Genomic DNA, 84666 nt, shown 5'->3' with positions numbered 1-84666 from the left:
TGGCGATGATGACAGCGTCCTCTTGCTTGACCAAATGGCGATTTCGACGATGAAGATGCACCTGAATGCATGAAAGTTGAGCAGAAACAAAAACGAAAATGGCGGCATATTGCTTTTGAATCTTGGCCCGATCTGTAGTAAAATGAAAGTGCTCTTGCATAGGGATCCTCCTTTTTAATGGTTGGTTGCACTTTCATTTTAAGGGGATCCTCATGCAAGGGCTATTTTTATGCTTGTTTGAGTTTATCTAGCACCACGGGTAAAAGAAAATAATTTCCTTTAATGAGAATATCTTATAGAAAGAGACCTTCCTTTGCATTCACGGATCGATGATTTGGGAGAAATCGCCGTTTTTCACCAGCCCTCTAGGTACTGGTCTAAGCAGCGGGCGTTTTTCCTGCATACAGTGGGACTAAAGCAAGCGGAAGGGGGGAAGCAAGATGAGCCATCTCCAAGTGGCGGATGAGCGCATTTGGCGGCCATGGGGCTGGTGGTTTTGGCGGCCGCGCCCGTTTTTCTTCGGCGCTCCGTTTTTTGGCGCTCCATTTTTCGGCGGCTTTTTAGGCGGTTTGCTCGGGAGCGCATTGGTTCCGCTGTTTTTCTATCCGTGGTGGTATGGCCCCATTTGGTGGTGAGAAACCGGCAAGGGTTGGGCGGACGGCCCACCCTCTTTTCTTGTTTGTTGCATATGAATACAGTGTAGCATTCTAGCTTTGGGGAAAGGAGAAGGAACGATGCTATTTCCAGGATTGTTGTTTGGCGCCCCATTTGTCGGCGGCTTCTTGGGCGGATTGCTCGGCGGCGCGTTAGCTCCGCGTCCGTTTTACCCGTACCCGCCGTATCCGCCGTATCCAGGCTGGTGGTATTGATCGTCTATTCATGAAAGAATAAGCATCCCTGTGGAACAAGAAGGGGTGCTTATTCAATGATCCCGGTGTCGCGGATGCGGACGTCCGCTGTTTGCAGCATGCTCCATACCGATTCGGATGGCGCTGCCATCCCTTTCTCCCCTTTCTGCGCCCTGTCTTCTTAACGGATGGAGAAAGAGGATGTCCTTCTGCCGTTCGGACATCCCCTCGTTTTGTTATTGCATGGCATTTCGTTGATAAGGGAGCTGATTCGTATACCCTTGGAACTGCTGGTACATTTGCTGAAGCTTTTGCGGATCGGCGGCTTCAAGTTTGTACCAGCCTTTTTTGAACATCAAGTTATACAGTTCGCGCTGGCAGTTTTGTGTTTCTGTGAAAATGTTCATCATTTCTTGATATAACGGTTGGTTGCTCGCCTCATGCAAGTACACGCTGTATGCCGACGTCATGTATTTTTCTGTTGTCAACATATCGTTCAAAAAGTCGCGCTCATTCATTTGCGGTGTTTTCGGCACTTGCGTTTCCGGGTTTTGCACTTGTCTTGTGTTCATGCGGCTTTCCTCCTTTTACATGACCGGCGGTTGCGGCGGGTTTTGCAAATGGCGCAAAATCATGTTGTAATGGCGCTGGTGCATTTGCCCGGCGCGCTCGATCGCCTGCACCACTTCAGGGTCTCGGCATTGTGAGGCGAAAAAGTGCGCTTTTTTCGCTGCGAGCAAGTTCCACGACATCATATCGGAAAAATACATGGCGTCTTTTGTGGACACCATTTGCGGCGGCTCGGGCATCGCCGCCTGCGGGTTCATTTGTGGTTGCTGTTGCATCGTTGTTCGCTCCTTTCGTCGGTTGTTCGCTTGTAGATTGTGCAGAGAGTGGAAAATTATGCGCATATAAAAAATAAACCGTGGGGAAAAAACATATTCAATTGAATTGAAACATGGTACAATAAGAATGGTGAATGCGTTTCCATACAAGGAGGCTTGCAACAGTGGAGCAGTTGATGCGCGATTTTTTCCTGTTCTTATCGAAAAATAAAACATTGACGAAATGGGCGAAACGATACGGCCTCCGCTTCGGCGCGTCAAGGTTTGTCGCCGGCGAAACGATCGAGGAAGCGGTGCGCGTCATCCGCCAGCTGAACGAAAAAGGATTGGCGGTCACGGTCGACTATTTGGGTGAGTTTGTCGACAATGAGCAGGAAGCGAATGAGATGGCGCGCCATTGCTTGGAGGCGATTGAGGCGATCAGCCGGGAGAAATTGAACTCGCAGCTGTCGCTGAAAATGACATCGATGGGGCTTGATATTTCCGATGAGCTTGTCATGCGCAACATGCGCCGCATTTTGGATGCGGCAAAACAGCGCGGTGTGTTTGTGACGATCGATATGGAAGACTATTCGCGCTGCCAAAAGACGCTGGACATTTTTAAAACGTTGAAAAAAGAATACGACAACGTCGGCACGGTGCTGCAGGCGTATTTGTACCGGACGGAACAAGACATTGAAGACTTAAAGCCGTACCGCCCGAACTTGCGTCTCGTCAAAGGAGCGTACAAAGAACCGCCCGAAGTGGCGTTTCCGGATAAAAAAGATGTCGATGAGAACTTTAAGAAGATCATCAAAATGCATTTGCTAAACGGCAACTATACGGCGGTGGCGACGCATGACGACGCCATCATCGAATATACGAAGCAGCTCGTCAAAGAATACAACATTCCCAACAGCCAGTTTGAATTTCAAATGCTGTACGGCATCCGCCCGGAGCGCCAAGTGCAGCTGGCGCGCGAAGGATATACGATGCGCGTGTACGTTCCGTACGGCACGGACTGGTATGGCTATTTTATGCGCCGGCTCGCCGAACGGCCGGCCAACGTGGCGTTTGTTTTAAAAGGCATCCTCCGCAAGTAGGGGCGCAAAACAGAGGAAAACGCCGGCGGACGCCGAGCGTTCGGGCGCAGAAGGGGACAGGCATCCAGCGGCAACGGCCATCAAGCCTTTTTGGATTTCAGACAAACGCCGTTGCATGTCACGGGGCGTCGGGCGGTCATTTGAGGTAAACGCCGTTCAGATCGTGCGGCCTCTCTTTATTTGCAGCTATGACAGGCGGGAGCTGACGCCATGGGCGTCAGTCCCCTTGCATGTTGTGTTTTTTGTACTGCTGGTTTTGGCTTGTCCGCTTGCCGCCGCCGTCGGCTTCGACCGTCGGGCCGGCGTTTCCTTTGACGCTTGCGGCGCTGACGCCGCGTTCAGATGGATTTTTTTTCAACCGGGCCATCGGTGGTTCACCTCCTGATCGTTAGTATGAGCAACATTTCGGAGTGCGATGTCGGGAAAAATATGCGCAAATATATTGCGAAAATTATCAACATACTATATATTTAGTTATAGAGAGCGGTTTCAACGATATTTTTTTCATCAAAAAATGAATGACCATTCATTCAATGGTGTGAGGGGGAACCGAAATGGTAAAACGCATTCGGCGCGCCGCGGTGCTCGGGTCCGGCGTCATGGGTTCGGGCATTGCCGCCCATTTGGCGAACGTCGGCATTCCGACGCTGCTGTTGGATATCGTGCCGCGGGAATTGACGAAAGAGGAAGAAGCAAAAGGTTGGACGCTCGAGCATAAACAAGTGCGCAACCGCCTCGCCAATCAGGCGCTCGAGCGGCTGCTCAAGCAAAAACCGGCGCCGCTCATGTCCAAAGACAACATCGCTTTGATTGAAACGGGCAACTTCGAGGATGACTTCCACCGGCTCGCGGAAGTCGATTGGATCATTGAAGCGGTCGTTGAAAAGCTGGAAGTGAAAAAAGAAGTCTTCGCTCGCGTCGACGAGGTGCGGACGCCGGGGACGATCGTCAGCTCGAACACATCCGGCATCTCGATCGCCGCAATGGCGGAGGGGCGTTCCGACGATTTCAAAAAACACTTTTTAGGCACGCATTTCTTCAACCCGCCGCGCTATTTGAAGCTGCTTGAGATCATCCCGACGGAGCATACGGATCCGGATGTGGTCGCCTATATGAAATCGTTCGGCGAAGACGTGCTCGGCAAAGGCGTCGTCATGGCGAAAGATACGCCGAACTTCATCGCCAACCGGATCGGCACGTATGGCTTGCTCGTCACCGTCCGCGAGATGATGCAAGGCGGCTACAGCGTCGGCGAGGTCGATTCGGTGACGGGGCCGCTCATCGGCCGGCCGAAAAGCGCGACGTTCCGCACGCTTGACGTCGTCGGGCTCGATACGTTCGTGCATGTCGCCAACAACGTGTATGAAAACGTCGAAGGGGAAGAAAAAGAGGCGTTCCGCGTGCCGGAGTTTATGAAAACGATGCTTGAAAACGGCTGGCTCGGCAGCAAATCCGGACAAGGCTTTTTTGTCAAGCAAGGAAAAGACATTCTCGAGCTGAACTACGTCACGATGCAATACGAGCCGCGCAAAAAGCTTGTCACCCCGGCGGTGGAGATGGCGAAGCAGGCGAAAGGAGCGGCTGCCAAGCTGCAAACGCTCGTGTATGCCGATGGCGACCGCGCGGGAACGCTCCTTTGGAACATCATCGCACCGACATTGCTGTACACTGCCCGCCTTGTCGGGGAGATCGCCGACGACATCGCAGCGATCGATCAGGCGATGAAGTGGGGGTTTGGCTGGGAGCAAGGTCCGTTTGAACTGTGGGACGCGATCGGCCTCGAGAAGTCGGTGCGTAAAATGCAGTCAGAAGGGCGCGACATCCCGTCGTGGATCACGGACATGCTCGCCGACGGAGCCACATCGTTCTATAAAACGGAAAACGGCCGGCTGTTCTATTATGCGCCGGGCGGGTATAAAACAGTAGAAGAAAACGAAAAAGTCATCCACATCCGCCGGCTGAAAGAGGCGCGCGGCGTCATCAAGAAAAATGCCGGCGCCAGCCTCATTGACCTCGGCGACGACGTGGCGCTTCTGGAGTTCCATTCGCCGAACAACGCGATTGGCGCCGATATTGTCCAAATGATCAACGAGGCGCTTGAGGAAGTCAACCGCAACTACAAAGGGCTCGTCATCGGCAACCAAGGGAAAAACTTCTGCGTCGGCGCGAACTTGGCGATGATGCTCATGGAGGCGCAAGACGAAAACTTTTTTGAATTGGAACTTGCCGTTCGCCAGTTCCAGCAAGCGCTTCTCAAAATGAAATACAACCCGAAGCCGGTCGTCGTCGCGCCGTTTGCCATGACGTTAGGCGGCGGGGCGGAAGTGAGCTTGGCGGCTTCACGCATCCAAGCGGCGGCCGAGACGTACATCGGGCTCGTCGAAGTCGGCGTCGGCTTGATTCCGGGCGGCGGCGGCAACAAGGAGCTGTACATCAAACGGTTGAACAGCCTGCCGCGCGGCGTGGACGTCGACTACGTCAAAATCGCGGCCAGCGTATTTGAAACGATCGCCATGGCGAAAGTGTCGACGTCAGCGGCGGAAGCGCGCGAGCTTGGCTTCTTGAATCACCGCGACGGCATCACGATGAACGGCGACCATCTGCTGTATGAAGCGAAACAGGCGGTGCTCTCGATGTATGAGGAAGGGTACCGGCCTCCTGTAAGGAAGAAAGTGCCGGTGGCCGGCGAAAGCGGCTATGCCGCCATGCTGCTTGGGGCGCAGTCGATGTTCCATTCCGGCTACATCAGCGAGCACGATTTGAAAATCGCGAAAAAATTGGCGTATGTTCTAGCCGGCGGCAAAGTGCCGTACGGAACAGAAGTCGACGAGCAATATTTGCTCGATCTCGAGCGCGAGGCGTTTTTGAGCCTCATCGGCGAGCCGAAGACGCAAGCGCGCATGCAGCATATGCTTGTGAAAGGAAAACCGCTCCGCAACTAAAGCGGAGGAGATCAAGGGGGGATTGGCGTGAGAGAAGCGGTCATTGTCGCAGGTGCGCGCACACCGGTCGGCAAAGCGAAAAAAGGAACGCTCGCCCACGTGCGGCCGGATGATTTAGGGGCGCTCGTCGTCAAAGAAACGATCAAGCGCGCGGGGAACTATGAAGGAAACATTGACGACTTGATTATCGGGTGCGCCATGCCCGAGGCGGAGCAAGGACTGAACATCGCCCGCAACATCGGGGCGCTCGCCGGGCTGCCGTACACGGTGCCGGCGATTACGATCAACCGGTATTGCTCGTCCGGTTTGCAGGCGATCGCCTATGCGGCGGAACGGGTGATGCTCGGCCATTCCGACACGGTCATCGCCGGCGGGGTCGAATCGATGAGCATGGTGCCGATGATGGGGCATGTCGTCCGCCCGAACGCCCGCTTGGCGGAAGAAGCGCCGGAATACTACATGTCGATGGGGCACACTGCCGAGCAAGTGGCGAAAAAATACGGCGTCAGCCGCGAGGACCAAGACGCGTTCGCGGTGCGCAGCCACCAGCGCGCCGCCAAGGCGATTGCCGAAGGAAAATTCAATGAAGAAATCGTGCCGGTCGAGGTGACGGTGCGCAAAGTAGAAGGCAACAAACTCGTTGAGGAGAAAGTCGTCTTTACACAAGATGAAGGCGTGCGCCCGGACACGAATATGGAAACGCTCGCGAAACTCCGGCCGGCGTTTGCGGTAAACGGCACCGTCACCGCCGGCAACGCGTCGCAAATGAGCGACGGGGCGGCGGCGGTCATGGTGATGGACCGCGAAAAAGCGGAGTCGCTCGGCTTGAAGCCGCTCGGCAAGTTTCGTTCGTTCGCGGTTGCCGGCGTGCCGCCGGAAGTGATGGGGATCGGCCCGGTCGCTGCGGTGCCGAAAGCGTTGAAGCTGGCCGGCCTTGAGCTGTCCGACATCGGTTTGATCGAGCTGAACGAAGCGTTCGCCTCGCAATCGATCCAAGTCATCCGCGAACTTGGGTTGGATGAAGACATTGTCAACGTCAACGGCGGGGCGATTGCTCTAGGCCACCCGCTCGGCTGCACGGGCGCGAAGCTGACCTTGTCTTTGCTTTACGAAATGCGGCGCCGCAACGTGCAGTTCGGCATCGTCACGATGTGCATCGGCGGCGGCATGGGAGCGGCCGGCGTGTTTGAGCTGCTGTAGCGGCAGCTGACAGCGAGCGGGCTTCATCAGCTCGCGCGAGGCATGCATCCGCATTTGCCCGGCTGCATGGAACGTCTATTTCCCGGGCGGCGTTGCCGCCCGGATCATCAATCATCTTTCGGGGGAGGAAATCAACGATGGCCAAAACGATGGAAGAAGCGATCAAAGGCGGCAGCTTTTTGATTGAAGACATTCCGGCGGAGCGCGTGTTTACGCCGGAAGATTTCACCGACGAACATCATATGATTGCCAAAACGACGGAAGAGTATGTCAACAATGAAGTGCTCCCGCAGCTCGAGCATTTGGAAAACCACGAGTTTGACCGTTCCGTGAAATTGCTTCGCAAAGCGGGCGAGCTCGGCTTGTTAAGCGCTGACATTCCGGAAGAATACGGCGGTTTGGGCCTAGATAAAGTCAGTTCGGCCATCATTGCGGAAAAAATGGCGCCGGCCGGCGGTTTTGCCATTTCGCACGGGGCGCACGTCGGAATTGGCTCGCTGCCGATTGTGTTGTTTGGCACGGAAGAACAAAAACAAAAATATTTGCCGTATTTAGCGACCGGCGAAAAAATCGCCGCCTACGCCTTGACGGAGCCTGGCTCGGGTTCGGACGCCCTCGGCGCGAAAACGACGGCGAGATTAAACGCGGAAGGCACGCATTACATTTTAAACGGCGAAAAACAATGGATCACCAACTCCGGTTTTGCTGATGTGTTTGTCGTCTATGCAAAAGTCGACGGCGAACATTTCACCGCGTTCATCGTGGAACGCGACTTCCCGGGCGTTTCAACTGGTCCGGAAGAAAAGAAAATGGGGATTAAAAGCTCGTCGACAAGAACGCTCATTTTGCAAGATGTGCCGGTGCCGAAAGAAAACGTGCTCGGTGAAATCGGAAAAGGCCATGTCATCGCCTTCAACATTTTGAACATCGGCCGCTACAAGCTTGGGTTAGGGGCGGTCGGCGGCGCGAAGCGGGCGCTTGAAATCACGCTCAAATACGCCAATCAGCGCCAGCAATTCAAACGGCCGATTTCGCAGTTTACGTTGACGCAGGAAAAATTCGCGACGATGGCGTCGCGCCTGTATGCCGCCGAAAGCTCGGTTTACCGCACGGTCGGCTTGTTCGATGAACGGATGGGCCTGCTTGATGCGGAAAAGGCGAAAGATGGCAAAGAAGTGGCGAAATCGATCGCCGAATATGCGATCGAATGCTCATTGAACAAGTTTTTTGCCACGGAAGTGCTCGATTACATCGTGGATGAAGGCGTGCAAATCCACGGCGGGTACGGCTTTATGCAGGAATACGAAATTGAGCGCGCCTACCGCGATTCGCGCATCAACCGCATTTTCGAGGGGACGAACGAAATCAACCGCCTTCTCGTGCCGGGCATGTATTTGAAAAAGGCGTTAAAAGGCGAGCTGCCGCTCTTCCAAAAAGCGCAGCAGCTTCAGGAAGAACTGATGATGATGGCCGCCGAAGAGCCGGGGACGGGCGCGCTGGAACAAGAGAAATACTTGGTGCGCAACGCGAAAAAAATCGCCTTGATGGTCGCCGGTTTAGCGGCGCAAAAATACGGCCAGCGCATTGAAGAAGAGCAAGAAGTGCTCGTCAACATCGCCGACATCGTCTCGAACATTTATGCGATGGAATCAGCGCTTTTGCGCACGGAAAAAGCGATTCAGGCGAGCGGTGAGGAGAAAAACAAACAAAAATTGCTGTACACGCAAATTTTCTGCCAAGAGGCGTTCAATGAAATTGAAGCCCATGCGAAAGAAACGCTCGTCGCCGTCGAACAAGGAGACACGCTGCGGATGATGCTCGCCGCTCTCCGACGGCTGACGCGCCATACGCCGATCAACGTGATCGCGAAAAAACGCGAAGCGGCCGCCGCGCTCATTGAAGCCGAACGGTATATTGTGTGATAATGGGAAGTGCCAGGCGTTTGCCTGGTGCTTCTTATTTGTTTGCCACACAGCGGAAATGAAAGGGAGGAGTGAAGATGGCGCTCACGCTCTATTGGTATCCAAAATGCGGAACGTGCCGGAAGGCGAAAAAATGGTTGGATGAACACGGCATTGAGGTGCAAACGGTGCATTTGGTCGACGAGCCGCTGACGAAAGAGCAGCTCGCCCGTTTGCACCGTCAAAGCGGGCTGCCGCTCAAAAAATTTTTCAACACGAGCGGGATGAAATACCGCGAGCTTGGCTTGAAGGACAAGCTCGACCGCGCATCGGAAGACGAGATGCTCGATTGGCTCGCCTCGGACGGGATGTTGGTCAAACGGCCGATTTTGACGGACGGCGAGCGGGTCGTCGTGGGCTTTCGCGAACAAGAATACGAGGCGTTTTTCGCGGCGGGGACATAAAAAATTTTTTGCAAAATCGGGTGAATTCAGTGAGTTTTTGCGGAAAATCGGTTATGATGAAAAGGAATATACATTTTGTCGCAATGGAGGGATACGATGAACACGCCGAAAGAACTTCGCTATACAAAGGAGCATGAGTGGGTGCGCGTGGAAGGAGAGAACGTGCGCATCGGCATTACGGATTACGCCCAATCAGAGCTTGGCGACATCGTCTTTGTCGAGCTGCCGGAAGTCGGCGCAGAGGTTACGGCGAACGAGCCGTTCGGCAGCGTTGAATCGGTGAAAACGGTCTCGGAATTGTATGCGCCGATCAGCGGCACGGTCGTTGAAGTGAATGAGGCGTTAAATGACCATCCGGAGTACGTGAACGAATCGCCGTATGACAAAGCGTGGATGATCGTCGTCAAACCGAATGATTTGAGCGAAATCGACAATTTGTTGACGGCGGAACAATACGAGGCGATGATCAACGAAGGATAAACGTTCCTGCAATCTTCGCTTCGATTCGGGCACTCTATACATACCGGAATTTGATTGAAAAAAGGGGTGCTCGCGATGGCGCTGCAAACGACGCGCATAGATGTCACGGACCGGATCATCGGCAAACTGAACGGCCGCTCGCTGGAGTTGTACGAGGAAGGAGAGCTCATCGGGCGCCTTCCGCTTCCGGCGGCCGTCCCGTTGAAAAAGGGGTATACCGAACAAAACGGAAGAATTTACAAACAGGTGACCGCTACCGTTGAGCCGGACCAAAAATATGTCGATTGCGACGGGGAAGCGGGCTGGTGTTGAAAGGCAACGGTGGATGGCCGTTGCTTTTCATTTTCAACATTTGGCCGGCGCAAGACATACAATAATAGTATCCTCATTTGAAGTTAGGTGGGTCGGACATGCGACGCGTGGAAAAAGTGATCATCGTCGAAGGGCGATCAGACAAGCAAAAAGTGGCGGCGGTGCTGAACGAACCAGTCGTCATCGTCTGCACAAACGGCACGATCAGTGATGCGCGCCTTGAGGAGCTGGCCGATGAGCTGGAAGGATGCGATGTATACGTCTTGGCCGATGCCGATGAGGCGGGAGAAAAATTGCGCCGGCAGTTTCGCCGCATGTTTCCAGAGGCGGAGCATCTTTACATTGACCGGGCGTATCGCGAAGTGGCGGCCGCTCCGCCTTGGCACTTGGCGCAAGTGCTGTTGCGCGCTCGTTTCGACGTCCGCATCGAATCGCTCATGAGGGGAAGAGGCGAGTGAAAGCGATCGACCGAAACGATGTCATGCGAGTGGTGGAAGTCGAGCCGCTTCTGGCCCTTTACTTGTATACCCCGCTGTGCGGCACGTGCCAGCTGGCGCGGCGGATGCTCACGGTGGTGGAGCAGTTGTTTCCGGCGCTGCCGTTTTACGAAACGGACATCAACTATATCCCTGAGCAGGCCGTTGCGTGGAAAATTGAAAGCGTTCCTTGCCTGCTTCTTTTTAGGGACGGAACGGTCGCAGGCAAGTGGTATGCCTTTCATTCCGTTCCGTATTTGTACGAAGTGATTCAAGCCTGCTTGCCGTCCCGATGATTCGCCTTTTTTTGACGCTGTTTGACACATTTCTTGGGAAATGACAAAAACGGCGCTCGTTCGTCAACGGGTTGTCGAGATTTTTGTAAAGGATTTCTCCTCTTCAGGTGGAAGTGAAAAAAATAAAAATGGGGGAGGGGATATCCATGGAAATGCGTGAATTAGTTGGGCAGTTCGTGGAACGGATGCAAGTGTTGCGCCATTTGGTGCCGATTTTGCCGGATGAGCAGCTGTATGTTCGGTTTGAAAGCGATGACGAAACCGCCTTGCTGTTGATCGGCAAGGAATCAGCCGCTAGAGGGATGGAAAACGATGAACGGAAAACATTGACGGTGCGCGGTTCCAAAGAGGCGCTCGCGTCCCTGCTGAACGGCGAACTGAAGCTGCAGCAGCTCGTCCGGTTGCGTGAAGTGCACGTGTCAGGAAGCTTCCGCCAGCTTTTGCTTCTTGAATCGCTCCTCCATTTGGCCAAGCCTTATCGGGACGTCGGATAAAAAAGATGTTGACACGCTTCGACAGACAATGATACAATCACATTCGTAGTCAATTGAATAGGCGATTGTTGCGCTCTTATCAAGAGAGGTGGAGGGATGTGCCCAATGAAGCCCGGCAACCGTCAGCGCATGTGCTGAAATGGTGCCAATTCACACAAAGCGGCCTGCTTTGAGAGATAAGAGACGGAATGGTGCACAATACCTTTCTGTTCTCTGCGGGCAGAAAGGTTTTCTTTTTGCGCTCTGCCGCTTGGGGAGGAAGGTGAAACGATGATTACACTCGAACAAGTGACGAAAATCTATCAAGCGGCCAACGGTTCGGTCACGGCAGTCGACAATGTGTCGCTTGAGATTCGCGAAGGGGAAATTTTCGGCATTATCGGCTACAGCGGCGCTGGGAAAAGCACGCTCATCCGCTTGCTCAATGGGCTCGAGAAGCCGACGAGCGGCCGGGTGGTCGTCGCCGGGCGCGATATGACGCGCGTGAAAGGGCGGGAGCTGCGCAAGGCGCGCCAAGAAATCGGGATGATTTTCCAGCATTTCAACTTGCTTTGGTCTCGCACAGTCAGGGAAAACATTGCCTTTCCGCTTGAAATTGCCGGCGTCCCGAAAGAGGAGCGGAACAAGCGGGTGGATGAATTGATCGAGCTTGTCGGCCTTTCCGGGCGCGAGGATGCCTACCCGTCGCAGCTGAGCGGCGGGCAAAAGCAGCGGGTCGGCATCGCCCGGGCGCTCGCCAACAACCCGAAAGTCTTGCTGTGCGACGAGGCGACATCGGCGTTGGACCCGCAGACGACCGATGCGATTTTGGACTTGCTCGTTGACATCAACAAGCGTCTCGGGCTGACGATTGTGCTGATCACCCATGAAATGCACGTCATCCGCAAAATTTGCGACCGCGTTGCGGTGATGGAAAGCGGCCGAATCGTCGAGCAAGGCGAAGTGTTGCATGTGTTCCGCAACCCGCAGCAGCCGATTACGAAACGGTTCGTCAAGCAGCTGATCGAGCCCGAGGAGACGGAAGAGGCGATTTCCCATTTGTTTGGCCAATACCCGAGCGGGCTGATCGCGCAGCTGACGTTCGTCGGCGCGGCAGCCGGAAAGCCGCTCATCAGCCAGGTCGTGCGGCAATTTGCCGTCGATGTCAACATTTTGCAAGGGAAAATTTCGCAAACCCATCAAGGCGCCTATGGGGTGCTGTTTGTGCACCTCGACGGGGCGAGGGATGAAATCGACCGGGCGCTTGACTATATTCAACGCCAGCAGGTGGCGGTGGAGGTGATTCACGATGCTCGCTAACCTCCTGCCGAACGTGCAATGGGAGACGGTGTGGGCGGCGACGGTCGAGACGCTGTATATGACGGGAGTGGCGGTGGCGGCCACTTTCGTCCTCGGAATCGTTCTTGGCTTGCTTCTATTTTTGACAGCGAAGGGCAACCTATGGGAAAACCGGTTTGTCAATACCGTGGTTGCGGCGTTTGTGAACATTTTCCGCTCTATTCCGTTTATTATTTTGATCATTTTGCTCATTCCGTTTACAACATGGCTCGTCGGGACGATGCTTGGCGCCAATGCGGCGCTGCCGGCTTTGGTCATTGGGGCCGCGCCGTTTTACGCCCGCATGGTCGAAATCGCTCTTCGCGAAATTGATAAAGGCGTCATCGAAGCAGCCCAAGCGATGGGCGCCTCAACGTGGACGATCATTTGGAAAGTGCTGCTGCCGGAGTCATTGCCGGCGCTTGTCTCCGGCATTACGGTGACGGCGGTGTCGCTCGTCAGCTATACAGCGATGGCTGGAGCCATCGGCGCCGGCGGGCTTGGGAACTTGGCGTATTTGGAAGGGTTCCAGCGCAACCATAACGATGTGACATTTGTCGCAACCGTATTGGTGTTGGTCATTGTATTTATCATTCAGCTGATCGGTGACTTTGTCACTTCGAAAATCGATAAACGATAAAGGGGGAAACAACTGATGAAGAAATGGTTGGGTGTGTTGCTCGCCGCCATTCTCGTGCTCGCTTTGGCGGCATGCGGCGGCAACAATAACGACAGCGCGGAAGGCGGCAAAGACGGCAAATTGGTGAAGTTGAAAGTCGGTGCGTCGAACGTGCCGCATGCGGAAATTTTGGAAAAAGCGAAACCGATTTTGAAGAAAAAAGGCATCGACTTGGAGATCATTACGTTCCAAGATTACATCTTGCCGAACAAAGCGCTGGCTGAGAAGCAAATCGACGCAAACTATTTCCAACACATTCCGTATTTGGAATCGCAAAAGAAAGAGTACGGCTATGATTTCGTCAACGCCGGCGGCATTCATATCGAGCCGATCGGCTTATACTCGAAAAAATACAAAAGCATTGAAGAACTGCCGGACGGCGCGACGATCATCATGAGCAACTCGGTCGCCGACCATGGCCGCATTTTATCGATGCTGCAAGAAAAAGGGCTCATTAAATTGAAACCGGGCGTCGATAAAACGAAAGCGACAGTCAATGACATCATCGAAAATCCAAAGCATTTAAAATTTAAGGCCGATGTCGACGCCGGGCTTCTGCCGCAAATTTACAAAAACGGCGAAGGCGATGCGGTGCTGATCAACGCCAACTATGCGCTTGACGCCGGTTTGGACCCGGCGAAAGACCCGATCGCCGTTGAGTCGCCGAAAAACAATCCGTATGTGAACATTATTGCGGTGCGCAAAGGCGATGAAAACCGGAAAGAAATCAAAACGCTTGTCGAAGTGCTGCAATCGAAAGAAATCCAAGATTTCATTAAAGAAAAATACCACGGCGCCGTCATTCCAGCGGCGGAAAACAATCAATAACGGGAGCGTTTCGCTTCCGTTTCTTTTTTGTCCCCAAAAAGCCGCTCCCCTTAAACGAAAAGAAAGCAGCAAAGGTTAAAACGATTCTGAATCCGAGGGCGCCGCGGCCGACCTGTTTCTCCGCTCTTCATCGGCCGTTCAAACGCGCCAGTACGGCGGCGAGCATAACGATGATGACGCAGTTTTGCAGGACGATCACAGCCGTTAAGCTGAAGGCGCCGTCTCCCTGTTCACCGAGGGTGTTGCCGATGATGATCCACGTCAAAAACGAAGCGAAAGCGGCTGTTAAGGCAAAGACAACCCAACGAATCAATCGCATTTCCCCCTTTTGTATTGATGATGGAAGTTGAACAGAACAGGCGGTTTTCATCATGACGTTCCATCTATGATCGCGAAACGGTGGTGTTTCCACACCCTTTCAATACCATTCGTTGTTTAATTTCGTTTTCCTTCATCCTATTTCGCGCAGGAGACTCCCACTTCAACGACCAAAGGGAGTAAGTGGGAGAGGAATGCTCGTTCCCCCTTTCTTTTGTGTATGATAGAATAAAGACGTGGAGAAAACTGTTAAATAAAGGCACTCCAATAACGGCTGCTCGATGTATGGAGTTGGTTGCAGGAAACGCTGCAACCGTAAAACATCGAGCGTAGGTCCGTCTGTTGTGTGTGGAAGCCAAGTACTGCCAACAGACACACCGAGAGAATCGGTAACGATGCAGGCATGACCTGCGTCGTTGGGTAGTCGTCAACCTGCCCCCTGATGCAACCCCAAGTCAAGGAAGGAGGACGAAGTCCGTTTGCACTTCTGGGGAGTTGCAAGCCCCCACTTCAAGCGTTAGCGAAGTGGGGGTAGTTGACGCATACTAACAGCAGAAACGAACAAAGGGAGGAAAATGATGATGAACAACGGAACACATGCATCGGTCGAATCCGCGCTTCATCGCTACAAAGAGGGAATTGGGGCGTTCACCAAAAAACTTCCGAATGTGGCCGAGCGGTTTAACGCGTTTACGGAAGCGTGCTTTGCCGAGGGAGCGCTGTCAAAAAAAGAAAAACAATTGATTGCCCTCGGCATCAGCTTGGCGGCGCAAGACGAGTATTGCACGATTTACCATACGAAAGGATGCCTTGACGAAGGAGCGTCGGAACGGGAAATTTTGGAAGTATGCGCGGTGGCGGCCGCGTTTGGCGGCGGGGCGGCGATGAGCCAGGCGGTGACGCTCGTGCAGGAATGCCTCCGCGAGCTGCGGACAGCCCATTAGACTCCGGCAACGGGGTCTTTTTTTTTGCAAAAGCTCGTACAAACAGCCCGTTTTCGTGTAAAATATAAAAAGCGCTGTCCCTTTTTCCTGTTTTTCTCCGTTTAGTTGCGTCTACATAGTGAAAAAGGGGGCGGAATAGTTGCGCATATTTTTCATTTGTTATAAGATTGTAATGAGAATAAAATGAGAATGAGCGTCCGCTGGGTCAACAGCGAGCGATGACTATTTTCAAGCAGAAATTGGAGGTATGCTGCATGGCAGTGTTGACGATTCAAAATCTCCACGTTGCGGTGGAAGGGAAAGAGATTTTAAAAGGGGTTGACTTGGAAATCAAAGGCGGGGAAATCCACGCCATCATGGGTCCGAACGGAACGGGGAAGTCGACGCTGGCATCGGCCATTATGGGCCATCCAAAATATGAAGTGACAGAAGGATCGGTGACGCTCGACGGCCAGGATGTCCTTGAGATGGAAGTCGACGAACGGGCGCGCGCCGGCCTGTTTTTGGCGATGCAATACCCAAGCGAAATCAGTGGAGTGACGAACGCCGACTTTTTGCGCGCTGCGATCAATGCCCGGCTTGGCGAGGGCAACGAAATTTCGCTCATGAAATTCATCCGCAAGCTCGATGAAAAAATGGCGTTTCTCGAAATGAACCCGGATATGGCGCACCGTTACTTGAACGAAGGATTCTCGGGCGGGGAGAAAAAGCGAAATGAAATTTTGCAGCTGATGATGCTTGAACCGAAAATCGCCATTTTGGACGAGATCGACTCCGGATTGGACATTGACGCGCTGAAAATTGTCGCCAAAGGCGTCAACGAAATGCGCAGCAGCGAATTCGGCTGTTTGATCATCACTCACTACCAACGGTTATTGAACTACATCACGCCGGATTACGTGCACGTCATGATGCAAGGGCGCATCGTCAAATCCGGCGGTCCGGAACTGGCGCAGCGGCTTGAGGCGGAAGGGTACGACTGGATCAAAAAAGAGCTTGGCATTGAAGACGAAACGGTCGGACAAGAAGCGTAAGCGTTAGGAGGAGGATTATGGCGACAGAAACGAAAATCCCATTCGATGAAACATACATCCGCACGTTCTCAAGCGGGCGCGGCGAGCCGGACTGGCTGACGGCGCGGCGCCTTGAGGCGCTTCGGCTGGCGGAGCGGCTGCCGCTTCCGAAACCGGAGAAGACGAAAATCGACAAATGGAATTTCACCGAGTTCGCCCGCCACACGGTCGACAGCGCGCCGTATGATGGTCTTGACGATTTGCCGGAAGCGGTCAAGGCGCTCATCGAGGCGGGCGAAGGAACGAAAAACTTGTACGTGCAGCGCAACCATACGCCGGCGTACGTGTCGCTGTCCGATGAATTAAAAGAAAAAGGCGTCATTTTCACCGACATCTTCACAGCAGCGCGCGAGCATGGCGATTTGCTGAAAAACTATTTGATGACGGCGGTCAAGCCGGATGAGCACCGCCTTGCCGCGCTCCATGCGGCGCTGCTCAACGGCGGTGTGTTTGTCTATGTGCCGAAAAACGTGGAGATTGAAACGCCGCTTCAGGCGGTCTATATTCAAGACGAAGACGATATCGCCTTGTTCAACCATGTCATCGTCGTGGCGGAAGACAACAGCCGCGTCGTGTTTGTCGAAAATTATATATCGGCAAGCCGCGAAGGAAACGCGGTCGTCAATGTGGTTGCCGAGGTGTTTGCCCAAGCGAACGCAAGCGTCTTTTTCGCCGCTGTCGACCATTTGGCCAAAGGCACAACGACGTATGTCAATCGGCGCGGCATCGCCGGGCGCGACGGACGGATCGAATGGGCGCTCGGGCTGATGAATGACGGCAACACGGTCTCCGAGAACATCACCCGCCTTGTCGGCGACGGCTCGTTCGGCGATACGAAAACGGTCGCGGTCAGCCGCGGCGAGCAAGTGCAAAACTTTACGACGAGCGTCATTCATTACGGAAAGCATACAGAAGGCCACATTTTAAAACACGGCGTCGTCCGCGACAGCGCGACCTCGATTTTCAACGGCATCGGGAAAATTGAGCACGGCGCGTCAAAATCAAACGCCGAGCAGGAGTCGCGCGTCTTGATGTTGAGCGAAAAAGCGCGCGGCGATGCGAACCCGATTTTGCTCATTGATGAAGACGACGTCATGGCGGGCCACGCGGCATCGGTGGGACGCGTCGATCCGATCCAATTGTATTACTTAATGAGCCGCGGCATTCCGAGACGCGACGCGGAACGGCTCATCATCCACGGCTTTTTGGCGCCGGTCGTCGAGGCGATTCCAATTGAAGGCGTGAAAAACCAATTAATTGAAGTGATTGAAAGGAAAGTTCAATCATGAATGTAAACGACATTCGCGCGTTGTTTCCAATTTTGCATCAGGACGTCAACGGCCATCCGCTCGTTTATTTCGACAGCGCGGCGACATCGCAAAAGCCGCTGCCGGTGATTGAGGCGCTTGACCGCTATTACCGCGAGTACAACTCGAACGTCCACCGCGGCGTCCATACGCTCGGGACGAAGGCGACGGACGCGTACGAAGGCGCGCGCGAAAAAGTGCGGCGGTTTTTAAACGCCCAATCGGCGCAGGAAATCATCTTTACGCGCGGCACAACCGCTGCGCTCAACTTGGTCGCTGCAAGCTACGGGCGCGCCAACGTCAAAGAAGGCGATGAGATCGTCATCACGTACATGGAGCATCACAGCAACTTGATTCCGTGGCAGCAGCTGGCGAAGCAAACGGGGGCGACGTTAAAATACATTCCAATGCAGGAAGACGGCACGATCGATCTGCGCGATGTCGAGGCGACCGTCACCGAAGCAGCGAAGATTGTCGCCATTGCTCATGTATCGAACGTGCTTGGGACGATCAACCCGGTGCGGGAGATCGCCCGCCTCGCCCATGAGCGCGGGGCGGTCGTCGTCGTCGATGCGGCGCAAAGCGCTCCGCATATGAAGGTCGATGTTCAGGAACTTGATTGCGATTTTCTCGCCCTTTCCGGCCATAAAATGTGCGGGCCGACGGGAATCGGCGTATTATATGGCAAAAAGAAATGGCTTGAGCAGATGGAGCCGGTCGAGTTCGGCGGCGAAATGATCGATTTTGTCGAGCTGTACGACTCAACGTGGAAAGAGCTGCCGTGGAAGTTTGAAGGCGGCACGCCGATCATCGCCGGGGCGATTGGCCTTGGGGCGGCGATCGATTTCCTTGAACAAGTCGGCTTGGACGCCATCGCCGCCCATGAGCACGAGCTGGCGCAATATGCGCTTGAACGAATGGCGGACATCGACGGCGTCACCGTCTATGGCCCGAAAGAACGGGCGGGGCTTGTGACGTTTAACATCGAAGGGGTGCATCCGCACGATGTGGCGACCGTTTTGGACGCAGAAGGGGTCGCCATCCGCGCCGGCCACCATTGCGCCCAGCCGCTCATGAAATGGCTCGGCGTGACGGCGACCGCCCGGGCGAGCTTTTACCTTTACAATACGAAAGAGGAAATCGACCGGTTCATCGCCGCATTACAGAAAGCGAAGGAGTACTTCAGCCATGTCTTCTAACCATCCGTTGGACCAGCTTTACCGCCAAGTCATTATGGATCATTATAAAAACCCGCGCAACCGCGGGGTGCTTGAGGGCACGAACGTCGATGTCAACATGAACAACCCGACGTGCGGCGACCGCATCCACTTGACGATGAAAGTTGAAGACGGAAAAGTCGCCGACGTCAAATTTGAAGGGGAAGGCTGTTCGATTTCGATGTCGTCGGCGTCGATGATGACGCAGGCGATCAAAGGGAAAACGGTGGAAGAAGCGCTTCGGCTCGCCCACATTTTTTCCGACATGATCCAAGGGAAAGAGTACGACGATTCCGTCGACCTTGGCGACATCGAAGCGCTCCAAGGCGTTTCCAAGTTTCCGGCCCGCATCAAATGCGCGACGCTCGCGTGGAAAGCGCTCGAAAAAGGGCTGCACAATCATGAACATGAAGGAAGGTGAACCGAGATGGCGAAAAAAGCACCGGAAATCGGTGAATACAAGTACGGCTTCGTCGACAAGGACGTCTCCGTCTTCCGCGCCCAGCGCGGCCTGACGCGTGAAGTCGTCGAAGAAATTTCGCGGATGAAAAACGAGCCGCAATGGATGCTCGAGTTCCGCTTAAAAGCGCTCGACATCTTCTACAGCAAACCGATGCCGCAATGGGGCGGCGACTTGTCAAGCCTCGATTTCGATGAAATTACGTACTACGTCAAACCGACGGAAAAATCGGGCCGCTCATGGGATGAAGTGCCGGCGGAAATTAAAGCGACGTTCGATAAATTAGGGATTCCAGAGGCGGAACAAAAATATTTGGCCGGCGTCTCGGCGCAATATGAATCCGAGGTCGTCTACCACAACATGAAAGAAGACCTCGAAAAACTCGGTGTCATCTTTAAAGACACCGACTCGGCGCTGAAGGAAAACGAAGACTTGTTCCGCGAGTATTTCGCCAAAGTCGTGCCGCCGACGGACAACAAATTTGCGGCCTTGAACTCGGCCGTCTGGTCGGGCGGTTCGTTCATCTACGTCCCGAAAGGCGTCAAAGTCGATACGCCGCTTCAGGCGTACTTCCGCATCAACTCGGAAAACATGGGGCAGTTTGAACGGACGCTCATCATCGTGGACGAAGGGGCGCACGTCCATTACGTCGAGGGCTGCACGGCGCCGATTTACACGACGAACTCGCTCCATAGCGCGGTTGTTGAGATCATCGTCAAAAAAGGCGCGTACTGCCGCTACACGACGATCCAAAACTGGGCGAACAACGTCTTCAACTTGGTGACGAAGCGCGCCGTCTGCGAAGAAAACGCGACGATGGAATGGATTGACGGCAACATCGGCTCGAAGCTGACGATGAAATACCCGGCCGTCATCTTAAAAGGCGAAGGGGCGCGCGGCTTGACACTGTCGATTGCCATCGCCGGCAAAGGGCAGCACCAAGACGCCGGGGCGAAAATGATTCATCTGGCGCCGAATACGTCGTCGACGATCGTCTCGAAGTCGATCTCGAAACAAGGCGGCAAGGTGACGTATCGCGGCATGGTCCATTTCGGCCGCAAAGCGTCCGGCTCGCGCTCGAACATCGAATGCGATACGCTCATTCTCGACAACCAGTCGACATCGGATACGATTCCGTACAACGAAATTTTAAACGACAACGTGTCGCTTGAACACGAAGCGAAAGTGTCGAAAGTGTCGGAAGAGCAGCTGTTCTACTTGATGAGCCGCGGCATTTCCGAGCAGGAAGCGACGGAAATGATCGTCATGGGCTTCATCGAGCCGTTCACGCGGGAGCTGCCGATGGAATACGCGGTCGAGATGAACCGCTTGATCAAATTCGAGATGGAAGGAAGCATTGGGTAAGCTTGATGAATCAAGGGTGGAGCGTTCGCTTGGGGGTGCTTCCCCCACAAAACGCCCACATGATCGACGCAGGGCAAAACAAGGGAGCGGCCGGCGCTTATTCTCTCCGGTGGTCTCTGGAAGCGTCAAGGCCGCCCTGCAGGCCATTTCCTCCCTCATGGGAGCATGTTTTTAGGGGAGCGCTCTTTTTTGGGCGCTCCCCTGTCATTGATTTCAAATGCCAGGCGGCTCTGTTCAGCCGTGTACGATCTCTCGGCTTAGTAGCCTTTTTAGGCGTGAAGTTAGCAGCCATGTATTAAAAACATGGATTTTATTCATTTTTCCCGATAGGGACTACGAAAGAGATGTTTAAGTTAAGTGCAACTTTTTATTGACAAATAATTTTTTTCTACAATTAAACTGTAGATGAGCATTTTTCACTACAATAATTTCTATGGTTAAAAGAGACAAACAGAGACCCTCTTACACGATGCGGAACTGTTTTTTGACTACATCAATGGTCATATCCTCCTATTCGCCACAGCTGAACCCGATCGAGCACTTGTGGAAATGGCTGAAAGACACCGTCATTGCCAATGTGTTTCATCAAGATCGAAACGATATCGCCCAAGCCATTGCTCGGTTTATGGATGACATCCATGAACGCCCGGAGGAAGTGCTGCAACGCTTGGGGTGTGCAGGATGACTGAGAAACTCACTCTTCATGTTGTATGTATATACTTACATTCTACAGGAAAGGTGCTCTTTTTTCTATGATGTGGATGGGGATTATCGGTTAATCAACACGCCTGAAAAAAGAGGTGTTCAACAGCAACAAGAAAAAGGCATGACTAATCTAAATCATTATAAGGTAGGTGGCATTTTATTTTTATGAAACTTATATTTTCTGGAAAAAGTGGAATATTCATAAAGGTTCTCTTGTTAGTTATTTCATGGTTTATTATTTTATTCAGCTTGATGATTCAAAATTCTGATGCGTTCATTTATTGGTTTAATCCAAGCGTAGTATCCATTAGCGATGAAAGGTATTTTTATACTTTAGTGCCTACCTTTTTTAATATTCTACTTTTATTTTTCCAAATTAAGTTTTTGGGGGTTAGAGAGAGAAAAACAACTATCTACAAAATCTTGTTTGTTACGCTTGTCATTAATACTATATTGTTTTTATATTATGCTATTTATCAATTTTTTGGATAAATCCAAAAACAATTATTGGCGTGTTAACACAACATGTACATGGCAAGCGAGGTGTTTTCTTAATCCGCCAGTGATGTGTGATTTACTTATTTTTCCTATGGGTGCAAGTAAGATATGATCTAAAATCGTCAAGTACAACTTTTGTTAAATAGCCAAATTATTTATTGAATAACAGTATGAGTAACATCATTGCTTGATTTTGCAATATTTCGCCAACGCTCTGAACGAAATCTTTCAATGTTTGATGGATCGCATTGAAACCTTATACGAATGCTTGGATACAAGTAGAGGCATTTCATGATTATCTTGTTGACAAAAAAGGTTTCAACAGTTATGAAACTTGTCCGACTCGTCTTCGAAGATGAGTGGCTTTGGCTCTCCCTTGTTTAGCTTCCCAGCCAAGAAACGTTTCAGTTCAAAAAACGAAAGACCGCTTGCTCGGTGAACCGGTTCCGGTGGTTGAACCGGCACTGGCATGATTTCGAGCAAATAGGCTAATAATGGAGGTAACAAGCTTGTCACTCCTTCTTTGTTTTGGCTGTTGAGTGTGTGGTTACCTCAATGATGGCCGAAAACAATGGGGGTGGCAAGCTTTTTTTCTTCCGACCGTTGAAACTCAAGGAAAAACCGTGAGTGTGGAGGATAAACTTTTGACAATACCTTACGGTGAAGAGGGTGGCTTATCATTGAAACGGATCCTCCGTTATGTTTTGTTGTGTACAATGCTAGCTGGCTGCGATCATCAGGAGATGAATTTACAGGCTCATCATTTGGATGCAAAAAGACAAGGTTTTGATCAAGAAGAGATAGAAAATCTCATTAGAGAGCCGGAAAACGCCAATAAAGTCAACCGACAGCTCAAAAACAAGGAGGCTGCGGCTTTCTTTCGGCTGGGGATGACGAAAGAAGAGATTCGTCACTTGGATCGGGAGGAGATGGATTTTTTTCGCGCGAGAAGTGCGGCGAATCAATGGCATGAGCTCGATGAACAAACGGTGAAGGAGATTTTCAAGAAACAGGCGGATCATCCAATGATCCGATGCCATATCGAGAAACAGAAATTATGCACCGCGTCCACGATTTACACCGATCAAAAAAAGAACATCATGGAATTGACCATATCCGTTTCCTTGTTAAGTCGAGAAGAGCATCGATATGCCGTCGTCTTGTCGTATGAATGGCTTATCGATCCGAAAGAAAAGGAGACGGATTTTTACGGGATTTTGACGACTGAAAATGCGGTTGTCGATTATCATCAGCTTTATAGCTCCTACAAGACGTATCGGGATGCGTCTCACGTCAGCATACAACATAGTAGGAAACCTTACCAATCTTCTGTTGTAGGGTATATGATCAAAAATTCTCTGCACAAGGAAAACAACCGCCACTTTGGATATGTGTATTCTGAAATTGTCCCTTCGGATCACGCGCAAACGTATATGGATGTTGAGGGATTTTATGTTCATGCTAATCGGACATGGAGAGAAAAGGATTTGTTTTCTTTCCAAGATGTTTATAACTGGAATGAAAAGGCTGACGCGGTGATGTTCAAGTCTCCGGTGATCCGAATCTCCATCCGGCCGTGATGAAGCGGGATGGAATGTTTTGTTTCGAGGGAGCGCTCTTTTTTGGGCGCTCCCCTGTCATTGATTTCAAATGCCAGGCGGATCTGTTCAGCCGCGCTCAGTCTTCCTGTTTAGCGCTGCACTTTTTCAAGCGCCAATTTGATGCCGAACCCGATCATCACCGCGCCCGTGATGCCTTCAATCCATTTCTTCGTTTTCGGCCGCTTCATGAAGTCGCTGATATAATGGATGAAGGAAATGTAAAACAAAAACCATATCGCGGTCATCGCCGTATAAGCCGCCCCCATTAGGAGAAACGGAGCGAAGGAGTGCGCGCCGGGCGCCACGAACTGCGGCAAAAACGTTAAGAAAAAGGCCGCCACTTTCGGATTTAAGAAATCGGTCAGAAACCCTTGCTTGAAGCAGGCGGTATGTTCTCCTCCTCCTCTGATGTCCGTTTCCACACTGGGGGCTTCGCCTTTTTTCATGACCCCATATAATGCCTTAGCGCCTAAATACGTTAAGTACACAGCACCCACATACTTCAGGATCGAAAACAGCAAGGCCGATTGCATAATGACGGCGGAAAGCCCGAGCGACGCCGCGGCGGTGTGGAGAAACAAGGCGCAGCAAACCCCTATATAGATGCAATTTAAAGCTTTAACATTTTTCGTTTTGACCGGTCATTTCATCCAACTGTCGAGTGACCGAACAACACCGCTTAAAGACCCATGAATGGGTCTTTAAGCGAGTCGTTGTTCGGTCTTCCGTCACGCCTTAGCGTGACGGAGGCAAGCCTACGGCTTGCCTTCGACAGTCAAAAATGGATGAGCCACTTTTCCGTCAAGGATATGTTAAACGATTTCGTTGCATCTATATAGTGCGGTTTTCAAGCCGCCGATCTTCCCTGCGGAAATGGTGTTTTTGGTCACCACCGCTGTGTCGGGGCCGGGCAGCACAATCAAAAATATCGATAAGAGAAGAAACGGGTACAGATGGATCATTGGACAGCCCTCCCATTGTCAGAATGTTTCGATGGGTATCATTGTATCGCAATCGTTCCTCGATTGTAAATTATGGATGTTATGAATCTATGAACTGCCATTGCCCTTGATGGTGCGGCGGTCATTTTTATTTCGCGCCGCCCGCGCTTATGGTATAGTGAAGATAGCTGGAAATCGAACGAATTGGTGATCGTGATGATTTACATCGGACTGACTGGTTGGGGGGATCATGACAGCCTCTATCCGCCAGGTCTTGCGGCGAAAGACAAGTTGCTGGAATACGCGGCCCATTTTCCGACGGTCGAGGTCGATTCGTACTTTTACGCCATTCAGCCGCGTTCGAACGTGGAAAAGTGGATTCGCGAGACGCCGCCGTCGTTTCAGTTTATCGTGAAGGCATACCAAGGAATGACCGGGCATGAGCGCGGCCCGATTCCGTATGAAAGCAAGGAAGCGATGTTTGCCGCGTTTTTGGACTCGATCGCGCCGTTTCAGGAAGCGGGGAAGCTGGCGATGGTGCTGTTTCAGTTTCCGCCGTGGTTTGACTGTCGGCGCGAGCATGTGGAGTACTTGCGCTGGGTGAAAGCGCGGATGGGGGAGGTGCCGGCGGCGCTCGAATTTCGGCACCAATCGTGGTTTTCGCCGCGCTTTTATGACAAAACGCTTCGCTTTATGGAAGAGGAAGGGTGGATTCACGCGATTTGCGACGAGCCGCAGGCGGGGGAAGGGTCGGTGCCGACCGTTTTGCATCCGACCGACCGGGAAAAGACGCTCATCCGCCTGCACGGACGGAATGTCCACGGCTGGAACAAGGCGACGGCCGGCGAGAACTGGCGGGCGGTCCGCTACTTGTATCGATACAACGAGCGCGAGCTGCGCGAGTGGGCGCGCCATATCGAGGCATTAAAGCAAAAAACGAAACAAATTTACGTGCTGTTTAACAACAACTCCGGCGGCGATGCCGCTGACAACGCCAAACAATTGATCGATTTGCTTGGCATTGAGTACACGGGCCTGGCGCCGCGGCAGCTTGGTTTGTTTTGAAGCGGGGGGGAGAGACAAAATGGCGTATATGTTGCTTTTTTTGATCGGCTTTATCGCGGGGACGGTGGGCAGCTTGGCCGGCCTTGGCGGCGGGGTGATCATCGTGCCGGCGCTTCTGTTTTTCGGCGCGCTCGGCTGGCTGTCGGCGGTGACGCCGCAGGTCGCGGTCGGCACGTCGCTTGTCGTCATTATTTTCAATGGCTTATCGTCCACATTGTCGTATATGAAAGACAAAATGGTCGACTATCAAAGCGGCTTGCTCTTTTGCCTTGGCAGCGTTCCCGGGGCGGTCATCGGCGCTTGGGTGAACAATACGCTGAGCGCCGCTCATTTTTCATTGTATTTTGGGCTGTTTTTAATCGCCATGTCGCTCTTTTTGTCGCTGAGTCAAAAGAAAACGAAGCGTTCGGCTGACGAGACGGCGGCGGCGAAAGAAAACGGGGTCGAACGAACGGCGGCGGAGCAGGCGCGGCCGGCGCCGTGGTGGAAACGGCGTGTTGTGCGAACGTACACGGACCGAAACGGTGAGGTGTTCACATACGGCTATCAGCCGCTCATGGCGGTCGCCATCGCGTTTGTCGTCGGCTTTTTCGGCGGGTTGTTTGGCATTGGCGGCGGCTCGCTCATGGTGCCGGCGATGATCGTGCTGTTTCGCTTTCCGCCCCATGTGGCGGTCGCCACGTCGATGTTGATGATTTTTTTGTCCTCGCTCGTCGGCTCTCTCACCCATGTCGCGATGGGAAACGTGCAATGGTCGTTTGCCCTGGCCCTCATTCCTGGGGTGTGGATCGGGGCGAAAACCGGAGCGTGGATCAATAAGCGGATGCCAAGCCGGACGCTTGTCGTCGTGCTTCGGATGGTGCTCGTTTTGCTTGGCCTTCGGCTTGTGATCGAAAGTTTTTCGTAACCAAGGAGGCTTGCGCATTGAAGCAAACCGTCTATATTTATCATACGAACGACGTGCACAGCCATTTTGAACATTGGCCGCAAATCGCCCGCTTTTTGTCAGAACGGAGAAGGGAGCATCGCGCGCGCAACGAGGCGATGCTTTTGTTTGATGTGGGCGATTTTCTCGACCGCGTGCACCCGATTACCGAGGCGACGCGTGGAAAAGCGAATGTGGACTTATTGAACGATCTTCACTATGATGCGGTGACGATCGGCAACAACGAAGGGATCACCCTTGATCATGATGAACTGGATACGTTGTACGAACAGGCTCGGTTTCCGGTCGTTGTCGCCAATTTGTTTCGCCGCGATGGCGTGCGGCCGCATTGGGCGTTGCCGTATGTCGTCATCCCGGCGACGGAGACGTTTCGCATTGGGGTGGTTGGCGCCACCGCTCCGTTTTCTCACTTTTACGAGCTGCTCGGCTGGAAGATCGTTCCGCCGTTTGACATGTTGGCAGCGGCGGTGGAGGAAGTGAGGCAAAAGGCCGATTGCGTCGTTGTGCTGTCTCATCTTGGGGTGAATGAGGATGAAAAAATCGCTGCGACGATCCCAGGCGTGGACATTATTTTAGGCGCTCACACCCACCATGTGTTTCCAGAAGGAAAAACATTGAATCAAACACTGCTTTGCGCGGCGGGGAAATACGGAAAATATGTTGGGGTGGTCAAGCTGGAGATTGACCAAAACCGGCTGTCCAGGGCATCCGCGACGGTCGTGGATGTCGAACCATTGCCCCGCTCCGAGGCGGTCGAGCGCCATCTTGTTTGTCTTGAGCAGGAAAGTTTGGCGCGGCTTGAAGCGGAACAAGTCGCCGTGCTCCATGATGACTTGCCGCTTGACTGGTTCGCCCCGTCGCCGCTTGGGAATTTGCTTGCTTCCGCTTTGCGTGAGTGGTGCCAAGCGGACATCGGCATGGTCAACGCCGGCGTGCTGCTTGCGCCGCTTGCGAGAGGACCGGTGACGAAAAAAGATTTGCATCGCATTTGCCCGCATCCGCTCAACCCGTGCAAGGTGAAGCTGCGCGGCGCGGAGCTCAAAGAGATTATCCTTGAGGCCAACACGGAACGGATGAAGCATTGGCAGTTTAAAGGGTTTGGCTTCCGCGGCGAAGTGATGGGGGAAATGGTGTACGACGGCGTGGACATCGAGGCCGGGCTCGAGGAGGACGGTCAATGGCATATCCGCCGCATTATGATCAACGGCGAGCCGCTCAATCCCGAGCGCACGTATGAGGTGGCGACGACCGATATGTTTGCGATCGGCCACTTTTATCCGCAAATTCAGCGGGCGGCGGAAAAAACGTATTACATGCCGGAGTTTTTGCGCGATCTTCTCGCTTGGAAATTGGCCCAATAGGCAGGCACTTCTTTTTCCATGCTTCATACATTGGAGTATGGAAAGGAGAGTGACTGCGGCGATGGTCGAAGTGAAGCCGATCATCATTGACGGACATCCGTTTATTGCTGTGTCCGTCCAGCTGCCGAAAACGAATTTGTTGGCGGTGGCGGGTGAAAAAGGGTACATTATGTGCGGAGCGCTCGATGTGGCGCTGTTGAATGAGAAATTGCGCGATCGCGGCATTATCGCCGGGCGGGCGGTCGGGGTGCGTACGATTGAACAGCTGCTCGAGGCGCCGCTCGAATCGGTGACAGTCGCCGCTTTGGAGCTCGGCATTGAAGAGGGAATGAAAGGAAGAGAGGCGCTGTTGAAAATGCGGTGAAAAAATCCCTCCTTGCAAGCATACATATAGCTTGTAAAGGAGGGATTTTCATTTTGTTGCGCCCCCGATTCGTGCGGAAGGGGCCGCTCCCGTTCCGCTATGTGTTTTTATTGACGTTCGTTTTTTTTATGTTCTCGACGGCGGTAAGCCTTTGGATTGTCAATAAAGGCATTAAGCCGGTGCTCATGGAGATTGCGGAAACGGAAACGAAGCGGATTGCCAACTTGGTGATCAATAACGCCATTGAGCAGCAGTTTCAAAAAGACAACCCTGAATTTCGGCAGCTGGTCACGGTTCAAAAGGACGAAAGCGGCAAAATTGTGTCGGTCGATTTTGACACCGCGGTGATCAATCGCATCTTATCGGAGACGGATGATCATGTGATGGAAAGCTTAAAGGCGGCGACAGAAGGACGGCTTGAACGGATGGTCCTTCCCGAAGTCGAGTCCGGAACTGGAAACAGCCGCGGCATCATTTATTACATTCCGCTTGGAAAAATCACGGATAATGCCCTCTTGGCCAACCTCGGCCCGCGCATTCCGGTGCAGTTTCAGATCGTTGGCAATGTCGACTCGGAAGTGACGAAAGAAATTCGAGCGTATGATATTAACAGTTTTTTTATTGAAATTGATATTCATGTATCGGTCGACATCCAAGTCGTCATTCCTTTTGCATCGAAAATTTCCAATGTGACAACAGATATTCCAGTTGTGATGCGCTTTATTCCGGGAGAAGTGCCGCAATTTTACAACAAAAACGGCGGTCAAGTCGGCCCGTCCATCCAGCTTCCGAAGCGGTAGTGGGAAAGGCTGTCAATGCGCGCCTCTAAAAGGCCGGCGACTGTCATCTTCCTAAATCGATCGTTCTCGTTCGACTGTCGAAGGCAAGCCAAGGCGTGACGGAGGATCGAACAACCGCCTGCTTCACAGACCCATATATAGGTCTTTAAGCGGCGTTGTTCGGTCGCCCGACAGTCGATCAAATACTCGGGTAAAAGCTGCAAATGGCAAAGCTTCAAATTGCATCTATATAGTTCCGTTAGGTTGACGGGTGCCCGCGTCAGCCGTTGGGAATGGTTTTGACAGAAACATGGAAATGTTATGCAAAAAAAGTGTTCTTCCCGGCGAAGGGGCTTTGGCTGTTTCTCTGGCGTTTGTCAAGAGGAAACAGCTTTTTTTGTTTTTCAAATAGAAAACAACTAGACGAGTTGGTTCGAATTTTGTAATATTATATTAAATTGAAAATAGTTTTATTATTTACATAGCAGTTTGAGAGGGGGAATGAACGGCCGGCATCGGAAGGCATGCATCAGTTTGCGGCGCCATCCGGCGCGGCGCACGAGCGCACAAGGCAGACGGACTCTATCGATATAGTATGCAGAAAAAGGTGTGCGCTCTGGTGACAGAACATTTTGAACAATGGGGGGAACAAGAAATGAAGAAAAAAAGAGCAGCAGGTGTCTTTTTCTCATTGATGCTGACGGCGGGTCTTTTGGCCGGCTGCGGCGGCAACCAGCAAGGAGGCAGTTCTTCAGGCGGAAACAGCGGCGGAGGCGGGGGCGGCGATGTGATTAAAATCGGCGCCAACCTTGAGCTGTCCGGCGGGGTCGCGTCATACGGCCAGTCGATTGCGGAAGGGCTCGACTTGGCGCTTGAGGAAATCAACAAAGAAGGAATCAACGGCAAAAAGCTGGAGTTGGTGAAAGTCGACAACAAATCGGAAGCGGCCGAAGCGACGAACGGCGCGATCAAGTTGATCAGCCAGGATAAAGTCGTCGCCATCATCGGCTCGGCGACGAGCACGAACACGCTCGCTCAAGTGCAAGTCGCCAACGACAATAAAGTGCCGCTCATTACGCCGACAGGCACGAACCCGACGATCACGAACAAAGACGGCAAAGTGAACGAGTTCGTCTTCCGGACGTGCTTTATCGACCCGTTCCAAGGGACGGTGGCGGCCAAATTCGCCTTGAACGAACTGAAAGTGAAAAACGCGGCGGTGTTGATCGACAGCTCGAGCGACTATTCGAAAGGGCTGGCCGCTTCGTTTAAAGACGCGTTCACGCAAGGCGGCGGCAAAATTGTCGCTGAAGAGGCGTATGTCGCGAAAGACACCGATTTCCGTGCGACGCTGACGCGCATAAAATCAAAGAATCCAGAGTTCATTTTCCTGCCGGGCTATTATGAAGAAGTCGGCCTCATCGTCAAGCAGGCGCGCGAGCTTGGCTTGAACGTGCCGATCATGGGCGGCGACGGCTGGGATTCGCCGAAGCTGGTCGAGATCGCGGGCAAAGACGCGTTGAACAACACGTACATCACGAACCATTATTCGTCGGGCGACCCGGATCCGAAAATTCAAGAGTTTGTGAAAGCCTTTAAAGCGAAATACAACAAAGCGCCGGATGCGTTCAACGCGCTTGGCTATGATACAGCCTACTTCCTGGCCGACGCCATCAAGCGGGCCGGCAGCGCCGATCCGGTGAAAATTAAAGACGCGCTGGCGCAAACGAAAGATTTGCAGCTCGTCTCCGGCACGCTGACGCTCAATGAAAACCATGACCCGGTCAAATCGGCGGCCATTTTGGAATACAAAGACGGGCAGCAGCAATTCAAAACGAAAGTGAATCCGTAATGAAAGGCTGGATGGATGCATGGACGGGGGAGGCCCCTAAGGGGCGCCCTCCTGTCCGGCATTTCTTTTGGTCAACGACGAGTTTTCGTTAAGGAGCGTGCGATCATGGAACTCATTCAACAGCTGGTCAACGGCATTTCGCTAGGCAGCATTTATGCGCTCATCGCTCTTGGCTATACGATGGTGTACGGCATTGTTCGGCTCATTAACTTCGCCCATGGCGACGTCTTTATGGTCGGTTCATTCGTCGGTTTTTATGCCGTAACGATGCTTGGTGTCGGCTTTTTCCCGGCGCTTTTGCTGGCGATGGCCTCTTGCGCCGTGCTTGGGATGATCATCGAGCGGATTGCCTACAAGCCGTTGCGCAATGCGGCGCGCATCGCAGTGCTCATTACGGCGATCGGCGTATCGCTCTTGATTGAGTACGTCACGATTTATTTGCGCGGGGCCCAGCCGGAAGCGTATCCGAGCACGCTGCTGCCGGATCGGAACTTGAAGCTGTTTGGGGTTGTCATCAGCAGCCAGTCGCTGTTCATCCTCGGCACGTCCCTCGTTTTGATGATTCTTCTTCAGTTCATCGTTCACCGGACAAAAATCGGGAAAGCGATGCGCGCTGTTTCCCATGATGCGGAAGCGGCCCGGTTGATGGGAATCAACGTCGACAACACGATTTCGGCCACGTTCGCCATCGGTTCAGCGCTCGCGGGGGCGGCAGGCGTTATTTTCGGCATTTATTATACAAAAATCGAGCCATTGATGGGCATTCTTCCCGGATTAAAAGCGTTTGTCGCCGCCGTGTTGGGCGGAATCGGCATCATTCCGGGAGCGATGGTCGGGGGGCTTTTGCTTGGCGTCATCGAATCGCTCGTCAGCGGGCTCGGCTACTCGCTTTGGCGCGACGGAGTGGCGTTTGTCATTTTAATTCTCATTCTCATTTTCCGGCCGGCCGGATTGTTTGGCAAGAACGTACGAGAAAAAGTGTAAAGGATGGTAGGGGACAATGGCAACTTGGAAGCGGACTCGTGGATTTTGGGTTTCCGTCATACTGGCCTTCGCCTTTTTCGCTGTTGTCGAGTGGCTGATTGCAAGCGGGACGCTCAATGTGTTTTACGTCAACACGCTCTTTTTCATGGCGATCAACGTCATGCTGGCGGCGAGCCTTCACTTGATCATCGGCATCACCGGACAGTTTTCGATTGGACATGCCGGCTTTTTCGCCGTCGGCGCTTACGCTTCAGCCGTCATGACGATGAAGCTAGAGCTGCCGTTTGCGGTCGGCGTCTTGACCGCTGGGGTGGCGGCGGCGCTCGCCGGCCTCATCATCGGCGTGCCGAGCCTGCGTTTAAAAGGCGATTATTTGGCGATCGCCACGCTCGGCTTTGGCGAAATCGTCCGCATTGCGCTCTTGAACATCGATTACGTCGGCGGGGCGAGCGGCATGACGGTGACGCATATGACGACATGGCCATGGGTGTTCGCCTGCTTGTTTGCCACGATTTTGGTGATCGCCAACTTCACGAACTCGACGCACGGGCGGGCGTGCATCTCGATCCGCGAAGATGAAATCGCCGCTGATGCCATGGGGATCAATACGACGTATTACAAAGTGGCGGCGTTTGCGATCGGTTCGTTTTTCGCCGGCATCGCCGGGGCGCTGTACGCCCATCACTTTTACATCATTCAGCCGTCGAACTTCGGCTTTTTAAAATCGTTTGACATTTTGATTTTCGTCGTGCTCGGCGGGCTCGGCAGCCTATCCGGCGCGGTGGTGGCGGCGGTGCTGCTGACGATCGTTTCGACGTTCTTGCAAAACTATCCGGAAACGCGGATGATCATTTACAGCATCGTCTTGATTTTGGTGATGCTGTACCGTCCAACCGGGCTGATGGGGACGAAAGAACTATCTTCGCTCTTCAAATGGCGGAAGGCAGCGCAGGGAGGAATGAATCATGGCGGCAAAAACACCGTTGCTTAAGGCAGAAAATGTCGGCATCCAGTTTGGCGGGCTGAAGGCGCTCTCCGGTGTGACGATGGAGCTGTATCAAGGGGAGCTTGTCGGGCTCATCGGCCCGAACGGCGCGGGGAAAACGACGCTGTTTAACTTATTGACGGGCGTGTATGTGCCGACTGACGGGCGGATTATGCTTGACGGCGAGACGTTGAACGGCCTGCCGCCGTATAAAATTACGCGCAAAGGGATCAGCCGGACGTTTCAAAACATTCGCCTGTTCGGCGAGCTGTCGGTGCTCGACAACGTGAAAGTCGCCTACCATGCGCACGCCCGCCATTCGATCGCGAGCTCCATTCTCCGCCTCCCGTCCCATTTCCGCGGTGAAAAGGAAATGGAAGAAAAGGCGATCGAGTTTTTGAACATTTTTCAGCTTGATGGCGTCATGCACGAGAAGGCGAAAAACTTGCCGTACGGCCAGCAGCGCCGGCTTGAGATCGCTCGGGCGCTGGCGGCGCAGCCAAAAGTGCTTTTGCTTGACGAGCCGGCCGCCGGCATGAACCCGCAAGAAACGAAAGAATTGATGAAGTTGATTGCGTTCATTCGCGAACGGTTTGCGTTGACGATTTTGTTGATTGAGCATGACATGTCGCTTGTGATGGGCATATGCGAGCGCATTTACGTGTTGGATCACGGCCAGCTGATCGCCGAAGGCACGCCGGAACAAGTGCGCAGCAACCCGAAAGTGATCGAGGCTTACCTTGGCGAGGAGGTGTCGTGACCATGTTGAAAGTGGATGGAATCGATGTGTTTTACGGCAACATTCATGCCTTAAAAGGCGTATCGCTTGAGGTGAACAAAGGCGAGATCGTCACGCTGATCGGGGCGAACGGCGCGGGGAAAACGACGCTTCTGAAAACCATTTCCGGGCTGCTTAGGCCGAAAAACGGCGACATCGTGTATGAGGGAGCCTCGATCGCCGGCAAGGCGGCGCAGACGATCGTCAAGCAAGGCATTTCCCACGTGCCGGAAGGGAGGCGCGTTTTCGCCAATATGACGGTCGAGGAAAACTTGGAGCTCGGCGCGTTTTTGCGCAAAGACAAAGAAGGCATTCAACAAGACTTTGCCAAAGTCTTTCAGCTGTTCCCGCGCCTTGAGGAGCGGCGCAAGCAGCTGGCCGGCACGCTTTCGGGCGGCGAGCAGCAAATGCTCGCCATCGGCCGCGCGCTCATGGCGCGCCCGAAGCTGCTCTTGCTTGACGAACCGTCAATGGGGCTCGCGCCGCTTTTGGTCAAGACGATTTTCCGCATCATTCAGGAAATCAACGAGTCGGGGACGACGATTTTGCTTGTCGAACAAAACGCCCATATGGCGCTCTCCATCGCCCATCGCGCCTATGTCCTTGAATCGGGGCGCGTCGTCTTGTCGGGAACGGCGAGCGAGCTGCAGGCGAGCGAGCAGGTGAAGCAGGCGTATTTGGGCGGGCATTGAGAAGCGATAGGTTGAAGAACGTCAGCGGAAAGCCGTTTCGGACGGTTGTGCCGCCGTGGAAAAAAGGCTGATTCCAACTTGGAGATCAGCCTTTTTCCGTCATTGCCGTTTCGGCCGGCGAACGCCGGCTGGGATGGACGGACGGGAAACATCGGCGTCCGGGACGTCTCTGCTCTTGAAAAAACATGCCGCTGATTTGGGCGGCTGGCGTTGGCGGAGAGAACCCCGTCGCGCCGGCCCCCGCGCGGCTAGCGGCGCCGTTGTTGCCGCTCGGCCCGCTCCCATGCTTTTAAGTGCGGGTACGGGTCAAACGCCCATTCGGTATAGCCGTTGTCTTTGTACATGCCGTAGTGAAGATGGGGCGGAAATTTCCCCGCCGTGCCGGGCGGACCGTAGCCAGAGCTGCCGACCGAACCGATGATCGTCCCCGGCTCGACGATTTGCCCCTCGCGAAGATCGGCGGCGAAGCCGTTCAAATGGGCAAAGTAGTGGTACGTGTTGTTGATGTCGCGGATGCCGATGCGCCAGCCGCCGTATTTGTTCCACCCTTTCAGCTCGACGATGCCGTAGCACGTCGAGCGCACCGGAACGCCGTAGCCGGCGAAAATGTCGGTTCCTTCATGAATGCGCCGCCCGCCCCAGCCGCGCGCATCCCCCCATGTATCGCGGTAGCTGTAATTGGCCCCTAGCGGAAGCGGAAACACGTGGTTGTCCAATTTCAACGTCTGATACTTTTTATAAATTCTCGCCTTTCCTAAAATCAAGTCGACGGTTTTGGCGCGTTGGTAATAGTTCCAAAGCGCGATTTTGATATGGCGGTGATCGATGCCGTACGTCTGCAAATAGCGGGCCATGGCCATGATCACATCGTCATCGTCATCCGCCCGCGCATAGCCGTCGCCGTCTCCGTCCACGCCAAGGCCGCCAAACTGGGAGATGGTGAACGGGTCTGTATCATGCGGGTTTTTGTTCAGCGGCCCGGCCCATATTTCCGGCTTCATATAAATGCCGAGAACGCCGGCTGGCTTGGGCAGGTCGCGGCGCACTTGCCGGACGTTTCGCTCATACTGGTCAATGGCCGCAAAGTAATACCACGGGATCAAGGAAACGGCTTCGGCCTTTTTGTACAGCTCCATTCGCTTTTCATACATCGCTTCTTCCTGTTCCGCCGCCGAAGCCGCGCCGGCGGCGATCCACAGCATCGCTGCCGCCGATATGGCGGCAAGCCATCGATGCACGCGTATTCCCCCTTTCCGCCCGTTTCATATGTTTAGTTTGGGGAGAAACGGGAATTTCATAAATGTTAAAAGGAGGAAAATCGTCTGATGGACGATTTTTTTGTGTTTTCCTGCGCTTTTCATTATAATGAGAAATGAACAATCATCGACAAGTGGAGTGAGAACGATGGCGACGAAAGAAGAACACGTCCGCAAGCCGGACTGGTTGAAAATCAAGTTGAACACGAACGAGAATTATATCGGTTTAAAGAAGCTGATGCGGGAAAACCGTTTACATACCGTTTGCGAGGAAGCGAAGTGCCCAAACATTCACGAATGCTGGGCCGTACGGCGGACGGCGACGTTTATGATTTTAGGCAGCGTCTGCACGCGCGCCTGCCGCTTCTGCGCCGTCAAAACCGGGCTGCCGACCGAGCTCGATTGGCAGGAGCCGGAACGCGTCGCGGAATCGGTGCGCATCATGAACTTGAAACACGTCGTCGTCACCGCCGTCGCCCGCGATGACCTAAAAGACGGCGGGGCGGCGGTATTCGCCGAAACGGTGCGCGCCATCCGCCGGAAAAACCCGTTTACGACGATCGAGGTGCTGCCGTCGGATATGGGCGGGGTGTATGAAAACTTGAAAATTTTGATGGATGCCCGCCCTGACATTTTAAACCATAACATCGAAACGGTGCGCCGCTTGACTCCAAGGGTGCGCGCCCGCGCGACGTACGAACGTTCGCTTGAGTTTTTGCGGCGCGCGAAAGAATTGCAGCCGGACATTCCGACGAAATCGAGCATCATGGTCGGCCTTGGGGAAACGAAAGAGGAAATCATTGAAGCGATGGATGACTTGCGCGCCAACCATGTCGACATTTTGACGATCGGCCAGTATTTGCAGCCGACGAAAAAGCATTTGAAGGTCGTGAAATATTACCATCCGGACGAGTTTCAAGAGCTGAAAGAAATCGCGTTGAGCAAAGGGTTCAGCCATTGTGAAGCGGGGCCGCTCGTCCGCTCGTCGTACCATGCCGATGAGCAGGTGAGCGAGGCGGCGAAAGCGCGGCAGTTGAAAGCGTAACATCCAACGAACGGCACGAAAGCAAGCAAGCGTTGTTTCAGCGGCTGAAAGCATCATCCCGGCCGGATGAACGCGAAGAAACGGTCATGCCTTTCATAAAGAAGGCAGACCGTTTCTTTTCCCTAGCGCCCCGCTTTCGTCGCCCGCGGCGTGCCGTCGCGGAAATCGCGGTCTAATTCATCGTTTGTTTCGTTGATCATTTCGCCGTTTTCATTTTCCCCGTCGCTCAGTTTTTTCCCTTGCGGATATTTCAACATCCGCTGAATCGTCGCATCGAGAATTTGGTCGATGTTGCGCGTGTTCGAATCAAGGCGCCCGAAGCGCTCAATGTCCTTCATCAGCTGCGGATTGTCGGCGACATACACATGGTAGTAGCGGGGAACGACGGAAAGCGCTGTTTTTTTCACTTGATCGGCCGTTTGCTGCCGGTTGTTCGTGTCCGCGTCATACACGACGAGCACTTCCTCATCCGTGACGAGCGTGGCGACGTCTTTGACGCCCGGCAGCTGGGTGCACAATTTGCTGATTAAATCAGCCGCTTTCTCGCGGTTGAAGGACGGCATGTCGTTATAGCCGTTTGCATCGCCGAGGATCGGGCTTTTTTGATGGCGGACGTAGCCGAAGTTGTTCATCGGCGTGTCATCGCCGTTGGGCACCCCGTTTTCATTGTACAGCTCGTTGCGGTCGGTGACATTGATCGTGTTGCCGCTCCGCTTGTAAATATCGGTGTTTTCGTCCTGAGCCGTCTGCGCGCAGCCGGCTAGGGCGACGGCCGCTCCGAACGCAACGGCCAACCATGGTCGTCTCATCGTCAGCACCCCCTTCGCTTTTAGGGTGGCACACGGATGATGGTTTGATGACAGTAATTGATTGGGGGCGATGCATCGTTTATGATGGAAGTGGAAAGGCGAGGTGAGAACAGTGATTTGCATTAACAATCATTGTTACGAACTGGTGGAAAATGTGAAAAACGCCTTTAATGAAGAAGCCTTTCGCGCCCGATATGCGGACATTTTGGCGAAGTACGACTACATTGTCGGGGATTGGGGATACAACCAGCTCCGGTTGCGCGGGTTTTTTGACGACCATAACCAAAAAGCGACGTACGATACGAAAATCAGCACGTTGTCCGAATATTTGTATGAATATTGCAACTTCGGCTGCGCGTATTTTGTGCTGCGCAAGGTGAAACGGTAAGCACGGCAGCCGCCCGCTTGCCGCGAGCGGCTGCCTCGTCATTCGCCTTCGTTGTACGGAAACTGTTCGCTTTGATGCGGATCGTCGTGCGGCGGGTGGGCGGCTGGGTCGCGCCTTGGAATGTTTTGGTGGAACGATTTAAACTCGTAGTTGAAGGCGCTGTAATGCCGCTGGCCTTCCTTCCAAGGCGTGCTTTTGTTTTCGACCGGCGCGTCGTCGCGGCGCGGCGAGCCGTACGGCCCTTCTGGGAACTCTTCAGCGGTCAAGAAATTGCGCTGTTTCTCGACGACGGAAAAATCGGCGTATGTTTCCCGTTCCGCCATTCGTCTCACCTTCCTTCGTTCGTGGGCTGTTTCATAAGATGCCCGAAACCGAGGAAGGTTATGAGAGATACTCCTCCAAAAAGGCGCGCAAATCGTTGGCATCTTGTTCATGAAGCTGGTAAGCGTGCTCGATATAGCCTGGCTCCTCCAAATCGTCGCGCCCGAGAATGGCAAAGCGGTTGCTTTGCAAGTCGAGCACGAGCCACTTCCCGTAAAAACGATCCGTTTCGATGAGCGCCAAATCAAACCGCTGCCGCTCGCCGACAAAGCTGACGAAGCGGACGGCCGCTTCGACGGTGTCGTCGTATAAATAAAACCGTTCACCCATCATTTGAGCCCCTCCTGTTTTTTCGTCTATGTCCATCATAGCAGACAGGCGGCGAAAACGGGAGACAGCAAATCGCACAAAGGAACGAGGAGGGATGACGGATGTATTTTGTCGATCGCAAAAAACTGGAAGAAACGCTCAGCTACATGGAACAAATGCTGGACCGTTACAAGGCCGAGGAGCGATGGGACGAGCCGCTTCGGCAATTGGCGCTCGAACGGATCGCTCATATCGTCATCGAGGCGGTGTTGGACGTCGGCAACGCCATGATCGACGGGTTTATTATGCGCGACCCGGGCAGCTATAACGACATCATCGATATTTTGGCTGACGAACAGGTGATCTCGCCGGCGGATGCTGACCGATTGAAAGCGTTCATTGCCCATCGGAAAATGCTTGTGCACGAATATGCGCGCGTCGATCACGCGAAATTGCTCGCCGATCTGAACGAACATTTGCCGGCGCTGGAGGCGTATCCGAAGGCGGTGCGCGCTTACCTTGAAAACGAGCTCGGCCCGGTGTCGGCGTTTCGCAATTGATGGCGGGAAAGGAGAGCAAATGCATTGAAACGATACAACGGCTACCTCATCGATTTGGACGGGACGATGTACCGCGGCACCGAATGCATCGCTGAGGCGCGTACGTTTGTCAACGAGCTGCACCGCCGTGGCATTCCGTATTTGTTTGTCACGAACAATTCGTCGCGCACACCGGCGCAAGTGGCGGAAAAATTGCGTTCGTTCGGCGTGCCGGCCGAGGAGAAGCATGTGTTTACGACAAGCCAGGCGACGGCGAATTACATTTTTGAAAAAAAACCGGATGCTTCCGTGTATGTGATCGGTGAAGAAGGGCTCCAAACCGCCTTGGCGGACAAAGGATTCCGTTTGGCCGGCGAAGATGCGGATGTCGTCGTCATCGGGATTGACCGGCAAATTACATACGAAAAGTTCGCTGTCGCTTGTCTCGCTGTCCGAAATGGAGCGATGTTCATCTCAACCAACGGCGACATCGCCTTGCCGACGGAGCGGGGGCTGCTTCCGGGCAACGGGGCGCTGACGTCGGTCGTCGCTGTATCGACGCAGGTGAAGCCGACATTTATCGGCAAGCCGGAAAAAATCATTATGGAGCAGGCGCTCAAAGTGCTTGGCGTCCCGAAGGAGGACGTGCTGATGATCGGCGACTATTATGAAACCGACATTTTAGCCGGCATGAACGCTGGCATTGATACGCTTTTAGTCCATACGGGCGTTACGACAAAAGAAATGCTCGCCCGCTACGAACGGATGCCGACGTATACGGCTGATTCACTTTTGGAATGGCTTGACCGCTTGTAAACAACGCCGCTTTGCCAAAAAAGGCAAGGCGGCGTTTCATGTTGCTCGGCGCGGATGGAGGGCGCGCATGGGCGGAGCCGGCGTTACTCCGCATTGGCGGCCCGATGCGCCAGGCGGCTTGACGCCGCTGCGGCGATGGCGCCGACAATGTCGTCCAAAAACGTGTTGCATTTGCCGGTCGATTTATCATTTAAATATTGCAAAATGCCCGGTTTTTGCTTATCGATATATCCGTAGTTCGTAAACCCGATCGATCCGTACACATTGACGATTGACAGCGCCAAAATTTCGTCGACGCCATACAGCCCTTCATCGCGGCGGATGATCGACTGCAGCGGTTCATCGAGCCGACCGTCTTCGGCGAGTTTATCCAATTGGATGCCGGTTAGAATCGCATTTTGCACTTCGCGTTTCGAAATGACGCGGTTGACGTTTTCGATGCACTCCTCCATCGTTAAATCGGGATGATATTTTGATTGCAAGTAATAAACGAGCTCCGCAATTTTTTCCACGGTCACCCCCCGTTCCTCAAGCCAGCGCCGAGCCGTTTGTTCCAGATTGTTCATAATGAATTCGCTCATGAACTTCACCTGTTTCTTTTAGAAAGTCGTTTTCTATATATATGTATCATGTCATAAATAAGTCCGTCATATAAAGAAAAATGCTCATCGGCTTTTTTGGCGCCCGCTGTCATATATAAAAAGTAGCCCTCTTTTTCCGCGGCCATGCGTTGGCTGATCAACATAGGCGCGTGAATGGGGCCGTTTCATGCTGGAGCGGAGGCGGAATCGGCTCATTGATGGGGCGGCGATGAGATGAAGGTGTGGAACGAGCGGAATTGACTGGTTTCGGCAAAAAGGAGGCGCGGCGATGGAAGAATGGGTGCGTGAACAGTATGGCATGCGCGTCGAGAGGTTGGAGCGAAGCGGACGGCATGCGGCCTTTTGGCATCGGCAGGAGCGTTTTTTGCTCGTTCCCGCCGATGGGCAAAGCGAAGCGGAAATGGAAGAGCGCCAGCGAATGAGCCGCTATTTGCGGGCAAAAGGAGTGGACGGCGTCGGAGAACTGGTCAAAACGACGTCCGGAACGTATATCGCTTCCTATAATGGACAGCCGTTGGCGCTCGTTCGCGCTCCGCTTCCGGCGGCTCGCTTTCGTTCGCTCGGAAGGGAATTGGCGGTGATGCATGAATGCGGGAGAACATGTCCATGGCCGATCGTCGCCTGCCGGCGCATCGGCCAATGGCGGGAGCTGTGGGCGAAGCGGATCGATCAAATGGAGGCGTTTTGGTCGAGCAAGCTCGCTTCCGGGCCGTCGTCGCTGTTTGATCGTCTGTTTATCGAATCGTTCCCGTATTATTTAGGCTTGGCGGAAAACGCGGTGCAATACGTGGCGGACACGGAGATTGACGAAGAACCAGGGCGCATCGATTACGCGGCATTTTGCCATGAGCGTCTCCCCGAGGCGAAGTGGGTTGGGGGGATCGAAGCGAAGCTGCCGACCGACTGGGTGTATGACCATTGCGCCCGCGATTTGGCGGAATGGGTGCGCCATTTGTACGAAAAGAGCGGACTTGGCTGTCAGCGGGCGGTGCGGCAGTTTTTTCAAGAGTATGAACATGCGGCGCCGCTGTCGCCGTTTGCTTGGAGACTCGTTTACGCCAGGTTGTTGTTTCCGCTTTCCTATTTTGAATGTGTCGAGGCATATTATATCGCTGTGGATGAGAGCGAACGGACAAGGCGGGAGGGGGAGTTGCGGCGCTTGCTCGATCGATCGCATGAATATGAACGATTTTTGGCCGCGTTTGCCAAGATCGCCGGCATCTCGAACCGCATCCGCCTGCCGGCGGTCGAGTGGCTGCCGCCGGCGTAACGCAGGGAAGACAGCTTCCCGCTTTTTTTTGGCCTAAACGAAAAAACGACCGCTTCCCTGCCGTTAAACCCTAAGGACAACTTCCCGTTTTTTTTCGGCCAAAGTTGTGATAAGATTTAGAAAAAACGATGCGGGAGGCTGCACCATGACGAAGCCGTATGTATTCATTACGCGAAAATTGCCCGAGGACGTGGTCGCGCCGCTTTTGGCCATCGCTGAAGTAGAGATGTGGCCCCATGAAGATATGGCCGTGCCACACGATGTGCTCGTGGAAAAGGCGAAACGGGCGACGGCCATCTTGCCGATGGTGTCTGATCCGATCGATGAAGACGTCTTGTCCGCCGGTTCGGCGCTCCGAGTCGTCGCCAATATGGGCGTCGGCTACGATAACATTGATGTAGCGGCGGCGGCCCATCGAGGCATTCTCGTTTGCAATACACCCGATGTATTGACCGATACGACGGCCGATTTGACGTTTGCGCTTTTATTGGCCACCGCCCGCCGCCTTGTCGAAGCGGCTATGTTTTTGAAAGAAGGGAAATGGAAAAGCTGGAGTCCGTTTTTGCTTGCGGGCGCCGATGTCCATCATAAAACGATCGGCATCGTCGGCATGGGGAACATCGGCCAGGCAGTGGCGAAACGGGCGAAGGGGTTTGACATGAACATTCTGTATTACAACCGCTCCCGCCGTCCGGAGGCGGAAGAGAAGCTTGGCGCCGTCTATCGTCCGTTCGCCGACTTGCTTTCAGAGAGCGATTTTGTCGTCTGCTTGACGCCGCTCACCTCCGAGACGCGCCATTTGTTCAACCGCGAGGCGTTCCGGCAAATGAAGAAGTCCGCGATTTTCATTAACGCGGCGCGCGGAGCGGTCGTCGATGAACAGGCGTTGTATGAGGCGCTGGTCGGCGGGGAGATCGCCGCGGCGGGATTGGATGTATTTGAACACGAGCCGGTCGCGGCCGATCATCCGCTCGTTTCGCTTCCGAACGTCGTCGCCTTGCCGCATATCGGCAGCGCCACGTACGAAACGCGGCGCGCCATGATGACATTGGCGCGCGACAATATCATCGCCGTGCTCGAAGGACGGCCGCCGCTGACGCCTGTGAACCGGATCTCATAAAAATTTTCATTGCCAAATGGCCGATCGTCTTTTATAATGTCTACTATAAAAATACAAATGTCTACTGTACGTAAACAGAAGGGGCGGGAATCATGGAAAAACCAATTTTGGTCGGATTGTTAGGATTAGGAACGGTCGGGAGCGGCGTGGTCAAAATTATTGAAAACCATCAGGAAAAGTTGATGCATCAAGTCGGGTGCCCGGTGAAGGTGAAAAAAATCCTTGTCCGGGATGTACAGAAACCGCGTGATGTCGCCGTTGACCCGTCGCTCCTTACGACGAGTGCGGCTGAGGTGATTGACGATCCAGACATTGATGTCATCATCGAAGTGATGGGCGGCATTGAGGAGACAAAAGAGCTGCTATTGCGGGCGCTGCGCCAAGGGAAGCATGTCGTGACCGCCAATAAAGACTTAATGGCCGTCTACGGGTCGGAGCTGCTTCGGGTGGCGGCGGAATACCGCTGCGATTTGTTTTATGAAGCGAGCGTCGCCGGCGGCATTCCGATTTTGCGCAGCTTGGTTGACGGCTTGGCGTCGGACCGGATTACGAAGCTCATGGGCATTGTGAACGGGACGACGAACTACATTTTGACGAAAATGTCGCAAAACGGCGCTTCCTATGAGGACGTGCTCGCTGAAGCGCAGGCGCTCGGGTTTGCGGAAGCCGATCCGACGTCAGACGTCGAAGGGCTGGATGCGGCGCGGAAAATGGCGATTTTGGCCCGCCTTGGCTTTTCCATGGACATCGACTTGGACGATGTGCAAGTGAAAGGCATCACTCAAGTGACGGAGGAAGACTTGAACTACGGGAAGCGGCTCGGCTACACGATGAAATTGATCGGCATCGCCCAGCGCGACGGGCAGAAGGTCGAGGTGAGCGTCCAGCCGACGTTTTTGCCGGATTCGCATCCGTTGGCGTCCGTGCACAACGAATACAATGCGGTGTACGTATACGGCGAAGCGGTCGGAGAGACGATGTTTTACGGGCCGGGGGCCGGGAGCTTGCCGACGGCGACGGCGGTTGTCTCCGACTTGGTCGCGGTGATGAAAAATATGCGCCTTGGCGTCAACGGCCGCTATGCCGTCGCGCCGCAATATGAAAAGCAGTTGAAGACGCCGGCGGACATTTTCTCGAAATACTTTTTGCGCATTCATGTCAAAGACCAGGTCGGCGCGTTTGCCAAAATTACGACGCTGTTTTCCGAGCGCGGGGTGAGCTTTGAGAAAATTTTGCAATTGCCGCTGAAAGAGGATGGCCTAGCGGAAATCGTCATCGTTACGCATGACGCCTCACAGCAAGACTACGAAGACATTTTGCAGCAGCTCGGCGATTTGGAAATCGTCGAACGGGTGCAAAGCTCGTATCGAGTGGAAGGAGAGAAACGGTAATGGCATGGAAAGGGCTGCTTGACGCCTACGGCGATTTTTTGCCGCTCTCTGCGGCGACGCCGAGGCTGTCGCTTTGCGAAGGGAATACGCCGCTCATCCCGCTGCCGCGCTTGTCGGAGGAGCTCGGCATTGCGCTCTATGTCAAGGTCGAAGGGGCGAACCCGACCGGTTCGTTTAAAGACCGCGGCATGGTGATGGCGGTGGCCAAGGCGAAAGAGGAAGGAAGCCATACGATCATCTGCGCCTCAACCGGCAATACATCGGCTTCAGCGGCCGCCTATGCGGCGCGCGCCGGCATGCGCTGCCTCGTCGTCGTTCCGAACGGCAAGATCGCCCTCGGCAAGTTGGCGCAAGCCGCCATGTACGGCGCGGAAATTTTTGCGATTGACGGCAACTTTGACGAGGCGCTGAAGATGGTGCGCCGGTTGAGCGAAACGGCGCCGATTACGCTCGTCAACTCGGTCAATCCGTACCGGATCGAAGGGCAAAAAACGGCGGCGTTTGAAGTGTGCGACCAGCTTGGGCGCGCCCCGGACGTGCTCGCCATTCCAGTCGGCAACGCCGGCAACATCACCGCCTATTGGAAAGGGTTTAAGGAGTACCATGAAGCGAAAGGAACGGGCTTGCCGCAAATGCGCGGCTTTGAAGCGGAAGGAGCGGCGGCGATCGTCCGCAACCGGGTGATTGAACAGCCGGAGACGGTGGCGACCGCGATCCGCATCGGCAATCCGGCGAGCTGGGACAAAGCGGTCGAGGCGGCGAGCGAGTCGCGCGGGAAAATTGATGAGGTGAGCGACGCAGAAATTTTGGCCGCCTACAAGCGGCTCGCCCGGACGGAAGGCATTTTTGCCGAACCGGCGTCATGCGCGGCGATCGCCGGGGTGATCAAGCAGCGCGAACGGAACGAAATCGAACGCGGCAGCCTCGTCGTCGCGGTTCTCACTGGCAACGGATTGAAAGACCCGGCCATCGCCTTGGAGACCGCGGCGATCGAACCGATCGTGCTGCCGAACGATGAACAAGTTGTCTTGGAGCATTTGCAAGGGGTTGTCCGGGCATGAAAGAAGACGAGATGTTGAAGATCGTCGTGCCGGGAAGCACGGCGAACCTAGGGCCCGGGTTTGACTCGATCGGGCTCGCGATCAATCGCTATTTGACGCTTGACGTCCGCTTGGCGGATGCGTGGTCGTTTGCGCCGAAAACGGCGGAAGTGAGCGGCATTCCGCGCGGGACGGACAATTTGGTGTATCAAGTGGCGGCGGAGACGGCGGACGTTTACGGCCGCCGGCTGCCGAGCTGTGCAGTCGATGTGTACAGCGACATTCCGTTTACGCGCGGGCTCGGGAGCAGCGCGGCGGCGGTCGTCGCCGGCATTGAGCTCGCCGACGCGCTGCTTGGGCTTCAGTTGCCGCGCGAGCAAAAGATGGAATTGGCGACCCGATACGAAGGACATCCGGACAATGTCGGCGCCTCGTTGTACGGGGGGCTTGTCATCGGCTGCTGCCGCGAGGCGGGCGTGGATGTCGTCCATATTCCACAATTGGATGTGGAGCTTGTCGCTATTATTCCGGAGTATGAACTAGAAACGAAAAAAGCGCGCGGGCAGCTGCCGGAACAATGGCCGAGAGAGCGGGCGGTCGAGGCGAGCGCCGTCAGCAACGTTCTCGTCGCCGCGTTGCTCACGAAAAACTGGGAGCTTGCCGGCCGGATGATGGCCGCCGATCTGTTCCATCAGCCGTATCGGAGACAGCTCGTTCCGGAACTCGAGCGGGCGGAGGCGCTCGCTCTTGAATACGGAGCGATCGGTGCGGCGCTGAGCGGAGCGGGGCCGACGGTGCTCGTCTTTGCCGAACCGGGCCAAGGAGAGCGGCTCGCGCGCCGGCTGCGCCCGCATTTTCCGACGTGCGAAATCGCGCGTCTTTCCGTCGAGCCGCGCGGCAGCCGCGTCTACAAGCTGGCGCTTGAAGCTTGAACCTTCTTGGGCGCCGGCGCGAACAGAAGTCCGTTCAGCGGCCTGGCCGTTTCGCCGCCGCGCTTGGGAGCGGGCGAAAGATATGACGGTTTTCCTTGCACAATTGGAAGGAAACGAAAACGGAGAAGCGCCCGATCAGGCGGGTTGTGGCTGCCCATCACCAGCCTTCCCGTCGGCTCGCCGCCCCGCTGGCGATAAAAAAATCCGAACAGCGGCCGCTGTTCGGATTTTTCATATTAAAACACTTGTTCCACTTCGACGACGCCCGGCACTTCTTCAAACAAGGCGCGCTCAATTCCGGCTTTGAGCGTAATCGTCGAGCTCGGGCAGCTGCCGCACGCGCCGAGGAGGCGAAGTTTCACGACGCCGTCTTCGACATCGACGAGTTCGCAGTCGCCGCCGTCGCGAAGCAGGAACGGACGCAGTTTATCTAAAACTTCTTGCACTTGTTCTTTGATTTCTTGATCCGTCATTTCCATCGACTCCTTTCCTTAGTTTTTATTATAATCATAGTGACAAAAAAAAATCTAATGATAAATTTTGCTTTTGCAAAGGGTGACAACGATGACATTCAAGCCGGTTGAAATTTGTGTGTACGGGGCCGACGTCATTTGCCCGGCATGCGTGCAGCTGCCGTCGTCGAAAGAAACGTACGAGTGGCTCGAGGCCGCGCTGCGCCGCAAGTATCCGGATCAGCCGTTTGTGATGACGTACGTCGACATTTTTGCGCCGCCGGCCGATGACGAGGAGAAGCGGGAGCTCGCGCAGACGATCGTCGAAGAAGATTGGGTGTATCCGGTCGTGGTGATCGAAGGAAACGTCGTCGCCGAAGGCAACCCGCGGCTCAAAGCGATTTGTGCAGAAATGGAAAAATTCGGGTATCAACCGTCGACGCCGGAAGGGAAAAAGGCGGAATGAACTCCGCCTTTTTCGCCGAATAAGGGCCAGTTGTGCTGTCAGTACCCATGGTGATGCTTGTACATCCACAAAATGCCTGATTTCAACAAACGCGGCACCCGGCCGGTGAGCGGGCGGTCGGCGAGCAAGCCGAAGCCGTGCTTTTTGCCGAGCGAGCCGAGAATGCCTTTTAATTTGATCGGCGGGAATTCGCTCGGTGGTTCTTCGCCGTTCCACCGCTTTTGCAGCACTTGGACGATTTGCTCGGCTTGCGCTTCAGCGAGCTGGGCGCTCGGGGAATGCGGCAGGCTCGCACAGTCGCCGACGACGTAGGCGTTTTCATAGCCGGGGATGTGATGGCGCTTCGTCAGCACCACGCGGCCTTGCTTGTCCTTTTCGACATTCAGTTCGCGGACGACGCGGTTGGGCTGAATGCCGGCCGTCCAGACGATGACGTCGCACTTGACCGGCTCGTCGTGGTTGTACAAGACGCCAGGTTCGACTTTCGTGACGTTGGAGTTGCGGACGATTTCCACCTTGTGTTCAACGAACCATCCTTCCACATAATCGCTCAACCGTTTCGGAAACATCGGCAAAATGCGCTCACCGCGGTCAAACAGCTTGATGTGCAAGTCCGGACGGCTCTCCGCCAGTTCGCTGGCCAGCTCGACGCCGCTCAATCCCGCGCCGACGATGCCGACCGTCGCTTTCGGCGGCAAATTGTTCAGCGCTTCATAGGCGGCGCGCGCCTTATCGATCGACTGGATGCTGTACGTATGCGCCTCGGCGCCCGGCACCCCGTGGTATTTGTCTTCGCAGCCCAATCCGATCACGACATCATCGTAGCGGACGCTGCTCCCATCCTTTAAATGGACGAGCTGCTGGTCGAGATCAATCGAGACGACTTCGCCGAATTGGTACACAAGCTGCGGATGTTCCGGAAACGGGACGCGGATGTGATGGTCGCTGACCGTTCCCGCGGCCAAGGCGTAATATTCCGTTTTTAAACAATGGTACGGAACGCGGTCGATGAGGATAATATGAATGTCGTTTGGCAATTCGTCCGGGAGGAGGCGCTGCAAAATGCGCATATTGCCGTATCCTCCGCCAAGCAATACAAGTTGTCTCATCGTGAAAAATCCCCTTTTGTCGAGTTTCTAAAGCCGACAATGCCATAGAAAAGTATAACGAAATTGTGACAAAAGAACAATCATTTTTCCGCTTCCTCGATCGAACGAGCATGTTCATTGACGCCGCGCCGGAAAACCGCTACGATGGGAAGCAGGAAGGTGAACATGCGCATGATGTTGCCAATCATCGAATTTTGCATCAGCAACTTAGCCAGCGGGTCGTACAAAGCAATGGAAATGTTGGAAAAGGATCCGAACTTGGACATCATTGAATACAGTTGCTTAAGCTATTGCACACGCTGCGCGGAAACGCTGTTTGCGCTCGTCAACGGCGAGTTTGTCAGCGGCGAAACGCCTGAGCAGCTCGTGGAAAATATTTATCGGCATCTCGAGGAAAACCCAATGTTTTAACGAAAAAAGGAGGATGTCCGCGATGCGGCATCCTCTTCAATGTATAATGAAAAAACGGGGGATATTCCCATTGTGCCCAGGAGATGCCGCCATTATACATGCGAAGCGCAAAAAATGTTCAGGAGGGAGTCATGTGCGTTCTTTTTCGTTTACGAAAATGCATGGATTGGGTAATAGCTACATATACGTTGATCTGTTCCGGGAAACATTGCCCGAGGAGGAGCTGCCGGCGATCGCCCGCAGCGTCGCCGATGTCCACACAGGCATCGGCTCCGATGGCTTGATTCTCATTTGTCCATCGGAGAAAGCGCCAGTCAAAATGCGCATTTTTAACAGCGATGGCTCGGAAGGGAAAAACTGCGGCAACGGCTTGCGCTGCGTGGCGAAATACGCGTACGAGCACGGCATCGTCAGCGACCGCACCTTTTTGATTGAAACGCTCTCCGGGCTTGTCGAAGCCCGTGTTGCAGTAGCAGATGGCGAAGTGACAAGCGTGACGGTCGATATGGGCGAGCCGCGCCTTGAGCGGAGCGCCATTCCGATGCTTGGTCCGGAAGCGGAGCGGGTCGTCGCCGAGCCGTTTGCCATCGCTGGGGGCGAATATGAAATTACGGCGGTGTCCATGGGCAACCCGCATGTGATCTTTTACGTTGATGACATCCAAAAAGCGCCGGTGACGACGCTTGGCCCGCTCGTGGAAAAGGACCCGCGCTTTCCGGAAGGGGTGAACGTCGAGTTTGTCGAAGTGGTGAACGAGCGCGAGCTTCATTTCCGCGTCTGGGAGCGCGGCTCCGGCGTGACGCAGGCGTGCGGGACCGGAGCGTGCGCGGCGGTCGTCGCTTCCGTGTTAAACGGCAAAACGGTGCGCGGGGAGGAAACGGTCGTCCATTTGGCCGGCGGCGATTTAACGATCGTATGGGGGCACGACGGGCGCGTGCGCATGACCGGTCCGGCGGAGACCGTGTGCACCGGCGTTTATTACTATCGAGGCGGGCGGAACGGTTGAGCATCGAAAGGCGAAGGCGGTATACTATGAAGTAAGATCGGAATCATTCAAGGGATTCGCCCCATCTGAGCCGTCGGGTGAAAGCGGGCGAACCTGTCGAAAAACGGCCAAGCTGTTTGGCCAGTGTCAACCGTTAAAGGAGGGATCATGGATGGCAGAGGCAGTTATTACGCTGACAGAAGCGGCAGCGTTTCAAATCAAAGATATGATGAAAGAGCAGGAAGAAGAGGGCGCGTACTTGCGCGTCGGTGTCCATGGCGGCGGCTGCAGCGGGTTGTCGTACGGCATGGGCTTTGACCATGAGCGGCGTGAGGATGACATCGAATTTGAGCAGCACGGCATCAAAATTTTGGTGGACCGCGACAGCGCGCCGATTTTGCGCGGAACGGTCATCGACTATAAACAGTCGCTGCTTGGCGGCGGGTTTACGATCAACAATCCGAACGCCATTGCGACATGCGGCTGCGGCTCCTCGTTCCGCACAGCGACCAATGCCGGCACGCCGGAGCAATGCTAAGCAGGCGGGATGACGTCCATCTGCCTGGCAGAGGAAAACGGCCTGCCTTGCCGTGACGTCGGGCTCTTGAGAAGGCCGGTTTTCGCCGCACGGCCGGTTGAAAACGCGGGCGTGTACCGACTGGCGAAATGTTGGAAGGGTGGTCTTTCCCTCACGAAATTGGGGAAAACGGCCGCGCTCCAACATCGGCCTTTTCGGGAGCGCCAAAGGAGGAGAAACGATGAAAGGACAAATCAATGTCATCTTGGCGCTTGTCTTGGCGCTCATTGTGGCGCTGCTGGCGGTGGCGAATGTCGAGCAGGTGACGATCCATTATTTAGTCGGCGAAACCCGCTTGCCGCTCATTATCGTCATTTTAGGTTCGGCCGTCCTTGGCGGCCTTGTCGTCGGCATGCTCGGATGGGTGCGTTTGTTCAGCCTGCGCCGGCAGGTGAAGCTGCTCGAGAGAGAGCGGGAGGAATGGACGAAAAACAAGGCTGGGAATACTGATGGCGAGTCGGTTTCGCTGGAGCGAGAGGGATGAGGCATGAGCATGGCGCCCCCAACAAAGAGGGGCGCCTTTTGCTTGAAAAACGGGTGTGGACGGGGCGGGCTATATGAATGGCTCCAATCAGTCGGGATGCGGCGTTAAGGCGAAATGCCGAGCGCCCCTTCGCTTCCGCTTGTTTTCCCGACGGAGCGCCATTAAAACAGCGATGTCGAGTGCGCCGGCTGCATCCGCGCCGTCGGGTCGATGTACGTTTTGGCGCTGCTGATGGCGATCGGCGCTTCGCCAAAGCCGCAGGCGATCAGCTTGATTTTCCCGTCGTACGTGCAAATGTCGCCCGCCGCATACACGCCGGGGATGTTCGTTTCCATCCGCGAGTTGACTTTGATCGCATTTTTTTCGATGTCAAGCCCCCAGTTTTTGATGGGGCCAAGCGAAGAAATAAAGCCGTAGTTGACAATGACGGCGTCGACATCGATCGTTTCTTTCGTTCCTTCTTTCACATGCTCGAGGATGACTTGGCGGATGGCGTGTTCATCGCCGACGAGTTCAACGGGCACAAACGGCGTTTTCACTTGCACGCTGGACTTCTTGAGCTGCTCGACGCTATGTTCATGGGCGCGGAATTTGTCGCGGCGATGCACAATCGTGACGCTTTGGGCGATCGGTTCGAGCATGAGCGACCAGTCAACAGCCGAGTCGCCGCCGCCGCAGACGAGCACGCGCTTTCCGGAAAACTGCCCCAAGTCGTTGATGAAGTAATGTAAGTTTTTTCCTTCATAGCGGGAAGCGCTTTCGATTTCGAGCCGACGCGGCTGAAAGGCGCCGTTTCCGGCGGTGATGATGACCGTTTTCGAATAATGGATTTGTTGATTGGTGACGAGTTTAAACGTTCCGTCCTCCTGCTTTTCGAGCGTGTCGACCGACTCGTTCAGGCAGACGGTCGGCGAAAATAGGTCCATCTGCTCTTTCAGCTGGTTGACAAGCTCTTGGGCGCGCACTTTCGGAAATCCGGCGACATCATATATGTATTTTTCCGGATATAACGCGGCCAGCTGCCCTCCAAGCTGCGGAAGGCTTTCGATAATTTTGACTTTCATTTGCCGCAAGCCGCCGTAAAACGCGGCAAACATCCCGGTCGGCCCGCCGCCGATAATGGTGACATCGTAGACGTTGCGATCTTCTTTCACCGACATCCCTCCCTGCGCGAAGTCATGGCATTACAAGTTTATCTTACCATAAATGGGCGTGGTTATAACGATCCTTTTTGTTGGACGAACAGAAAAAAAACTTGAAAAGGGAAAGAAAAAGGACTAATATGTTTTGTGGAGAGATTGTTAATTTTTTGTGACAGTCCCTCGACATTTTTTTGGCGGTTAACGTGAATTATTTCACAAACTTCGCTCAATAAAAACGGGGGCGGCCGCAAAAGCTATAACAAATGAATGAGAAAAAATGAAAAAGGGTGGAAGTGATCCAGGTGAGAAAACCAAACGTTGTCATTTTAGGCGCTGGCTATGGCGGGTTGATGACGACCGTTCGCCTGCAAAAGCTCATCGGCGTGAACGAAGCGAACATTACGCTCGTAAACAAGCACGATTACCATTATGAGACGACATGGCTTCATGAGGCATCGGCTGGGACGCTGCATCATGACCGCGTTCGCTATCCGATCAGCGATGTCATCGACCGGAACAAAGTGAAATTCATCCAAGATACGGTGACGAAAATCATTCCAAACGAAAAGAAAGTGCTGCTTGAAAACGGCGAGCTGACGTACGATTATCTCGTCATTGCCCTTGGGTTTGAATCAGAAACGTTCGGCATCAAAGGGTTGAAGGAATACGCATTTTCGATCGCCAATGTCGACGCCGCGCGGCAAATCCGCGAACATATCGAGTACCAGTTTGCGACGTACAACGCAGAAGAGGAAAAGAAAGAGGAGCGATTGACGATCGTCGTCGGCGGGGCGGGATTTACCGGCATTGAATTTTTAGGCGAGCTCGCCAACCGGATGCCGGAGCTGTGCCGCGAGTATGACATCGACCCGCACAAAGTGCGCATTATTTGCGTGGAGGCGGCGCCAACGGCGTTGCCGGGCTTCGATCCGGAGCTCGTCGAGTACGCGGTCAGCCAGCTTGAGCGCAAAGGAGTCGAGTTTCGAATCGGCACGGCGATTAAGGAATGCACGCCGGATGGCATCATTGTCGCTAAAGGTGATGATGTCGAGGAAATTAAAGCCGGCACGGTCATTTGGGCGGCCGGCGTGCGCGGCAGCCGCGTCATCGAGGAATCTGGGTTTGAAGCGGCGCGGGCGCGCATTAAAGTGGACCCGTACTTGCGTGTCCCGGGGCATGAAGACATTTTCGTCGTCGGCGACTGTTCGCTCGTGATTGATGAAGAAACGAACCGCCCGTATCCGCCGACGGCGCAAATCGCCATGCAAGAAGGCCAGCTGTGCGCGAAAAACTTGGCGGTGCTCATCCGTGGACAAGGGGAGCTGGAGCCGTTTAAGCCGGATATTAAAGGGACGGTTTGCTCGCTCGGCCATGATGATGCCATCGGCGTCGTGTTCGGCAAAAAGCTGTGGGGCGCCAAAGCGAGCTTCATGAAAAAAGTGATTGACAACCGCGCCCTGTATTTGATCGGCGGTTCGTCGCTTGTGATGAAAAAAGGCAAATTTAAATTTTTCTAATCGATTCAAAAAGCTCCCGTGATGGCGGGAGCTTTTTGTATGGCAACGAAACAGGGATCCGCCGCTCGATTGTCGAAATACAAACGGTGCATAACGATAGGGAGAAAAGGATGAGGACGATGGACAACAAACGAGGAAACGTTTGGATTGCGGCGGCCGGACTGGTCATAAACGAGAATGGGGAATGGCTCGTTGTCAAGAAAAAATACAGCGGGCTAAAAGGCAAATGGTCGCTGCCGGCCGGGTTCGTCCAGCCGGGGGAAATGCTCGATGAGGCGGCGGTTCGGGAAGTGAAGGAAGAAACGGGGATCGACGCCGAACCGGTCGCGCTTCTTGGCTTGCGCACCGGCGTCATCGCTGGGGAGATCAGCGACAATATGGCGATTTTTCTGTTGCGCCCGCTCTCGCGCGACATCGTCGTGCAGACGGATGAGCTGTATGCCGCCGCGTTTTTAAGCAAAACGGCGCTTCAGAATGATCCGAACACATCAGGCTTGCTTCGCTATTTGTTGGCGCTCGAGCCGCTTGATTCCCTTTCTCTGCATGACGGACTCAATCCCGGCGATCCGTTCGGCTACACGAAATACCGCCTTTACTTTGAATCATCAAAATTGAAAGAATAGTCAAGAAAATAAAAGCGATCGAAAGATGTATCCGCTTACACGAACGAAAATGGGGGAGAATCGCTGTTTGTTTTTACAGAAAATTTTGATATATTAACAAGAAAAGAAACGGAGGGGAACATCGATGACAAAAACATTGACAATGAACGACTGCCCGTACTGCGAGGGGCATGGATACGTTCAGCTGCTTTTGGGCGGATCGGAAACGTGCTACAGTTGCCAAGGAACGGGAAGCGATCACGAAGAGGATGACGATCATTGACGTTCGTCTGAAGACATGAAACATCGTTTGGAACCAATCAGGCGATCATGAAGAAGAGAACGAACATTGACGGTCATCCGCCCGATCCAGTACACTGAAAACGGGTGTACGGGAGGTGAAGGGCGGATGCAAATGAGTTTGCCGGTTGTTTTGATTTCGATGGTTTTATTTTTTGTGTTGTTTTTTGGCATTGGGTTTTTGGTGAATATGTTGCTGCGCATGACATGGATTACAGCGGTCTGCTTTCCGTTGATTGCGGTTTTCATTATTGATGATGTGCCGTTGACGCGCTATTTCACCGCACCGTCCGAGGCGTTCGCCGCGCTCGGCCGGAAAATCACTTCGCTGGCGGCGGCGGATCTGTTGATTTTGTCAAGCGGATTTGCCGGCGCTCTTTGCGCCGGATGGGCGATCCGCACGCTGCGGGCGAAAGGGTATCAAATGTTTTAGAGCGTCTCTGCCTTGGGCAGGGGCGTTTTTTTTGTGAACAGCGCTGATGAGCGCCCGAGCGGATCACAACGTCGGTTCGTGTATGTTTTTGGCAAAACGCACAAGCTTTGCGCTCGGGTTTCACAATGAGGTTGTTCATGGACGGTTTTTTCGTTTTTTGTCTCATTCGCAATGAATATTTCGATTTTGGATGGAGATAAATAGAGGTGTGAGAGGAGTTGAGAGCATTGAATGGGTTTAGGCAGTTCGTGCGCCGAACCGCGATGACGCTGCTGTTTTTGGCGGCGCTCTTTGCGACATTCGAGTCCGTTTCCGGGGTTGACGCGAAGACGGTTCTCCATCCCTTTCCGAGCGCTTTATCGATGGATCATCAGCCCGTTTGGGGAATGAAAGAGCTCGCGAAAAACGGGGGCCGCTCCGTTTTGCGGCTTGAGGATCATTTTGACTGGTCAAAATATCCTTCCGTTGAAGTGGTCGCCACCGGCTATACAGCCGGCATTGAATCGACCGGGAAAACGCCCGATCACCCTGAGTATGGCATCACGTACTCCGGCGTCCGCGTTAAGCGCGACCTTTATTCGACGATTGCTGCCGATTTATCGATCTTTCCGATCGGCACGATTTTGTTCATCCCCGGATACGGGTTCGGCGTCGTCGCCGACAAAGGCGGGGCGATCAAAGGCCATCGTCTTGATTTATATTACGAAACCGTAGAAGATGTCTATAAATATTGGGGAAAAAGGAAAGTGCAAGTTTACATTATCCAAAAAGGGGACGGCAAGCTGTCAGAAGAAGAGTTGAAGCGGCTGAACGAAGATGAAACGATGCAAGTGTTCCGGCAGCAATATTTGGAATCGAAAAGTTAAAGGAGGGCTCCCGCCCGTCAGCCGCCAAGGAGCGGATCGCTGTCGTCAGCGGGAGGAAACAGCGCCGGATGCAAAAGCGGCGCCAATTTTTTTAATCCGACCAAGAGGCGCGGAGACGGACGGCAATAGAGCGCTTCTTCCAAAACATAGATGTTTCCGGTGCGGACTGCTTCGATCTGTTCGGCGTTCGGACGAGTTGTGACCGCTTTTCGGTTCATTTTTTTTGTCTGCACGCCGACCCAAACGAGCAAGATGTGCGACGGATTGCGGGCGAGAACGTCGTCCCATTCTGTTTGAACGCTCGCTTGCGGGATGTCGGAGAAAATGTTGCGCCCGCCGGCGAGCTCACTTAGTTCGCTCAGCCAGTTGGCGCCGCCCGGTGTGAAGATCGGCCGCGGCCACCATTCCCAATAAAGGCGGGACGGTTCAGCCGATGCGGCCCGCTCGCGATGCCAATCAAGCACGTCATGATAGCGGCGGACGAGTTCGGCCGCTTTTTTCGTTTCACCAAGCGCCTCGCCAAGCCGAAGAAGGTCGTTGGCAATGTCATCGAGCGAATTCGGCGCCAGCACGAGATGCGGGAGCCCGCGCCGTTTGAGCTCCTCGACGTTGCGCTCCATGCCGGGCACGCTTAGGGATGCGACGACGAGATCCGGTTTGAGCGCCTCGACTTGATCCATATCAATGCGCAGATCCGGCCCGACTTTCGGCAGCTGCTTCACTTCCGGCGGCCAGTCGGACGAATCGTCGACGGCGGCGACATCGTCAAGGCGGCCGAGATAGGCGAGCAGTTCGGTGTTGCTTGGACAAAGGGAAACGATTCTCATCAGCGTCGGTCCTTTCTAAATCGTCGTGATGATTACGGATTCGCCTTGCCCTGCGTGATTTCCTGTCCGTTTCAGCTGATTTTTTTGCATGAACGCAAGGAGAGAAAAGTTAGATAGTCGAAAGAATCGCTTTGCTTCGCTATAATGAAGGTGGGAATGAATCAACATGGAAAGGGATGAGACGATGTTTACGGTAAAACCTTTGCCGTCGGTGGAGGAACGGGATGAAGCGCTTGTCGTCGGTTTGTTTGAAGGGGCGAATTCATGGAGCGGCCTTGCCGGCGAATACGATGCCCGTCTTGGCGGACGGCTGTCGGAACTGCAGAAAGAAGGCGATATTTCCGCGAAGCGGGGGCGCATCGCCACCGTTCATCCATTTTTGCCGATGGGGGCGAAGCGGCTGTATTTCGTCGGTCTCGGAAAAAAGGAAGAGTTGACGTTTGAGCGGCTGCGCGAGGTGTTCGGCAAGCTGTTTCGCGCGTTGAAGCAGGCGAAGCGGACGAAAGCGGCGGTCGCGCTGGACACGTTTACGACCGAGGCCGTCGATGGAAACGAAGCGGCGCACGCCTTGGCGGAAGCCTATCACTTGGCGACGTATGAATTCCCTGGGTATAAGCAGAAAAAGTCAGAACCGGACTACCAGCTCGAATCGCTCATCGTCTACACGGCGGCCGAAGCGGCGGAAATTGAAGCGAGCTTGTTTGTCGGCTCGGTATACGGGAAGGCGACGAATTCGGCGCGCACGCTTGTCAATACGCCGGGGAATTTGCTGACGGCGTCGGATTTGGCTGATTATGCCGTGAAGCTCGCGAACCGATACGATTTTGACTATGAAGTTTTGGAGAAAGAAGACATGGAGCGGCTCGGCATGGGAGCGCTTTTGGCCGTCAATCAAGGCTCGAAACAGCCGCCCAAACTGATCGTCTTAAAATACCAAGGAAAAGACGAGTGGGAAGACGTGATCGCCCTCGTCGGCAAAGGGGTGACGTTCGATACGGGCGGCTATTGTTTGAAGCCGCGCGACAGCATGGTCGACATGAAAACCGATATGGCCGGCGCGGCGGCGGTGCTCGGGGCGATGGAAGCGATCGGCGAACTGCGGCCGGAACAAAACGTGCTCGCCGTCATTCCGGCGACCGACAATATGATCAGCGGCGAGGCGTTCAAGCCGGACGATGTCATTACGTCGCTGTCCGGAAAAACGATTGAAGTGAAAAACACGGATGCGGAAGGACGGCTCATTTTGGCCGATGCGGTGACCTATGCGAAACAGCACGGCGCCAGCTATATCATCGATGTCGCTACGTTGACGGGCGGAGTGATCGTCGCCTTGGGCACGGACAAAACGGGCGCGATGACGAACAATGAGGAGCTGTTTGAGCAATTGCTTGAAGCGTCGATGGAAACCGGAGAGTTCATTTGGCGGCTGCCGATTACGGAACACGACCGCGAGCGGGTGCGAAGCAGCAAAATCGCCGACTTGAACAATTCTCCGGGGCGGGAAGGGCACGCCATTATGGGCGGGGCGTTCATCGGCGAATTTGTGGAAGATACGCCGTGGGTGCATTTGGATATCGCCGGCACGGCCGCCACAAAGAAAGACGGCGACCTCGGTCCGGCTGGGGCGACAGGCGTGATGGTGCGCACGCTCACCGCGTTTGTCGAGCGGTTTGAATAAAACGAACGCCGGCAGGCTGATCGACAGGCGCTGCCTTGGCGCAGAGGCGCCCAGTGTGAGGGCGGGGTATGCCGGCAGCGAACGAGCCGAAGCGGACGTGCATAGCTTCGGCTTTTGTTTGGCACGCTACTATAGTACATAGCAGGAAAAGCGAACAGAATGTAAATGTAGTGTAAATTTCATGTAAAGTTTTTTGTTGTCTTATTGTAAATGATGTGTAAATTGTTACAATAAGTAGCGGTGATTTTGATTTCGCAAATGGAGGGTGTCTGATATGATTTTTTCACCGAAAAAAGACGTTTTCTTCGACATGTTGTTTACGATTTCGGAAAATGTGAAGGAAGCGGCGCAATATTTTGTCGAGTATAAAATTCAAAGCGTAAGCGACTTGAAAGAATTTGCCCGCGTCATGAAAGAGTACGAACGAAAGGGCGATTCATTCATCCATGAACTGGTCGTCCAATTGAACAAAACGTTCATTACGCCGATCGAGCGGGAAGACATCCACCAGTTGGCGATGAAAATGGACGATGTGCTTGACGGATTTGAGCAATGTTCAGCGCGGTTTGAAATGTTTTCGTTCACGGACATCGATGAACATATGGCGAAGTTTTTTGACTATATTTATCAAAGCACGATTGAAATTGTTCACGCCCTCGAACTGCTTGCGAACAAAAAATTGCTCGATATGCGCCAACATGCCATTAAAATCAAGGACTATGAAACGAAGTGCGACGAAATTTTGCGCGCGTCGATCAAAAACTTGTTTGTGACGCAAAAAGACCCGATTAAAATCATTCAATACAAAGAGCTTTACGAAATGTTGGAAGAGATTGCCGACAGTTGTGAAGATGTCGCCAATACGTTAGAGACGATTATCATGCGCAACGCATAAAAAGGGGACGCTGTGTTTATGGATACGATCCTGATTTTAACGATCTGCATCGTCATTTTCGCATTGGCGTTTGACTTTATCAACGGCTTTCACGATACGGCCAACGCCATTGCCACATCGGTGTCGACAAGGGCGCTCACGCCGCGTCAAGCCATTATTTTGGCTGCGACGATGAACTTTATCGGCGCGCTCACCTTTACCGGCGTCGCAAAAACGATTACGAAAGACATTGTCGACCCGTTTGCGCTAGAAAATGGACCACTCATTATTTTAGCAGCGTTGACATCAGCCATTGCCTGGAATTTGATCACGTGGTATTACGGCATTCCGAGCAGCTCTTCGCACGCGATCATCGGTTCGGTCGCCGGAGCGGCGATTTCCGCGGCTGGGGTTGGGATTTTGAATTACGGCGGGTTTTTGAAAATTTTACAATCGCTGATTCTTTCCCCGTTTTTGGCGTTAGGGGTCGGCTTTATCATTATGAGCATTTTTCGTTTTATCTTTAAAAACGCCAACTTATACAGCACGACGAGGGGCTTTCGGATGTTTCAAATTGTGACCGCGGCGTTTCAGGCGTATACGCACGGAACAAACGACGCTCAAAAAGCGATGGGGATCATTACGATGGCGTTAATCGCCGGCGGATACCACGCGACGACCGACATTCCTGAATGGGTGCGCATTTCTGCCGCCTTGGCCATGGGATTGGGAACGGCTGTTGGTGGGTGGAAGATCATTAAAACGGTCGGCGGAAAAATTATGAAAATTCGTCCGATCAACGGAGCGGCGGCTGATTTGTCGTCCGCACTCGTCATTCTTTCAGCGACGATGTTCCACTTGCCAGTCAGCACGACGCACGTCATTTCCTCGGCCATCATGGGGGTCGGCGCCGCCCAACGGGTGAAAGGCGTCAAATGGGGCGTCGCTCGCCGCATTGTGCTGACATGGATCATCACCTTGCCAGTGTCAGCGTTGATTGCTGGGTTTGTGTACCAGGTTCTCCGTTTATTTTTCTAACGAATGAAAGAGGGTGTCCCAACAGATCGGGACACCCTTTCTTATTGTTTTTCCTATGTTGTGTTTTGTTTAAGGAAAATTTCCCTTTTGGGTCAGACTCTTTTCGTGTTTAGGCCGCCGAACGGTCCGCGGCGGAGGAGCGTCCAATCGCCCGGCAAATCCTTGGGGCGATCAAGCCGGCGACGATCGACAACAAAATGTCTTTCGGCAGCGGGGCAAGCATCCAGCCCCACACCATGCCGTACGAAAGCCCTTCCGGCGCTTCCGCCCATAGTTTGTACGCCATGTACATCCAGTTCGTGCCGATGACATAGTTGATGACCATGCCAACGAGTGCGGCGGTGACGAAACGAGCTTTTGACGCCGGCTGCGGGCCGCGGTTGATGACCCATCCGGTCGCATAAGCGGCAACGATAAACGAAAGAATGAAGCCAAATGTCGGTTGGAAAATCATCGACAGTCCGCCGTTGAATTTGGCAAACACCGGCACGCCGGCGAGGCCGACGAGCATGTACACAATCATCGCCACCGCACCGAGCCGCCGCCCGAGCACCGCTCCGGCCAAGACGCAGAAAAACGTCTGCAGCGTAATGGGAACACCGCCGACGACAAGAAACGGCGCCCACGACGTAATGTTCGCCCCGATCGCCATCAAGGCGACGAACATGGCGGCGAGCGTCATGTCAATCGGTCGAAGTGAAGTCCGTCCTTCCATATGTAAACCCCCTTTTTTTGTCCGTTAACAAAATCGTACCGAACAACCGCTAGGCTGTCAATCCTCTTTTTTTCGGCGGATGATAAAGCGGCTTGGGGGGATGATAAGAAAAACGACTCCTCGAGCGCTTCATGCGGACAACGCGGCGAGGAGCGTGAAAGGAGGTCTTGTCAATGGATCGGTTCGTGCCGGATGAGGAACTGAAGCGGGCGAGCAAAATGGGGGCGAACGAAGACATCATCCATACAAGCAAACACGACGACGGCTACGATTTGCGCACCCCGGCGGAAATCGGGGCTCGGCAGCCGACGGATGAAAACGGCAATGCGTAAAAGAAGGGGTGCGGATCGACAGGAAAGAAAAACGTCTTGGACCGATTCGCGCCTCGAAAAAGCCGGAGGATCGAGCGAAAAAAGATGGCCGCCTCCCCATCGAGTTCCCTTAGAGAGGTCTTGTCGTTCTGATAAAATGCTGCCGGCTCGAATGTTGCACTCGTTTTTCAGTGGGTTTTTCGGCATGAAAGGAATAGAAGGAAACGAATTGATTGATTTTTATGAATAAACACCTATTTTTGATATAGTGATAAAGTTCCTTTTTTTTTTAATTTCCAGTAAAATTCTAATTGTAAATATATAGTTGGTTTACCATAACGTGTACTTGGTAAGGGAGTGAGGTAGCGTCAAAAGTTCTATGAAAAACCCAAACAGACCATAAAATATAATAATTACCTGGAGGATTTACTCTTTTCAGAATAAATAAATAAAGGGTGAACTCAATTTGTTAGAGATCGTTTTGATTGTATTGTTTTTGATCGGTTTGTTCGTTTTCGTGGTTTACTATGTTCTTTTTGCAACCAAAGATTTAAAAAGAGTGACACAACAAAATGAGGAAATCATGAAATTGCTAAATGAGATTAAAAATCATATTCAAACGAAAAAGTAGCGATTATGCAAAAGGTTCAAGTCATCCTGCCTAACCGAAGGCGAATAAAAATGGATGTGGCGGATTCAAATGACGGAGCACCAAGGAGAATCTTTATGACCAAGAGAATAAAGTTTATACTGTTTACCTTGTTCTTCTCCCCGTCATTATTCCTGATTAACTATTATCAAAGCATAAACATGAAAAAGGACGAATATCCGGATTATGTCTTTTGGACTCTCTATTTGTTGGTCGTCGTTTGCCTGACGATCATCTGCCGATCGATTCGACAAATCCTCTTTAGTGTTCTTTGCATGTCTGCCGTTTCTGTTGGCCTTGGATATTGGCTGATTGAGAAGAATGAAAGCATTCGATATTTTTACAACCTTGGGATTCCCACAACGTTTATTGGCCTTTCGCTGCTTGTTCACGTCATTCCGCTATTCGTCTGTTTGTTCCGTTCTAATAAGAAAAATGTAGAGAAAGCCTGAATGTTGGATGCATTCTGATGAAGGAGAACCGGTTTCCATGAATCGAAAAAAAGGTTTGTCTTGTTTGTTGCCGTGCTGATGGTTATTTTCTTTTTCGTCTACATGTTTGAAGAACAAGTGCTGCGCTTTTTAGACTACAAGGCGGTCAAGCTGACGATGTTGATTTCGTTGATCACGATCATTGTCGGTGATATCATCTATCGACGTACGTAATCGGATGCGCAGTGTGAACGGAAGGGAATGCCGGGCGCGGTGCCCGGCAAGTTTGTTTAGGCGCTGGACGGCGATGGGATGATCGCTGTCTTTTTTGGGCCGGATCAACAACCGTTTTGATCTGCCCGCTTTGCCTAGCGCGGTAAGGCGCAAACGACAACACCGCTTCCAGCGCCATGCATGGTCTGGAAGCGGCGCTATCGCATCGGGCGCGACCGTCGTGAACGGATGTTGGCAGCCGTCAAAGCGGCGAATGCGAAGAGTGAAGGCTGCTTGCCGCCGTTTTTCCCCTTTCGCCCGCCGCCGCGATGGCGAAGGCTATCCGTGAAAAGGCGGAAACACGTTCCAACGCAAGCCGATGACGAGCTGGCAGCACGGAAACGCGCCAGGCGGCGGCGACAACGTCAGGCGGATGCCGTCGGGATTGAAATACACATCGGTTTTCGAGCGGATGCCAAGCGAGCGGATGAGGCGCTTCACTTCATCCGTTTTTCCTTCTTGGGCGGCCGACATGACCGAGGCCGCAAACGAACGGGATTCGGCCAGTTTTTTCAAAACGGTGGCAGCATCGTTCATCAGCGTCTGCGCCGTGGCGGCGGACTGGGAAAAGAGCGCCGGGTCGATCGGAGGGTACGGGCCGGCCGGCATCCGCGGGAACGGGGTGAACATGGCTGCTTGCGCCTCCTTTCCGGAAATGGAATCCGATATTACGATATGTGCAAACAGCCAAAAAGGAGCGAAGCCAAACGGCGATTTCGCTCCTTCTTTATGCATTGCGCAGGCGGGACGCTATAAATAGCGCAGCCATAAATAGGCATGCGACAGGAGCAAGGCAATGAGCGTGAGCGGCGCGCCGATTTTCAAAAAATCAACGTACGTAAAGCCATACCCTTCGCGCGAGGCCATGCCGGCGACAATCACATTCGCCGAGGCGCCGATGAGCGTCCCGTTTCCGCCGAGGCAGGCGCCAAGAGACAAGGCCCACCACAGCACGTCAATCTGCGGGGCGTCTGGAGACAGTCCCATGCCGACTGCCATATCTTGAATGAGCGGGATCATCGTGGCGACGAACGGGATGTTGTCGATCGTCGCTGAGGCGACGCCGGACAGCCAAAGGATGAAATAAGCGGCCGTGGAAATATCGCCGCCAGTGACATCGAGCGTTTTTTCGGCCAATAATTTGATCAGGCCGATGTCAACGAGCCCACCGACCAAGACGAACAGACCGGCGAAAAAGAAAATCGTGCCCCATTCGATCGAATGAAAGACATCCTCCAGTTCGTGCTCCGGCACGGCGATGAGCATGAGCACGACCGCTCCGGTCATGGCGATGACGGCCGCATCGACATGAATGACCGAATGAAAAATAAAGCCAAGGACGGTCAGCCCGAGCACGGCGACCGATTTGCGCATCAGCTTCGCATCTTGAATATAATCGGCGTCGCGAAGCTCTATCAGCTTTTGAATCAACGCAGGATCGGTTTTCAGCTGCTTGCGGTAAACGAATGCGAGCAGCGCGACCGTCACAATGGCGATGACGATGACGATTGGCGTCAAGTTGAACAAGAAAGCGTTGAAATCGAGATGCTTGTTCGCCGAGCCGATCATAATGTTCGGCGGGTCGCCGATCAATGTCGCTGTGCCGCCGATATTGGATAAGAGCACTTCAGAAATCAAATAGGGAACGGGGTTGACTTGGAGCATCCGTGTAATTGAAAACGTCACCGGCACGACAAGCAGCACGGTGGTCACGTTGTCCAAAAACGCCGACAACAGCCCGGTCAACAGTGAAAGCATCACCAAAATGCGGACCGGGCGGCCTTTGGCGAGTTTCGCTGCTTTAATGGCCATGTATTGAAAAAAGCCGGACTTGCTCGTAATGCCGACCAAGATCATCATTCCGATCAGCAGCGTGATCGTTCCCCACTCAATATGGTGGGTGAACGCTTTTTCGATGTCAACGATGCCGAAGATGACCATGAGCGCCGCCCCGAGCAAGGCGATGACCGCGCGGTGGATTTTTTCAGAAATGATGATCGCGTATACAACCAAGAAAACGGCAATGGCAAAATAATATTGAAGATTTGACACGTGTGCGGCAGAATGATCCATTCGTACTCCTCCCTTTCCAGTTATGTCGTCATGTTGTGAAAACCGCTCCCGCACGCCGGGCATGTCCAATCACTGCGCTCGCTGGCGGCTTCACGAACATAAAACGTAAATGAACAATGCGGACAAGGGATTTCGCGCACCCGATCCATCAACATCCGCCGCCTCGGTTCGGCTGGAGCATTGGTGTCAATGATCTCGACATGGATGTCGTCGCGCGATTCGTCTTCCGCGATCACGTTTCCTTCCGCTTCATCTTTTGTGCGCCAGCGGCCGCCGAGCACATGCTGCTCAAGTTGGCTGTGCGAGGAATGTTCAAGCATTTCTTCAGCCAGTTTCATGTACTGGCGGTCCGTCAGCCCGCTGAACGGAAGGTTCTTCTTCTGTTTTTTCCAATACGCCCGCAGTTGGTCTTCGGTGAAAATCCATGTAACAATCTGATGAATCACGACATTTTTCATCCCATCCACCCTCCTTTTTCTTGATCATATCATAGAAGGCTGGTGATTTAACAGGAAATGCGGCTCAACCATAGCATTTCTTCAATGCATCAACCTTATAAATGCTGCTCTTCTCTTCACTCAAGAACCATCGGTTTAGGGGAAATGGTTGTTTTTCGCGGATCTTATAAAGGGTGGGGGAGAAAAAACGATTGGCTTGAATGGGAAGCGTCCATCCGCCCTTCTTCTTTTTCGCCAAGGCTTTCGTTGATTCCTACGGCATCCGCCTCTTTTTCGCCATTTTCTGAAAAAAGAAATAAACAATCGCTTCTGCGTGATATAATAATAGTAAGACGGACGGCAACAGCGTGCCGGAAAGGGGGGAAGCGACGATGGACAGCCCGCAATATTTGTTTCTCGATTTTGAATTTACGATGCCGGAGACGAAAACAAACCCGAACGGGTTTTGCCCGGAAATTATTGAAGTCGGCCTTGTCGCGGTTGTTGACGATCAGATCATCGGCCAATTTTCTTCCTATGTGAAGCCGCTCCGCTTTCCGCAGCTCACGGAACGGTGCAAGTCGTTTCTCAACATCACCCAAGAACAAATCGACCGCGGAATGAGTTTTTATGAGCTGGTTTCCTTGCTTCGGCAATATGACCGCAAACGCCCGACGACAGTGATGACGTGGGGGAGCATGGATATGAAAGTGCTCCGGGAAAACTGCCAATCGGCGCAAGTGGAATTCCCATTCACGGGCGAGCATCGTGATTTAGCCATGGAGTATAAGCGGTTTTTCGGCAACAAAAACCAAACCGCGCTGCGCAAGGCGGTGCAAGAGTACGGCAATGAGGCGGTTGGAAAAGCCCATTGCGCGCTCGATGATGCGTTCACCGCGTATACGATTTTCCGGCTGGTGGAAAACGACAAAAAATATTTGGCGAAGACAAAGCCGCCGACGATTGGAGAACGGATTGATTTGACCCAGCTGCGAAAAAAATTCGCTTTATAGCCGGCTGCGTTGGCGGCGGCTTTTTTTATGTTATAATAGAAAGTGGACGATTTTTTAGGCAGAAAGGTTGTTTCCTTATGTGGCCATCGGTGCTGAATTTATTTTTGTACTTTCCAGAAGACAAACGTGAATACATTCCCGCAGCCATTTCGTTTGCTGTCTTCTTCTTGATGGCGGTGTTCACGATGCGGCTCATCATCATCATCTCCCGGCGGCAGGAGAAGGAAGCGAAGCGGCTCGAAGAACAGCTGCTTGGAAAACGAGAGGAACGGAAGGAGCCGCCCGGAGTATAAACGAGCCCCCCTCCGGCAATACTGGCGGATAACAAGTGATGCTGGAGGGTGGTTCGTCTTGCGAAAAACGTACGGTGTGGTCTTCGCTGCGGCGCTCGTGTTGTCCGGCTGCGGCCAAGAGAATGGAACGAGCCGGACGGTGGAGATGATCAATGCGGATGGCGATTCGATCGGTACGATCGAGTTGACTGAACAGGCGGAAGGGGTGCGGCTGAAGCTTGACTTGGAAGGCCTCCCGCCGGGAGAGCACGCCATTCACATCCATGAAAACGGAAGCTGCAAACCGCCCGATTTCCAATCGGCCGGCGGTCATTACAATCCGGACGGGAAAAAGCACGGCCTTCTCCACCCGGAGGGGGCGCATGCCGGCGATTTGCCGAACATTATTGTGAAGGATGACGGCACGGTCAACGTCGAGTTGAAGGCGCCCAATGTGACGCTGAAAGAAGGAGAGAAAGGCTCGCTGCTTACGAAAGACGGAACATCGATCGTCATTCACGCCAAGAAAGACGACGGCATGACCCAGCCGGCGGGAGACGCCGGCGGACGGATCGCCTGCGGGGAAATCAAGTCGTCGTGAAACAGGGGCTCGCGCGCGGGCCCCTGTTTCACGTTGCCGGGGCAGCGCTTCGCATGGCAAATGCGAGAAAGTGACGGTTGCACAGCTTCTGCTGCACATGGATGGCGGAACGGAGCAACGGGTCCGGCGCTGCTTCTTTTCCCTTTCGCCATCCGCTTGGCCGCTCTTCTTTGGTGCAAAGCTATATAGGATGCAACGAAATCGTTTAACATATCCTTGACGGAAAAGTGGCTCATCCATTTTTGACTGTCGAAGGCAAGCCGTAGGCTTGCCTCCGTCACGCTAAGGCGTGACGGAAGACCGAACAACGACTCGCTTAAAGACCCATTCATGGGTCTTTAAGCGGTGTTGTTCGGTCACTCGACAGTTGGATGAAATGACCGGTAAAAACGAAAAATGTTAAAGCTTTAAATTGCATCTATATAGCGCAGCGCCGTCGCCAGCCGCCGCAGCCCTTCCTCCAGCGTCGGGCGCGGGCAGGCGATATTCAAACGGATGAAGCCGACGCCTTCCTGGCCGAATTTGCTGCCGAACTCGACGGCGAGTTTTCCTGTTTCAAGGAGCCGACGCTTCAGCTCCGCCTCGGAAAGGCCAAGGCCGCGGCAGTCGATCCAGACAAGATACGTCGCCTGCGGCCGGACGGGGCGAAGCGGCGGCAAGTGTTCCGCTAAATAGGCAACCGTCATGTCGATGTTTTGCCGCAAGTAATCAAGCAAGGCGTCAAGCCACGGTCCGCCATGGCGGTAGGCCGCTTCCGCTCCGACGATGGCGAACGCATTCAGCGTAAAAAAGCCGTGCCGCTGCTGGACGCGGCGGAACGCCCGGCGCCGCGATTCGTCGGGAAGGATGACTTCCGCTGCCTGCAAACCGGCGAGGTTGAACGTTTTCGTCGGCGCGCGGAACGTGGCGCTTTGCGCGGCCAGCTCTGGGTGGAGGGAGGCAAACGGCGTGTGTTTGGCTGGCGGGAGCGTCAAATCGGCGTGGATTTCGTCGGAAAGGACGAAGACGCCGTGCTTGAGGCAAAGTTCTCCCAGCCGTTCGAGTTCTTCTTTTGTCCATGATTTGCCTCCCGGGTTGTGCGGATGGCAAAGGATGAGAAGTTTGGCATCGGGCAGCTTTCGCTCCAAGTCGTCCCAGTCGATCGCATAGTTGTCTTCCTCAAGGCGCAGCGGACTGAACAGAAGCGTGCGGTCATGGCGGCGGACGAGATCAAACAGCGGCCGGTAGACCGGGGAAAAAACGATGATGCGATCCCCTGGTTCGGAAAACGCTTCGATGGCGGCGGCGACCGCCGGCACGACGCCGTGGGCAAACACGAGCCAAGACGGATCGATCGTCCAGTCATGACGGCGTTCAAGCCATTGGCACACCGCTTCTTTGAGTGAATCGGGAATGACAGTGTAGCCGAACACGCCGTGCTCCACCCGTTGCCGCAGCGCTTCTTGCACTTCTTTCGGTGCGGGAAAATCCATGTCGGCGACCCACATCGGCCATACGTCTTCGCGGCCGAACACGCGATGAACGTCATCCCATTTCACCGACAGCGTGCCCCGGCGGTCGATGACGCGGTCGAACGGAAACATGATCGCGCCTTCTCCTTTCTCAGCACGCGAACGATGCGGTCCTTTCCCTTCATCGAATGGAAACATTGTTGCATCTTCTCCCTTCTTTTTTTCGAATCGATGGCTTATAATGGGTTATATCATAGCATCAAGAAAGGTGGATGGCGGCGGCATGGACGGACGACAGTTGAATCGGCTTCTTCTTGAATGGATCGGCGCCTGGGACCCGTTTGGCCTTGGAAAAGACGCCTACGACATCGAGGCGGCCAGCGTGCTCCAGGCGGTGTATGAGACGGAAGACGCCCGCACGTTGGCCGCCCGCATTCAGTCCATATATGAATTCGCCTTTGACGAGCCGATTCCTTTTCCCGACTGCCTAAAACTCGCCCGCCGGCTGCTTGAATTAAAGCAAGCGGCGTCCTGTCCGCTCCCGTGATGACGACAGGGAGCCGGCTTGGCGAAACCGACTGATGAAATGGAGGGATGCTGCGTGAAATTGAGCGAAAAAGAGCTGGAAATTATCGAAATATTGGAAAAAGACGCGCGAACGCCGATCGATGTGCTGGCGAAGATGATCGATTTGCCGGTCGAGGAAACGGAAGCATTGGTTCGAAAGCTGGAAGAGGCGAAAGTGATCGTGCAATATACGGCGCTCATTGACTGGCGGAAGGCGGACGGACGCGAAGGGGTGACGGCGATGATCGACGTCAAGGTGACCCCGAAGCGCGGCGTCGGCTTTGACGAAGTGGCGGAGCGCATTTACCGATTCCCGGAAGTGAAATCGGTGTACTTAATGTCCGGCGCCTACGACTTATCGGTCGTGATCGAAGGGCGTTCGATGGCGGAAATCGCCCAATTTGTTTCCGAGAAGCTGTCGACGCTCGATTCTGTCATTTCAACGACGACCCATTTCATTTTGAAAAAATACAAACACGATGGCATCGTCTTTGACCAAGGAGATCAAGATCGCCGCATCGTGGTGTCGCCATGAAGCCGCAAACGAGAAAAACGTACGTGTCCAAGACGGTTGCGGGCTTGAAGCCATCCGGCATCCGCCGCTTTTTCGACCTTGCTTCCAGCATGGACGGCGTCATTTCGCTCGGCGTCGGCGAGCCGGATTTTGTCACGTCCTGGAGCATTCGCGAAGCGAGCATTTTGTCGCTCGAGCAAGGCTATACGTCGTATACGGCCAACGCCGGGCTCTTGGAGCTCCGCCAAGAAATCGCCGCTTATTTGCGCCGCAAGTTTCATGTCGACTACTGTCCGGAGACAGAAATTTTAGTGACGGTCGGGGCGAGCCAGGCCATCGACTTGGCGCTTAGGGCGATCATCAACCCGGGCGATGAAGTGATCATCGTCGAACCGAGTTTTGTCGCCTACGAGCCGCTTGTCGTGCTCGCGGGCGGGAAACCGGTGGCCGTTCACACGTCTGGCGAAGACAAGTTTCAGCTCAATCCGGTGCACCTTGAACGGGCGATCACCGAGCGGACGAAGGCGGTCATCATCTGCTCGCCGAACAACCCGACCGGAACGGTGCAGAGCCGCACGGAGCTTGAAGCGATCGCCCGTCTGGCTGAGGCGCATGACTTGCTCGTCATTGCCGATGAAATTTACGCCGAGCTGACGTATGAAGGAGAGTACACGAGCATGGCCGCTGTTAGCGGCATGCGCGAGCGGACGATTTTGATTTCCGGTTTTTCCAAAGGGTTTGCGATGACCGGTTGGCGGCTCGGGTTTGCGGCAGCGACTGACGAGATTTTGCAGGCGATGTTGAAAATCCATCAGTATGCCATGATGTGCGCGCCGACGATGGCGCAATATGGGGCGCTTGAGGCGCTTCGCAGCGGAGAGCGCGATGTCGCCGAGATGCGCAACAGCTACCGGCGGCGGCGCAACTATTTCGTCGCCTCGCTCAATGAAATCGGGCTGCCGTGCCATTTGCCGGGCGGCGCGTTTTACGCCTTCCCATCCATCAAGCCGACCGGTTTGACGTCGGAGCAGTTTGCTGAGCGGCTGCTCATCGAAGAAAAAGTAGCGGTCGTCCCCGGCAACGTCTTCGGCCAAAGCGGGGAAGGCTATATCCGCTGTTCATACGCTTCATCGCTCGAACAGCTGCAAGAAGCCATTAAGCGAATGAAACGGTTTTTGGCGCGCCTGTAACTGGGGATGTTCCGCCGTCGGCGGGACATCTTTTTTTGGGGTTTGCTGTCGGTCTATGTTATAATACAGAAACATAGACGAAATTCATCAATAGGAGTGTTTCGCTTGTCAACGATCAAACGAGGAGCGATCGTGAAAGGGAAGGTGACGGGCATTCAGCCGTATGGCGCGTTCGTCCAGCTTGAGGACGGCATGCAAGGGCTGATCCATATTTCTGAAATTTCCCATCAATTTGTGAAAGATGTGCGCGATTACGTCCATGTCGGGGATGAAGTGACGGTCAAGGTGTTGGACGTCGATCGAAAGGCGAGGAGGGCGAGCCTGTCCCTAAAGGCGCTTGAACCCGCCGAGGAAAAGGAAAAACGCCATATGCGCATGAAAATGCCGCTCAAGTCGGGGTTTCGCCCGTTGAAGGAAAAACTGCGCGAATGGATTGAGCAGTCCAAGAAAGAAGATGGACCGAAACCATAAGAACCCTGCCGCCAAGCGGCGAGAGTCCATGACGCTTTTGGGCCGGGAGAGGCGCAAAAAGAAGACACCCACCGCCAAGCGGTGCGTGTCCCTTTGTGTTTCATTATGTGCGCGATGTCTTTGGCTCGGTGCGCCCAAGTTCTTCGGCCGGTTTAAATAAAAGCGCCAAGTTGATCAAGCCGGCGATGCCGACCAAGCTGTAGATGATGCGCGACCAAACGGAGTCTTGGCCGCCGAAAATGGCGGCGACTAAGTCAAATTGGAAAAAGCCGATCAGTCCCCAGTTAATGGCGCCGATAATGGTCAACAATAGCGCAATGCGCTGCAATGCTCCCATCTTGTTTGCCTCCTTTGGAAAATTTCTTTTCAACTTATAGGATGAATCGCAGTCGTGAAAAATATGCATCGTTTGCCGCCAAAGCAGTTGGCTTTACAACCGGTGGCAGGCGCTGCCATAATAGATTCAGGAAAAGGAGGGCATCCATATGCAAGAGTTTATTTTCCGCAACCCGACGAAACTGATTTTCGGAAAAGGGCAGCTCGAACGGCTCAAAGAAGAAGTGCCGCGCTACGGCAAGAAAGTGCTGCTCGTGTATGGCGGCGGCAGCATCAAACGAAACGGATTGTATGAGGAAGTCATGAAGATATTGGGGAATATTGGCGCCGAGGTCATCGAACTGCCAGGCGTCGAACCGAACCCGCGCGTCTCGACCGTAAGAAAAGGGGTGGACATTTGCAAGCGGGAAGGCGTCGAATTTTTGCTGGCGGTTGGCGGCGGCAGCGTCATCGACTGCACGAAAGCGATCGCCGCCGGGGCGAAATTCGATGGCGATCCGTGGGAGTTTATCACGAAAAAAGCGCCCGTCACCGGCGCCCTGCCGTTTGGCGTCGTCTTGACGCTGGCGGCGACCGGGTCGGAGATGAATTCTGGTTCGGTGATCACAAACTGGGAGACGAAAGAAAAATACGGCTGGGGCAGCCCGTTTACGTTCCCGCAATTTTCGATTTTGGATCCGACGTATACGATGACCGTTCCGAAAGACCATACGGTTTACGGCATTGTCGATATGATGTCGCATGTGTTTGAGCAATATTTCCACCATACGCCGAACACGCCATTGCAAGACCGGATGTGTGAAGCGGTGTTGAAAACCGTGATCGAAACGGCGCCCAAACTGATCAACGATTTGGAAAACTACGAGCTGCGCGAGACGATCATGTACTCGGGCACGATCGCCTTAAACGGCTTCTTGCAAATGGGCGTCCGCGGCGACTGGGCGACGCACAATATTGAGCATGCCGTTTCCGCCGTGTATGACATCCCGCACGCCGGGGGATTGGCGATTTTGTTCCCGAACTGGATGAAGCATGTGCTCGATGAAAATGTCAGCCGTTTCGCCCAGCTCGCGGTGCGCGTCTTTGATGTCGATCCGGCGGGCAAATCGGAGCGGGATGTGGCGCTTGAAGGCATCGAGCGGCTGCGCGAGTTCTGGTCGAGCCTCGGGGCGCCGTCGCGGCTTGCGGACTATGGCATCGGCGAGGAAAACTTGGAGCTGATGGCCGATAAAGCGATGGCGTTTGGCGAGTTCGGCCGTTTCAAAACATTGAACCGCGATGATGTGCTCGCCATTTTGCGCGCTTCCCTGTAATGAGGCGATGCGGCGGTTTCGCGAATCAATCGATGATGGCGCCGGCTCGGCGACGGAATCTGCCTGAGCTGGCGCTTTTCCTATTTTCTTGGTTTGCCTGGGTGCGCTCCCAATCCCGCAGGACGGCGGAAAGGGAGGAGGGCGCGAAAAACAGCCGCCTCGCCCGAATCCATGGTTCTCGAATGAGGAAAAAGCACAACGTTGATTACGTTTCTTGAGGCGAGCAGCCTGAGCCCCTAGAAGGCTGGTGAAAAACGAGTTTTGTTCCCAAATCGGCGACGTTTCATCAGGAAAGAAGACGAACTTCACAAGGTTTCTCTAATTGAAAAATGGTTGGGATAAGCTGTCTTTTTCGTTGCATCACCATCCCTCCAGGTGTCACGCAAGGAAATCGGCGCGGCGAACATGGCGAAAAATGAATCCGTTTCCAAAAAAGGTGGGCTGCTTGATTTCCCTTGTTTATTCCGCTAAAGTGAAAGAAGACAATGATTCTTGAAGGGGAGGCGGAAATCGATGACCCACATTCGCTTTGACTATTCCAAAGCGCTCGCCTTTTTTGGCGAACATGAGCTTACATACTTGCGCGATGCGGTGAAAGTCGCGCATCATTCGCTTCACGAAAAAACCGGAACCGGGAGCGACTTTTTAGGCTGGCTTGACTGGCCGGTCGACTATGACAAAGACGAATTCGCCCGCATCAAGGAGGCGGCGAAAAAGATTCAATCAGACTCCGATGTCCTTCTTGTGATCGGCATCGGCGGCTCGTATCTTGGCGCGCGCGCGGCGATTGAGATGCTGCATCATTCGTTTTACAACGCCTTGCCAAAAGAAAAGCGGAAAACGCCGCAAATCATTTTTGTCGGCAACAACATCAGCTCGACGTACATGAAAGACGTCATCGATTTCTTGGAAGGAAAAGACTTCTCGATCAACGTCATTTCCAAATCGGGGACGACGACCGAGCCGGCGATCGCGTTCCGTATTTTCCGCAAACTGCTCGAGGATAAATACGGCAAAGAGGAAGCGCGCCGCCGCATTTATGCGACGACGGACAGCAAGCGCGGCGCGTTAAGAACGCTCGCCAACGAGGAAGGGTATGAAACGTTTGTCATTCCGGATGACATCGGCGGCCGCTACTCGGTGCTGACGGCGGTCGGGTTGCTGCCGATTGCCGCAAGCGGCGCGGACATTAACGCCATGATGGAAGGAGCGGCCAAAGCGCGTGACGATTTCAGCTCCTCGGAGCTTGAGGAAAACGCCGCTTACCAATACGCCGCCATCCGCAACATTTTGTACAACAAAGGGAAAACGATCGAGCTGCTCGTCAACTACGAACCAGCGCTGCACTATTTCGCCGAATGGTGGAAGCAGCTGTTCGGCGAAAGCGAAGGGAAGGATCAAAAAGGCATTTACCCGGCTTCCGCTGATTTCTCGACCGATTTGCATTCGCTCGGCCAATACATTCAAGAAGGGCGCCGCGATTTGTTTGAAACAGTGTTGAAGCTGGAAGAACCGCGTCATGAGCTGATCATTGAAGCCGAAGAAAACGACCTCGACGGGCTGAACTATTTGGCGGGAAAAACGGTTGATTTCGTCAACACAAAAGCGTTCGAAGGGACGCTGCTCGCCCATACGGACGGCGGCGTGCCGAACTTGGTCATCACGTTGCCGAAGCTCGATGAATATACGTTCGGCTACCTTGTCTACTTCTTTGAAAAAGCATGCGCCATGAGCGGCTACTTGCTCGGGGTGAATCCATTTGACCAACCGGGAGTGGAAGCATACAAAAAGAATATGTTCGCCCTCCTCGGCAAACCAGGCTATGAGCAGTTGAAGGAAGAACTGGAGAAACGGTTGAAATAACAACGTGTTCCATCGCCAAGCCGCTGTTTTCTCGGGGGAGATGACTCGCGGCTCGACCCGAGTCGCGCCCAAAATGGCGGACGGAACGACGGAAAAAGCGCCTCTTCCCTTTTGCGGGGGAAGAGGTGTTTTGTTATACATGAACCGGGTCGTTCGGCCGCACAACGCCCGGGCGAGGGTTTATTGCTCCCTGCCGTTTTTCGCCAAGCGTCTGAAGCTGCCGCGGACAAATAATCCCCGCCGAACGGGAAACGATAAAAGAAAGGAGGGATTGTGCATGATTGAAATGCCATCGCGTTTGGAAGGAAAACAATTTCAACTGTACCATTTGGAAGAGCAATTAAAACCAATGGGATATACAATCGGCGGCGGGTGGGACTACGATCACGGCTATTTCGACTACAAAATCGCCGATGACGCGGGCTATCAGTTTTTGCGCGTGCCGTTTCGGGCGGTCGACGGGCAGCTTGATTCGCACGGAACGACGGTGGAGCTTGGGCGGCCGTTTTTGCTTGCGCATAAATACCAACGGGGCATCGATGATTTCGCCGATGTCGGCAACATCAGCGCCTCATTCAATCAGTTTGCCGAGCCGCAAGACCCGGATGCGACCGTACCCGAGCGATACATTTCCGTCGGAAAGGCGCTTGTCCAAGAACTGGAGCGCCGCCTGCTCGATTAAGGGGCAAGCGCGAACAGGCGGTCGCTTTGTTGAATCGGGCGGTCCGGTGCAACGGAAATCGCTCCGTGATCTCCATGGATGACGCCAAGCAGCGTCACGTTTTGCTTGAGCAGCTGCTGTTGAACGGCGGCGAATGGCTGGCCGATTTGCTGTTCGTCTGGCTCGAGAAGGCAGAGCGTCTGTCCGTCCAGGCGGTAAAGCGCCGTCTCCCACACGCTGGCGGCGCCCGGCGAGCGAAGGCTGGCGGCCATGGCGAAACTCGCCAGCAAGTTTGTCTGAATCACCTCATCCGCCCCGGCGCGGAAGGCGTTCTGGACGTTTCGGCCCGTTAGGATTTCCACGATGGCGTACACCGACGGGTTGAGGCTTTTGGCGGCAAGCAGCGTGACAATCGTATCTTTATCGGCTTCCGCTTCCGCTTTATGCGGATCGGCGGTGATGAGCAAAAAACGCGCTTCTTGAATATTGGCCTTCTCCAGCACCGCATCGTCGCTTGCCGTTCCTTTAATGAAATGAACCGGCGCGTTCAGAAGCGGGTGGGACGGAACAGTGGCGTCGATGAGAACGAAGCGCATGGAGGCGTCGTGCCGCGCGAGGCGGAGCAGCACCTCGCGCGCCCGCTCGTTCCAGCCGACGATCACCGCATGGCCGCGCTCTGTATACCGGAGCTGTCCGCTTGTAAAGGCGGTTTCCCGGGCGGCGGCCGCGGCGGAGACGGAAGCGAAATAAGCGGTGAGGATGCCGGTGCCAAGGATGATAAGCCCAATGGCCGCGAGTTTTCCGGAGACCGTTTTCGGGACGATGTCGCCGTAGCCGATTGTCGCCGACGTCACGATCGCCCACCACACGCCGTCGAACACCGTGCGGAACGTCTCTGGTTCAATGAAGCGCATCAGCGCGCCAAACAGCACGATCAACGCGCTTGCCGAGACAAACAGACGAAGCACGGGCGGCCAGCGCCAATACGATAACAGCACGTTCCTTGTTCTCATCGTCCACCCCTCTTTTGCTTTTGTCTTTTTTAGTGTGAGCCGTTTTTGCATAAACATTCCTGTTTTTTCCCATACTAGGAAACGGAACATCACAGAAAGGGGACAGTGGTCATGGATATGAACCGTGTCAAACAAATCGTTTCTTCCCCTGCCGATATCCCGGTGTATTACAACGGCGTGTCGGTATGGATTGACGGGTATGATGAAGAAAAACAGACGGCGACCGTCCATTTGCGCGATGGCCGGCTTCATGAGCGCCGGGATGTGCCGGTTTCGGAATTGACGGAAGAGCGGGAGTGAAAAGGGGAGGCCGGCTGACAGTGCGGGAGCCTTCTTGCGTTGCTTGGTTCGAGTAAAGGCGTTTTCCGGCATGAAGCGTCCGGGCGGCCCGCAAGAAAACGGTTGTTGTTCGCCGTCTGTTTCGTGAACAAGACGGCTTTTCAGACGACAATCAGAGGGAGTCGGTGCAAGGACGTAGACATCGGATGAAACGTTGATGGAGCGAAAGACGGGGAAATCCGCCGCTTGCCGAACGACATGTCGGGCAAGCGGCTTCGTTTTGTCAGACAGCGGATTGGCGGCGCGTCCGGGCAACGCGCACCGTCAACAGCAAGGCGCAGGCGAAAAAGAGAATATCATCGATTCCGTAGACGAGATGATACCCTCCAGCGGCAAACAGCGCGCTGCCGATCATTGGTCCGAACGCCATGCCCATATAGCGGAAAAAGTTGTACACGCCGATCGCTGTCGAGCGGTTCGCTTGAAAAACGTTCGTCAGTACGGTCGTCTGCACTGGGAGCGAAAGGCCTAAAAACAAGCCGAACAAGGCGATGGCCAAAACAAGCAGCGAAAGCGATCGTTGGGCCGCGATCAAGAAAAAGAAAATGGACAGCACGGTCAAGTACGATGCCGCCAAGCAGCACCGTCCTCCGTCCTTTCCGGTCGGTGAGCGGGCCATAGACGATTTGCATCATCGCCAGGAAGAAAGTGAAAATGGAAATCGTCAAGTTGATCAAAAACGAAGAAGTCGCAAACGCCTCCCGCACTTCTGGTAAAATAGGAGTGTAAATCGTTTGCGTAAACGGGCCGAGAAACGCGGCGAGCGACACAAGATAGACGACAAGCTGGCGTTTCATCTCTTTCCCCTTTCTTTGTTTGTACATATGTATCATTATACTCTCGCTTTTTTCACTGATGGAAATAAAATGACTGTTTGCAAAAGGGGAGATGGAAAGATGGAATCATGTTTGATCCGCGATGCGGCCGCGGTGGATTTGCCGCACATCGTCCGCATTTATAATGAAACGATCCCAAGCCGGATGGTGACGGCGGACTTGGAGCCGGTGTCGGTCGAAAGCCGGCGGGCGTGGTTTGAGGCCCATGACCCGCACAATCGTCCGCTTTGGGTCGTCGAGGACGACGGCGCGGTTTGCGCCTGGCTCAGCTTTCAGTCGTTTTACGGCCGCCCGGCGTACCGCCATACGGCGGAGGTAAGCATTTATATCGCCGAAACGCACCGCGGCCGGGGGCTTGGGACGAAGCTGCTCGAGCGGGCGGTCGAACGGGCGCCCGAACTTGGGATCAAGACGCTGCTCGGCTTTATTTTTGCGCATAATGAACCAAGTTTGCGGCTTTTCTCCCGCTTCGGATTTGAACGATGGGGATATTTTCCGCGCGTGGCGGAATTGGACGGCGTGGAACGCGATTTGGTCATTGTCGGCAAACGGCTTGTATAGAATGGGGGGAGGCGGGGAAGTCATAAGTAATGAGGATGAACGGAAAGAGGGAAGGATATGAACGTCATGCCGATTCGGCTGTTTACGATCCAAGATGGGGAAGGATTTGTCGCTGACGCGTTTCAATGCCCGGTGACCGGCAATTTGATTTACAAATCGTCCGGCACGCCGTCCGTTGTCGCATATGCAGACTTGACCGACGAACAAATCATGCGCCTTGAGAAATACGGATTTCGGCGGCTCGGCGAGTCGCCGGCGCGGATGGAAAGCGGCCCGGACGGCATTGAAGAGCTGCTGCCGAGGCAATGAGGGAGAAAGAAAACGAGGTGAAAACGTTGAAGAAAAGGCCTGCCCGCTGGGGACAGGCTTTTTCTTTTCCCCAGAAGGCCGGCGAAACCCAACGGATTCGCTCGATCCGTTCGTGAGAAAGCTCAAGGGATGAAACTGCGGCGCTGCAAGGTTTTTTCAATTTGAAAAACATTGTTGCAAAGCCTGATATTCGTTCCATCACCGGCCGTTGATCATGTCAACCGGCGGATGAGCCAATAGAGCGCGGCGGCCGCCGCTAGGCCAAGCAGCGTATAAAGAACCGGACGGCCGGATCGTTCGAGCGGCGTTTTGTTCTCCAAAGCCGGCGGGTGAACGGTCTTGGCCGTCTTTTCCCCGGTCTGCGGCCGCGTTTCCGTCCCTGCCCCCTCCCTCTCTCCAGAGGCGTGCTTGCCGTACATGCCTGCTCCGGTTCGTTTCGCCTCCTCGTACGCCTTGCGGACGCGCGCTTCGTATTTGTAATCGCCATAGTCATAAAAGTCTTCGACAAGTCCGGCTTTGGCGAGGTCTTCTTGCAGCAGGCGCTTGCCGACCCACACCCAGGCGAGCAGCCGCTGGTATTTGTCAAACAGCGCGTCTCCGTCGGTCTCAAGCAAAATGTTCCCTTGATGCAAGCGGGAACATGTAAATCGGCTTGCTTCTTTCCCATACGGTTCGACTTGGATCGTGCTCTCCGGCGTATCAATGAACAAAAACCTCGTCGTGTATACATGGCCGTTGACGCGGAATTTCGCCGTATCGCCGTCGATGCACTCGACCAATTCAGCCGGGTAGGTGCGGCCAAGGCGCAACGTAGAACGATCTTCTTTCTTCCCCAGTGTATGGCCGTCCAGGTCGATTCGCTCTGGGGTGAGATGCCGCTTGCATCGTTCATTGCCGTTGTATGTTTGAATAAGCTGGACAAGCTCTTGTTTCGTTTTCGCCTGCTTCGCCAGCGCAGTCGGCTCATGGAGCAAATACACGCAGTCGCTGCCGCGGAAGTGCCCGCCCAACTCATCAAGCTCGCCAGGGTGGGCAAAAGCGGAAATCGGGAACATCAACAGGAAACAAAACAAGAATATGACCATTCGTTTCAAAAACGATCCCTCCACTCGAAAAACATTTCTTCCTCTTGAACAAAAACCGGATGTCCGCAATGGATGGGTTTCAGCACACGATCGCACATGTTATGCCGGTTTTTTCCGTTTTTCAGCGAAAAATCAAGCCAATATGGCCGTTATCGCGCTGTTAGGCGGTTTGCGTTCGTTCACGATAAAGTTTATCAAAAAAGTGGAACGATGAGGAAACATCTCGTCTGAGGGGGAGAGGATGACATGTCCAACTTGCTTTTCGATGATCAACCGTTGGTCATTTTGCCGCAACTCGCTTTGGCGATCGGGTTGAACGAAAGCATCGTTGTTCAGCAGCTGCATTATTGGCTCAAGAAAAGCGAAAACGTCCATGACGGCTATAAGTGGGTGTACAACACGTATGCAGACTGGCAGCGACAATTCCCGTTCTGGTCGGAAAGCACGATTCGCCGGATCATTCTTAAACTGGAAAAAATGGGGATCATCGTCGCGGCGAATTTCAACCGCTCCAAGATCGATAAAACGAAATGGTATCGGATCGACTATGACAAACTGGCCGAAATAACGAAAGAAATATCAGAAATGTCGGACGGACAACATGGGCAGGCGGCAGATGATGGCGTGATGACCGCGCACAATGGTGTTTCGATCGTTCAAGGTGCGGTTTCGTTCACTCAAAACGGGGTTTCGTTCGTTCACGATGAGGGTTTGACGACGCACGATGGGGATTCGATTGTGCAAGATGGCATCTCGGCCGTTCAAGGCGGCGCTTCTGTGGTTCAAGGGGGGATGTTGACGGCTCAAGATGGCATTTTGACGGTTCAAAATAGGGTTTTGCCCACTGAAGATGGGGGGGCGATGAGGCAAAGCAGCGTTTCGACGATTCAACAAGATCAGATTTCGGCCGTTTACGATGGCGTTTCGATCGGCCAAAATGAGCAGACGATGGGCGAAACAGTCCGTCCATTTGCACAAAATGAACCATCCAGCTGGTCAAACTGGGCGGTCGAGGTGCTCAATTTGACAAGACCAATACCAGAGACGACAACAGAGATGACATCAGAGATCAAAAGAGAAGACGAAGAAGACGCGCGCGTGCGCACATACAAGGAGATCGTTCGCTTCTGTGAGGAAAACGGGTTTGGCGTGATCGGCGATTATTTGCGGGAAAAGATCAATGCATGGGTGGACGATGCGTCCGAGGAATTGGTGTTGGAAGCATTGAAAATCGCGGTGGAAAACGGCGCCAAACGGTGGGTGTACGTGGAAACGATTTTGCGCGACTGGACGGAAAAAGGGTATCGCACCGTGGACGAAGTGCGCGCCGCGCGGTTGGCGTTTCGAAAAGAGCGGATGAAGCAACGATCCGCCCCGCCTTCATCCGATGGCGGCAGAACGATGCGGAAACCGATCCGCACCGAGATCGTGCCGGATTGGCTGAAGATGGATTACAGCCAGCCGGAAGACGACGACTTTGACATCGAGCAGGCGCGCCGTGAGTTGGAGGAACGTCTGAAAAAATACAAAACCAACCCGGACGGATGAAGCCGAAGGGCGTAAGAGTCCGAGGAGTCTCATCTCATGACGGGACGTGAACCGAGCGATTTCTTGTGTGCCCCACGATTTGAGGTTCAGTCAGGTCGTTCACTGGTGCTGGCGCCCCTTCACGTTTAGATGGTGGGAGGCTTCTTTTGGGAATTTGTTCACAGGGGGATGGCTCATCGCCATCTCCCGAAACAAAAATAAAAAACCCTTGCACGGCAAGGGTTGGGCAAATGGAGCATACCGGGCTCGAACCGGTGACCTTCGCGCTGCCAGCACGACGCTCTCCCAACTGAGCTAATGCCCCAAAAAAGGATATGGATGATCTGTCCATGTCCCATTATATATATGGATGCGGACAATTGCAATCCTTTTTTGATCACCCGCTTTCAATATCAACGTGCACGACATCGTCAATGGAGCGGATGACGTAGTAAAGTTCGGCGGTCGAGCGCTTTTGGTCAATGACGGCTCTTAGTTTCAGCAAATGTTCATTCTCTTCAACGTCTTTAATGCGCATCGTTTTAATGTTGATGTCCTGTTGTTTTAAATGGTCGATGACCTTTGTAATGTTTTTGGCGTCCGCCACGGTGATTTGCAACAGCACCTCTTTTTCGCGCAGCTGCTTTGGTCCAAAAAAATTGATCAAAAACGGAATGAGTTCCACACTGACAATGAGAAGCGCGACGCCGAACGCCGATTCCCAATAGAAGCCTGCGCCGACCGCTACTCCAATCCCTGCCGCCCCCCAAATGATCGCGGCGGTTGTCAGCCCGGTGATGCTGTCGTTGCCGCGGCGCAAAATGACGCCTGCTCCTAAAAAACCGACCCCGGACACAATTTGCGCCGCCAGTCGAAGCGGGTCCATCGTAATATGGTCTTTGAGCGGAAAGACGTACGCCGATTCGATCGAAACGATTGTAAGCAAGCAGCTGGAAATGGAAATCACAAGACACGTTTTCAAACCGACCGGTTTTCGCTTCAATTCCCGTTCCAGCCCAATGATCAGCCCGAGAATGGCGGAAATCCCTAGTTTGAGGAACGGATCAAACATCATCGTTTCTCACCTCGTTCATGGTATAATGTAAGAAAACGTTCGTGAACCATTTTTGTCCGCCCTTCCGCATGAAAGTGGTAGATCAGGGCGCACACTCCTTTTCGTAGAAAGTGAGTTGGCAGAAACATGAAGCCGCCAAGCACAGCAAAGGCTTATGCCGCTCTATTCATCGGCGCGCTTGCCGTGTCAACATCGGCCATTTTCGTCAAATGGTCGCAGGCGCCGTCCGCGGTGATCGCCTTTTATCGGCTCTTTTTGGCCGTCGCCATCATGACGCCGTTGTTCCTCCGGCATCGAAGCGAACTCCGAGGCGTCTCCCGGCGCGATTGGCTGTTTTCGCTTTGTTCTGGGGTTTTGCTTGCCTTTCATTTTATCCTTTGGTTTGAATCGCTCGACTATACATCCGTCGCCAGTTCGGTCGTGCTTGTGACGCTGCAGCCGCTGTTTGCCTTCGCAGGCGGCGCGTTGTTTTTCCGCGAACGGTTGACCGTCGGCGCGGTCGGGAGCGCGGTGTTGGCCATGATCGGCAGCATCCTCATCAGCTGGGGAGACTTCCGCGTCAGCGGGGAAGCGCTGTACGGCGATGGATTGGCGCTGCTTGCGTGCGCGTTTGTCACGGCGTATTGGCTGTTCGGCCAAGAGGTGCGACAACGGTTGTCATTGATGACGTATACCTATATCGTCTATAGCATCAGCGCGGCGGTGTTGTGGCTGTACGCGATGCTGTTTCGCCTTTCGCTGACGGCGTATCAGCTGACGGATTGGCTTTGTTTTCTCGCCCTCGCCGTCATTCCAACGCTGCTCGGCCATTCGGTGATGAACTGGGCGGTCAAATGGGTCAGCGCCTCGACGGTGTCGATGGCGATTTTATTTGAACCGATCGGCGCTTCCGCCTTGGCCTACTGGCTGTTTGGCGAACCGATCCGTCCGTTTCAATGGATCGGCGGTATTTTTATTTTAACAGGAATCGCCCTGTATTTGTGGGAGAAAAACGAAAAAGGTCCGCTAACGGTGCAAGAACGCAGCGGACCCTAGCGTTCCAAAGATAAAGGAAGAGCGGCGGATCGGCAGGCGGAATTCATCGAAGCCGCGGGCGAATTGGGACAAATAAGCGAAATCGACTTGCGTGATATCGGGAAGCAGGTAAGCGGATTTCGTGGCTCCCCGCTTTCGTTTTCGATTGAGCGCGGCGATGATGCCCTCCTTTGTTTGAATGCCGATGCCATGCCCGTAAAAGAAGCCGTCGCCTAAGTAAATGGCATTTTCCCCTTGCCATTGCGGCGTCAACGGATCGAATTCCGGGTTTTTAAAATAGAGGCAATCTCCGGGGAGAAAGTGTTCATCTTTTTTTGTTTGAATGCCAAGATCCCGGTCGGTATGCCAGTCATACAGCAGCAAATCCGCAAACAGCCGGTTGAATGCCGCTGGATCGATTACGTCAAGCACGGCCTTGTAAAACACGATGACGATCGCGGTCGCGCATTCAAACGCGTATCGCTCGCTATGGACAAAAATGTCCTGAATCGCTTCGGAAGCCGTGACATCTGGGCGAAGACGGAAGCCGCCGCGCTCGTCCCGCGTCCAAAAATCGCTGTTGCAGCGCGAAAAACGGAAAATGGCAAACCGCGCCCGGCTTTTCGCCAACTCGCCCGCCGCCCGAACAATGCGGTCGCGCAAGGCGATTTCAAATCGAAGCTGGTGTTTATTTGCATACGTATACAACTTAGGCGAGGAAACAAGGGCATCTAAGATTCGTTGTTCGCTGGCCGGAAGCGAAAACGAACTAGAAACGTCAAAGTTGATTGGTGATAACACGCGAATCAAAGTGAAGAAGCCTCCTTGATGAAAGGATCGCAACAACGATATAGATGCAAAACGGAAAAGTTCTCCACGTCCTTGACGAAAAAAGTCGCTTGCCTATTTCGACCGCCCGAGGCAAACAGCCGTCTTCTTCGCTGCACCTTGGCGTGGCGGAAGACGGAACGACTACCTGCTTCACAGACCCAGGCGTGGGGCTGGAAGCGGCGTTGTTCGGTCGCCTGACAGTCCATCCAGTCGCTCTGCAAAAGCCGTCGATGTGAAGGCGTCCAATCGCATCTATATAGCGATGCCATAGAAGAAATGTATGCACTCGCGCCGGTGTTCATTCCCCTTTTTTAGGAAAAGAACGCTTTCCTGTGGGATGGAGAAGAGGGAACGGGGATGGATCAGCGCGTCCTAAAATTTTTTTAAAAAAGGTATTGCTTTTTTCGAGTTAAGGTGGTATATTAGAAAACGTCGCTGATCAAAGAGGTTGTTTGACAGCGATGCGAAGCAAAAAAGCAGTTGACATCCAAAAAGATGTTATGCTAACATAAAAGAGCTGTTTGAGAGAGACAAAACAGTCGAAAGCTTGTTCCTTGAAAACTGAACGAAACGAAGCGCAACGAAAAGCTGAGGCCCGCGGGTCGCCGCGATGGGCAAATGTTCTTCGCCTGCAGGGATTTACAATCCCGAAGGCGAAGGTTATTTGACCCCGAGCGGCGGCGGGCCGAAGCTGGACAATCCGAAAAGCCAATCAACTTTCTTTGGAGAGTTTGATCCTGGCTCAGGACGAACGCTGGCGGCGTGCCTAATACATGCAAGTCGAGCGGACCAAATCGGAGCTTGCTCTGGTTTGGTCAGCGGCGGACGGGTGAGTAACACGTGGGCAACCTGCCCGCAAGACCGGGATAACTCCGGGAAACCGGAGCTAATACCGGATAACACCGAAGACCGCATGGTCTTTGGTTGAAAGGCGGCC

Annotated in this window: 101 protein-coding genes, 1 tRNA gene, 1 rRNA gene, 2 pseudogenes and 1 riboswitch; of the genes and pseudogenes, 75 read left to right on the top strand and 30 right to left on the bottom strand. The window is 53.8% G+C overall.

Annotated elements, in window-relative coordinates; genetic code table 11:
• Positions 1 to 160, bottom strand: a pseudogene (locus ACVBDQ_RS09360) (IS982 family transposase); the annotation flags it as partial.
• A 280-nt stretch (positions 161 to 440) separates the two neighbouring features.
• Here ACVBDQ_RS09360 and ACVBDQ_RS09355 point away from each other — a divergent pair.
• The gene (locus ACVBDQ_RS09355) at positions 441 to 635 is read left to right on the top strand and encodes a hypothetical protein (protein ID WP_033026199.1); all 195 of its coding nucleotides are present in this window, start codon (positions 441 to 443) and stop codon (positions 633 to 635) included.
• Between the two features lie 99 nt (positions 636 to 734).
• Positions 735 to 869 carry a hypothetical protein gene (locus ACVBDQ_RS09350; protein ID WP_011232483.1) on the top strand — a complete coding sequence of 45 codons (135 nt, stop codon included), beginning with the start codon at positions 735 to 737 and terminating at the stop codon, positions 867 to 869.
• 215 nt (positions 870 to 1084) lie between these two features.
• Here the strand turns inward: ACVBDQ_RS09350 and ACVBDQ_RS09345 are convergent, their stop codons facing one another.
• Both ACVBDQ_RS09345 and ACVBDQ_RS09340 read right to left on the bottom strand, forming a co-directional pair.
• Positions 1085 to 1420, bottom strand: a complete 336-nt coding sequence (locus tag ACVBDQ_RS09345; protein WP_446663186.1) for a spore coat protein — start codon at positions 1418 to 1420, stop codon at positions 1085 to 1087.
• Between the two features lie 15 nt (positions 1421 to 1435).
• Positions 1436 to 1693, bottom strand: a complete 258-nt coding sequence (locus ACVBDQ_RS09340) for a hypothetical protein (protein WP_033026186.1) — start codon at positions 1691 to 1693, stop codon at positions 1436 to 1438.
• 164 nt (positions 1694 to 1857) lie between these two features.
• Between ACVBDQ_RS09340 and ACVBDQ_RS09335 the strand changes: the two genes are divergently transcribed.
• On the top strand, positions 1858 to 2775 hold the full coding sequence (locus tag ACVBDQ_RS09335; protein ID WP_011232480.1) for a proline dehydrogenase family protein: 918 nt from the start codon (positions 1858 to 1860) through the stop codon (positions 2773 to 2775).
• Positions 2776 to 2992: 217 nt separating this feature from the next.
• On the opposite strand, the gene ACVBDQ_RS09330 is transcribed toward ACVBDQ_RS09335, so the two are convergent.
• Positions 2993 to 3142 (bottom strand): YuzL family protein, encoded by a 150-nt coding sequence (locus tag ACVBDQ_RS09330; RefSeq protein ID WP_011232479.1) that lies wholly within the window; start codon positions 3140 to 3142, stop codon positions 2993 to 2995.
• Between the two features lie 187 nt (positions 3143 to 3329).
• Between ACVBDQ_RS09330 and ACVBDQ_RS09325 the strand changes: the two genes are divergently transcribed.
• The 12 genes from ACVBDQ_RS09325 to ACVBDQ_RS09270 all read left to right on the top strand — a co-directional run bounded on the left by ACVBDQ_RS09325 (position 3330) and on the right by ACVBDQ_RS09270 (position 14164).
• On the top strand, positions 3330 to 5717 hold the full coding sequence (locus tag ACVBDQ_RS09325; protein ID WP_011232478.1) for a 3-hydroxyacyl-CoA dehydrogenase/enoyl-CoA hydratase family protein: 2388 nt from the start codon (positions 3330 to 3332) through the stop codon (positions 5715 to 5717).
• Between the two features lie 27 nt (positions 5718 to 5744).
• Positions 5745 to 6917, top strand: coding sequence for an acetyl-CoA C-acetyltransferase (locus tag ACVBDQ_RS09320; protein ID WP_011232477.1), 1173 nt, complete (start codon positions 5745 to 5747; stop codon positions 6915 to 6917).
• 137 nt (positions 6918 to 7054) lie between these two features.
• Entirely contained in the window at positions 7055 to 8839 is a 1785-nt protein-coding gene (locus ACVBDQ_RS09315; protein WP_011232476.1) for an acyl-CoA dehydrogenase family protein, read from the top strand.
• Positions 8840 to 8916: 77 nt separating this feature from the next.
• Positions 8917 to 9282: an arsenate reductase family protein gene (locus ACVBDQ_RS09310; RefSeq protein WP_011232475.1), complete on the top strand. Its 366-nt coding sequence runs from the start codon at positions 8917 to 8919 to the stop codon at positions 9280 to 9282.
• A gap of 96 nt (positions 9283 to 9378) precedes the next feature.
• Positions 9379 to 9762, top strand: a complete 384-nt coding sequence (gene gcvH, locus ACVBDQ_RS09305) for a glycine cleavage system protein GcvH (protein ID WP_011232474.1) — start codon at positions 9379 to 9381, stop codon at positions 9760 to 9762.
• A gap of 75 nt (positions 9763 to 9837) precedes the next feature.
• The gene (locus tag ACVBDQ_RS09300) at positions 9838 to 10074 is read left to right on the top strand and encodes a YusG family protein (RefSeq protein WP_011232473.1); all 237 of its coding nucleotides are present in this window, start codon (positions 9838 to 9840) and stop codon (positions 10072 to 10074) included.
• Positions 10075 to 10172: 98 nt separating this feature from the next.
• Positions 10173 to 10532, top strand: coding sequence for a toprim domain-containing protein (locus ACVBDQ_RS09295; protein ID WP_011232472.1), 360 nt, complete (start codon positions 10173 to 10175; stop codon positions 10530 to 10532).
• Complete coding sequence (locus ACVBDQ_RS09290) at positions 10529 to 10846, top strand: thioredoxin family protein (RefSeq protein WP_011232471.1); 318 nt, start codon at positions 10529 to 10531, stop codon at positions 10844 to 10846. The genes ACVBDQ_RS09295 and ACVBDQ_RS09290 overlap by 4 nt, the downstream gene beginning before the upstream one ends.
• A 146-nt stretch (positions 10847 to 10992) precedes the next feature.
• Positions 10993 to 11340 (top strand): hypothetical protein, encoded by a 348-nt coding sequence (locus ACVBDQ_RS09285; RefSeq protein ID WP_025039296.1) that lies wholly within the window; start codon positions 10993 to 10995, stop codon positions 11338 to 11340.
• Between the two features lie 73 nt (positions 11341 to 11413).
• Positions 11414 to 11523, top strand: a riboswitch (SAM riboswitch).
• Between the two features lie 87 nt (positions 11524 to 11610).
• Positions 11611 to 12639 carry a methionine ABC transporter ATP-binding protein gene (locus ACVBDQ_RS09280; protein ID WP_021321764.1) on the top strand — a complete coding sequence of 343 codons (1029 nt, stop codon included), beginning with the start codon at positions 11611 to 11613 and terminating at the stop codon, positions 12637 to 12639.
• Positions 12629 to 13297: a methionine ABC transporter permease gene (locus ACVBDQ_RS09275; RefSeq protein WP_021321765.1), complete on the top strand. Its 669-nt coding sequence runs from the start codon at positions 12629 to 12631 to the stop codon at positions 13295 to 13297. The genes ACVBDQ_RS09280 and ACVBDQ_RS09275 overlap by 11 nt, the downstream gene beginning before the upstream one ends.
• Positions 13298 to 13312: 15 nt before the next feature.
• Positions 13313 to 14164: a MetQ/NlpA family ABC transporter substrate-binding protein gene (locus ACVBDQ_RS09270; protein ID WP_014196684.1), complete on the top strand. Its 852-nt coding sequence runs from the start codon at positions 13313 to 13315 to the stop codon at positions 14162 to 14164.
• A 127-nt stretch (positions 14165 to 14291) separates the two neighbouring features.
• Here the strand turns inward: ACVBDQ_RS09270 and ACVBDQ_RS09265 are convergent, their stop codons facing one another.
• Positions 14292 to 14483: a hypothetical protein gene (locus ACVBDQ_RS09265; RefSeq protein ID WP_014196683.1), complete on the bottom strand. Its 192-nt coding sequence runs from the start codon at positions 14481 to 14483 to the stop codon at positions 14292 to 14294.
• Between the two features lie 580 nt (positions 14484 to 15063).
• Here ACVBDQ_RS09265 and ACVBDQ_RS09260 point away from each other — a divergent pair.
• From ACVBDQ_RS09260 to ACVBDQ_RS09230, 7 genes are all read left to right on the top strand, one after another.
• A complete protein-coding gene (locus tag ACVBDQ_RS09260) occupies positions 15064 to 15426 on the top strand; it encodes a carboxymuconolactone decarboxylase family protein (RefSeq protein WP_031205993.1) in 363 nt (120 codons plus the stop codon).
• A gap of 254 nt (positions 15427 to 15680) precedes the next feature.
• Positions 15681 to 16460, top strand: a complete 780-nt coding sequence (sufC, locus tag ACVBDQ_RS09255) for a Fe-S cluster assembly ATPase SufC (RefSeq protein ID WP_014196681.1) — start codon at positions 15681 to 15683, stop codon at positions 16458 to 16460.
• A gap of 17 nt (positions 16461 to 16477) precedes the next feature.
• Positions 16478 to 17788 (top strand): Fe-S cluster assembly protein SufD, encoded by a 1311-nt coding sequence (gene sufD, locus ACVBDQ_RS09250; protein ID WP_014196680.1) that lies wholly within the window; start codon positions 16478 to 16480, stop codon positions 17786 to 17788.
• A complete protein-coding gene (locus ACVBDQ_RS09245; protein WP_021321769.1) occupies positions 17785 to 19005 on the top strand; it encodes a cysteine desulfurase in 1221 nt (406 codons plus the stop codon). Before sufD ends, ACVBDQ_RS09245 begins: the two co-directional genes overlap by 4 nt.
• The gene (sufU, locus tag ACVBDQ_RS09240) at positions 18995 to 19444 is read left to right on the top strand and encodes a Fe-S cluster assembly sulfur transfer protein SufU (protein WP_013144310.1); all 450 of its coding nucleotides are present in this window, start codon (positions 18995 to 18997) and stop codon (positions 19442 to 19444) included. The genes ACVBDQ_RS09245 and sufU overlap by 11 nt, the downstream gene beginning before the upstream one ends.
• A gap of 6 nt (positions 19445 to 19450) precedes the next feature.
• On the top strand, positions 19451 to 20848 hold the full coding sequence (gene sufB / locus ACVBDQ_RS09235) for a Fe-S cluster assembly protein SufB (RefSeq protein ID WP_011232461.1): 1398 nt from the start codon (positions 19451 to 19453) through the stop codon (positions 20846 to 20848).
• A gap of 484 nt (positions 20849 to 21332) precedes the next feature.
• On the top strand, positions 21333 to 21533 hold the full coding sequence (locus ACVBDQ_RS09230; protein ID WP_223810853.1) for a transposase: 201 nt from the start codon (positions 21333 to 21335) through the stop codon (positions 21531 to 21533).
• 836 nt (positions 21534 to 22369) lie between these two features.
• On the opposite strand, the gene ACVBDQ_RS09225 is transcribed toward ACVBDQ_RS09230, so the two are convergent.
• Complete coding sequence (locus ACVBDQ_RS09225) at positions 22370 to 22522, bottom strand: distal tail protein Dit (RefSeq protein ID WP_110107825.1); 153 nt, start codon at positions 22520 to 22522, stop codon at positions 22370 to 22372.
• Between the two features lie 158 nt (positions 22523 to 22680).
• On the opposite strand from ACVBDQ_RS09225, the gene ACVBDQ_RS09220 reads away from it, so the two are divergent.
• Positions 22681 to 23631 (top strand): hypothetical protein, encoded by a 951-nt coding sequence (locus ACVBDQ_RS09220; RefSeq protein ID WP_020278432.1) that lies wholly within the window; start codon positions 22681 to 22683, stop codon positions 23629 to 23631.
• Between the two features lie 110 nt (positions 23632 to 23741).
• On the opposite strand, the gene ACVBDQ_RS09215 is transcribed toward ACVBDQ_RS09220, so the two are convergent.
• Together ACVBDQ_RS09215 and ACVBDQ_RS09210 are read right to left on the bottom strand one after the other, a co-directional pair.
• Positions 23742 to 24257, bottom strand: coding sequence for a LysE family translocator (locus tag ACVBDQ_RS09215; RefSeq protein WP_050436455.1), 516 nt, complete (start codon positions 24255 to 24257; stop codon positions 23742 to 23744).
• Positions 24258 to 24464: 207 nt separating this feature from the next.
• Positions 24465 to 24614, bottom strand: coding sequence for a homoserine/threonine efflux protein (locus ACVBDQ_RS09210; protein ID WP_014196672.1), 150 nt, complete (start codon positions 24612 to 24614; stop codon positions 24465 to 24467).
• A gap of 195 nt (positions 24615 to 24809) precedes the next feature.
• Between ACVBDQ_RS09210 and ACVBDQ_RS09205 the strand changes: the two genes are divergently transcribed.
• The 10 genes from ACVBDQ_RS09205 to ACVBDQ_RS09160 all read left to right on the top strand — a co-directional run bounded on the left by ACVBDQ_RS09205 (position 24810) and on the right by ACVBDQ_RS09160 (position 34399).
• Positions 24810 to 25658 carry a DUF72 domain-containing protein gene (locus tag ACVBDQ_RS09205; RefSeq protein WP_031205997.1) on the top strand — a complete coding sequence of 283 codons (849 nt, stop codon included), beginning with the start codon at positions 24810 to 24812 and terminating at the stop codon, positions 25656 to 25658.
• A gap of 19 nt (positions 25659 to 25677) precedes the next feature.
• Complete coding sequence (locus tag ACVBDQ_RS09200) at positions 25678 to 26565, top strand: sulfite exporter TauE/SafE family protein (RefSeq protein WP_021321775.1); 888 nt, start codon at positions 25678 to 25680, stop codon at positions 26563 to 26565.
• A gap of 17 nt (positions 26566 to 26582) precedes the next feature.
• On the top strand, positions 26583 to 27965 hold the full coding sequence (locus tag ACVBDQ_RS09195) for a bifunctional metallophosphatase/5'-nucleotidase (protein ID WP_446663185.1): 1383 nt from the start codon (positions 26583 to 26585) through the stop codon (positions 27963 to 27965).
• Between the two features lie 61 nt (positions 27966 to 28026).
• Positions 28027 to 28329 (top strand): YunC family protein, encoded by a 303-nt coding sequence (locus ACVBDQ_RS09190; RefSeq protein WP_011232452.1) that lies wholly within the window; start codon positions 28027 to 28029, stop codon positions 28327 to 28329.
• Between the two features lie 53 nt (positions 28330 to 28382).
• Entirely contained in the window at positions 28383 to 29129 is a 747-nt protein-coding gene (gene yunB, locus ACVBDQ_RS09185) for a sporulation protein YunB (RefSeq protein WP_011232451.1), read from the top strand.
• A 634-nt stretch (positions 29130 to 29763) separates the two neighbouring features.
• Positions 29764 to 30960, top strand: coding sequence for an ABC transporter substrate-binding protein (locus tag ACVBDQ_RS09180; protein ID WP_025039318.1), 1197 nt, complete (start codon positions 29764 to 29766; stop codon positions 30958 to 30960).
• Between the two features lie 105 nt (positions 30961 to 31065).
• Positions 31066 to 31944: a branched-chain amino acid ABC transporter permease gene (locus ACVBDQ_RS09175; protein ID WP_011232449.1), complete on the top strand. Its 879-nt coding sequence runs from the start codon at positions 31066 to 31068 to the stop codon at positions 31942 to 31944.
• 16 nt (positions 31945 to 31960) lie between these two features.
• On the top strand, positions 31961 to 32935 hold the full coding sequence (locus ACVBDQ_RS09170; RefSeq protein WP_021321780.1) for a branched-chain amino acid ABC transporter permease: 975 nt from the start codon (positions 31961 to 31963) through the stop codon (positions 32933 to 32935).
• Positions 32910 to 33689: an ABC transporter ATP-binding protein gene (locus ACVBDQ_RS09165; protein ID WP_011232447.1), complete on the top strand. Its 780-nt coding sequence runs from the start codon at positions 32910 to 32912 to the stop codon at positions 33687 to 33689. Before ACVBDQ_RS09170 ends, ACVBDQ_RS09165 begins: the two co-directional genes overlap by 26 nt.
• Before the next feature lie 2 nt (positions 33690 to 33691).
• Positions 33692 to 34399 carry an ABC transporter ATP-binding protein gene (locus tag ACVBDQ_RS09160; protein WP_011232446.1) on the top strand — a complete coding sequence of 236 codons (708 nt, stop codon included), beginning with the start codon at positions 33692 to 33694 and terminating at the stop codon, positions 34397 to 34399.
• Between the two features lie 248 nt (positions 34400 to 34647).
• On the opposite strand, the gene ACVBDQ_RS09155 is transcribed toward ACVBDQ_RS09160, so the two are convergent.
• Positions 34648 to 35637, bottom strand: a complete 990-nt coding sequence (locus ACVBDQ_RS09155) for a M23 family metallopeptidase (protein WP_011232445.1) — start codon at positions 35635 to 35637, stop codon at positions 34648 to 34650.
• A gap of 166 nt (positions 35638 to 35803) precedes the next feature.
• On the opposite strand from ACVBDQ_RS09155, the gene lipA reads away from it, so the two are divergent.
• Positions 35804 to 36700, top strand: a complete 897-nt coding sequence (lipA, locus tag ACVBDQ_RS09150; protein ID WP_013144325.1) for a lipoyl synthase — start codon at positions 35804 to 35806, stop codon at positions 36698 to 36700.
• A gap of 122 nt (positions 36701 to 36822) precedes the next feature.
• Here lipA and ACVBDQ_RS09145 read toward each other — a convergent pair whose 3' ends face one another.
• Entirely contained in the window at positions 36823 to 37509 is a 687-nt protein-coding gene (locus tag ACVBDQ_RS09145) for a YhcN/YlaJ family sporulation lipoprotein (RefSeq protein WP_011232443.1), read from the bottom strand.
• Positions 37510 to 37621: 112 nt separating this feature from the next.
• On the opposite strand from ACVBDQ_RS09145, the gene ACVBDQ_RS09140 reads away from it, so the two are divergent.
• Positions 37622 to 37897 carry a YutD family protein gene (locus ACVBDQ_RS09140; protein ID WP_013144326.1) on the top strand — a complete coding sequence of 92 codons (276 nt, stop codon included), beginning with the start codon at positions 37622 to 37624 and terminating at the stop codon, positions 37895 to 37897.
• A gap of 38 nt (positions 37898 to 37935) precedes the next feature.
• Here the strand turns inward: ACVBDQ_RS09140 and ACVBDQ_RS09135 are convergent, their stop codons facing one another.
• Together ACVBDQ_RS09135 and ACVBDQ_RS09130 are read right to left on the bottom strand one after the other, a co-directional pair.
• Positions 37936 to 38220: a hypothetical protein gene (locus ACVBDQ_RS09135; protein ID WP_013144327.1), complete on the bottom strand. Its 285-nt coding sequence runs from the start codon at positions 38218 to 38220 to the stop codon at positions 37936 to 37938.
• 58 nt (positions 38221 to 38278) lie between these two features.
• Complete coding sequence (locus ACVBDQ_RS09130) at positions 38279 to 38551, bottom strand: DUF3055 domain-containing protein (RefSeq protein ID WP_011232440.1); 273 nt, start codon at positions 38549 to 38551, stop codon at positions 38279 to 38281.
• Between the two features lie 98 nt (positions 38552 to 38649).
• On the opposite strand from ACVBDQ_RS09130, the gene hepT reads away from it, so the two are divergent.
• Positions 38650 to 39087, top strand: coding sequence for a type VII toxin-antitoxin system HepT family RNase toxin (hepT, locus tag ACVBDQ_RS09125; RefSeq protein WP_011232439.1), 438 nt, complete (start codon positions 38650 to 38652; stop codon positions 39085 to 39087).
• A gap of 24 nt (positions 39088 to 39111) precedes the next feature.
• Positions 39112 to 39882 carry a TIGR01457 family HAD-type hydrolase gene (locus ACVBDQ_RS09120; protein ID WP_011232438.1) on the top strand — a complete coding sequence of 257 codons (771 nt, stop codon included), beginning with the start codon at positions 39112 to 39114 and terminating at the stop codon, positions 39880 to 39882.
• 83 nt (positions 39883 to 39965) lie between these two features.
• Here ACVBDQ_RS09120 and ACVBDQ_RS09115 read toward each other — a convergent pair whose 3' ends face one another.
• A complete protein-coding gene (locus ACVBDQ_RS09115; RefSeq protein WP_011232437.1) occupies positions 39966 to 40463 on the bottom strand; it encodes a phosphatidylglycerophosphatase A family protein in 498 nt (165 codons plus the stop codon).
• A gap of 289 nt (positions 40464 to 40752) precedes the next feature.
• Between ACVBDQ_RS09115 and yutH the strand changes: the two genes are divergently transcribed.
• The 5 genes from yutH to thrB all read left to right on the top strand — a co-directional run bounded on the left by yutH (position 40753) and on the right by thrB (position 46237).
• Complete coding sequence (gene yutH / locus ACVBDQ_RS09110) at positions 40753 to 41754, top strand: spore coat putative kinase YutH (RefSeq protein WP_014196663.1); 1002 nt, start codon at positions 40753 to 40755, stop codon at positions 41752 to 41754.
• A 145-nt stretch (positions 41755 to 41899) separates the two neighbouring features.
• Positions 41900 to 42874: a 2-hydroxyacid dehydrogenase gene (locus ACVBDQ_RS09105; protein ID WP_011232435.1), complete on the top strand. Its 975-nt coding sequence runs from the start codon at positions 41900 to 41902 to the stop codon at positions 42872 to 42874.
• A 92-nt stretch (positions 42875 to 42966) separates the two neighbouring features.
• Positions 42967 to 44265, top strand: a complete 1299-nt coding sequence (locus tag ACVBDQ_RS09100) for a homoserine dehydrogenase (RefSeq protein ID WP_020278448.1) — start codon at positions 42967 to 42969, stop codon at positions 44263 to 44265.
• On the top strand, positions 44265 to 45326 hold the full coding sequence (gene thrC, locus ACVBDQ_RS09095; RefSeq protein WP_011232433.1) for a threonine synthase: 1062 nt from the start codon (positions 44265 to 44267) through the stop codon (positions 45324 to 45326). Before ACVBDQ_RS09100 ends, thrC begins: the two co-directional genes overlap by 1 nt.
• A complete protein-coding gene (gene thrB, locus ACVBDQ_RS09090; protein ID WP_011232432.1) occupies positions 45323 to 46237 on the top strand; it encodes a homoserine kinase in 915 nt (304 codons plus the stop codon). Before thrC ends, thrB begins: the two co-directional genes overlap by 4 nt.
• Positions 46238 to 46473: 236 nt before the next feature.
• On the opposite strand, the gene ACVBDQ_RS09085 is transcribed toward thrB, so the two are convergent.
• Complete coding sequence (locus ACVBDQ_RS09085) at positions 46474 to 46716, bottom strand: NifU family protein (protein ID WP_011232431.1); 243 nt, start codon at positions 46714 to 46716, stop codon at positions 46474 to 46476.
• An 85-nt stretch (positions 46717 to 46801) separates the two neighbouring features.
• On the opposite strand from ACVBDQ_RS09085, the gene ACVBDQ_RS09080 reads away from it, so the two are divergent.
• Entirely contained in the window at positions 46802 to 47155 is a 354-nt protein-coding gene (locus ACVBDQ_RS09080) for a YuzD family protein (protein WP_011232430.1), read from the top strand.
• A gap of 38 nt (positions 47156 to 47193) precedes the next feature.
• Here ACVBDQ_RS09080 and ACVBDQ_RS09075 read toward each other — a convergent pair whose 3' ends face one another.
• A complete protein-coding gene (locus ACVBDQ_RS09075; RefSeq protein WP_011232429.1) occupies positions 47194 to 48264 on the bottom strand; it encodes an NAD(P)/FAD-dependent oxidoreductase in 1071 nt (356 codons plus the stop codon).
• Positions 48265 to 48435: 171 nt separating this feature from the next.
• Here ACVBDQ_RS09075 and ACVBDQ_RS09070 point away from each other — a divergent pair, with 171 nt between their 5' ends.
• The 4 genes from ACVBDQ_RS09070 to ACVBDQ_RS09055 all read left to right on the top strand — a co-directional run bounded on the left by ACVBDQ_RS09070 (position 48436) and on the right by ACVBDQ_RS09055 (position 50721).
• Positions 48436 to 48675, top strand: coding sequence for a YuzB family protein (locus ACVBDQ_RS09070; RefSeq protein ID WP_011232428.1), 240 nt, complete (start codon positions 48436 to 48438; stop codon positions 48673 to 48675).
• A 133-nt stretch (positions 48676 to 48808) separates the two neighbouring features.
• Positions 48809 to 49681 carry a diaminopimelate epimerase gene (gene dapF / locus ACVBDQ_RS09065; protein WP_014196660.1) on the top strand — a complete coding sequence of 291 codons (873 nt, stop codon included), beginning with the start codon at positions 48809 to 48811 and terminating at the stop codon, positions 49679 to 49681.
• 151 nt (positions 49682 to 49832) lie between these two features.
• The gene (locus tag ACVBDQ_RS09060) at positions 49833 to 50198 is read left to right on the top strand and encodes a HesB/IscA family protein (RefSeq protein ID WP_011232426.1); all 366 of its coding nucleotides are present in this window, start codon (positions 49833 to 49835) and stop codon (positions 50196 to 50198) included.
• 220 nt (positions 50199 to 50418) lie between these two features.
• Positions 50419 to 50721: a LapA family protein gene (locus ACVBDQ_RS09055; protein WP_011232425.1), complete on the top strand. Its 303-nt coding sequence runs from the start codon at positions 50419 to 50421 to the stop codon at positions 50719 to 50721.
• A gap of 161 nt (positions 50722 to 50882) precedes the next feature.
• On the opposite strand, the gene ACVBDQ_RS09050 is transcribed toward ACVBDQ_RS09055, so the two are convergent.
• Positions 50883 to 51881, bottom strand: a complete 999-nt coding sequence (locus ACVBDQ_RS09050; RefSeq protein WP_011232424.1) for an NAD(P)/FAD-dependent oxidoreductase — start codon at positions 51879 to 51881, stop codon at positions 50883 to 50885.
• Positions 51882 to 52156: 275 nt separating this feature from the next.
• Here ACVBDQ_RS09050 and ACVBDQ_RS09045 point away from each other — a divergent pair, with 275 nt between their 5' ends.
• The 5 genes from ACVBDQ_RS09045 to ACVBDQ_RS09025 all read left to right on the top strand — a co-directional run bounded on the left by ACVBDQ_RS09045 (position 52157) and on the right by ACVBDQ_RS09025 (position 55581).
• Positions 52157 to 53380 carry an NAD(P)/FAD-dependent oxidoreductase gene (locus tag ACVBDQ_RS09045; RefSeq protein WP_013524525.1) on the top strand — a complete coding sequence of 408 codons (1224 nt, stop codon included), beginning with the start codon at positions 52157 to 52159 and terminating at the stop codon, positions 53378 to 53380.
• Between the two features lie 119 nt (positions 53381 to 53499).
• Positions 53500 to 54003 (top strand): NUDIX domain-containing protein, encoded by a 504-nt coding sequence (locus ACVBDQ_RS09040; RefSeq protein ID WP_011232422.1) that lies wholly within the window; start codon positions 53500 to 53502, stop codon positions 54001 to 54003.
• 124 nt (positions 54004 to 54127) lie between these two features.
• On the top strand, positions 54128 to 54265 hold the full coding sequence (locus tag ACVBDQ_RS09035; RefSeq protein ID WP_011232421.1) for a YuiA family protein: 138 nt from the start codon (positions 54128 to 54130) through the stop codon (positions 54263 to 54265).
• Between the two features lie 126 nt (positions 54266 to 54391).
• The gene (locus tag ACVBDQ_RS09030; protein WP_014196657.1) at positions 54392 to 54715 is read left to right on the top strand and encodes a YuiB family protein; all 324 of its coding nucleotides are present in this window, start codon (positions 54392 to 54394) and stop codon (positions 54713 to 54715) included.
• Positions 54716 to 54942: 227 nt separating this feature from the next.
• Positions 54943 to 55581 carry a 3D domain-containing protein gene (locus ACVBDQ_RS09025; RefSeq protein ID WP_014196656.1) on the top strand — a complete coding sequence of 213 codons (639 nt, stop codon included), beginning with the start codon at positions 54943 to 54945 and terminating at the stop codon, positions 55579 to 55581.
• Positions 55582 to 55598: 17 nt separating this feature from the next.
• On the opposite strand, the gene ACVBDQ_RS09020 is transcribed toward ACVBDQ_RS09025, so the two are convergent.
• A complete protein-coding gene (locus tag ACVBDQ_RS09020; protein ID WP_014196655.1) occupies positions 55599 to 56408 on the bottom strand; it encodes a cobalamin-binding protein in 810 nt (269 codons plus the stop codon).
• A 184-nt stretch (positions 56409 to 56592) separates the two neighbouring features.
• Between ACVBDQ_RS09020 and ACVBDQ_RS09015 the strand changes: the two genes are divergently transcribed.
• The 3 genes from ACVBDQ_RS09015 to ACVBDQ_RS09005 all read left to right on the top strand — a co-directional run bounded on the left by ACVBDQ_RS09015 (position 56593) and on the right by ACVBDQ_RS09005 (position 59998).
• Positions 56593 to 58086, top strand: a complete 1494-nt coding sequence (locus tag ACVBDQ_RS09015) for a leucyl aminopeptidase (RefSeq protein WP_446663187.1) — start codon at positions 56593 to 56595, stop codon at positions 58084 to 58086.
• Positions 58087 to 58360: 274 nt separating this feature from the next.
• A complete protein-coding gene (locus tag ACVBDQ_RS09010) occupies positions 58361 to 58981 on the top strand; it encodes a DUF47 domain-containing protein (protein WP_014196653.1) in 621 nt (206 codons plus the stop codon).
• A gap of 18 nt (positions 58982 to 58999) precedes the next feature.
• Positions 59000 to 59998 carry an inorganic phosphate transporter gene (locus tag ACVBDQ_RS09005; RefSeq protein WP_011232415.1) on the top strand — a complete coding sequence of 333 codons (999 nt, stop codon included), beginning with the start codon at positions 59000 to 59002 and terminating at the stop codon, positions 59996 to 59998.
• A 109-nt stretch (positions 59999 to 60107) separates the two neighbouring features.
• Here the strand turns inward: ACVBDQ_RS09005 and ACVBDQ_RS09000 are convergent, their stop codons facing one another.
• Positions 60108 to 60713: a biotin transporter BioY gene (locus ACVBDQ_RS09000; RefSeq protein ID WP_011232414.1), complete on the bottom strand. Its 606-nt coding sequence runs from the start codon at positions 60711 to 60713 to the stop codon at positions 60108 to 60110.
• 173 nt (positions 60714 to 60886) lie between these two features.
• Here ACVBDQ_RS09000 and ACVBDQ_RS08995 point away from each other — a divergent pair, with 173 nt between their 5' ends.
• From ACVBDQ_RS08995 to ACVBDQ_RS08985, 3 genes are all read left to right on the top strand, one after another.
• Positions 60887 to 61045: a hypothetical protein gene (locus ACVBDQ_RS08995; protein WP_011232413.1), complete on the top strand. Its 159-nt coding sequence runs from the start codon at positions 60887 to 60889 to the stop codon at positions 61043 to 61045.
• Between the two features lie 705 nt (positions 61046 to 61750).
• The gene (locus ACVBDQ_RS08990) at positions 61751 to 62125 is read left to right on the top strand and encodes a hypothetical protein (RefSeq protein WP_014196649.1); all 375 of its coding nucleotides are present in this window, start codon (positions 61751 to 61753) and stop codon (positions 62123 to 62125) included.
• A gap of 60 nt (positions 62126 to 62185) precedes the next feature.
• A complete protein-coding gene (locus tag ACVBDQ_RS08985; protein WP_014196648.1) occupies positions 62186 to 62338 on the top strand; it encodes a hypothetical protein in 153 nt (50 codons plus the stop codon).
• Positions 62339 to 62656: 318 nt separating this feature from the next.
• Here the strand turns inward: ACVBDQ_RS08985 and ACVBDQ_RS08980 are convergent, their stop codons facing one another.
• The 3 genes from ACVBDQ_RS08980 to ACVBDQ_RS08970 all read right to left on the bottom strand — a co-directional run bounded on the left by ACVBDQ_RS08980 (position 62657) and on the right by ACVBDQ_RS08970 (position 64908).
• Complete coding sequence (locus tag ACVBDQ_RS08980) at positions 62657 to 63007, bottom strand: hypothetical protein (protein ID WP_014196647.1); 351 nt, start codon at positions 63005 to 63007, stop codon at positions 62657 to 62659.
• Between the two features lie 120 nt (positions 63008 to 63127).
• Positions 63128 to 64450 carry an ArsB/NhaD family transporter gene (locus ACVBDQ_RS08975; RefSeq protein ID WP_446663184.1) on the bottom strand — a complete coding sequence of 441 codons (1323 nt, stop codon included), beginning with the start codon at positions 64448 to 64450 and terminating at the stop codon, positions 63128 to 63130.
• A gap of 20 nt (positions 64451 to 64470) precedes the next feature.
• On the bottom strand, positions 64471 to 64908 hold the full coding sequence (locus ACVBDQ_RS08970) for a hypothetical protein (RefSeq protein WP_011232406.1): 438 nt from the start codon (positions 64906 to 64908) through the stop codon (positions 64471 to 64473).
• 371 nt (positions 64909 to 65279) lie between these two features.
• Here ACVBDQ_RS08970 and kapD point away from each other — a divergent pair, with 371 nt between their 5' ends.
• The 3 genes from kapD to ACVBDQ_RS08955 all read left to right on the top strand — a co-directional run bounded on the left by kapD (position 65280) and on the right by ACVBDQ_RS08955 (position 66773).
• Entirely contained in the window at positions 65280 to 65900 is a 621-nt protein-coding gene (gene kapD / locus ACVBDQ_RS08965; protein WP_238981016.1) for a 3'-5' exonuclease KapD, read from the top strand.
• Between the two features lie 77 nt (positions 65901 to 65977).
• Complete coding sequence (locus ACVBDQ_RS08960) at positions 65978 to 66193, top strand: hypothetical protein (protein WP_011232404.1); 216 nt, start codon at positions 65978 to 65980, stop codon at positions 66191 to 66193.
• Between the two features lie 58 nt (positions 66194 to 66251).
• A complete protein-coding gene (locus tag ACVBDQ_RS08955; protein WP_446663183.1) occupies positions 66252 to 66773 on the top strand; it encodes a superoxide dismutase family protein in 522 nt (173 codons plus the stop codon).
• 407 nt (positions 66774 to 67180) lie between these two features.
• On the opposite strand, the gene ACVBDQ_RS08950 is transcribed toward ACVBDQ_RS08955, so the two are convergent.
• Positions 67181 to 68356 (bottom strand): MalY/PatB family protein, encoded by a 1176-nt coding sequence (locus ACVBDQ_RS08950; RefSeq protein ID WP_033026176.1) that lies wholly within the window; start codon positions 68354 to 68356, stop codon positions 67181 to 67183.
• 151 nt (positions 68357 to 68507) lie between these two features.
• Between ACVBDQ_RS08950 and ACVBDQ_RS08945 the strand changes: the two genes are divergently transcribed.
• The 4 genes from ACVBDQ_RS08945 to yugI all read left to right on the top strand — a co-directional run bounded on the left by ACVBDQ_RS08945 (position 68508) and on the right by yugI (position 70966).
• Positions 68508 to 68771, top strand: coding sequence for a DUF1871 family protein (locus ACVBDQ_RS08945; protein WP_446663182.1), 264 nt, complete (start codon positions 68508 to 68510; stop codon positions 68769 to 68771).
• Between the two features lie 54 nt (positions 68772 to 68825).
• Positions 68826 to 69326 carry an Lrp/AsnC family transcriptional regulator gene (locus ACVBDQ_RS08940; RefSeq protein ID WP_015375711.1) on the top strand — a complete coding sequence of 167 codons (501 nt, stop codon included), beginning with the start codon at positions 68826 to 68828 and terminating at the stop codon, positions 69324 to 69326.
• Positions 69323 to 70495 carry an aminotransferase gene (locus ACVBDQ_RS08935; protein ID WP_446663181.1) on the top strand — a complete coding sequence of 391 codons (1173 nt, stop codon included), beginning with the start codon at positions 69323 to 69325 and terminating at the stop codon, positions 70493 to 70495. The genes ACVBDQ_RS08940 and ACVBDQ_RS08935 overlap by 4 nt, the downstream gene beginning before the upstream one ends.
• Before the next feature lie 105 nt (positions 70496 to 70600).
• Complete coding sequence (gene yugI, locus ACVBDQ_RS08930; protein WP_011232398.1) at positions 70601 to 70966, top strand: S1 domain-containing post-transcriptional regulator GSP13; 366 nt, start codon at positions 70601 to 70603, stop codon at positions 70964 to 70966.
• Between the two features lie 103 nt (positions 70967 to 71069).
• Here yugI and ACVBDQ_RS08925 read toward each other — a convergent pair whose 3' ends face one another.
• A complete protein-coding gene (locus ACVBDQ_RS08925) occupies positions 71070 to 71303 on the bottom strand; it encodes a DUF378 domain-containing protein (RefSeq protein WP_011232397.1) in 234 nt (77 codons plus the stop codon).
• Between the two features lie 148 nt (positions 71304 to 71451).
• Between ACVBDQ_RS08925 and ACVBDQ_RS08920 the strand changes: the two genes are divergently transcribed.
• From ACVBDQ_RS08920 to ACVBDQ_RS08910, 3 genes are all read left to right on the top strand, one after another.
• Positions 71452 to 72615, top strand: a complete 1164-nt coding sequence (locus ACVBDQ_RS08920) for an iron-containing alcohol dehydrogenase (protein WP_011232396.1) — start codon at positions 71452 to 71454, stop codon at positions 72613 to 72615.
• 513 nt (positions 72616 to 73128) lie between these two features.
• Positions 73129 to 74478 carry a glucose-6-phosphate isomerase gene (locus ACVBDQ_RS08915; RefSeq protein WP_446663180.1) on the top strand — a complete coding sequence of 450 codons (1350 nt, stop codon included), beginning with the start codon at positions 73129 to 73131 and terminating at the stop codon, positions 74476 to 74478.
• Positions 74479 to 74755: 277 nt separating this feature from the next.
• Complete coding sequence (locus tag ACVBDQ_RS08910; protein ID WP_013144366.1) at positions 74756 to 75160, top strand: YugN-like family protein; 405 nt, start codon at positions 74756 to 74758, stop codon at positions 75158 to 75160.
• Here ACVBDQ_RS08910 and ACVBDQ_RS08905 read toward each other — a convergent pair.
• On the bottom strand, positions 75157 to 76152 hold the full coding sequence (locus ACVBDQ_RS08905) for a potassium channel family protein (RefSeq protein WP_047758271.1): 996 nt from the start codon (positions 76150 to 76152) through the stop codon (positions 75157 to 75159). The genes ACVBDQ_RS08910 and ACVBDQ_RS08905 overlap by 4 nt on opposite strands.
• A 111-nt stretch (positions 76153 to 76263) precedes the next feature.
• On the opposite strand from ACVBDQ_RS08905, the gene ACVBDQ_RS08900 reads away from it, so the two are divergent.
• Entirely contained in the window at positions 76264 to 76452 is a 189-nt protein-coding gene (locus tag ACVBDQ_RS08900; RefSeq protein WP_013144368.1) for an H-type small acid-soluble spore protein, read from the top strand.
• 262 nt (positions 76453 to 76714) lie between these two features.
• Here the strand turns inward: ACVBDQ_RS08900 and ACVBDQ_RS08895 are convergent, their stop codons facing one another.
• Together ACVBDQ_RS08895 and ACVBDQ_RS08890 are read right to left on the bottom strand one after the other, a co-directional pair.
• Positions 76715 to 77068, bottom strand: coding sequence for an MFS transporter (locus tag ACVBDQ_RS08895; protein ID WP_011232392.1), 354 nt, complete (start codon positions 77066 to 77068; stop codon positions 76715 to 76717).
• Between the two features lie 49 nt (positions 77069 to 77117).
• Positions 77118 to 77288: pseudogene (locus ACVBDQ_RS08890) on the bottom strand (MFS transporter); the annotation flags it as partial.
• A gap of 99 nt (positions 77289 to 77387) precedes the next feature.
• On the opposite strand from ACVBDQ_RS08890, the gene ACVBDQ_RS08885 reads away from it, so the two are divergent.
• Together ACVBDQ_RS08885 and ACVBDQ_RS08880 are read left to right on the top strand one after the other, a co-directional pair.
• Positions 77388 to 77888, top strand: coding sequence for a GNAT family N-acetyltransferase (locus ACVBDQ_RS08885; protein ID WP_014196635.1), 501 nt, complete (start codon positions 77388 to 77390; stop codon positions 77886 to 77888).
• 57 nt (positions 77889 to 77945) lie between these two features.
• On the top strand, positions 77946 to 78197 hold the full coding sequence (locus tag ACVBDQ_RS08880) for a hypothetical protein (RefSeq protein ID WP_011232390.1): 252 nt from the start codon (positions 77946 to 77948) through the stop codon (positions 78195 to 78197).
• A gap of 212 nt (positions 78198 to 78409) precedes the next feature.
• On the opposite strand, the gene ACVBDQ_RS08875 is transcribed toward ACVBDQ_RS08880, so the two are convergent.
• A complete protein-coding gene (locus ACVBDQ_RS08875; RefSeq protein ID WP_025039336.1) occupies positions 78410 to 79291 on the bottom strand; it encodes a thermonuclease family protein in 882 nt (293 codons plus the stop codon).
• Between the two features lie 237 nt (positions 79292 to 79528).
• Here ACVBDQ_RS08875 and ACVBDQ_RS08870 point away from each other — a divergent pair, with 237 nt between their 5' ends.
• Entirely contained in the window at positions 79529 to 80830 is a 1302-nt protein-coding gene (locus tag ACVBDQ_RS08870; RefSeq protein ID WP_446663179.1) for a DnaD domain protein, read from the top strand.
• Positions 80831 to 81061: 231 nt separating this feature from the next.
• Here the strand turns inward: ACVBDQ_RS08870 and ACVBDQ_RS08865 are convergent.
• Together ACVBDQ_RS08865 and ACVBDQ_RS08860 are read right to left on the bottom strand one after the other, a co-directional pair.
• A tRNA-Ala gene (locus ACVBDQ_RS08865) sits at positions 81062 to 81134 on the bottom strand.
• A 72-nt stretch (positions 81135 to 81206) separates the two neighbouring features.
• Positions 81207 to 81884 (bottom strand): MgtC/SapB family protein, encoded by a 678-nt coding sequence (locus ACVBDQ_RS08860; RefSeq protein ID WP_011232387.1) that lies wholly within the window; start codon positions 81882 to 81884, stop codon positions 81207 to 81209.
• A gap of 126 nt (positions 81885 to 82010) precedes the next feature.
• Here ACVBDQ_RS08860 and ACVBDQ_RS08855 point away from each other — a divergent pair, with 126 nt between their 5' ends.
• On the top strand, positions 82011 to 82919 hold the full coding sequence (locus ACVBDQ_RS08855; RefSeq protein WP_014196630.1) for a DMT family transporter: 909 nt from the start codon (positions 82011 to 82013) through the stop codon (positions 82917 to 82919).
• Here ACVBDQ_RS08855 and ACVBDQ_RS08850 read toward each other — a convergent pair.
• Positions 82890 to 83708, bottom strand: coding sequence for a protein-glutamine gamma-glutamyltransferase (locus ACVBDQ_RS08850; protein WP_011232385.1), 819 nt, complete (start codon positions 83706 to 83708; stop codon positions 82890 to 82892). The genes ACVBDQ_RS08855 and ACVBDQ_RS08850 overlap by 30 nt on opposite strands.
• 89 nt (positions 83709 to 83797) lie before the next feature.
• On the opposite strand from ACVBDQ_RS08850, the gene ACVBDQ_RS08845 reads away from it, so the two are divergent.
• Both ACVBDQ_RS08845 and ACVBDQ_RS08840 read left to right on the top strand, forming a co-directional pair.
• Positions 83798 to 83965 carry a hypothetical protein gene (locus tag ACVBDQ_RS08845; protein ID WP_236612571.1) on the top strand — a complete coding sequence of 56 codons (168 nt, stop codon included), beginning with the start codon at positions 83798 to 83800 and terminating at the stop codon, positions 83963 to 83965.
• Positions 83966 to 84448: 483 nt separating this feature from the next.
• Positions 84449 to 84666: ribosomal RNA gene (locus ACVBDQ_RS08840) — 16S ribosomal RNA — on the top strand; the annotation flags it as partial.

This window comes from Geobacillus sp. CCR (assembly GCF_052906625.1).
The sequence above is the reverse complement of the archived record's forward strand: the minus strand, read 5'-3'. Positions and strand labels throughout refer to the sequence as shown.

Excerpts from the sequence above, each read along its gene's own strand:
- ACVBDQ_RS09005 (WP_011232415.1), top strand. The coding sequence starts at position 59,000 with ATGGATACGATCCTGATTTTAACGATCTGCATCGTCATTTTCGCATTG.
- ACVBDQ_RS09245 (WP_021321769.1), top strand. The coding sequence starts at position 17,785 with ATGAATGTAAACGACATTCGCGCGTTGTTTCCAATTTTGCATCAGGAC.
- ACVBDQ_RS09325 (WP_011232478.1), top strand. The coding sequence starts at position 3,330 with ATGGTAAAACGCATTCGGCGCGCCGCGGTGCTCGGGTCCGGCGTCATG.
- ACVBDQ_RS08920 (WP_011232396.1), top strand. The coding sequence starts at position 71,452 with ATGCAAGAGTTTATTTTCCGCAACCCGACGAAACTGATTTTCGGAAAA.
- ACVBDQ_RS09225 (WP_110107825.1), bottom strand. The coding sequence starts at position 22,522 with ATGCCAGTGCCGGTTCAACCACCGGAACCGGTTCACCGAGCAAGCGGT.
- ACVBDQ_RS09160 (WP_011232446.1), top strand. The coding sequence starts at position 33,692 with ATGTTGAAAGTGGATGGAATCGATGTGTTTTACGGCAACATTCATGCC.
- ACVBDQ_RS09275 (WP_021321765.1), top strand. The coding sequence starts at position 12,629 with ATGCTCGCTAACCTCCTGCCGAACGTGCAATGGGAGACGGTGTGGGCG.
- ACVBDQ_RS09055 (WP_011232425.1), top strand. The coding sequence starts at position 50,419 with ATGAAAGGACAAATCAATGTCATCTTGGCGCTTGTCTTGGCGCTCATT.
- ACVBDQ_RS08855 (WP_014196630.1), top strand. The coding sequence starts at position 82,011 with ATGAAGCCGCCAAGCACAGCAAAGGCTTATGCCGCTCTATTCATCGGC.
- ACVBDQ_RS09355 (WP_033026199.1), top strand. The coding sequence starts at position 441 with ATGAGCCATCTCCAAGTGGCGGATGAGCGCATTTGGCGGCCATGGGGC.
- ACVBDQ_RS09210 (WP_014196672.1), bottom strand. The coding sequence starts at position 24,614 with ATGATCCATCTGTACCCGTTTCTTCTCTTATCGATATTTTTGATTGTG.
- ACVBDQ_RS09040 (WP_011232422.1), top strand. The coding sequence starts at position 53,500 with ATGGACAACAAACGAGGAAACGTTTGGATTGCGGCGGCCGGACTGGTC.
- ACVBDQ_RS09170 (WP_021321780.1), top strand. The coding sequence starts at position 31,961 with ATGGCAACTTGGAAGCGGACTCGTGGATTTTGGGTTTCCGTCATACTG.
- ACVBDQ_RS09080 (WP_011232430.1), top strand. The coding sequence starts at position 46,802 with ATGACATTCAAGCCGGTTGAAATTTGTGTGTACGGGGCCGACGTCATT.
- ACVBDQ_RS09070 (WP_011232428.1), top strand. The coding sequence starts at position 48,436 with ATGATGTTGCCAATCATCGAATTTTGCATCAGCAACTTAGCCAGCGGG.
- ACVBDQ_RS08915 (WP_446663180.1), top strand. The coding sequence starts at position 73,129 with ATGACCCACATTCGCTTTGACTATTCCAAAGCGCTCGCCTTTTTTGGC.
- sufB (WP_011232461.1), top strand. The coding sequence starts at position 19,451 with ATGGCGAAAAAAGCACCGGAAATCGGTGAATACAAGTACGGCTTCGTC.
- ACVBDQ_RS08945 (WP_446663182.1), top strand. The coding sequence starts at position 68,508 with ATGGACGGACGACAGTTGAATCGGCTTCTTCTTGAATGGATCGGCGCC.
- ACVBDQ_RS09175 (WP_011232449.1), top strand. The coding sequence starts at position 31,066 with ATGGAACTCATTCAACAGCTGGTCAACGGCATTTCGCTAGGCAGCATT.
- ACVBDQ_RS08870 (WP_446663179.1), top strand. The coding sequence starts at position 79,529 with ATGTCCAACTTGCTTTTCGATGATCAACCGTTGGTCATTTTGCCGCAA.
- hepT (WP_011232439.1), top strand. The coding sequence starts at position 38,650 with ATGTATTTTGTCGATCGCAAAAAACTGGAAGAAACGCTCAGCTACATG.
- thrC (WP_011232433.1), top strand. The coding sequence starts at position 44,265 with ATGGCATGGAAAGGGCTGCTTGACGCCTACGGCGATTTTTTGCCGCTC.
- ACVBDQ_RS09105 (WP_011232435.1), top strand. The coding sequence starts at position 41,900 with ATGACGAAGCCGTATGTATTCATTACGCGAAAATTGCCCGAGGACGTG.
- ACVBDQ_RS08935 (WP_446663181.1), top strand. The coding sequence starts at position 69,323 with ATGAAGCCGCAAACGAGAAAAACGTACGTGTCCAAGACGGTTGCGGGC.
- thrB (WP_011232432.1), top strand. The coding sequence starts at position 45,323 with ATGAAAGAAGACGAGATGTTGAAGATCGTCGTGCCGGGAAGCACGGCG.
- ACVBDQ_RS09295 (WP_011232472.1), top strand. The coding sequence starts at position 10,173 with ATGCGACGCGTGGAAAAAGTGATCATCGTCGAAGGGCGATCAGACAAG.
- ACVBDQ_RS09300 (WP_011232473.1), top strand. The coding sequence starts at position 9,838 with ATGGCGCTGCAAACGACGCGCATAGATGTCACGGACCGGATCATCGGC.
- ACVBDQ_RS08990 (WP_014196649.1), top strand. The coding sequence starts at position 61,751 with ATGACCAAGAGAATAAAGTTTATACTGTTTACCTTGTTCTTCTCCCCG.
- ACVBDQ_RS09205 (WP_031205997.1), top strand. The coding sequence starts at position 24,810 with ATGATTTACATCGGACTGACTGGTTGGGGGGATCATGACAGCCTCTAT.
- ACVBDQ_RS09060 (WP_011232426.1), top strand. The coding sequence starts at position 49,833 with ATGGCAGAGGCAGTTATTACGCTGACAGAAGCGGCAGCGTTTCAAATC.
- ACVBDQ_RS09270 (WP_014196684.1), top strand. The coding sequence starts at position 13,313 with ATGAAGAAATGGTTGGGTGTGTTGCTCGCCGCCATTCTCGTGCTCGCT.
- ACVBDQ_RS09145 (WP_011232443.1), bottom strand. The coding sequence starts at position 37,509 with ATGAGACGACCATGGTTGGCCGTTGCGTTCGGAGCGGCCGTCGCCCTA.
- ACVBDQ_RS09075 (WP_011232429.1), bottom strand. The coding sequence starts at position 48,264 with ATGAGACAACTTGTATTGCTTGGCGGAGGATACGGCAATATGCGCATT.
- ACVBDQ_RS09340 (WP_033026186.1), bottom strand. The coding sequence starts at position 1,693 with ATGCAACAGCAACCACAAATGAACCCGCAGGCGGCGATGCCCGAGCCG.
- sufU (WP_013144310.1), top strand. The coding sequence starts at position 18,995 with ATGTCTTCTAACCATCCGTTGGACCAGCTTTACCGCCAAGTCATTATG.
- ACVBDQ_RS09035 (WP_011232421.1), top strand. The coding sequence starts at position 54,128 with ATGACAAAAACATTGACAATGAACGACTGCCCGTACTGCGAGGGGCAT.
- sufD (WP_014196680.1), top strand. The coding sequence starts at position 16,478 with ATGGCGACAGAAACGAAAATCCCATTCGATGAAACATACATCCGCACG.
- ACVBDQ_RS09100 (WP_020278448.1), top strand. The coding sequence starts at position 42,967 with ATGGAAAAACCAATTTTGGTCGGATTGTTAGGATTAGGAACGGTCGGG.
- ACVBDQ_RS09190 (WP_011232452.1), top strand. The coding sequence starts at position 28,027 with ATGGTCGAAGTGAAGCCGATCATCATTGACGGACATCCGTTTATTGCT.
- ACVBDQ_RS09130 (WP_011232440.1), bottom strand. The coding sequence starts at position 38,551 with ATGATGGGTGAACGGTTTTATTTATACGACGACACCGTCGAAGCGGCC.
- ACVBDQ_RS08900 (WP_013144368.1), top strand. The coding sequence starts at position 76,264 with ATGGATATGAACCGTGTCAAACAAATCGTTTCTTCCCCTGCCGATATC.
- ACVBDQ_RS08975 (WP_446663184.1), bottom strand. The coding sequence starts at position 64,450 with ATGGATCATTCTGCCGCACACGTGTCAAATCTTCAATATTATTTTGCC.
- ACVBDQ_RS08880 (WP_011232390.1), top strand. The coding sequence starts at position 77,946 with ATGAACGTCATGCCGATTCGGCTGTTTACGATCCAAGATGGGGAAGGA.
- ACVBDQ_RS09030 (WP_014196657.1), top strand. The coding sequence starts at position 54,392 with ATGCAAATGAGTTTGCCGGTTGTTTTGATTTCGATGGTTTTATTTTTT.
- ACVBDQ_RS09050 (WP_011232424.1), bottom strand. The coding sequence starts at position 51,881 with ATGTCGGTGAAAGAAGATCGCAACGTCTACGATGTCACCATTATCGGC.
- ACVBDQ_RS08925 (WP_011232397.1), bottom strand. The coding sequence starts at position 71,303 with ATGGGAGCATTGCAGCGCATTGCGCTATTGTTGACCATTATCGGCGCC.
- ACVBDQ_RS09000 (WP_011232414.1), bottom strand. The coding sequence starts at position 60,713 with ATGGAAGGACGGACTTCACTTCGACCGATTGACATGACGCTCGCCGCC.
- ACVBDQ_RS09015 (WP_446663187.1), top strand. The coding sequence starts at position 56,593 with ATGTTTACGGTAAAACCTTTGCCGTCGGTGGAGGAACGGGATGAAGCG.
- ACVBDQ_RS08885 (WP_014196635.1), top strand. The coding sequence starts at position 77,388 with ATGGAATCATGTTTGATCCGCGATGCGGCCGCGGTGGATTTGCCGCAC.
- ACVBDQ_RS09115 (WP_011232437.1), bottom strand. The coding sequence starts at position 40,463 with ATGAGCGAATTCATTATGAACAATCTGGAACAAACGGCTCGGCGCTGG.
- gcvH (WP_011232474.1), top strand. The coding sequence starts at position 9,379 with ATGAACACGCCGAAAGAACTTCGCTATACAAAGGAGCATGAGTGGGTG.
- ACVBDQ_RS08970 (WP_011232406.1), bottom strand. The coding sequence starts at position 64,908 with ATGAAAAATGTCGTGATTCATCAGATTGTTACATGGATTTTCACCGAA.
- yutH (WP_014196663.1), top strand. The coding sequence starts at position 40,753 with ATGGAAGAATGGGTGCGTGAACAGTATGGCATGCGCGTCGAGAGGTTG.
- ACVBDQ_RS09135 (WP_013144327.1), bottom strand. The coding sequence starts at position 38,220 with ATGGCGGAACGGGAAACATACGCCGATTTTTCCGTCGTCGAGAAACAG.
- ACVBDQ_RS09350 (WP_011232483.1), top strand. The coding sequence starts at position 735 with ATGCTATTTCCAGGATTGTTGTTTGGCGCCCCATTTGTCGGCGGCTTC.
- ACVBDQ_RS09265 (WP_014196683.1), bottom strand. The coding sequence starts at position 14,483 with ATGCGATTGATTCGTTGGGTTGTCTTTGCCTTAACAGCCGCTTTCGCT.
- sufC (WP_014196681.1), top strand. The coding sequence starts at position 15,681 with ATGGCAGTGTTGACGATTCAAAATCTCCACGTTGCGGTGGAAGGGAAA.
- ACVBDQ_RS09085 (WP_011232431.1), bottom strand. The coding sequence starts at position 46,716 with ATGGAAATGACGGATCAAGAAATCAAAGAACAAGTGCAAGAAGTTTTA.
- ACVBDQ_RS09345 (WP_446663186.1), bottom strand. The coding sequence starts at position 1,420 with ATGAACACAAGACAAGTGCAAAACCCGGAAACGCAAGTGCCGAAAACA.
- ACVBDQ_RS09165 (WP_011232447.1), top strand. The coding sequence starts at position 32,910 with ATGGCGGCAAAAACACCGTTGCTTAAGGCAGAAAATGTCGGCATCCAG.
- ACVBDQ_RS08905 (WP_047758271.1), bottom strand. The coding sequence starts at position 76,152 with ATGAGAACAAGGAACGTGCTGTTATCGTATTGGCGCTGGCCGCCCGTG.
- ACVBDQ_RS09180 (WP_025039318.1), top strand. The coding sequence starts at position 29,764 with ATGAAGAAAAAAAGAGCAGCAGGTGTCTTTTTCTCATTGATGCTGACG.
- ACVBDQ_RS08980 (WP_014196647.1), bottom strand. The coding sequence starts at position 63,007 with ATGTTCACCCCGTTCCCGCGGATGCCGGCCGGCCCGTACCCTCCGATC.
- lipA (WP_013144325.1), top strand. The coding sequence starts at position 35,804 with ATGGCGACGAAAGAAGAACACGTCCGCAAGCCGGACTGGTTGAAAATC.
- kapD (WP_238981016.1), top strand. The coding sequence starts at position 65,280 with ATGGACAGCCCGCAATATTTGTTTCTCGATTTTGAATTTACGATGCCG.
- ACVBDQ_RS09280 (WP_021321764.1), top strand. The coding sequence starts at position 11,611 with ATGATTACACTCGAACAAGTGACGAAAATCTATCAAGCGGCCAACGGT.
- ACVBDQ_RS09260 (WP_031205993.1), top strand. The coding sequence starts at position 15,064 with ATGAACAACGGAACACATGCATCGGTCGAATCCGCGCTTCATCGCTAC.
- ACVBDQ_RS09330 (WP_011232479.1), bottom strand. The coding sequence starts at position 3,142 with ATGGCCCGGTTGAAAAAAAATCCATCTGAACGCGGCGTCAGCGCCGCA.
- ACVBDQ_RS08860 (WP_011232387.1), bottom strand. The coding sequence starts at position 81,884 with ATGATGTTTGATCCGTTCCTCAAACTAGGGATTTCCGCCATTCTCGGG.
- ACVBDQ_RS09020 (WP_014196655.1), bottom strand. The coding sequence starts at position 56,408 with ATGAGAATCGTTTCCCTTTGTCCAAGCAACACCGAACTGCTCGCCTAT.
- ACVBDQ_RS08910 (WP_013144366.1), top strand. The coding sequence starts at position 74,756 with ATGATTGAAATGCCATCGCGTTTGGAAGGAAAACAATTTCAACTGTAC.
- ACVBDQ_RS08960 (WP_011232404.1), top strand. The coding sequence starts at position 65,978 with ATGTGGCCATCGGTGCTGAATTTATTTTTGTACTTTCCAGAAGACAAA.
- ACVBDQ_RS09285 (WP_025039296.1), top strand. The coding sequence starts at position 10,993 with ATGGAAATGCGTGAATTAGTTGGGCAGTTCGTGGAACGGATGCAAGTG.
- ACVBDQ_RS08950 (WP_033026176.1), bottom strand. The coding sequence starts at position 68,356 with ATGTTTCCGTTCGACCGCGTCATCGACCGCCGGGGCACGCTGTCGGTG.
- ACVBDQ_RS09200 (WP_021321775.1), top strand. The coding sequence starts at position 25,678 with ATGGCGTATATGTTGCTTTTTTTGATCGGCTTTATCGCGGGGACGGTG.
- ACVBDQ_RS09310 (WP_011232475.1), top strand. The coding sequence starts at position 8,917 with ATGGCGCTCACGCTCTATTGGTATCCAAAATGCGGAACGTGCCGGAAG.
- ACVBDQ_RS08995 (WP_011232413.1), top strand. The coding sequence starts at position 60,887 with ATGGATCGGTTCGTGCCGGATGAGGAACTGAAGCGGGCGAGCAAAATG.
- ACVBDQ_RS09315 (WP_011232476.1), top strand. The coding sequence starts at position 7,055 with ATGGCCAAAACGATGGAAGAAGCGATCAAAGGCGGCAGCTTTTTGATT.
- ACVBDQ_RS09010 (WP_014196653.1), top strand. The coding sequence starts at position 58,361 with ATGATTTTTTCACCGAAAAAAGACGTTTTCTTCGACATGTTGTTTACG.